At 60.2% G+C, this 112,745-nt stretch carries 103 protein-coding genes, 2 pseudogenes and 3 riboswitches (2 of these 108 running past the window's edge); of the genes and pseudogenes, 65 read left to right on the top strand and 40 right to left on the bottom strand.

Annotated features, from left to right (window positions below; translation table 11 throughout):
- From BLW55_RS06515 to BLW55_RS06435, 17 genes are all read left to right on the top strand, one after another.
- Positions 1-612: the 3' portion of a 2-dehydro-3-deoxygalactonokinase gene (locus BLW55_RS06515; RefSeq protein WP_090327642.1), read on the top strand. It extends 309 nt beyond the left edge of the window; only the last 612 of its 921 coding nucleotides appear in the window; the start codon falls outside the window, past its left edge; it ends in the stop codon at positions 610-612.
- Positions 613-614: 2 nt separating this feature from the next.
- Complete coding sequence (locus BLW55_RS06510; protein WP_090327640.1) at positions 615-1,253, top strand: 2-dehydro-3-deoxy-6-phosphogalactonate aldolase; 639 nt, start codon at positions 615-617, stop codon at positions 1,251-1,253.
- A 275-nt stretch (positions 1,254-1,528) separates the two neighbouring features.
- Positions 1,529-2,467, top strand: coding sequence for a DUF6963 family protein (locus BLW55_RS06505; RefSeq protein WP_425286762.1), 939 nt, complete (start codon positions 1,529-1,531; stop codon positions 2,465-2,467).
- On the top strand, positions 2,454-3,110 hold the full coding sequence (locus tag BLW55_RS06500; protein ID WP_007008682.1) for a TetR/AcrR family transcriptional regulator: 657 nt from the start codon (positions 2,454-2,456) through the stop codon (positions 3,108-3,110). Before BLW55_RS06505 ends, BLW55_RS06500 begins: the two co-directional genes overlap by 14 nt.
- 4 nt (positions 3,111-3,114) lie before the next feature.
- Entirely contained in the window at positions 3,115-4,779 is a 1,665-nt protein-coding gene (locus tag BLW55_RS06495; protein WP_090329907.1) for a thiamine pyrophosphate-dependent enzyme, read from the top strand.
- Positions 4,776-6,041 carry a D-amino acid dehydrogenase gene (locus BLW55_RS06490; protein ID WP_090327639.1) on the top strand — a complete coding sequence of 422 codons (1,266 nt, stop codon included), beginning with the start codon at positions 4,776-4,778 and terminating at the stop codon, positions 6,039-6,041. Before BLW55_RS06495 ends, BLW55_RS06490 begins: the two co-directional genes overlap by 4 nt.
- Before the next feature lie 70 nt (positions 6,042-6,111).
- Positions 6,112-7,710: an ABC transporter substrate-binding protein gene (locus tag BLW55_RS06485; RefSeq protein WP_090329906.1), complete on the top strand. Its 1,599-nt coding sequence runs from the start codon at positions 6,112-6,114 to the stop codon at positions 7,708-7,710.
- A 7-nt stretch (positions 7,711-7,717) separates the two neighbouring features.
- The gene (locus BLW55_RS06480; protein ID WP_025029121.1) at positions 7,718-8,659 is read left to right on the top strand and encodes an ABC transporter permease; all 942 of its coding nucleotides are present in this window, start codon (positions 7,718-7,720) and stop codon (positions 8,657-8,659) included.
- 8 nt (positions 8,660-8,667) lie between these two features.
- Complete coding sequence (locus BLW55_RS06475) at positions 8,668-9,579, top strand: ABC transporter permease (protein WP_025029122.1); 912 nt, start codon at positions 8,668-8,670, stop codon at positions 9,577-9,579.
- Complete coding sequence (locus BLW55_RS06470; RefSeq protein WP_090327637.1) at positions 9,576-11,231, top strand: ABC transporter ATP-binding protein; 1,656 nt, start codon at positions 9,576-9,578, stop codon at positions 11,229-11,231. Before BLW55_RS06475 ends, BLW55_RS06470 begins: the two co-directional genes overlap by 4 nt.
- A gap of 11 nt (positions 11,232-11,242) precedes the next feature.
- Entirely contained in the window at positions 11,243-12,712 is a 1,470-nt protein-coding gene (locus BLW55_RS06465) for an N-acyl-D-amino-acid deacylase family protein (protein ID WP_177175033.1), read from the top strand.
- Between the two features lie 99 nt (positions 12,713-12,811).
- Positions 12,812-13,951 carry a M20 aminoacylase family protein gene (locus BLW55_RS06460; RefSeq protein ID WP_090327633.1) on the top strand — a complete coding sequence of 380 codons (1,140 nt, stop codon included), beginning with the start codon at positions 12,812-12,814 and terminating at the stop codon, positions 13,949-13,951.
- A complete protein-coding gene (locus tag BLW55_RS06455) occupies positions 13,951-14,859 on the top strand; it encodes a LysR family transcriptional regulator (RefSeq protein ID WP_090327632.1) in 909 nt (302 codons plus the stop codon). Before BLW55_RS06460 ends, BLW55_RS06455 begins: the two co-directional genes overlap by 1 nt.
- Positions 14,860-14,966: 107 nt before the next feature.
- Positions 14,967-15,854 (top strand): NAD(P)-dependent oxidoreductase, encoded by an 888-nt coding sequence (locus tag BLW55_RS06450; protein ID WP_090327630.1) that lies wholly within the window; start codon positions 14,967-14,969, stop codon positions 15,852-15,854.
- A complete protein-coding gene (locus BLW55_RS06445) occupies positions 15,847-17,391 on the top strand; it encodes an aldehyde dehydrogenase family protein (RefSeq protein ID WP_090327628.1) in 1,545 nt (514 codons plus the stop codon). Before BLW55_RS06450 ends, BLW55_RS06445 begins: the two co-directional genes overlap by 8 nt.
- An 86-nt stretch (positions 17,392-17,477) precedes the next feature.
- Entirely contained in the window at positions 17,478-18,302 is an 825-nt protein-coding gene (locus BLW55_RS06440) for a DUF3100 domain-containing protein (protein WP_007010788.1), read from the top strand.
- A gap of 2 nt (positions 18,303-18,304) precedes the next feature.
- Positions 18,305-18,781: a hypothetical protein gene (locus tag BLW55_RS06435; RefSeq protein WP_007010787.1), complete on the top strand. Its 477-nt coding sequence runs from the start codon at positions 18,305-18,307 to the stop codon at positions 18,779-18,781.
- Between the two features lie 184 nt (positions 18,782-18,965).
- On the opposite strand, the gene BLW55_RS06430 is transcribed toward BLW55_RS06435, so the two are convergent.
- The 4 genes from BLW55_RS06430 to BLW55_RS06415 all read right to left on the bottom strand — a co-directional run bounded on the left by BLW55_RS06430 (position 18,966) and on the right by BLW55_RS06415 (position 22,493).
- Complete coding sequence (locus BLW55_RS06430; RefSeq protein WP_090327627.1) at positions 18,966-19,751, bottom strand: ABC transporter permease; 786 nt, start codon at positions 19,749-19,751, stop codon at positions 18,966-18,968.
- Positions 19,751-20,545: an ABC transporter ATP-binding protein gene (locus BLW55_RS06425; RefSeq protein WP_025029129.1), complete on the bottom strand. Its 795-nt coding sequence runs from the start codon at positions 20,543-20,545 to the stop codon at positions 19,751-19,753. The genes BLW55_RS06430 and BLW55_RS06425 overlap by 1 nt, the downstream gene beginning before the upstream one ends.
- Complete coding sequence (locus BLW55_RS06420; protein WP_090327625.1) at positions 20,542-21,546, bottom strand: ABC transporter substrate-binding protein; 1,005 nt, start codon at positions 21,544-21,546, stop codon at positions 20,542-20,544. Before BLW55_RS06420 ends, BLW55_RS06425 begins: the two co-directional genes overlap by 4 nt.
- Positions 21,547-21,662: 116 nt before the next feature.
- Positions 21,663-22,493 carry an IclR family transcriptional regulator gene (locus BLW55_RS06415; protein WP_090327624.1) on the bottom strand — a complete coding sequence of 277 codons (831 nt, stop codon included), beginning with the start codon at positions 22,491-22,493 and terminating at the stop codon, positions 21,663-21,665.
- Between the two features lie 68 nt (positions 22,494-22,561).
- On the opposite strand from BLW55_RS06415, the gene BLW55_RS06410 reads away from it, so the two are divergent.
- The gene (locus BLW55_RS06410; protein WP_025029132.1) at positions 22,562-23,509 is read left to right on the top strand and encodes a cupin domain-containing protein; all 948 of its coding nucleotides are present in this window, start codon (positions 22,562-22,564) and stop codon (positions 23,507-23,509) included.
- A 260-nt stretch (positions 23,510-23,769) separates the two neighbouring features.
- On the opposite strand, the gene BLW55_RS06405 is transcribed toward BLW55_RS06410, so the two are convergent.
- Complete coding sequence (locus tag BLW55_RS06405) at positions 23,770-24,900, bottom strand: FAD-dependent monooxygenase (protein ID WP_090327622.1); 1,131 nt, start codon at positions 24,898-24,900, stop codon at positions 23,770-23,772.
- Positions 24,901-25,144: 244 nt separating this feature from the next.
- On the opposite strand from BLW55_RS06405, the gene BLW55_RS06400 reads away from it, so the two are divergent.
- Genes BLW55_RS06400 through BLW55_RS06330 form a run of 15 tightly spaced genes read left to right on the top strand, consistent with a single transcriptional unit; the run spans position 25,145 to position 38,753 of the window.
- Positions 25,145-25,447 carry a recombinase-like helix-turn-helix domain-containing protein gene (locus BLW55_RS06400; RefSeq protein ID WP_007010780.1) on the top strand — a complete coding sequence of 101 codons (303 nt, stop codon included), beginning with the start codon at positions 25,145-25,147 and terminating at the stop codon, positions 25,445-25,447.
- The gene (locus BLW55_RS06395; protein WP_090327621.1) at positions 25,437-26,207 is read left to right on the top strand and encodes an ABC transporter ATP-binding protein; all 771 of its coding nucleotides are present in this window, start codon (positions 25,437-25,439) and stop codon (positions 26,205-26,207) included. Before BLW55_RS06400 ends, BLW55_RS06395 begins: the two co-directional genes overlap by 11 nt.
- 27 nt (positions 26,208-26,234) lie before the next feature.
- The gene (locus tag BLW55_RS06390) at positions 26,235-27,209 is read left to right on the top strand and encodes an ABC transporter substrate-binding protein (protein WP_090327620.1); all 975 of its coding nucleotides are present in this window, start codon (positions 26,235-26,237) and stop codon (positions 27,207-27,209) included.
- A 59-nt stretch (positions 27,210-27,268) separates the two neighbouring features.
- Positions 27,269-28,036 (top strand): ABC transporter permease, encoded by a 768-nt coding sequence (locus BLW55_RS06385; RefSeq protein WP_025029136.1) that lies wholly within the window; start codon positions 27,269-27,271, stop codon positions 28,034-28,036.
- A 51-nt stretch (positions 28,037-28,087) separates the two neighbouring features.
- Entirely contained in the window at positions 28,088-29,134 is a 1,047-nt protein-coding gene (locus tag BLW55_RS06380; protein ID WP_081784606.1) for an aromatic ring-hydroxylating oxygenase subunit alpha, read from the top strand.
- On the top strand, positions 29,134-29,868 hold the full coding sequence (locus BLW55_RS06375; protein ID WP_090327619.1) for an SDR family oxidoreductase: 735 nt from the start codon (positions 29,134-29,136) through the stop codon (positions 29,866-29,868). Before BLW55_RS06380 ends, BLW55_RS06375 begins: the two co-directional genes overlap by 1 nt.
- A 7-nt stretch (positions 29,869-29,875) precedes the next feature.
- Positions 29,876-30,688, top strand: coding sequence for an alpha/beta fold hydrolase (locus BLW55_RS06370; RefSeq protein ID WP_090327616.1), 813 nt, complete (start codon positions 29,876-29,878; stop codon positions 30,686-30,688).
- 20 nt (positions 30,689-30,708) lie between these two features.
- Complete coding sequence (locus BLW55_RS06365) at positions 30,709-31,635, top strand: VOC family protein (RefSeq protein WP_090327613.1); 927 nt, start codon at positions 30,709-30,711, stop codon at positions 31,633-31,635.
- Positions 31,635-32,423: an SDR family oxidoreductase gene (locus BLW55_RS06360; RefSeq protein ID WP_007009583.1), complete on the top strand. Its 789-nt coding sequence runs from the start codon at positions 31,635-31,637 to the stop codon at positions 32,421-32,423. The genes BLW55_RS06365 and BLW55_RS06360 overlap by 1 nt, the downstream gene beginning before the upstream one ends.
- A 10-nt stretch (positions 32,424-32,433) precedes the next feature.
- Complete coding sequence (locus tag BLW55_RS06355) at positions 32,434-34,107, top strand: thiamine pyrophosphate-binding protein (protein WP_065815660.1); 1,674 nt, start codon at positions 32,434-32,436, stop codon at positions 34,105-34,107.
- Between the two features lie 4 nt (positions 34,108-34,111).
- Positions 34,112-34,936, top strand: a complete 825-nt coding sequence (locus BLW55_RS06350) for an aspartate dehydrogenase (protein ID WP_090327611.1) — start codon at positions 34,112-34,114, stop codon at positions 34,934-34,936.
- Positions 34,937-34,949: 13 nt separating this feature from the next.
- Entirely contained in the window at positions 34,950-36,443 is a 1,494-nt protein-coding gene (locus BLW55_RS06345) for an aldehyde dehydrogenase (RefSeq protein WP_090327609.1), read from the top strand.
- Positions 36,440-37,690, top strand: a complete 1,251-nt coding sequence (locus tag BLW55_RS06340; protein WP_090327607.1) for an FAD-dependent oxidoreductase — start codon at positions 36,440-36,442, stop codon at positions 37,688-37,690. Before BLW55_RS06345 ends, BLW55_RS06340 begins: the two co-directional genes overlap by 4 nt.
- The gene (locus tag BLW55_RS06335) at positions 37,687-38,154 is read left to right on the top strand and encodes a flavodoxin domain-containing protein (RefSeq protein WP_090327605.1); all 468 of its coding nucleotides are present in this window, start codon (positions 37,687-37,689) and stop codon (positions 38,152-38,154) included. Before BLW55_RS06340 ends, BLW55_RS06335 begins: the two co-directional genes overlap by 4 nt.
- Positions 38,154-38,753 carry a pentapeptide repeat-containing protein gene (locus tag BLW55_RS06330; RefSeq protein ID WP_090327603.1) on the top strand — a complete coding sequence of 200 codons (600 nt, stop codon included), beginning with the start codon at positions 38,154-38,156 and terminating at the stop codon, positions 38,751-38,753. Before BLW55_RS06335 ends, BLW55_RS06330 begins: the two co-directional genes overlap by 1 nt.
- On the opposite strand, the gene BLW55_RS06325 is transcribed toward BLW55_RS06330, so the two are convergent.
- On the bottom strand, positions 38,744-39,562 hold the full coding sequence (locus BLW55_RS06325) for an IclR family transcriptional regulator (RefSeq protein WP_007009592.1): 819 nt from the start codon (positions 39,560-39,562) through the stop codon (positions 38,744-38,746). The genes BLW55_RS06330 and BLW55_RS06325 overlap by 10 nt on opposite strands.
- 475 nt (positions 39,563-40,037) lie before the next feature.
- On the opposite strand from BLW55_RS06325, the gene BLW55_RS06320 reads away from it, so the two are divergent.
- Genes BLW55_RS06320 through BLW55_RS06310 form a run of 3 tightly spaced genes read left to right on the top strand, consistent with a single transcriptional unit; the run spans position 40,038 to position 44,436 of the window.
- Positions 40,038-41,369, top strand: coding sequence for a hypothetical protein (locus tag BLW55_RS06320; RefSeq protein WP_090327600.1), 1,332 nt, complete (start codon positions 40,038-40,040; stop codon positions 41,367-41,369).
- 29 nt (positions 41,370-41,398) lie between these two features.
- On the top strand, positions 41,399-43,363 hold the full coding sequence (locus BLW55_RS06315) for a vWA domain-containing protein (protein ID WP_177175032.1): 1,965 nt from the start codon (positions 41,399-41,401) through the stop codon (positions 43,361-43,363).
- The gene (locus tag BLW55_RS06310) at positions 43,360-44,436 is read left to right on the top strand and encodes a hypothetical protein (protein ID WP_090327595.1); all 1,077 of its coding nucleotides are present in this window, start codon (positions 43,360-43,362) and stop codon (positions 44,434-44,436) included. The genes BLW55_RS06315 and BLW55_RS06310 overlap by 4 nt, the downstream gene beginning before the upstream one ends.
- Before the next feature lie 55 nt (positions 44,437-44,491).
- Here BLW55_RS06310 and BLW55_RS06305 read toward each other — a convergent pair whose 3' ends face one another.
- The 3 genes from BLW55_RS06305 to BLW55_RS06295 form a co-directional block, all read right to left on the bottom strand.
- The gene (locus tag BLW55_RS06305; RefSeq protein ID WP_090327593.1) at positions 44,492-46,309 is read right to left on the bottom strand and encodes a serine aminopeptidase domain-containing protein; all 1,818 of its coding nucleotides are present in this window, start codon (positions 46,307-46,309) and stop codon (positions 44,492-44,494) included.
- 171 nt (positions 46,310-46,480) lie between these two features.
- The gene (locus BLW55_RS06300) at positions 46,481-47,506 is read right to left on the bottom strand and encodes a hypothetical protein (protein WP_090327590.1); all 1,026 of its coding nucleotides are present in this window, start codon (positions 47,504-47,506) and stop codon (positions 46,481-46,483) included.
- On the bottom strand, positions 47,503-48,078 hold the full coding sequence (locus BLW55_RS06295; protein WP_090327587.1) for a LemA family protein: 576 nt from the start codon (positions 48,076-48,078) through the stop codon (positions 47,503-47,505). Before BLW55_RS06295 ends, BLW55_RS06300 begins: the two co-directional genes overlap by 4 nt.
- Positions 48,079-48,343: 265 nt before the next feature.
- Here BLW55_RS06295 and BLW55_RS06290 point away from each other — a divergent pair, with 265 nt between their 5' ends.
- A complete protein-coding gene (locus BLW55_RS06290) occupies positions 48,344-49,666 on the top strand; it encodes a sodium:solute symporter family transporter (protein ID WP_090327585.1) in 1,323 nt (440 codons plus the stop codon).
- A 10-nt stretch (positions 49,667-49,676) separates the two neighbouring features.
- On the opposite strand, the gene BLW55_RS06285 is transcribed toward BLW55_RS06290, so the two are convergent.
- The 4 genes from BLW55_RS06285 to BLW55_RS06265 form a co-directional block, all read right to left on the bottom strand.
- Positions 49,677-50,198 (bottom strand): hypothetical protein, encoded by a 522-nt coding sequence (locus tag BLW55_RS06285; RefSeq protein ID WP_090327581.1) that lies wholly within the window; start codon positions 50,196-50,198, stop codon positions 49,677-49,679.
- A 281-nt stretch (positions 50,199-50,479) separates the two neighbouring features.
- The gene (locus BLW55_RS06280) at positions 50,480-51,409 is read right to left on the bottom strand and encodes a DUF3137 domain-containing protein (RefSeq protein ID WP_090327578.1); all 930 of its coding nucleotides are present in this window, start codon (positions 51,407-51,409) and stop codon (positions 50,480-50,482) included.
- Between the two features lie 1,112 nt (positions 51,410-52,521).
- Positions 52,522-53,412: an aspartate/glutamate racemase family protein gene (locus BLW55_RS06270; protein ID WP_090327573.1), complete on the bottom strand. Its 891-nt coding sequence runs from the start codon at positions 53,410-53,412 to the stop codon at positions 52,522-52,524.
- Positions 53,413-53,425: 13 nt separating this feature from the next.
- Positions 53,426-54,358, bottom strand: coding sequence for an alpha/beta fold hydrolase (locus BLW55_RS06265; RefSeq protein WP_090327571.1), 933 nt, complete (start codon positions 54,356-54,358; stop codon positions 53,426-53,428).
- Positions 54,359-54,490: 132 nt separating this feature from the next.
- Between BLW55_RS06265 and BLW55_RS06260 the strand changes: the two genes are divergently transcribed.
- The 7 genes from BLW55_RS06260 (at position 54,491) to BLW55_RS20760 (ending at position 62,150) form a co-directional block, all read left to right on the top strand.
- Positions 54,491-55,654: a citrate synthase gene (locus tag BLW55_RS06260; RefSeq protein WP_177175031.1), complete on the top strand. Its 1,164-nt coding sequence runs from the start codon at positions 54,491-54,493 to the stop codon at positions 55,652-55,654.
- A 710-nt stretch (positions 55,655-56,364) separates the two neighbouring features.
- A complete protein-coding gene (locus BLW55_RS06255) occupies positions 56,365-57,975 on the top strand; it encodes an ABC transporter substrate-binding protein (protein WP_244509004.1) in 1,611 nt (536 codons plus the stop codon).
- Positions 57,976-58,107: 132 nt separating this feature from the next.
- Positions 58,108-59,112, top strand: a complete 1,005-nt coding sequence (locus BLW55_RS06250) for an ABC transporter permease (RefSeq protein WP_090327564.1) — start codon at positions 58,108-58,110, stop codon at positions 59,110-59,112.
- A gap of 10 nt (positions 59,113-59,122) precedes the next feature.
- Positions 59,123-60,058, top strand: a complete 936-nt coding sequence (locus BLW55_RS06245) for an ABC transporter permease (protein WP_090327561.1) — start codon at positions 59,123-59,125, stop codon at positions 60,056-60,058.
- Positions 60,055-60,915: an ABC transporter ATP-binding protein gene (locus BLW55_RS06240; RefSeq protein ID WP_007009609.1), complete on the top strand. Its 861-nt coding sequence runs from the start codon at positions 60,055-60,057 to the stop codon at positions 60,913-60,915. Before BLW55_RS06245 ends, BLW55_RS06240 begins: the two co-directional genes overlap by 4 nt.
- A complete protein-coding gene (locus BLW55_RS06235; protein ID WP_007009610.1) occupies positions 60,902-61,699 on the top strand; it encodes an ABC transporter ATP-binding protein in 798 nt (265 codons plus the stop codon). The genes BLW55_RS06240 and BLW55_RS06235 overlap by 14 nt, the downstream gene beginning before the upstream one ends.
- A 253-nt stretch (positions 61,700-61,952) precedes the next feature.
- Complete coding sequence (locus tag BLW55_RS20760) at positions 61,953-62,150, top strand: hypothetical protein (RefSeq protein ID WP_177175030.1); 198 nt, start codon at positions 61,953-61,955, stop codon at positions 62,148-62,150.
- Positions 62,151-62,320: 170 nt separating this feature from the next.
- Here BLW55_RS20760 and BLW55_RS06225 read toward each other — a convergent pair whose 3' ends face one another.
- The 14 genes from BLW55_RS06225 to BLW55_RS06160 form a co-directional block, all read right to left on the bottom strand.
- The gene (locus BLW55_RS06225) at positions 62,321-63,811 is read right to left on the bottom strand and encodes an aldehyde dehydrogenase family protein (RefSeq protein WP_090327559.1); all 1,491 of its coding nucleotides are present in this window, start codon (positions 63,809-63,811) and stop codon (positions 62,321-62,323) included.
- A 38-nt stretch (positions 63,812-63,849) separates the two neighbouring features.
- Positions 63,850-64,683, bottom strand: a complete 834-nt coding sequence (locus BLW55_RS06220; RefSeq protein WP_090327556.1) for an ABC transporter permease — start codon at positions 64,681-64,683, stop codon at positions 63,850-63,852.
- A gap of 1 nt (position 64,684) precedes the next feature.
- Positions 64,685-65,551 (bottom strand): ABC transporter permease, encoded by an 867-nt coding sequence (locus BLW55_RS06215; protein ID WP_090327555.1) that lies wholly within the window; start codon positions 65,549-65,551, stop codon positions 64,685-64,687.
- 4 nt (positions 65,552-65,555) lie between these two features.
- The gene (locus BLW55_RS06210) at positions 65,556-66,722 is read right to left on the bottom strand and encodes an ABC transporter ATP-binding protein (protein ID WP_090327552.1); all 1,167 of its coding nucleotides are present in this window, start codon (positions 66,720-66,722) and stop codon (positions 65,556-65,558) included.
- A complete protein-coding gene (locus BLW55_RS06205) occupies positions 66,722-67,768 on the bottom strand; it encodes an ABC transporter substrate-binding protein (protein WP_090327550.1) in 1,047 nt (348 codons plus the stop codon). Before BLW55_RS06205 ends, BLW55_RS06210 begins: the two co-directional genes overlap by 1 nt.
- Before the next feature lie 24 nt (positions 67,769-67,792).
- A complete protein-coding gene (locus BLW55_RS06200; RefSeq protein WP_090327547.1) occupies positions 67,793-69,127 on the bottom strand; it encodes a sigma 54-interacting transcriptional regulator in 1,335 nt (444 codons plus the stop codon).
- Positions 69,128-69,129: 2 nt separating this feature from the next.
- Complete coding sequence (locus BLW55_RS06195; protein WP_025030963.1) at positions 69,130-69,948, bottom strand: PAS domain-containing protein; 819 nt, start codon at positions 69,946-69,948, stop codon at positions 69,130-69,132.
- A 315-nt stretch (positions 69,949-70,263) separates the two neighbouring features.
- Positions 70,264-71,307 carry a threonine aldolase family protein gene (locus BLW55_RS06190; protein WP_025030964.1) on the bottom strand — a complete coding sequence of 348 codons (1,044 nt, stop codon included), beginning with the start codon at positions 71,305-71,307 and terminating at the stop codon, positions 70,264-70,266.
- Positions 71,304-72,083, bottom strand: a complete 780-nt coding sequence (locus BLW55_RS06185; protein ID WP_025030965.1) for a creatininase family protein — start codon at positions 72,081-72,083, stop codon at positions 71,304-71,306. The genes BLW55_RS06190 and BLW55_RS06185 overlap by 4 nt, the downstream gene beginning before the upstream one ends.
- On the bottom strand, positions 72,080-73,087 hold the full coding sequence (locus BLW55_RS06180) for an ABC transporter ATP-binding protein (RefSeq protein WP_090327545.1): 1,008 nt from the start codon (positions 73,085-73,087) through the stop codon (positions 72,080-72,082). The genes BLW55_RS06185 and BLW55_RS06180 overlap by 4 nt, the downstream gene beginning before the upstream one ends.
- Positions 73,084-74,070: an ABC transporter ATP-binding protein gene (locus tag BLW55_RS06175; RefSeq protein WP_090327542.1), complete on the bottom strand. Its 987-nt coding sequence runs from the start codon at positions 74,068-74,070 to the stop codon at positions 73,084-73,086. Before BLW55_RS06175 ends, BLW55_RS06180 begins: the two co-directional genes overlap by 4 nt.
- Positions 74,070-74,960: an ABC transporter permease gene (locus BLW55_RS06170; protein ID WP_090327540.1), complete on the bottom strand. Its 891-nt coding sequence runs from the start codon at positions 74,958-74,960 to the stop codon at positions 74,070-74,072. Before BLW55_RS06170 ends, BLW55_RS06175 begins: the two co-directional genes overlap by 1 nt.
- A complete protein-coding gene (locus BLW55_RS06165) occupies positions 74,957-75,895 on the bottom strand; it encodes an ABC transporter permease (RefSeq protein ID WP_090327538.1) in 939 nt (312 codons plus the stop codon). The genes BLW55_RS06170 and BLW55_RS06165 overlap by 4 nt, the downstream gene beginning before the upstream one ends.
- A 4-nt stretch (positions 75,896-75,899) precedes the next feature.
- On the bottom strand, positions 75,900-77,456 hold the full coding sequence (locus tag BLW55_RS06160; protein WP_090327536.1) for an ABC transporter substrate-binding protein: 1,557 nt from the start codon (positions 77,454-77,456) through the stop codon (positions 75,900-75,902).
- A gap of 319 nt (positions 77,457-77,775) precedes the next feature.
- On the opposite strand from BLW55_RS06160, the gene BLW55_RS06155 reads away from it, so the two are divergent.
- The 3 genes and pseudogenes from BLW55_RS06155 to BLW55_RS06145 all read left to right on the top strand — a co-directional run bounded on the left by BLW55_RS06155 (position 77,776) and on the right by BLW55_RS06145 (position 81,796).
- On the top strand, positions 77,776-78,558 hold the full coding sequence (locus BLW55_RS06155; protein WP_090327533.1) for a UTRA domain-containing protein: 783 nt from the start codon (positions 77,776-77,778) through the stop codon (positions 78,556-78,558).
- 125 nt (positions 78,559-78,683) lie between these two features.
- Positions 78,684-79,338 (top strand): annotated as a pseudogene (locus BLW55_RS06150) (IS6 family transposase).
- 898 nt (positions 79,339-80,236) lie between these two features.
- On the top strand, positions 80,237-81,796 hold the full coding sequence (locus BLW55_RS06145; RefSeq protein WP_090329905.1) for an ABC transporter substrate-binding protein: 1,560 nt from the start codon (positions 80,237-80,239) through the stop codon (positions 81,794-81,796).
- Here BLW55_RS06145 and BLW55_RS06140 read toward each other — a convergent pair.
- Positions 81,768-82,712: a LysR family transcriptional regulator gene (locus BLW55_RS06140; protein ID WP_090327531.1), complete on the bottom strand. Its 945-nt coding sequence runs from the start codon at positions 82,710-82,712 to the stop codon at positions 81,768-81,770. The two genes, BLW55_RS06145 and BLW55_RS06140, sit on opposite strands and share 29 nt — an antisense overlap.
- Positions 82,713-82,810: 98 nt before the next feature.
- Between BLW55_RS06140 and BLW55_RS06135 the strand changes: the two genes are divergently transcribed.
- The 7 genes from BLW55_RS06135 to BLW55_RS06105 are packed head-to-tail and all read left to right on the top strand — an operon-like array spanning position 82,811 to position 90,356.
- Positions 82,811-83,950, top strand: coding sequence for an NAD(P)/FAD-dependent oxidoreductase (locus tag BLW55_RS06135; protein WP_090327528.1), 1,140 nt, complete (start codon positions 82,811-82,813; stop codon positions 83,948-83,950).
- Entirely contained in the window at positions 83,931-84,227 is a 297-nt protein-coding gene (locus BLW55_RS06130; RefSeq protein WP_090327526.1) for a (2Fe-2S)-binding protein, read from the top strand. The genes BLW55_RS06135 and BLW55_RS06130 overlap by 20 nt, the downstream gene beginning before the upstream one ends.
- The gene (locus tag BLW55_RS06125; protein WP_090327523.1) at positions 84,224-85,609 is read left to right on the top strand and encodes an FAD/NAD(P)-dependent oxidoreductase; all 1,386 of its coding nucleotides are present in this window, start codon (positions 84,224-84,226) and stop codon (positions 85,607-85,609) included. The genes BLW55_RS06130 and BLW55_RS06125 overlap by 4 nt, the downstream gene beginning before the upstream one ends.
- Entirely contained in the window at positions 85,606-86,727 is a 1,122-nt protein-coding gene (locus BLW55_RS06120) for an NAD(P)/FAD-dependent oxidoreductase (protein WP_090327519.1), read from the top strand. The genes BLW55_RS06125 and BLW55_RS06120 overlap by 4 nt, the downstream gene beginning before the upstream one ends.
- Positions 86,724-87,662, top strand: coding sequence for an ABC transporter permease (locus BLW55_RS06115; protein WP_090327517.1), 939 nt, complete (start codon positions 86,724-86,726; stop codon positions 87,660-87,662). Before BLW55_RS06120 ends, BLW55_RS06115 begins: the two co-directional genes overlap by 4 nt.
- Positions 87,662-88,525, top strand: a complete 864-nt coding sequence (locus tag BLW55_RS06110) for an ABC transporter permease (protein ID WP_090327515.1) — start codon at positions 87,662-87,664, stop codon at positions 88,523-88,525. Before BLW55_RS06115 ends, BLW55_RS06110 begins: the two co-directional genes overlap by 1 nt.
- 13 nt (positions 88,526-88,538) lie before the next feature.
- Positions 88,539-90,356, top strand: coding sequence for an ABC transporter ATP-binding protein (locus BLW55_RS06105; RefSeq protein ID WP_244509003.1), 1,818 nt, complete (start codon positions 88,539-88,541; stop codon positions 90,354-90,356).
- Positions 90,357-90,398: 42 nt separating this feature from the next.
- Here BLW55_RS06105 and BLW55_RS06100 read toward each other — a convergent pair whose 3' ends face one another.
- Positions 90,399-91,475 carry an NAD/NADP octopine/nopaline dehydrogenase family protein gene (locus tag BLW55_RS06100; RefSeq protein WP_090327510.1) on the bottom strand — a complete coding sequence of 359 codons (1,077 nt, stop codon included), beginning with the start codon at positions 91,473-91,475 and terminating at the stop codon, positions 90,399-90,401.
- 418 nt (positions 91,476-91,893) lie between these two features.
- Between BLW55_RS06100 and BLW55_RS21130 the strand changes: the two are divergent.
- Positions 91,894-92,016 (top strand): annotated as a pseudogene (locus tag BLW55_RS21130) (transposase); the annotation flags it as partial.
- A gap of 327 nt (positions 92,017-92,343) precedes the next feature.
- Here the strand turns inward: BLW55_RS21130 and BLW55_RS06095 are convergent.
- The 9 genes from BLW55_RS06095 to BLW55_RS06055 all read right to left on the bottom strand — a co-directional run bounded on the left by BLW55_RS06095 (position 92,344) and on the right by BLW55_RS06055 (position 101,494).
- Positions 92,344-92,868: a hypothetical protein gene (locus BLW55_RS06095; RefSeq protein WP_090327508.1), complete on the bottom strand. Its 525-nt coding sequence runs from the start codon at positions 92,866-92,868 to the stop codon at positions 92,344-92,346.
- Positions 92,861-94,165 (bottom strand): hypothetical protein, encoded by a 1,305-nt coding sequence (locus BLW55_RS20920; RefSeq protein WP_244509002.1) that lies wholly within the window; start codon positions 94,163-94,165, stop codon positions 92,861-92,863. The genes BLW55_RS06095 and BLW55_RS20920 overlap by 8 nt, the downstream gene beginning before the upstream one ends.
- On the bottom strand, positions 94,162-94,923 hold the full coding sequence (locus tag BLW55_RS06085; RefSeq protein ID WP_090327505.1) for an ABC transporter ATP-binding protein: 762 nt from the start codon (positions 94,921-94,923) through the stop codon (positions 94,162-94,164). Before BLW55_RS06085 ends, BLW55_RS20920 begins: the two co-directional genes overlap by 4 nt.
- Positions 94,920-95,972 carry a FecCD family ABC transporter permease gene (locus tag BLW55_RS06080; RefSeq protein ID WP_090327502.1) on the bottom strand — a complete coding sequence of 351 codons (1,053 nt, stop codon included), beginning with the start codon at positions 95,970-95,972 and terminating at the stop codon, positions 94,920-94,922. The genes BLW55_RS06085 and BLW55_RS06080 overlap by 4 nt, the downstream gene beginning before the upstream one ends.
- Before the next feature lie 2 nt (positions 95,973-95,974).
- Positions 95,975-97,063, bottom strand: coding sequence for an ABC transporter substrate-binding protein (locus BLW55_RS06075; RefSeq protein ID WP_090327500.1), 1,089 nt, complete (start codon positions 97,061-97,063; stop codon positions 95,975-95,977).
- A 370-nt stretch (positions 97,064-97,433) separates the two neighbouring features.
- Positions 97,434-98,360, bottom strand: coding sequence for a metal ABC transporter permease (locus BLW55_RS06070; RefSeq protein ID WP_090327497.1), 927 nt, complete (start codon positions 98,358-98,360; stop codon positions 97,434-97,436).
- A 29-nt stretch (positions 98,361-98,389) separates the two neighbouring features.
- Complete coding sequence (locus tag BLW55_RS06065; protein WP_090327494.1) at positions 98,390-99,604, bottom strand: metal ABC transporter permease; 1,215 nt, start codon at positions 99,602-99,604, stop codon at positions 98,390-98,392.
- Between the two features lie 4 nt (positions 99,605-99,608).
- The gene (locus BLW55_RS06060; protein WP_090327491.1) at positions 99,609-100,424 is read right to left on the bottom strand and encodes a metal ABC transporter ATP-binding protein; all 816 of its coding nucleotides are present in this window, start codon (positions 100,422-100,424) and stop codon (positions 99,609-99,611) included.
- Positions 100,425-100,519: 95 nt separating this feature from the next.
- Complete coding sequence (locus BLW55_RS06055) at positions 100,520-101,494, bottom strand: metal ABC transporter solute-binding protein, Zn/Mn family (RefSeq protein WP_090327489.1); 975 nt, start codon at positions 101,492-101,494, stop codon at positions 100,520-100,522.
- 161 nt (positions 101,495-101,655) lie between these two features.
- On the opposite strand from BLW55_RS06055, the gene irrA (BLW55_RS06050) reads away from it, so the two are divergent.
- The 4 genes from irrA (BLW55_RS06050) (at position 101,656) to BLW55_RS06035 (ending at position 104,112) form a co-directional block, all read left to right on the top strand.
- Complete coding sequence (irrA, locus tag BLW55_RS06050; RefSeq protein ID WP_244509001.1) at positions 101,656-102,162, top strand: iron response transcriptional regulator IrrA; 507 nt, start codon at positions 101,656-101,658, stop codon at positions 102,160-102,162.
- Positions 102,163-102,194: 32 nt separating this feature from the next.
- Complete coding sequence (gene irrA / locus BLW55_RS06045; protein WP_090329903.1) at positions 102,195-102,704, top strand: iron response transcriptional regulator IrrA; 510 nt, start codon at positions 102,195-102,197, stop codon at positions 102,702-102,704.
- A gap of 214 nt (positions 102,705-102,918) precedes the next feature.
- On the top strand, positions 102,919-103,470 hold the full coding sequence (locus tag BLW55_RS06040; protein WP_090327484.1) for a DUF2753 family protein: 552 nt from the start codon (positions 102,919-102,921) through the stop codon (positions 103,468-103,470).
- A gap of 27 nt (positions 103,471-103,497) precedes the next feature.
- Positions 103,498-104,112 carry a superoxide dismutase gene (locus BLW55_RS06035; RefSeq protein WP_280140489.1) on the top strand — a complete coding sequence of 205 codons (615 nt, stop codon included), beginning with the start codon at positions 103,498-103,500 and terminating at the stop codon, positions 104,110-104,112.
- Between the two features lie 77 nt (positions 104,113-104,189).
- Here the strand turns inward: BLW55_RS06035 and metE are convergent, their stop codons facing one another.
- Positions 104,190-106,538 (bottom strand): 5-methyltetrahydropteroyltriglutamate--homocysteine S-methyltransferase, encoded by a 2,349-nt coding sequence (gene metE, locus BLW55_RS06030; protein WP_090327479.1) that lies wholly within the window; start codon positions 106,536-106,538, stop codon positions 104,190-104,192.
- Positions 106,539-106,631: 93 nt separating this feature from the next.
- Positions 106,632-106,831, bottom strand: a riboswitch (cobalamin riboswitch).
- 173 nt (positions 106,832-107,004) lie between these two features.
- A riboswitch (cobalamin riboswitch) is annotated at positions 107,005-107,204 on the top strand.
- Here metE and BLW55_RS20915 point away from each other — a divergent pair.
- The 5 genes from BLW55_RS20915 (at position 107,163) to BLW55_RS06010 (ending at position 111,431) form a co-directional block, all read left to right on the top strand.
- Positions 107,163-107,603, top strand: a complete 441-nt coding sequence (locus BLW55_RS20915; RefSeq protein ID WP_425286775.1) for a CbiX/SirB N-terminal domain-containing protein — start codon at positions 107,163-107,165, stop codon at positions 107,601-107,603. (Overlaps the previous riboswitch by 42 nt.)
- Before the next feature lie 285 nt (positions 107,604-107,888).
- Complete coding sequence (locus tag BLW55_RS20910) at positions 107,889-108,095, top strand: (2Fe-2S) ferredoxin domain-containing protein (RefSeq protein WP_244508998.1); 207 nt, start codon at positions 107,889-107,891, stop codon at positions 108,093-108,095.
- Positions 108,096-108,142: 47 nt separating this feature from the next.
- A riboswitch (cobalamin riboswitch) is annotated at positions 108,143-108,334 on the top strand.
- A 131-nt stretch (positions 108,335-108,465) separates the two neighbouring features.
- Positions 108,466-109,500, top strand: a complete 1,035-nt coding sequence (locus tag BLW55_RS06020; RefSeq protein ID WP_090329902.1) for an ABC transporter substrate-binding protein — start codon at positions 108,466-108,468, stop codon at positions 109,498-109,500.
- Between the two features lie 27 nt (positions 109,501-109,527).
- Positions 109,528-110,649 (top strand): FecCD family ABC transporter permease, encoded by a 1,122-nt coding sequence (locus tag BLW55_RS06015; RefSeq protein WP_090327477.1) that lies wholly within the window; start codon positions 109,528-109,530, stop codon positions 110,647-110,649.
- Positions 110,646-111,431: an ABC transporter ATP-binding protein gene (locus BLW55_RS06010; protein ID WP_090327474.1), complete on the top strand. Its 786-nt coding sequence runs from the start codon at positions 110,646-110,648 to the stop codon at positions 111,429-111,431. Before BLW55_RS06015 ends, BLW55_RS06010 begins: the two co-directional genes overlap by 4 nt.
- A gap of 49 nt (positions 111,432-111,480) precedes the next feature.
- On the opposite strand, the gene BLW55_RS06005 is transcribed toward BLW55_RS06010, so the two are convergent.
- A complete protein-coding gene (locus BLW55_RS06005; protein ID WP_090327471.1) occupies positions 111,481-112,431 on the bottom strand; it encodes a helix-turn-helix domain-containing protein in 951 nt (316 codons plus the stop codon).
- A gap of 178 nt (positions 112,432-112,609) precedes the next feature.
- Between BLW55_RS06005 and BLW55_RS06000 the strand changes: the two genes are divergently transcribed.
- Positions 112,610-112,745, top strand: partial view of an autotransporter outer membrane beta-barrel domain-containing protein gene (locus BLW55_RS06000; RefSeq protein WP_090327470.1) — the beginning only. Its footprint extends 3,236 nt past the window's final position; only the first 136 of its 3,372 coding nucleotides appear in the window; the start codon lies at positions 112,610-112,612; its stop codon lies off the right edge, out of view.

Genomic DNA, 112,745 nt, shown 5'->3' with positions numbered 1-112,745 from the left:
ACCGAGGGCGATGTGCGCATCCTGCCCGGCCTTTCGCTCAATGATCCGCAGGCGCCGAATGTGATGCGTGGCGAAGAGACGCAATTGCTGGGCGCGGTGGGCGAGAATGGCAATGCGCTGGTGTGTATGCCCGGCACGCACAGCAAATGGGTAAAGATCGAAAACGGCACGGTAACCCATTTCAGCAGCTTCATGACCGGAGAGCTGTTCTCGCTCCTGACGAAGCATGGAATCCTTCGGCACGCGATTGAAGCAGATCGGGCGGTTTCGGCGGATGATGCGGCGTTCCTGTCCGCGCTCGAGCGCACCACGGTACAGCCGCATGCCGCGCTCTCCGGTCTCTTCGGGGTCCGCGCGGCACAATTGCTGGGGTTCGAGGAGCGCGCTGATGGCGGTGCACAACTTTCCGGTCTTCTGATCGGTGGAGAAATATCCGCTGCGCGGGGGCTCTACGGGGAGGGTCTGGATGTCATACTGATCGCGTCTCACCCGGTCGATGCGCTTTACCGGACCGCCCTGGAGCGCCAGGGTTTCAGCGTCGCGTTGAAAGACGCTGGCGAAGCCTCACGGGTCGGGCTTTTCAACTCGGCGAAACGAATCTGGAGCCAGTAATCATGGCAGAACGAGATATTATCTGGCCGGGGGAGAAGCGGGCCCTGGTGGCAATCCTACGTGGCATTCGCCCCTCGGAGGTCGCGGCCATGACCGAGATGCTGATCGACGAGGGCATCACCTCCATCGAGGTGCCGCTGAACTCGCCCGACCCGTTCCAATCCATCGAAACGGCCATTGCTATTGCCGGAGACCGGGCGCTCATTGGCGCCGGCACCGTGCTCACCGTCGAGGATGTCGACCGGCTGTCGGACATCGGTGGCCAACTGGTCGTCAGCCCGAACACGGATCCCGATGTGATCCGGCGCAGCGTGGCGCTTGGCATGGTCTCCATGCCCGGCGTCTTCACACCCAGCGAAGCGCTTCTCGCGCACAAAAGCGGTGCCTCGGCGCTAAAATTCTTTCCGGCTTCTGCATTGGGTGTTTCCGGCATTTCAGCCATCAAAGCAATTTTGCCGGAAGAAGCGGTTGTCTGTGCTGTTGGCGGTGTTTCCGATGCTTCGTTCGGCGACTATTTCAAGATCGGCGTGCGCGCCTTCGGTCTTGGGACGGGTCTCTACCGGCCTGGTGATGCACTCGACGCCGTTCGCGTCAGGGCTCGCAAGACCGTCGAAGCCTATGATCGCGCCGCCGCAGACTGAGCTTCATTGAGCGGCTGCCAGGTCGGTCTCGGGAGATAATACCCGCGCCGACCGGGGTCCCGGTGGGGTCCCTCTCATTCGGCTGGTCATGCGTACCACTGCCCCGGCAGACCCGGTTGGCAGCATGCTCGATCTCTGTTCATCAAACACAACATCATTCGCTTTGATCGATTGACAAGGCCGTGAGTTTAGAACTAGCTTTCAAATGTGACCAGGTGTTCACATTTTGGCAAACGGGAGGTGTCGACCTCCTGAAAATCTGCTGAGGTTCGGTCTTGACCATCGGAATTGCGGCATATGGCAAAGGCTCTGTGGCAGCCATTCGGGCAACCGTTTCAGCGGCGGAACTCTATGGCCGTGGAGCCATTGGCGGCTTTGCCGTGCTGGCGGTTATCGAGGCCGATGGTTCGGTTGCTTACAGAACCACGCAGAATGGCGGAATCTCCTCGCTCGACCTTCCCGAGGATTGGTTTTGGGCCCGGTGCGCGGCCGCGATCTCGAGCGGACCCGACCGCCCTGAGCCATTAACCCAGTTCCTCGTGGGGCGGGCCGGCTCCGGTCTCGTGACCGGGCATCGTCTTCCCAACAGCGTTTTGGCCGATGGCGTGTCCGTCAACAGTGCCGTTCTGGAGAAACTGGCTGGTGGTGAGACGCCGCAAGTCAGCGTTGACGCGGCGCTCGCCCAGGACCCCGAGCTCGATGCCGGGTTGATCGCCGTAACCATCGATGGACGGCTGGGAACCGGAAATTCCGGCAGAGTGTTGCGGCGTGACGATCTCGGACAGGCGCACCGCGAAGAGGGGGGCTGTGGATTTTCGCTGCTTCACAACTCAATTTTCGCAGCCACCGGGACGTGTCAGGCGCTGGCGGAGGTTCTCGGTGAGCTCGCCTGGCAGGAACTGACCGGAACACAGGCCGGCCACGCGATCATCCGGCTGGAAGCGCCAGTCACCGTCGAGGCTGCCGCGCGTGACCGCGTCCACATTGATCTGAATGGCCGGATTGTTGCGCTGCAGAGTGCGGACCCGCGCGTGTGTAAGGCTCGTCGCCTGGGGACGGCTGTCTACCTTTCCACCGAGGTCTGGCAGGAGGGGCAGCTAGTCGGCTTCGCGGAGACGGAACTGGTTGCCCGTCTGGCGGATGGACTGGCCCATCCTCACGGTTTGCCCGTTCAAAGAAGCATGATGATGAGGAGAAGCAATGTCACGGCGTGAGCGGACCGAGCGGTCCATCCTTCAGGCGCTGGAGGAGCAGATCTGCGAGACCGGCATGGCCGGCGTCGGGGTTAACTCCGTGGCCAAGCGCGCGGGTGTCAGCAAGGAGCTGATCTATCGCTATTTCGACGGCATGCCGGGTCTCATGCTGACCTGGATGCAGGAGCAGGATTTCTGGACCAAGAGTTCCAGCGTCGTGAAGGGCAACGAATCGAGCGAACGCCCGCCGGCTGATCTCATCCTGACCATGCTGCGCGAGCAGATCGATGCGTTGGCCAACAATCAGCCGCTTTGCGAGGTCCGCCGCTGGGAGTTGATTGAGCGAAACGATGTCAGCGCCAAACTGGCGGATCGACGCGAAAGCGCCGCACGCGCCTTCATCGACCGTGTCGACGGTCTGACGGAGGAAGCCGATGTGCCCGCCGTGGTCAGCATCATGCTGGCCGGCATTCTCTATCTGATGCTGCGCGCAAAAACCGAAGAGTACTTCCTCGGTGTCCCCCTTCGCACGCCGGAGGGCTGGGATCGGCTCTGGAAGGCCGTCGAACACCTGACAGCGTCTTTGCCCGAGGATCTGAAATCAAAATCGCTCCGAACGCTGGAGGGCAAACGCCCATCCGCTGACACCGGGAAGGGTGGGTAAATTGATGAAGCGTGCTGCCGACCTTCTGGTGGAATCGCTCAGGGTTCACGGCATAGACCGGGTTTTCTGCGTGCCTGGAGAGAGTTATCTCAGCGTGCTTGACGCTCTTGTCGAGCAGCCTGCCGTTTCGGTCGTGACGACAAGGCATGAAAGCGGCGCGGGCTTCATGGCGCTGGCCGATGCGCGGCTTACCGGCCGTGCAGGCGTTGCTTTTGTAAGCCGCGGGCCGGGCGCCATGAACGCGGCGATCGCTGTTCACTCCGCCCAGCAGGATGCCGTTCCTCTCGTGCTGTTCATCGGGCAGGTGGAGCGCGCGCATCGACAGATGAACGCGTTTCAGGAAATGGATTACGGGAGGGTCTTCGGCTCGGTCGCGAAATGGGTTGTCGAAGTCAATGACGCTACCCGCCTCGTCGACACCGTAGCCACGGCATTCCACGCCGCATCGAGCGGTACGCCCGGGCCCGTGGTCGTCGCCCTCCCGGAAGACATGCTCGAAGATCTGGTTGAAGCGCCCGCCGTTCAGGTCAACCGTGTTGCCCGTTCTGCTGCCTCACAGCAGGACATGATCGGTGTCCGGGATATGATCGCGGATGTCGAACGGCCACTGCTGATCGCTGGAGGGCTGCTCAAATCCGGTGCAGCGCAGACGACCCTGAAGGCCGTGGCGGAAGCATTTGCCATCCCCGTTGCAACGGCTGTGCGGCATGCCGACCTTCTGCCAAACGATCATCCGCAGTTTGCGGGCCATCTCGCCTATGGCGCTCCGGCCGCGCTTGCCGAAGCCATTGCAAAGGCCGATCTCGTCATCGGCGTCGGCACAAGGCTCGGTGATGTGACGACGCAGGGCTACACCTTTCCGGCCGCACCTCTGCCGGCGCAAAAGGTGGTGCAGATCTGGCCCGATGCCATGGCGGTCGGCCATGTACGGGGGCTCGCAATGGGGCTGGCGGCGGAGCCCCGGATATTTCTCGAACAGCTTCTTGCCGTGGCGCCCGATGCGCCGGCATCGCAACACACCGACTGGAGTGCAGCGCTTCACGCGGTTGCCCGCTCGCTGCGCGAATGGCGGGGTGCCGGGGATGTGGAGGACGGCGTCGTTTTTGGTGACTTTGTCGCCGCTGCCGACCGCTTGCTGGCCGACGATGCGATCATCACCATCGATTCGGGAAACTTCGGTGGCTGGGTCCAGCGCCTGATGCGTTTCGGTGGCGGTCGAATGATGCTGGCACCCGCCTCTGGCGCCATGGGATATGGCGTGCCTGCGGCGGTGGCCGCAAGCCTGCGGCATCCGGAGCGGCAGGTTGTCTGCTTTGTCGGAGACGGCGGCTTTCTGATGACAGGCAATGAACTGGCGACGGCCATGCATTATGGCGCGAAGCCGATTGTGATCGTGTCGGACAATGGCTCCTACGGCACCATTCGCATGCATCAGGAAAAGCATTTCCCCGGCCGGATCGGCATGACCGGCCTGACAAACCCGGATTTCCCGGTCTTTGCATCCTCTTTTGGAACGCTGAGCCTCACGGTGGACAACGCCTCGCAGATCGAGGGTGCCCTCAAGGCCGCAGTCCAGGCCCGGTGCGCAGCCGTCATCACCGTTCGCACGAGCCTGGAGCACATTTCGGCGGGCGCAACGATCGCGGCGTTGCGCGGGAGCGCGGCATGAACGAAGGGCACAGACACGTCCTGGTGATCGGCGCCGGCATTGTTGGCCTGATGACCGCCTATTTTCTGAGGCGCGACGGTTACACAGTGACAGTGGTGGACAGGAACGCTGAACCGGGACTTGAGACGAGCAGGGCCAATGGCGCCCAATTGAGCTACAGCTTCGTCGCGCCGCTTGCCGATCCGGCAGTCCTGCCCAAATTGCCATCCTGGTTAATGGATAGGGATGCACCGCTGAATTTCCGGCTGCGTGCCGACCCTGCGCAGTGGCGTTGGGGATTGGCATTCCTCAAAGCGTGCCGTCGGGCAACGGTTCACCGCACGACCCGCGACATGCTGGAGCTCGGGCTCTCGAGCCGGGCGCTTCTGCGCGAGATGGTTGCACGCGAAGGCTATGCTTTCGACTTCTCCTCCACCGGAAAGCTGCTCGTCTATCAGGATCAGGCAGCTTACGCGCTCGCCTGCCGGCAGTTACAGATGCACGATGCCACAACCGGTGGACAGCGGATTCTGAGCCGGCGCGACTGTCTGGAAATGGAGCCTGCCTTACAGGCAGGCGGTCATGGAATCGTCGGTGGCATTTTCATGCCCGAGGAAGACGCAGGCGATTGCCTCAAGCTGTGTGTCCAGATGCACCGCCAGCTTTCGGCCGCCCCGCACAATGTAACCTTTCGCTTCAACACCGAAGTAAGGGGCTTTCGCTTCAGCGGGCAGCAGGTCGTCGGCCTTGAGACCGATGGGCCCTCGCTGTCTGCGGACGCCTATGTCATCGCAAACGGGCTCGGTGCACAGAAACTTGGATTGGCGGCGGGCTTCAACCCGATGATCCATCCGCTCAAGGGATACAGCCTGACCTATGAGCTGACGGAGAAGAGCCGTGCGCCCGCCCGCAGCGTCAGCGACATTCACAGCAAAGTGGTTTACGCCCGCCTCGGCAATCGGCTGCGTGTTGCGGGCATGGTCGACATCGGGGATCGGGATTCCGGCGTGACCGCGCGGCGTATCGATCTTCTCAAATCTCAGGTCAACGCATTGTTGCCGGAGCTTGCCCCGGCGGCTCAGCCGAAGGTGTGGGCGGGGATGCGTCCCGCCCGGCCAGACAGCACACCGCTTATCGGTGCGACGCCGTGCGGCAATCTCTGGATCAACGCCGGTCACGGCATGCTCGGTTTCACCCTTGCTGCGGGAAGTGCCCGGCTCCTCGCCGATCGCCTGACCGGCCGGCCCTGTGCCGTTCAACGAAATGCTTTCGCGCTCCATTAGCGCGTTTGACGAGATCCGTCCGGCGAAACCGGGCGGCGGAATTGGAATGCAACCACAAAGGGGAATAATGATGATCTTGTCTTGCAAGAGTTTGCTACGCGGAAGCCGTGCCCTGCTTTGCGCCGCTTCCGTGCTTGTTCCAGTCGCGGCCTCGACGGGGGCGCAGGCCGAGACGGTGAAGGCCGTGATGATGTCGGGCCTCCGCGTGATGGATCCGGTGATGAGCACTGCTTTTCTCACGCGTGATCATGGCTACATGATCTACGACACGCTTCTCGGCGTCGATTCGGAGTTCAAGGTGCAGCCGCAGATGGCGAGCTGGACGGTTTCCGACGACAAGAAGACCTATACTTTCACACTGCGTGATGGTCTCAAATGGCATGACGGTGCGCCGGTGACGTCTGAGGACTGCATTGCCTCGATCAAGCGCTGGGGTGGGGTCGACACCACCGGACTGGCGCTGATGACAATGGTTGAGGACATCACCGCGACCGACGACAAAACCTTCGTCATCAAGCTGACGCAGCCGACGACGCTCCTGCTATCGGGCCTCTCCAAGCTTAGCTCCCGCCCTGCTTTCATGATGCCCAAGCGTGTGGCAGAAACGCCGGGCTCTCAGCCGATCACAGAATATGTGGGCTCGGGTCCGTTCCGGTTCATCGAAGAGGAGTTCCAGCCGGGCGTGCGTGTGGTTTACGAAAAGAACGGGGATTATGTGCCGCGGGATGAGCCGCCGAGCTGGACCGCCGGGGGCAAGGTGGTGAACGTCGACCGGGTCGAATGGGTGACGATGCCCGACCAGATGACGGCCATCAATGCGCTGCAGAATGACGAGATCGATTTCATCCAGCAGATTCCCTTCGACCTTCTGCCTCTGGTAGAGGCTGCCGATGGCATCGATGTGAAGGTCATCGACAAACTTGGCTCGTGGACCTATTTCCGGATGAATCATCTTCACCCGCCTTTCGACAACGAACTGGTCCGCCAGGCCGCCATGGCGGCGGTGGGGCAGGAAGATGTCCTGCGTATGCTTGTGGGGAACCCGGAATATTTCCAGACCTGCGCGGCGGTCATGGGCTGCGGCAATCCCAATGAAGACACTTATGGCGAAGAGTGGGTCGTCAGCGCGGACATTGAGCGCGCCAAGGAACTTCTGAAGGAGGCCAATTACGATGGTACGCCGGTCGTGCTTCTTCAGCCAACCGACATTGCCATGCTGGCGGCACAGCCCATTGTCATGGCCGATGCCTGGCGCAAGGCCGGGTTCAATGTCGACCTCAAGACCATGGACTGGCAAACGGTGGTGACCCAGCAGGGCAACCAGAAGTCTCCGGAGGAGGGCGGCTGGAACGCCTTTTCCACCTACAGCATTCTGGCAACCAGCGGTGATCCGTTCGGCAACACCACGCTGTCGACAGCGGGTCGCAAATCATGGGCCGGCTGGCCGGATGTGCCGGAGATCGAGGCGCTGCGTCTTGACTACGCGCGAGCGGCGAATGCGGAAGAGCAAAAGGCCATTGCCGCCAAAATCCAGAAACTTGCCATCGACAAGGGCGTGGTGGGGCCGCTTGGCCAGTTCCGCATTCCCGCCGCCTATGACAGCGAATGGACCGGATTTCTGGAAGCGCCGGTGACCCTGTTCTGGAACATCCAGAAAGCGGCGGAGTAATAGCCATATGTTTTCCTATGTCATCAAACGGGCAGTGGCGACACTGCCGGTGATGGCCATGGTCGCGGTCGTGGTTTTTGCCATGCTTCGCCTGACGCCTGGCGATCCGGCCGCCATCCTTGCCGGTGACGACGCCTCCGGTGCGCAACTGGAGGCGATCCGCCGCAGCATGGGGCTGGATCAGCCGATCATGGTCCAGCTCTATGTATGGATGAAGCAGCTCGCCCAGGGAGACCTGGGCGTGTCGCTGCTCTCCGGCACGCCGGTTCTAGAGATGATCGGCGGCCGTATCGGACCGACGCTTTCACTCGCGGTCCTGACCATCCTGCTGACGATCGTCGTTGCGATCCCGATGGGGGTGGTCGCCGCGCGCAATCCCGGCGGGTTGCTCGATCGCACGGTAATGACCTTCTCCGTGCTCGGGTTTTCCATTCCGACATTCGTCATCGGATATCTTCTGATCTATGCCATGGCGCTCAAACTCGGATGGTTTCCCGTGCAGGGGTACAGTTCCGTCGATAAGGGTCTGTGGCCGTTCTTCCAGCGCCTTGTCCTGCCAACGCTCGCCCTGAGTGGCATCTATATCGCGCTTGTGGCGCGCATGACCCGCAGCAGCGTGATCGACGTGATGGGCGAGGATTTCATCCGCACCGCCCGTGCCAAAGGCGCGAAGGAGACCAGCGTGCTCCTGCGCCATGCCCTGCGCAATGCGGCAGTGCCCATCGTCACGGTGATTGGCATCGGTGTTGCGTCTTTGATCACGGGCGTGGTGGTCACTGAATCCGTGTTCAATCTTCCCGGGCTCGGGCGACTGGTCGTGGAGGCGGTGCTGGCCAGGGATTATCCCGTCATTCAGGGACTCATCCTGCTGTTTTCGTTCACCTACGTCCTGATCAACCTGGCGGTGGATATTCTCTACACCGTTTTTGATCCACGCATCCGCTACTGAGGATCACGATGAGCAACAATACAATTCAGGGGGAGCTGCTTGCAGAACCGGCAGCGCGCGCGCCGACGCGCGGTGACAGGTCATCCCTTGCAGCGCAGATGCTTCTTTCCCTCAGAAGCGTTCCCGTTTTCCTGGCCTTCGTCGTGCTGACGGTGGTCTCGCTTCTGGCCGTCTTCGCGCCGTTCCTGATCAGGGCGGATCCGATTGCGATCGATCCGCTACAGCGCTTTGCGGGCGTTTCGGCCGAGCACTGGCTGGGCAATGATGCATTCGGGCGCGATGTCTATTCGCGTCTGCTTTTTGGCGCGCGCGTTTCGCTGATCGTTGGTCTGGGTGCGGCGGCAGCCAGCCTTGTGGTCGGCCTGATCATCGGCGTGGTTGCGGGTTACATCCGTTTCGCCGACACCTTCATCATGCGGGTGATGGACGGCATCATGGCGATCCCCAGCATTCTGCTTGCCATTGCGCTTGTTTCCCTGACGGGTGCGTCGCTGGTGACCGTGCTCGTGGCCATCACCGTGCCGGAGATTCCGCGTGTGGTCCGGCTGGTGCGCAGCATCATTCTCAATGTGCGCTCCGAAGCCTATGTGGAGGCCGCGATCTCGCTCGGGACGCCGACCTATCGGCTGTTGATCCGCCATATGGTGCCGAACACGGTCGCGCCGCTGATCGTGCAGGGGACCTTCATATTCGCCTCCGCCATTCTGACGGAAGCAACCCTTAGTTTCCTTGGAGCCGGCCTGCCCACGGAAATCCCCTCCTGGGGAAACATGATGGCCGACGGTCGCATGTATTTTCAGCTTTATCCGAGCCTCGTCCTCTATCCCGGCATCATCCTGGCGTTCACGCTTTTGAGCGTGAACATTCTCGGCGATGTGCTGCGTGACGTGCTCGATCCCAAGATGGCGAAGAGAACATGAGCAATCAGAAAAACGATCTGGCGCAAACCGGGAGGCCGGTGCTCGACGTCTGCAATCTTGCCGTCAGCCTTGCTGGAAATCCCTCGGCGAAGGTGGTGAGCGACGTGAGCTTCACGGTGCATCCGGGAGAGACGGTCTGCGTGGTGGGAGAATCCGGATCGGGCAAATCGGTAACCGCCTTCTCCATAATGGGGCTTCTTTCGCGCGAAGCGCTGCACTGTTCAGGCGGGCGCATCGACCTCGATGGCGAAAACGTTCTCGAAGCGGATAAGGAACGCCTGCGTGCCCTGCGCGCAACCAGAATGGCGATGATCTTCCAGGAGCCGATGACAGCGCTCAACCCGGTCGAGACCGTGGGTGAGCAGATCGACGAAGTGCTGCGCATCCACAAACGTATGGGCAGGAAGGCTCGGCGCGAGAAGGTCATGGAGATGCTGAAAGCCGTGCATTTGCCTGAGCCGGAACGCATTTACAGTTCCTACCCGCATCAGCTCTCCGGAGGGCAGCGGCAAAGGGTGGTCATCTGCATTGCGCTGATCCTCGAGCCCCGGCTTCTGATCGCGGATGAGCCGACCACGGCACTCGATGTCACCACCCAGAAGCAGATATTGCTGCTGATCCGCGAACTTCAGGAAAAGCACAACACGGCTGTGCTTTTCATCACCCATGATTTTGGCGTCGTAGCCGACATCGCCGACCGCGTGGTGGTGATGAACCGGGGCGAAGTCGTCGAGATCGGGACGCGGGAGCAGATATTGTCCGCCCCGGACAAGGACTACACCCGAATGCTGGTGTCTTCGGTTCCAAGCCTCGTGCCGGAGGCGCGCGAAGCCCATGACGGCGACATCGTGCTGTCGGTCAAAGGGCTGGGCAAGGTCTACGCGCAGAAAAGGTTCCTCGGTGCCAGGCGTGAAGTGGCGGCGGCGGTGGATGTCGACCTGACCGTGCGCCGGGGGGAGATTCTGGGTGTGGTCGGTGAATCCGGGTCCGGAAAATCCACGGTCGCGCGCTGCATTGTGCGTCTTCAGGACCCGACGCAGGGCGAGGTTGTCGTTTGCGGAGAAAACATTGCCGCTGTTCGAGGCTCGGCGCTGCTTTCTGTACGCAAACGCATCCAGATGGTTTTTCAGGACCCGTTCCGCTCCCTCAATCCTCGCCTGACCGTTGGCGAATCCATTATCGAGGGGTTAACGAATTTCGGTGTGGCCCGCGCGCAGGCGCTGCGCCGTGCGGGCGAACTGATGGGGCTGGTCGGCCTGCCGGCGGATGCCCTGAAACGCTATCCGCACCAGTTCTCGGGCGGCCAGCGCCAGCGCATCTGCATTGCGCGCGCGCTGGCACTGGAGCCAGATGTTCTGGTGGCCGATGAAGCAGTGTCCGCGCTCGATGTGTCCGTTCAGGCGCAGGTGCTCGAGCTTCTCGACGATATTCGCCGCAAGACCGGTGTCGGTGTGCTGTTCATCACCCATGATCTGAGAGTGGCCGCACAGATCTGCGACACGATCATGGTGATGCAGAAGGGGAAGATCGTCGAGTTCGGCCCCGCCGCCGACGTGCTGACTTCCCCAAAACAGCCCTACACCCGATTGCTGCTGGAGGCCGCGCCGGGTCGCCATTGGGATTTCCAGAACTTCCGCCCGCTCCCACTATGAAGGAAAACACCATGCCGCAGGCCTTCGACATCCTGATCCGCAACGCGCTTGTCATCGACGGAACCGGCGCCGAGCGTTACGCGGCCGATGTCGGCGTTTCGGGCGACCGTATCGCTGCCATAGGGAATCTTGCCGGCGCCCGGGCGGAGACCGAGATTGATGCGACGGGTCTCATCCTTGCTCCCGGCTTCATCGATTCTCACACGCATGACGATCGCATCCTGCTTTCGGCCGGCGATATGACGGCCAAGGTCAGTCAGGGCGTCACCACTGTTGTGGGCGGCAACTGCGGCATTTCGCTTGCGCCCATGCCCGAGCCGGTGCGCAAGCCTGTGACCCCGCCGCTCGATCTGCTTGATGAGACCGGTGACTGGTATCGCTACAGGACTTTCGCTGATTATCTGGGCGCGCTCGAAGAGCAGCCGGCGGCGACGAACAGCGCAATGCTCGTCGGTCATACGACCTTGCGCGCCATTGCCATGGATGACCTCAACCGCGAAGCGGCGCCCTCGGAGATTGCGGCGATGCAGGCGCTTGTGGAAGAGGCAATGCAGGCGGGTGCCATCGGCGTTTCGACAGGGCTGGCCTATCCACCGGCGCAGGCGGCAACCACCGAGGAGGTGATTGAGGTTTGCCGGCCCATGGCCGCTCATGACGGGCTCTACGCAACACACATGCGCGACGAGGGCGACCACACGATGGAGTCGCTTGAAGAATCCTTCCGGATCGCATCCGAGGTCGGGGTGCAGCTTCTGATTTCGCACCACAAGCTCGCGGGCGTCAACAATCATGGCCGGTCGGTCGAAACCCTGGCCCTGATCGACAAGCAGATGAAGGAGCAGCCCGTTTGTCTTGATTGCTATCCTTATACCGCGTCCTCGACCATTCTTACGGCTGATCACGCGCGCAACTCGCCAAAGACGGTGATCACCTGGTCGCGGCCGCTGCCGCAATATGCCGGACAGACCCTCGATGACGTGATGGAAGCCATGGGGTGCGGTTTTGAAGAGGCCGTTCAGCGCCTGCAGCCGGCCGGTGCTGTCTATTTCCGGATGCATGAGGATGATGTTCAGCGCATCCTGAAATACGTACCGACCATGATCGGGTCGGACGGCCTGCCGCATGACGAGAACCCTCATCCGCGCCTCTGGGGGACTTTCCCGCGTGTGCTCGGACATTACAGCCGCGATATCGGCCTCTTCCCGCTTGAGACGGCCGTGTTCAAAATGACCGGTCTCGCCGCGCTTGAATTCGGCTTTGCTGATCGTGGCGTTGTGCGGGAAGGGGCGTATGCGGATATCACCCTTTTCAACCCGGACACCGTAATCGACTGCGCCACGTTTGAAAACCCCAAGACGCTTGCCAGAGGCATAGAGGCGGTTCTGGTCAATGGAACGATTGTCTGGCGGGAGGGGCAATCAACTGGCGCACGCCCTGGCCGTGTGCTGCGACGATCCCGAAAGGCTGAGGCCACCGCCTGATCGCATACCGTTCTTGACAATTCCGGGTTCCTCTTTCACGACCATTCTGGTGCGTCGCCGTTGGCCGCCTTCTGCCGACATTGCTGAAAGGGTGAGAGAATGTTCGAAAGCGCTCATATTGATGAGGCTGTTGCGTGGCGGCGCGACCTGCACCGTCATCCCGAACTGGGGTTTCAGGAAGAGCGCACATCGAAGCTGATTGCCGGCCTGCTGGAGGGTTGGGGCTGGCAGGTTCAAACCGGGCTCGCGCAGACCGGCGTTGTGGCCCGGCTGGGCGAGGGAAACCGTTCGGTCGGTCTGCGGGCGGATATCGATGCACTGCCCATTGAGGAAGCAACGGGGCTTGCCCACGCTTCGACCCATCCAGGCATGATGCACGCATGCGGGCATGACGGGCACACCGCGATGCTGCTTCTGGCAGCGCGCCAGATGGCGACCGATGGGGTGACCGGCGGAAACGTGACGCTGATCTTCCAGCCGGCGGAAGAAAACGATGGCGGCGCACGGGTGATGATCGAGGACGGCCTTTTCCGTCAGTTCCCGTGCGATATGATTTTTGGCATTCACAACTGGCCGGGGCTCGCACCCGGCCGGCTTGTCGCCCGCGACGGCGAGATGATGGCAGCATTTGCCATCTTCGAGATCACGATCGAAGGGCGTGGCGGGCATGCTGCGATGCCGGAGCAGAGCGACGGTGTGGTGGCCGCCGCTGCGCGGATGGCCGCCGCTTTGCAGGAACTGCCGGCGCGGCGACTGTCGCCACTGGTGCCGGGTGTGGTTTCGGTGACACAGATCCACACCGGGTCTGCCTTCAACGTCTGCCCGGACCGCGCCGTGGTGCGCGGCACGGCGCGCTGGTTCCAGCCGCAGGCGGGGGATGAAATCGAGGCGCGGCTTTCTGAAGTGATCCAGGGCATCGCTGCGGCACATGGCTGCCGGGCGAGCATCGATTATCAGCGTCGTTATCCGGCAACGATCAACAGCGTGGATGAGGCGGCGCTGGCGAGGCGTGTCGGCGGGGCCATGGGGCTTGATACTGGCGAGGCAGGACCGAGCATGGCATCGGAGGATTTTGCCTTCATGCTGAACGAGAAGCCGGGAGCCTATATCTGGCTGGGCGCGGCGCGTGCGGGGGACAATCCCGGGCTCCATTCACCGCATTTCGATTTCAATGACGATGTGCTGCCAACCGGTGCCGAATTCTGGGTGCGGCTGGTGCGGCAGGTTCTGTCAGGCTGATGGACGCCCTGGACAGCCGCTTTCTGCGGGCGTTTCTGGTCGTTGCCCGCGAGGGTTCGATCCGTCGCGCTGCCGAACGGCTGAACATGGCGCCTTCGGCAATCAGTCGCAAGCTCGTCGAAGCGGAGGCGCGGCTTGGCGTTGCCCTGGTGGAGCGCAGCGCCCAGGGCATTGCGTTGACGGATGCCGGGCACCTGGTTCGTGAGCATGCGCTGGTTCGGCAGGATGAGGAGACGTTCCTGCTCGATCAGCTTGGCAAGTTCAGGGACACGGGCGGTCAGGTGGTGCGTATCGCCGTGGGCGAAGGGTTTGCCGCCGATTTGATGCAGAATGGCCTCGGGCCGCTCGGCAGCAAGCACCCCCATCTGCGCTTTCGCATCGATATTGCAGGGACTGAGGAAATTCAGCGCCGGGTGATTGAAGGGGACGCGGACCTGGGTATCGCCTACAATCCCGTTCCCATGGAGGCAGCGCGCTCCGTCGCTCTTGCCAGACAACCGCTCTGCGGTGTTGTTCCCGTCGGCTCCCCGCTCGCCGAACACCGGTCCGTACGGCTCGCGGAGATGCTTGATCATCCCTTTGCCATTCTCGATGTCCGCCACGGCATCAGGGCTCTGGTGGCGCGTGCGGCCGGTGATCTCGGCCTGGCGCTGCGTCCGCAGGTCGAAACTTCGTCCATCGCCGCTCTGATCCGTTATGTCGGTGCTGGCATGGGCGGCAGTTTCCTTCCGCGCTTCTCCGTTTCCATCCAGGCTGAGCGGGGCGAAGTCGCAATCATTGACCTCGACGAGGAAAGCCTGCGGCACGTCAGTGCGCATCTCATGGTGCGGGCGCGCCGGCGCCTGCCGCAGTCCGCTGCGGTGACGGTCGACTATCTGGCCGCAAACATGGTGGCATTTCAAAACTAGATCGTTCGGTGTTGCCGAAATGGCAACGCTACGTACCTCAATCGCTATCTATACAACAACACGCTGTCACCGCAGTGTCATGAACGGTAAGTGAGACGGGAGGTATCATGACGCAGTCGGTCGGTGTGATCGGTCTTGGAGCGATGGGAATGGGTATGGCCCGCTCCCTTCTGGCCAAAGGGTTTTCGGTGGCAGCTTTTGATCTTGCACCGCAGGCTATGGCAGGAGCTGCAGAAGCAGGCATCGTTACCCATGAGACGCCGGCCGGTGTGATCGAAGCAAGCGATGTGATCGTGCTTTCGCTGCCCCTGGCCAGCCATGTGAAGGCGACGATTGAGGCCGGACTGGCTGCCGGTGCTTTCAAGACCCCGAAAATCATTGTCGATACGTCCACCTCCGAGGCGTCGGTAAGCCGTGAGCTGGCGGCGAAACTCGCCGATATTGGTCATGGCTTCCTCGATGCGCCTGTCAGCGGTGGTCCCCAGGGTGCGGCCAGCGGCTCTCTGTCGGTGATGCTGGGCGGCGATGCGCAGTGGGTCGCGCAGGCGAAACCGGTTCTGGATGCGCTTGCCTCCAGGGTGCTCCATGTCGGGCCAAGCGGTTCCGGCAACATCGCCAAACTGGTCAACAACATGCTGGTGGCCTGCCACATGCTGACCACGGCCGAAGGCCTGCGCCTTGCCGAGGCATCGGGCCTGCCGGCGGAAGACGCGCTTTCCGTCATCAACAGCGCCACGGGTCGCAGCGCGCTTAGTGAAATTCATTTTCCCAACTGGGTCATGAGCGGCAGTTTCGACAGCGGGTTCTCCGCCGGACTGATGCGCAAGGACGTGCGGCTGGCGCTTGAACTGGCGCAGGAAAGCGGGTGTGCCATGCCGGTGTCGGAGCTGGTGGCGAGCCTCTGGTCCGAGGAGAATTCAGGCGTTTCCGACAATCAGGATTTCATGCTGCTCGGCCGTGTTGAGGCCGCGACGGAAGAGAAGACCAATGGCTGATGACATGATCCCCGCAACCGACACGCGTGCCGAAGTCGCACGGCTGCTGACCGAGCTTCTGGGCAGTGCCGACGTGCAGAACCATGTGGCAGGACGGCTGATGCGGGGCGATGGCGAAACCCTTGCGCTGACCGACCCCGCTACCGGCAAGATTTTCGCCGAGTTCCCGGATGCCGGTGCGGCGGTCGTGAATGCCGCGGCCGAAGCAGCCGTTGCCGCTCAGCGCGAATGGTGGGGCAAGACGGCCTCCGAGCGCGGGCGCATCATGTTCGAGATTGCACGCCAGATTCGTTCCCATGCGGAGCCACTCTCGCGTCTCGAGGCGATCTCTGCCGGCCGCCCGATCCGTGATGCTGCCGGCGAGCCGGCGCGCATGGCCGAGATGTTCGAATATTATGCCGGCTGGTGCGACAAGATCACCGGCGACGTCATCCCGGTGCCGTCGAGCCATCTGAACTACACCCGCCATGAGCCTATTGGCGTCGTGACGCAGATCACACCCTGGAATGCGCCACTCTTTACCTGCTGCTGGCAGGTTGCACCGGCGATCTGTGCGGGCAATGCCGTGATGCTGAAGCCGTCTGAGCTGACGCCGCTGAGCTCGCTCGTCATTGCCGCCCTGTGCGTCAGGGCAGGTGTGCCGAAGGGGCTCGTCAATGTGATTGCCGGGCAGGGACCGACTGCCGGCCAGAAAATGATCGGACACCCCACCACGGGACTGGTCGTCTTCGTCGGCTCGGCCACGGGTGGCGCGGCGATTGCCGCGGCTGCGGCCCGGCGTCTCATCCCGTCGATCCTGGAACTGGGCGGCAAGTCTGCCAATATCGTGTTCGCCGATGCGGATGTCGACCGTGCGGTGATCGGCGCGCAGGCGGCGATCTTCGCCGCGTGCGGTCAGAGCTGTGTGGCGGGATCGCGCCTCCTCGTGCATCGCAGCGTGCATACCGAGATGGTCGAGAAACTGGCACAGGCCAGCGCGCGCATTCCCGTCGGTATGCCGCTCGATCCGGCCACGCAGGTTGGCCCGGTCAACAATGCGCGCCAGTGGGACAAGGTGGACACGATGGTGCGCACCGCCGTTTCAGAAGGTGCGCATCTGGCGACCGGCGGGGGCAAGCCGGATGCCCTGGGGGAAACCGGCGGTTTCTTCTACGCCCCGACAATTCTCGATCGCGTGTCGCACGAGATGGAGATCGCCTGCGAGGAAGTGTTCGGTCCCGTTCTGTCGGTTCTCTCCTTCGAAGACGAAGAAGAGGCGGTCGCGCTTGCCAACGACACACCCTACGGGCTCGCAGGCGCGGTCTGGACGCGGGATGTAGGGCGTGCGCACCGGGTTGCGGCGAAAGTTCGCGCTGGCACATTCTGGATCAACAGCTACAAGACCATCAACGTTATGTCGCCCTTCGGCGGCTTTGGCCAGTCGGGCTACGGGCGCTCTTCCGGCCGGGAAGCGCTCGCCGCCTACACGACAACAAAATCGGTCTGGGTCGAAACCGCAGCCGATCCGACGATCGGCTTCGGTTACGCACCGGGCTGAACCGCATGGGCGGTCCCTCAAGGGCCGCCCTTTGTTCCATCCCGACCCGCGTTAAGAATGGGACGGGCTTACGAGAGGGGATCTCTATGGAGAAGACGAAAGACATACTGCTGGACTGGCGCCTTCATCTGAGTGTGCTGGTCATCACCATCATCGCGGAGGCCATTGGCGTGGTCGCCGTGCCGATCGGCATCGGGTCGATCCTGCTTCTGCCGTTGCTCTACGCCTTTGTGATGGGACTGGTTCTCAATCCCAATGTCATTCGCAAAGTCGAAGGCTGGATGGGGCAGCGCGAGGTTCGTGCAGCGTCACCGCTGATCGTGATCGCGATCATGCCGTTCATCGCCAAGTTCGGCACGATTATCGGTCCGTCGATGGAAAAGATCATCGCCGCGGGCCCGGCGCTGATCCTGCAGGAACTTGGCAATCTGGGCACCATTCTGCTTGCTTTCCCGGTTGCCGTTCTGCTTCTCGGCATGGGGCGCGAGGCGGTGGGCGCCACGTTCTCCGTCGCACGTGAGCCGAACATTGCGATCATCGCCGACAAATACGGGCTGAAATCCGCCGAAGGCGCAGGGGTCATGGGCGTCTATGTCATCGGCACGCTGTTCGGGACCTTTATCTTTGCCATTCTCGCCTCGCTTTTGGCGACGTCGGGCTGGTTCAGCATCGAGGCGCTGGCCATGGCGTGTGGCATCGGATCGGGTTCGATGATGGCGGCCTGTTCGGGTGCATTGTCTCATGCTGTCCCGGCCATGGAAGAACAGATCCTCGCACTGGCCGGGGCCAGCAACGTGCTGACCTATGCGACCGGACTTTACCTGTGCATCTTCGTCGCCCTGCCGGTGACCGAAAAACTGTATGACCTTCTGGGCCGAAAAGAGCCCGTAGCCAGCAACGCCGGAGAGTGATCATGAGCACTGCTGAACTTCCCGTGGACTACGAAGCGGAAACGAAGCCCGATCTGGCACAGCACGCGGTGCTTCTTGCCGCCGTTTCCCTTATCGCGCTGGTGGGCAACACCGTCGCCACCGACGCAACCGTCATGCAGGGGCTGGTCGGTCTGGCTGTCCTTTACGTAATCGCATTGGTCGGTCTCGTGCTGACCCATGTCGTGCCGGTCGGCCTGCCGTCGGTCGCCTGGATCTCGCTGGTTGGCATTCTTGTTACCCTGCCATGGACGCCGGGCAGTGCCTGGGTTCTGGACAAGGTGAGCCACGTCAACTTCCTGACGCTCGCAACGCCATGCCTTGCATATGCGGGTATCGCGATCACGCGCCGCGAGATTTCGATCGCCAGATCTTCCGGCTGGAAGCTCTTCATCGTGGCCGTGTTCGTGATGACAGGCACTTATCTCGGGTCGGCAATCATAGCAGACCTGTTCCTTTGACGGCGTCTGCGGCTGCTGCCATGGGTGGCAGCCGCAGAACGTCAATTCGTTGCGGGGCAGGGCCCCGAGCTGACTTTGGCCCCAGTTTCCACGTCAGACCGCCTCGGCGTTTCACGGTATCGATGAGGCGGTCTGGTTAGCGCTTCTCACGCTATTCGTGAAAGAAAAGCGGTTTCCGCGTTTCCTAACCATCCCGGGATTTACCTGCCACGGAAGCGTGCCATGGGGTCAGCCAGCCACGCAGCTGGGCGATGAGCGTGTAGAGCGTGAGGCCGATCAGTGTCAGCAGCACGATGACGGCGAAAAGCCCGGGCACCTGCAGCTCCTGCAGCATGGCAACGGCGAGGTAGCCGAGCCCCTCATTGCCGCCGATGAACTCGCCGACAATGGCCCCGATCATTGACATCACCACCGCCACTTCCATGCCAGCCAGGACGACTGGCAGGGCGGTGGGAAGGTCGAGCATGGTGAAGCGCTGAACCGGATTTGCCTGCAGCATCGTGAAGACGTCCCGATCACCGGGCTCGACCGAGCGGAACGCAACCAGCGCATTCGAGAAAACCGGGAAAAAGGCGAGAGCCGCAGCAATGACGATTTTCGATTCGAGACCAAAACCGAACCACAGTATGAAAAGCGGTGCGAGGGCGATCTTGGGGATCAGTTGCAGGCACACGATGAAGGGCTTGAAAGCCCATTCGAGCATCTGTACGCGGGCCATTGCCATTCCAAGCGAAATCCCCAGTACAACTGCAATGAGAAAGCCGGAAACGGCCTCGATCACCGTGACGAGGGCGTGGCCCCAAATGTCCGGATCGCTTACGAGGCCGATGAAGGCCGAAACGATCTGCATCGGTGTGGGCAGGATGAACGCGGAGACCTCTGCAGTGTGCACATAAACCGTCCAGGCAATCAGGAAAGCAAAAACGGTTGCGGTCGGTAGCGCTATGCGGATGAACCGGTCGGTGCCCATCAGTGGCCTCCTGTCAGGCTGGCGCGCAGACGCACAAGCATGTCCTGAAACTCGGGTTTGCGTTGAAGATCAAGCGTGCGAGGACGCTCGAAGGGCATTTCGATTACCTCGGTGATGCGGGCCGGCCGGGACGCGAGCACCACAACGCGATCCGAAAGGAACGCCGCTTCGGTGATGGAATGCGTGACGAGAATAGTGGTGACCTGCGCCTTGGCGCAAACGGACATCAGCTCCATGTTCAGTGTGTCGCGCGTCATTGCGTCAAGCGCGCCGAAAGGCTCGTCAAGCAGCAAGACCTGGGGTTCGGTGATCAGTGCCCTTGCAAGCGACGCACGCTGGCGCATGCCGCCGGAGAGCGCTGAGGGGCGGGCCTTCTCGAAACCTTTCAGGCCCACCGTCTCACACAGCGCGTGTGCGCGTTCTTCCCGTTCCACTCTTTTGACGCCTCGCAGGCGCAGGGGCAGGGCAACGTTCTCTGCCACACTGAACCAGGGGAAAAGGCGCGCCTCCTGAAACATCATCGAGACGGGGCGTGTGGCCTCCGACGATCTTTTGCCGCCTTCCCAGACGGACCGGTTGCGCACGATGACTTCCCCTTCGCTCGGCTGTTCCAGGCCGGCGATGATGCGCAGGAGCGTGGTCTTGCCGCAGCCCGACGGGCCGAGCAGGGATATGAAATCGCCCCGCTGCATGTCGAGTGTCGCGTCACCGATGGCACGGACGGCGTTTTCGCCCTGGCCGAAGGTTTTGCCGATACCCACGATGCGGATATCGGCAGTATTCTCGATGTTCATGCTTTCAGAGCCTGGTCCAGAAGGTTGTTGGTGTAGAGCTCGCTCGCCGGTACGGCCTTATCGATGAGCTTGGCGTCGGCGAGCAGACCCACGGCGCGTTCCCAGACTTCCGGAACGTTGCGCAGGATATTTTCCTTACCCCTGGAGGCCCAGTTCTGCGCATTGGTGTGCAGATCCTTCTGGGCGGTTTCCGTATTGTTGAGGCCGGTCACATCGTGTTTCTCACCGATTTTAGCAAGGATCGGCGTCAGGTCTTCCGCGTCGACAATCTCTGCAGCCGCACGGTGCGTTGCCCGCAGGAACGAGATGAATTTGTTCGGGTTTTCGGCGATCTCATCGGGTCGCGCGACGTAGACCTGGCCGGGCATGCCGTCGTCGATGGGCATGACTTCGACGTCGTCGCGCGCCGAGCTGGCAATGATCATTGATGAGGTATTGCCGAGAAATGCACCGGCGCGGCCCGCTTCGATCAGCGCGAACGAGGCGGCGGAATCGGCGACCTTCACCTTGTTCACCGTGCCCGGTGAGGCACCGGCTCCTGTCATCATCAGGTCGAGCGTGCCTTCCATCGAGCCACCGAGTGTCGCCATGCCGACTGTGCGTCCCTCCAGGTCAGCGATCGTCTTCACAGGGTTTTCCTTGGAAGACAGCACGAAGAAGGGCGACCGCTGGGCGATCGTTGCGATCGAGATAAGCGGGGCGTCATTGTTCACGCGTGAAACGATATAGTTTGTGCCGCCGGTGCGTCCGGCGTCCATCTGCCTGGCGATTGTCATCTGTGCAGCGAGAGCCGCACCCTTGCCAGCCTGCAGGTTCATGGCCAGGCCTTCTTCGGCGTAGTAGCCGGCCGCATCGGCATAGATGACCGGCGCGAAGGCCAGTGAAAGCGTGAACGGTGTGATGAAGTTGAAGCTGTCCTGTGCATGGCCTCTGCCCGGGAATGACAGCATGGCTGCACTCCCCATCGCACCCAGCATCAGGTTGCGTCTTGTCAGTTTCATGAGTTGCGCCCCTCTGTTCATATTTGAACGTAATGTTCAATTTATTCTAAGCGCAAATCGAAGGCCGTGGCAAGAGTGGCTTGATCGGTTCGGCGCAACCGAGTGGCCCACCGCATTCAGGTACCCGTGCCCTCCTTGCGGGGGGAGGTGGGCATGCCGCCCAGCAAACGCGTGATGGCGTCTGCGGTGCGCACCACCTCGTCTCGAATCCCGGTGTCAATGCTGTCGACACGGTCGGCGGAGGCTGACTGGGTGGCGTTGATCGCGGCTACGACATTCCCCTCAATGTCGCGCACCGGTGCGGCTATGCTGGCAATTCCTGTTTCGAAGCTGCCGATCTGGACAATTGCAGGCGTGCCGCGGTCCCTTTGCCACTGCGCGACGAGTTCGCCCAGACTGCGCGGGGTTTGGCCTGGCGCGTTCTGATAGGTCTCGTCGCGGTAAAGACGCACCAGGTCGCTTTCGCTGAGGTCGGCGAGAAGCACGCGACCCATCGTGGTGCCGGCTGCCGGGAGGCGGCTGCCGACATGAACGATGCTTGCAAGGCCCATATGGCTGGGAACACGCAGCATGTAGAGGACGAAGCGTCCATCGCGTACGCCAAGATGCGCTGACCAGTCCGTCCTGTCGCGGAGTTTTTCGAGTTCCGGCAGGGCCACTTCGACCAGCTCGCGGGTCGCAAGATAGCCGTAGCCAAGGCGCAGAACCGCAGGGCCGAGCGTGTAGCGCCCTGTCTGCGGGTTGTGCAGAAGGTATCCTTGCTGGGCGAGTGTGTAGACGGTGCGAAACGCTGCGGATCGCGTCGTTTGAAGTCGACGGGCTATGTCGGAGAGTGTCATTTCACGATCTTCGGGCGTGAAAGACTGCAGCGCCTTTAGCCCGCGGATCAAACCGGGGACGAGATACTTGTCGTCGGAGTGAGGTGGTGTGATGGGTGTTTTATCCATAAAACAGTGTCTAGCAGGTAAAATCCGCCTGCACTAGCCTTCTCGCACTTCACGCGAAAGGAAAGCCCATGACCATACATGCGACCGCCACTTCGGCCCTGGCGCAGGGACTTGCAGCCCATACAGGCCGCTTTACAGACAAGACCTTTGACTGGAATGCTTTCCCGTCAAATGCCGGGTTCGATGATCTGGCCCGGGCACAGATGCGTTACATCGGTGCCGGGGGTTCTCCAAAGGTTGGCGACACATCAACCATGAAGCCGGATCATTTCACCTTGAGCCTGATCTACAAGGAACCCGGGAAATACGCTGCCTGCCACAGCCATGAGATTGAGGAGAGTTTCCTCATCATCGACGGGGTGCTTGTGGTTGGCTGGGAGAAGGACGGCGAGGTTGTCGAGGTCAAGCTCGGTGCCAAGGACATGATCCTCAATGCCCGTGAGATCGGCCACGGCTTCCGCAATGATGGCGTCACGCCGGTACTGATGTCCATTTCGGTCGATGTCGGCAAGCCGCTGCCGCCGGTCTATCACTATCATCCGAAGGAGCATCCGGCGGAATTGGCGCGGAGTTTTGGTGCCGAGCCCGGCAAGACGTTGCCTTTCGATCGCAACGGCAGCCACCCGCTGCAGAAGCTGATGGCGCAGTATGTGGTGCGTCACAACGAACTGCCGACAATCTGGGAAAAGGCCGGCTTCACCCGCAAGGTCTATGTGGGTGAGGGCGGCATTGCGCACGACACCTGCCGCAAGGAGATGCTGGGCATTCCTTCGGGCGTCGGCATCAAGCCGATCGTCCGCGATGTGGAAGACGCCTATCTCGTTCTCGAAGGTGGGCTGATCGTCGGCTGGGAGGAGAATGGCGAGACCGTTGAGGTTGAGCTTGGGCCACGCGATCTGGTCAAGACGCCTGCCGGTCGCAAGCACTGGTTCCGCAACAACTCCGCCGCTCCGGCCACAGTGTGGTCGGTTGTCGGATCGGCTCAGGCTGACGGCATAGTCTACGAGGCTGCCTAGGCGCGGCCCATGCAGAAAGACCGCACCCAGCCCATGCAGGCTGGGTGCGCGCCATCACTGGTTTAAAAACAGTCAGAGCGGTTTCCAGGCAAAAATTTGCCATGCGCGCCGCGGGCAAGACGTTGGAGTTCAACCACTTCGCTCCGGGCTTCGACCCTGAGGGGAGCATCAAGGGTGGGATTGCAGCGGCGCAAACCATGAATGCCAACGCCGTTCCGGTGCCGCCGCGCCGGCACCGGATATGCTACTCCGAATTGAGATCAGGTGCTTTCAGAGAGAGCCGTCTCCCAGGCGTCGTATCCGTAGACCCAGTCCGCGTTCGAGCCCTTTTTCAGCCAGTTGTTGGCGAGTGATCCCTCCTGCACCCTGGCGGTTCTGGGGATGCGAGCAGCCTCATAATGTTTGAAGGCCTCCGAAACCGTGTCCGGCACAGCGCCGCTCAGGGCGCGTGCCAGTACGACCGCATCCTCGATCGCCATGCATGCACCCTGCGCCATGAATGGCACCATGGGGTGTGCAGCATCGCCCAGAAGCGTGATGCGTCCCTTTGACCAGCGCTGCATCGGTTCGCGTACATGCAATGCGGAACGGGTGACGCTTTCACAGGCATCCAGCAGGGCGCGTGCTTCAGGGTGAAAATCGGCATAGGCTTCGCGCAGCTCACCAATATCGCCCGGCAGTGTCCATCCTTCTTCCGCCCAGTCGTCCTGCGGGGTGGTGGCGAAGACGAAAATCTCGCTGCCGAGGTTGAGCGGGAAGGTAACGATCTGGCGTTCAGGTGTCGGTCCCCACCATTTCGTGAACGAGTCGAGATTGGGGATGTTGCCGCCCCGCTCGCGCGGGAAAACGGCGCGATAGGAGACCAGGCCGGTGAACCGGGGGTGATCTTCGCCGAACAGTGAATGCCGCACCGCCGAGTGAATGCCGTCGGCGCCGATCAGGGCGTCTGCTTCAAACCGTGTACCATCGGAGAGAATGGCGACCGCGCCGCTGCCGCCTTCCTCGGCGGCGATGACCTGTGAGGTGAAGCGGATCGTGTTCTCCGTCAGGGTGTTTTCCAGCGCAGCGAGCAGATCCGCACGGTGAATGGTGAGCTGGGGCGCACCGTAGCGCTCTTCCGCTGCGGTGCTCATTGGTAGACGTGAGGTTTCCTCTCCCGTATCCCAGGTTCGGCTGATGCGATATTCGGGGCGTGCCGCAGTCGTTCGCAGCAATTCGCCGATACCCAGCCCGTCGAGTGCGTGCACGGCATTCGGGGTAAGGTTGACGTCGGCGCCAATGCGACCAAAGGCGCGCGCGCGCTCGAAAATCGTGACGTCGTGTCCCTGTTTCTGCAGTGCGATCGCGGCGGCCATTCCGCCGACGCCGCCCCCGGCTATGCCGATCTTCATTCAGCTCACTCCCGAAGTGTTCAAATAAGAACTATAAGTTCAAAAAATAACGGTATTGCGCTGGGCTGGTTCTGTCAACGCAGTCCGGCCTGTCACGCAACCTGCCGGCGGTCCGACCGGGTGATGCAATCCAAAGATTTCGATCCTGCCCGAGGGGCGCCGGGAGGCCGCTTGACACGGGATCATCGATCCGTCATTCTTATTTTGAACAATATGTTCTTATTTGAACACAAGGGAGGGGAAGATGGACGCCTTCAAAGATCGCCTGTCGCAGCGCGCCTTCGATACGGGGCGTCCCGGGCTGGAGCATCAATGTCGCGGGCGCGAGCTGGACGAGCGAGAGTATGCGCTGGCCGATGCCTTGATGACGATCTACGCCACGGGCGAGCACGACTTCTCCATGGTTGCGCGACAGTTGGCGGAAAAGAACGTCGTTGCCCCTCGCTCCGGCAGGACCGACTGGACGGAAGCGCTTCTGGCTGAAGAGTTGCAGGCGACGAACAGGGAGCTTGATGCAGCTTACGAGGCCAGCGGCTATGGCGCTTGAGTTTCGTTCCGTCACCAAGGAGTTCACATCGGGGACAGGGCAAAATCTCGTCGCCGTCAACGACATCAGCTTCCGGGTGAACGAGGGTGAGTTTGTCTCGGTTGTCGGGCCTTCAGGCTGCGGCAAGAGCACCATTCTCAGCATGACCGCGGGCCTTTACCAGCCGACGCGCGGGGAGGTTTATGTCAGCGAAGAACCGGTGGCGGGCCCGAACGCGCATGTCGGTTTCATGCTTCAGAAGGATCTGCTTCTGCCCTGGCGTGACATCGTTTCGAACATTGAATTCGGACTTGAAGCGCGCGGCGTTGCCAAATCGGAACGCCGGGATCGGGCCATGATCGAATTGAAGCGCTGTCATCTGGCGGGGTTCGAAAACCATTACCCCTACCAGTTGTCTGGCGGCATGCGTCAGCGCGCGGCGCTGGCTCGCACGCTTGCGATCAAACCGGAAATCGTCCTGCTGGACGAACCGTTTTCTGCACTCGATGCGCAGACCAAGCTTCTGCTCCAGAACAGTTTCGCGGGCACCATTTCGCAGACCGGCAAGACAACGCTGCTGATCACGCATGACCTGTCGGAGGCGGTGCTGATGTCCGACCGCATTCTCGTCCTTTCCGAACGACCGGGCACCATCGTGACGGAGATCAAGGTTGATTTGCCGCATCGCGAAGAACCGCTTCGCCGCAGGGTGATGCCCGAGGTCAGCGATTACGCAGCCCAGATATTCAAACACCTGAAACTCGAAGAAAAAGCCATCTGACTGGCACTAAGCAAAAGGGGAATTTTGATGAGACGCATGCTTCAGTCGGCTCTCGCCGCTGCTCTTCTCACGGCTTCAGCCGCCACGGTCTTTGCCGCTGAAAAGGTGACATATCTTTTCCCTGCACCTGATTTCCTGCCCGCCTTCGCGCCCTTTCAGCTCGCCAAAAGCAAGGGCTATTTCGAGGCTGCAGACCTCGACGTGACCTTCCAGGTTGGCAAGGGCGGTGCGGACGTGGCCACGCAGGTGGCTGTCGGGAATGCCGATCTCGGCGGAGGCATCGGGGACACGCCCATCATCGTGCGCGCCAACGGGCTTGATATTCGCGGCGTGGCTCTGCTCGGCGGCCGTGGTCTGACGCAGCTTGCCTGGCGCAAGGACAGTGGCATTACCGGACCGGCCGATCTGAAAGGCAAGTCGATCGGTGTGCTCTCCTTCCAGGACACCACTTACTACAATCTTCTGGCGGTGCTCGCCTCCGCCGAGATGACCAAGGCCGATGCCGACATTCAGGCGGTTGGAGCAGGTGGCATCATCCAGCTCACCATCGCCGGAAATCTGCATGCCATGTCGGGCGTGCCCGAATGGATTGCAGCGATCGAGGCGGCTGGCGTTGAAATGGAGCAGATGCCGGTTGATGAGGTCTTTCCGGCCATGGCGCAGGCGATTATCGCCTCCGACAAGACGATCCAGGAACGCCCCGAAGTGGTGCGCGGCTTTGTCGGCGCAGTCCTGAAAGCGGTCGGCCACATTGCCGCAGATCCGGCGCAGGCCGCCAGGGACTACGTTGCCGCCGTGCCGCAGCACGCCGGCAAGGAAGCTGAGATCGAGGGCATTCTGCGGTCCTATGCAACGCTGGTCTATCCGGAAGGTGAGAACCAGCCGCTCGGTGCATTCGACCCGGAGCGCATCGCCAGTGTGCAGGCCTTCTATGTCGACAACGGCATTGTCCAGACCGCGGTTCCGGTCGAGGACCTCTACACAAATGAATTCGTCCAATGACACAGGTCAGTTCTATGGAGACCGGGGCAGGGGCCCCGGTCAAGGTGGCGAAACCCATCATGACTTCACGGCGCAGCACACTCCTTGCAAGCCTCGGCCTTCTGGTTCTGGTCCTGCTCGCATGGCAGTTCCTGCCGCCGGCGCTTGGCGTTCCGAAATTCATCATCCCGACGGTCACAGACTGCCTTGCCGAAATGAAGCGCATGCTGCTTCAGGAAGGGCTCGTTGGCCACACGCTCTCGACGGCACTTTATACGGTGCTCGGCTTTGCCATTGGCAGCCTGCTTGGCGCTGTGATTGGCTATCTGCTCGGTATGTCGGAGTTCTGGGAGAAGGTTCTGTCACCCTACATTCTGGCGTTGCAGATCGCACCGAAAGTGGCCTTCGCACCGCTCTTCATCATGTGGTTCGGCTACAACGCCATGCCAAAGCTTCTGGTGACGGTGCTGATCGTCTTCTTCCCCGTGCTGGTCAATGTGCTTCAGGCCATGCGGACGGTCGATCGCGATCTCGTCAATCTGGCGCGCGCCTACAACCTTTCCCGCTGGGGCATCTTTCTGAAGGTCGAAATGCCTTCCACCATGCCCAATCTGATGGCCGGGCTGCGGATCGCATCGACACTGGCCGTGATCGGCGTGACGGTTGGTGAGCTGGTTGGCGGAAACACCGGCCTCGGCTTCCTGATCTCCTACGGAGGCGGGCAAGCCAATGCGGCCATGGTCTTCAACGCCATCGTTCTGCTCACCGTGATCGGCTTTCTGCTCTACGCGGTGCTCGTGCGGATTGAGGAACGGGTGCTGCATTACCTGCCCAAGGCCCAGCACTAGCAGGGCCTCACACAATCACTGTCGACGGAAGCGGGAGGCTTTCGGATATCCATGACGGAGACGGACATGACAGCCATGGACAAGAAATCGCTCATAGAGGATCGGGTGAACAGCGGCCTGCGCGGCCAATGGTACCCGGTTGCCAAATCGGTCGAGGTTAAAGCGTCGAAGCCCTATGGAACCAGGCTTCTCGGAGAGAAGATCGTTCTTTGGCGCGATGCGGAGAACAGGCTCCGCTGTGTCGAGGATTTCTGCCCCCATCGCGGCGCCCCGCTTTCCTATGGCGAAATCCATGAGGGCAATATCGGCTGCCGTTATCATGGCGTTGTCGTCAATGGAGAGGGCGTGGTGGTGCGGGTTCCGGCCATGCCCGAATGCGCGCTGGAGGGGCGCAAGGCGCTCAAATCCTTTGAGGTGCGGGAGGCAGGCGATGCTGTGTTCGTCTATGTGCCTTCGGCCGAACAGCCCGAAGCACCGGACCTGGCGCTGCCCAGGGAACTGACAGACGATGCGTGGACGGGTTTCCTTTGCACAGGTGTCTGGGAAACGAACTATCGCTACGCGCTCGACAACCTCGCCGACCCCATGCATGGCTGCTATCTGCATGCCGAGAGCTTTACGCTTGCCTTCGGTTCCAAACAGGACCTGATGAAACTGGACAAGACCGATGCGGGCTTTCGCGTCAGCCGGATTGGCCAGGTCGGCGAGAACTTCGACTGGACCGAGTTCGAGGTGCATCCAGGCTCGATGTTCTGCTTTCTCGAAATTCCGTATCCGCCGGCGGCGGGGCCGGGCGGTGTTTTCCGCATCATCGGTTTCGTGACCCCGGTGGATGCGGCCACCTGCAAGGTTTTCTTCTGGCGTATGCGCAGGGTTTCTGGCCTCGCGCGTGACAGCTGGCGCTTCCTCTATCGCGCCCGGCTGGAAAAGACGCATTGGGACGTGCTCGAGCAGGATCGGGTCATGCTGGAGGGAATGCCCGACGACGCGCGCAAACGTGAAATGCTCTACCAGCATGATCTCGGCGTCTCCCGCGTTCGGCAAATTCTGACGCGCGCTGCGAAGAGCCAGGTCGAAGCCGAGATGGCTGCCGAGTGATGGTTGAGGGACGAACCATACTGGTTACGGGTGCCGCACACGGACTTGGCGCCGAGATTGCCCGCCACCTCGCGAAGAACGGTGCGCGTCTCGTTCTGGCTGACATCGCCGAGGAGGAGGGCCGCGCGATCGCTGATGAGTGTGGCGCGCGCTTCATTTCCGTTGATCTGGCCGATCCGGCGTCGATCCGGGCCGTTGGGCGAAACCTCGCCGAGCAGCATGGTGTCCTGCATGGCCTCGTCAACAATGGCGCGATCGCTACAGGCATAGGCGGCATCCCGTTCGAGGAAATCGACATCGACAGCTGGGATCGGGTGATGCAGGTCAATGTGAGGGGTACGTGGCTGATGACGCGTGCAGTGACCCCGTTGCTGAAGGCCTCGGGCTCGGGCCGCATTGTCAATGTCGCTTCCGATACGGCGCTCTGGGGTGCGCCACGCCTGATGTCCTACGTGGCCAGCAAGGGCGCTCTCATGGCGATGACACGCTCGCTGGCGCGCGAGCTTGGGCCGAACCGTGTCGGAGTGACAGCGATAGCACCCGGCATCCTGACCACGGAATCGACCGGCTATGTGCCGGAAGCTCGCCACCGGCTCTACGCGGAAGGACGCGCCGTGCCGGGGGCACAGGGGCCGGGTGAAATTACCGAGATCGTCACCTTCCTGCTTGGCGAGGGAGCGCTGACGCTGACGGGGCAGACGCTGCCGGTAAACAACGGCTTTGTTTTCAATTGAGGCAGTGATGACCTTTAAAGTCAGTGAAACGGGTGGGATCGAGTATCTGGAGCGGCCAGGCGAGGATGGCCCCGTTCTTGTACTGCTGCACGGGGTTGGCTCGAATGCGGCGTCCTTCACGCCGCTTCTGCCACATCTGCCGAAGGCGTGGCGGGTAATTGCGTGGAATGCGCCGGGCTATTGCGGTTCCGCTCCGCTCGACATCGATTGGCCGCTGGCAGGCGATTATGCGGCAGCGCTCGAAGCGTTTCTCGATCGGCTGGGTCTCCAGCGGGTCCTGCTTGCGGGACATTCGCTCGGCTGTCTGATGGCGGCGTCCTTTGCCTCGACGCACAGAAACCGGGTTGAACGCCTTCTGCTCAGCTCTCCGGCGCTTGGCCATGGCGTGCCACGGGGAGCCGCACTGAGTGCCGCTGCTCAGGCGCGCATCGATGATCTACAGACTCTGGGTCCGGAGAAGTTCGCCGATCTTCGGGCGCCGAGGCTTGTCTATGCGCCTGACGACAACAGAGACATTGTCGCGCGCGTGCGTGACGGGATGGCAAAGGTCAGCGTACCGGGCTACCCGCAGGCCGCTCGCATGCTGGCTTCCGGTCGGCTGCTTGACGATGCCGAACGGCTTCAGGTGCCCACCGATGTCATCGTCGGGGCAGAGGATGTCGTCACCCCGCCGGAATCGGCCCGCCGGGCCCATGCGGCCCTTCGTGATCCCTGGCGTGGATCGCTCACATTCGTGCCGGGCGCAGGACACGCTCTTTATCAGCAGACCCCCGCCGCTTTTTCGGCGGCGCTGGATGCGCTCGCGGAAATCGTCGGCTGAGGCCGGGAGGAGAAACGACCATGGCAGAGACAATTCGCGTCGGCAGCCTTCGCGGCATCATGATGCGCGGACCCGGCATCACGAGCACGCTGCCCTTTTACGAGGATATGTGGGGCCTGAGCCTTGCCCATAAGGAGGATGGCATCGCGCTTCTGCGCGGCACCGGCGAGGAGCCGTTTCTCTACGGGCTTAAGGATGGGCCGGTCTTTGGCATCGAATATGTGCACTTTGCCATGCCTGACCGGGCATCGATGGATGCACTCTATCGGCAGGTCATCGCGCGCGGCGGCATCGCGCTCGCAGAACCGGGCTCCTTTGACGACTACGCCGGCGGATACGGTTTCGAGATGCTCGACCCCGACAATCGCCGTCTGCGTTTCCGCACCGAAGCGCTCACGCATGATGAGGAGCCCGAATGGGCCAAGCCGCGCAAGGTGAGCCATGTGGTGCTGAACACCCCGGACATGGACGGCGTGCAGGAATTCTACACCCGTGTGCTGGGCTTCCGCGTTTCGGACTATTCCGCCGACCAGATGGTGTTTCTGCGCTGCAACTCGGACCACCATTCGATCGCCCTGGTCCGTGGGAACTATGCCAGTGTCAACCACGTCGCTTTTGAAATGCCCTCCATCGACGAGTTCATGCGCGGTATCGGCCGCATGAAGCAGAAAGGGCATGTGCCGACCTGGGGGCCAGGGCGGCATGGGCCCGGCAACAATCCCTTCGCCTATTTCGTTTCCCCATCAGGTTTCGTCATCGAGTTCACCTCCGAACTTCAGCAGATCGATGAAACGACCCATGAAGCCCAGGTCTGGCCGCGCGACAAGCCTGAAGCCATGGATCGATGGATGACGGCCGGCCCGCCGACGCCGGCGCAACGCGCGGTGATGCAGGGCCGCCCGGACCCCGGTTTCCCTGAACTCGCACCCGCCAGGAGCAAGATCTGATGCACTACGGATACGATGGAAAAGTCGCGGTGGTCACGGGCGGTTCGTCCGGCATCGGGCTGGCAACGGTCGAGACCCTGCTACAGTCCGGTGCGAGCGTGGCGCTGTGCGCGCGCACCGAAAGCCGGCTTAACGATGTGGCGGCCGTCCTCATTCGCGACCACGGGGAGGAGCGTGTCTTTGCGCGCGCACTGTCCGTTCTGGAACCGGATGCGGTAAAAGACTTCGCCGGTTCGGTGGAAGCGCGCTTTGGCCGCTGCGACCTGCTTGTCAACAATGCCGGGCAGGGCCGCCTCTCCACCTTTGAAGACACGAGCGATGAGGACTGGCGCGCCGAGTATGAGTTGAAGCTGTTCAGCCAGATCCATCCCACGCGCGCCTTCCTGCCGATGCTGCGCCGGGCAAAGGGCGCCATCGTCGCGGTCAACTCATTGCTGGCCTACCAGCCGGAACCACACATGGTCTGCACCTCCTCGGCGCGGGCCGGCGTGCAGAATCTCCTCAAGTCGCTGAGCGTGGAACTGGCACCCGATGTGCGGGTCAATTCGGTTCTGCTTGGTCTTGTCGGTTCGGGGCAGTGGTCGCGCCGCTTTGCGGAGCGTGAGGACCAGTCCCAGAGCCGGGCTGAATGGTACGGCGCACTGGCGGCAAAAAAGGGCATTCCGCTCGGCCGCCTGGGCAATCCCGCGGAAGCCGCCGCGGCCATCGCTTTTCTCGGCTCGCCGGCGGCGAGCTACATCACAGGTGCTCAGCTCGAAGTGTCGGGCGGCCTGTCTCGTTACATTTGAGGGATACGGGATGAAACTCGAAACAATCACAGCCTCGGAGACGGTTGGCGAGCTCATCGCCCGCTATCTCGCAGAGATCGGCGTTACGACCGTGTTCGGGGTCATCTCCATTCACAACATGCCGATCCTGGATGCAATTGCACGTCAGGGCCGTATCCGGTTTGTGCCTGCGCGTGGTGAGGCCGGTGCCATGAACATGGCGGATGCCTTTGCACGCGTTTCCGGAGAACTGGGGGTCTGCATGACCTCCACGGGAACGGCCGCCGGCAACGCGGCAGGTGCACAGGCTGAGGCACTTACGGCGGGTTCTCCGGTTTTGCACATCACGACTCAGGTCGATCTGGAGTTTGCAGATCGCGACCGGGCGGCCATCCATGACGTGCCACGGCAGCCGGAGATGCTGCGCGGCATCTCCAAGGCGGTGTTCCGTATGTGGGACGCCAATGGTGCGGTGGGAACCCTCACTGCGGCCGTATCGGCGGCACTCTCCGCGCCGACAGGCCCGGTCAGTCTGGAGATTCCCGTCGACGTTCAGCGCAGGGCCGCTCATCCGGCGACGCGCATTCACCTTCCGCAGCCAACCACACCGATTGCCCCCGAAAGTGTGATCGATGAGATTGCCGAGCTGGTGAAGACGGCCAAACGTCCGCTTTTGTGGCTGGGTGGCGGTGCACGCGGGGCGGTCAGGGAGGCCACCGAGCTGATGCGTCGCGGTTTCGGCGTGGTTACCTCCACCAATGGTCGCGCGATCGTGTCGGAGGATGAGCCCGCAAGCCTCGGGGCGTTCAACATGACGCCGGAGGCCGTCGAGCTTTATGAAAGCTGCGATCTGATGATCGTCGTCGGCTCGCGTCTGCGCGGCAATGAGACCCGCAACAACAAGATGCCCTTGCCGCGCCCTCTCGTTCAGGTCGATGCCGACGCCGCGCAGGGCGGCCGCAACTATCCGGTCGAGGTTTTTGCCCATGGTGATGCTGCCGACACACTGGCCCGCCTGCTCGCACGCCTGCCGGACACGCTCGACACCGATACCAACCTCTCTTTCGACATCGCCCGCACCCGCGCCGCTGCCGAAGGCCGCATGCGGGATGTTCTGGGACCGTATCGCATTCTTGCCGACACACTGGCTGAACGGGTGTTTTCTGACGCGCATCCATGGGTGCGCGACGTGACCATCTCCAATTCCACGTTCGGCAATCGCTATGTGCGCATTGCCAGCCCCAATCTTGGCGTCCACGCGCTGGGTGGCGGTATCGGGCAGGGGGTTGCGATGGGCGTCGGCGCGGCCCTTGCGTCGAAAGGGGCAAAGGCGATCACCCTTCTCGGCGATGGCGGAACCATGCTTGGTCTCGCGGAGATGATCACCGCTGTCGAGGAGCAGGCTCCCCTCGTATATCTGCTGATGAACGACAAAGCCTACGGTGTCATCCAGAACATTCAGGACGCGCAGTACGACAGTCGGCGTCACTATTCGGCGCTTGCGACACCGGATTTCGCGGAGTTCTGCAAAGCCATAGGCATGCCCCACCGGCTTGTCAGCGACATATCGGATTTCTCCGCAGCACTGGACGAGGCGGTTGCAGCCAGCGGACCGCGCTTGATCGAAATCGACATGTGCGCCATCGGTCCGTTCAAGGAAGCGTTTGCGGGCCCGCCCGCCGGTGCTGCCGGTAAGGAGGCTTAGGGCGATGCGGCTTGGAATGATTGGCTTTGGGAACATTGCCCAGACATTGCTGAAGCAGCTGGCAGAGACGCTTGAGGCTCCGTTGGAGCTTTTGGCTGTTGTAACACTGCCTGAACTTGCCGACGACGCCGAAGCACACCTTGCGGCGGAGTTTGCTGTTTTGGCGGATGAGCTTGTCGTTGTTACCGATGCTGACGCGCTTCTCCAGAGAAAGCCGAGCCTTGTGGTCGAGTGCGCCGGTCACGCGGCCGTTGTGTCACATGTCCCGCCGGTGCTCCGCTCCGGCACGGATGTGGTCATCGTTTCCATTGGCGCATTGTCCGATGCGGCGCTGGAGGTCGAGCTGCGGTCGGCTGCCGCGGCTGGCGGCGCGCGCCTTGTCCTGCCGGCGGGTGCGGTTGGCGGCGTCGATCTTCTGGCGGCCCTTGGCGCTGCCGGCGGACTTGAAGTGCGCTACCGCGGTTCCAAGCCGCCGCGCGCCTGGAGCGGCACACCCGCCGAAGAGACGGTTGATCTGGTGAACCTCACCGAGGCCGCGACATTCTTCACCGGGAATGCGCGTGAAGCCGCACGAGATTTTCCCAAGAATGCCAATGTCGCGGCAACGCTCGCTCTGGCAGGCGCGGGGTTTGAGGCAACCCGTGTGGAACTGGTGGCCGATCCGGCTGCACCGGGCAATGTCCATGAATACTCCGTTACCTCGCCACTGGCGAAATACACCATGCGCATTGAGAACCTGCCGTCGGCGGGCAATGCCAGGACATCTGTTTCCACGGTCTACAGCGTGTTGCGGGAGATCCGGAACCGCATCGGTCCGGTGGCAATCTGAGAGGGAGGCAAACATGATCGAGTTGCCGCAGAGCAAGCTGTTCGTCGCCGGTGAATGGGAAGAGGGCACGGGCGCGGAGATCACCTCCGTCTTTCCCGCTGACGGCAGTGTCAACCGCGTGCTGCGCGGTGCCAGCGTCGCGGATGGGGAGCGCGCGATTGAGCGGGCAAAGCGGGCGCAGGCCGACCCGGCGTGGCGCAATCTGAAACCGCATGAACGGGCGCGTTTTCTCTATGCCATCGCCGACGGCATTGAGGCCAATGCCGAGCGCATCTCCCATATCCAGAGCCGCGATACGGGCAAGACCCTGCGTGAGACCGGAGCGTTGGCAGCATCCGCCGCCGGCACATTCCGCTATTTCGGCGCGGTGCTTGAAACCTCCGATGAAGCGCTGACCGCACAGCGCGGCGACGCGCTCACCATGTCCGTTCATGAACCGCTTGGTCTTATTGGTGCGATCACGCCGTGGAATTCGCCGATCGCCTCGGACGCCCAGAAGGTTGCACCAGCACTTGCGGCAGGAAACGCGGTTCTCCTCAAACCGGCGTCGTGGTCGCCGCTCGTCTCCCTGGAGCTGGCGCGCATCATCGAGGCTTCGGGGTTGCCGAAGGGGTTGTTCTCGGTGCTCCCGGGATCGGGCCGTGAAATCGGCAATCTGCTTGTCGAACACCCTGACATCGCCAAGATCAGCTTCACGGGCGGAACCGATACCGGGCGGGCGCTGGCGGTAAAGGCTGCTCAGAAACTCATGCCGGTTTCCCTGGAGCTCGGCGGTAAGTCGCCTACCATCGTCTTCGCCGACGCCGATATCGAACAGGCACTCGCCGGTGTGCTGTTCGGTATTTTCTCGTCAACAGGGCAAAGCTGCATTGCCGGCGCGCGCCTGTTCGTCGAGCGGTCGATTTATGATCAGTTTGTCGAGCGGCTCGTGGAGGCGACACAGCGCCTCAAGGTCGGTCATCCCTTCGACGCGACGACGCAGATCGCTCCGATGGTGCATTACGACCATCGCAACAGTGTGGCCGATCACGTGGAAAGGGCGCGCAGAGAAGGAGCCGATATTTTGGTCGGGGGGCGCGCTCCTGCGGGCGCCGATTTCGACAAGGGCGCCTACTACCTGCCGACCATCCTCGCCGGTCTGGACAACACCGCGCGCATCTGCCGGGAGGAAGTGTTTGGCCCGGTCCTTGTCGTCCTGCCCTTCGATGATGAAGATGAGCTGATCGCCCAGGCCAACGACAATGAATACGGTCTTGCCTGTGGCATCTGGACCCGCGACTTTCCCAAAAGCTGGCGAGTGGGCCGGGCCATCAGCAGCGGCACCGTATGGATCAATACCTACAAGCAGTTCTCCATCTCGACGCCCTTCGGTGGTGAGAAGGAGAGCGGGATGGGGCGCGAAAAGGGGCGCGAGGGCATTCGTGCCTATATGGCACAGAAGTCGTTCTACACCGACCTTTCGGGTGCACCGCATCCGTGGGCCGCAGCGACGGTGGGTGCATCATGAGCCGCGCTGTCGCCATTGTCGGCTCAGGGCCTTCCGGGTGCTATCTGGCGCAGGCGCTGCTGAAAGCGGCGCACGACCTGAGGGTGGATCTGATTGACCGACTGCCCGTTCCCTACGGACTGGTGCGTTATGGAGTGGCAGCTGATCATCAGGGCACGAAGGGCGTGATCAGGCAGTTCGAACGCGTGTTCGAGCGCCAGGGCGCAGGCTTTGTGGGCAATGTCACCATCGGCGAGGATGTCAGCCTCGACGCCCTGCGCGAAGCCTATGATGCGGTCGTGCTCGCAGCCGGACTGTCGGCGGATCGAACGCTTGGCATCGCAGGCGAGGATTTGCAGGGTGTTCATCGCGCCGGCCAGTTGACGCGGGCGCTCTACGAGCATCCCGATGCCGCACCTTTGCCGGAACTGGGCTCCCGGGTCGTGATCATGGGCAATGGCAATGTCGCCATCGACATTCTTCGCCTGTTGGCCAAGACACCGGAGGAACTGGCGGGGTCCGATCTGGGTGCTGCGCCAAGCGATTGGCTGACGCGTTCAGGCATTGAGGAAATTGAGATTGTCGGTCGTTCGCCGGCATCGGCGGCGAAGTTCGATCCGGTCATGATCAAGGAGCTTGCGAAGCTCGAAGGCATCAATATTCGCGTTCTTGGAGCAGACAGGAGCGATGATCCTGAAGCGGCAAAGAAGCTTGCCGCGCTTGAGGCGATCAATGGACATGGCTGCGGTGCGCGACGCATAACATTTCGCTTTGGCTTGACGCCGATCGAGCTCTCGGGACCGGACGGTCATCTGAAGGAAGCGCGCTTTCTGGATGGAGAGGGCAACACAGTCATCCTGCCTTGCAGTGCCTTTATCACCGCAATCGGCTTTGGCGCGGAAGTCGGCCTGCCACGTGATCTTCTGATTGGGGAAGCGGTTGATCGGGAGGCAGGAGTTCTTGCTCCCGGGCTTTATGCGACCGGGTGGTTTCGCCGTGGGCCGCAGGGCACGATTCCTGATAATCGCGCCGACGCACAGCGTCTGGCGTCCCACATTCTGGCTGATTTTGAGGGCGCCGCTGCACTGCCTGAAAAGCCGGGCCGGCAGGCTTTCCCCGACTGGGCAGGGGCGGTCGGCTATCACGGCTGGAAACGCATCGATGCAGCCGAGATTTCCAACGCACCTGAAAACCGCTGCCGCGCCAAGATCGCATCGCGCGATGCCATGCTGGCGCTGGCCCTTCAGAAAGAGGAGGTTTCACAATGAACATCATGCTTCTTTATGGCACCGAGACCGGCAATGCCGAAATGCTCGCCGAGGACATCATGTCCGAGCTTGAGGGCGACCATGAGGTCGAGTGCCGCAACCTGTCGGACTTCTCACCCGACGAGTTCGATGCAGGCCGGCTGCACATGATCATCTGCTCTTCTTATGGCGATGGCGAACTGCCAGCCTCCGCTCAACCCTTCGCCGAAGCGTTGAAAGCGGCGGCACCGGACCTGAAGGGCATTCACTTCGGCATTTTCGGTCTTGGAGACCGAGAGTATGAAGAGACCTTCGGTTTTGGCAGCGGGACCCTTGCGGAGCTGCTCATCGCCCACGGCGCGGTGCAGATCGGCGAGCGTATCACACATGATGCTTCCGGCAGCGACATGGCTGAAGACGTGGCCTTTCCATGGGCGAGCCAGATCGTGACGCTGGCCGAGGAGAAAATCGGCGAGGTCGCGTGATGAAAGCGGCTGACATACGCGCGTTGATCTCCGTTCCGTGGCAACACGGTGCGTGCGTTGACCTGTCGGGCGTCGTTTGTGAGGGGCGGCTTGACCTTGGTGGATTGGACATAACGGGGATCAATTTCAGCGGCGCCTCATTTCCCGATGGGATCGACGCGACGCGGGCACGCTTTCTTGGGGTCAGTTGGTTCAGCGGGGCAGATTTTGGCAGCGCCGCCGGATTTACAAACGCGCTCTTTGCCAACGATGCCCGCTTCGAGAAGACCGTCTTTGCCGCTGAGGCGCTTTTTTCCGGCGCGGAGTTCCGGGGGATCGCACGTTTCGACCAGGCAGGCTTTCCGATGGGAGCCGATTTTCAGGAGATCGCCTGTTACGGAAATTTCTCACTCCACGGCGCTCGCATGGACCGGAAAGCCTCCTTCCGACGGGCGGAGTGGCTTGGTGGTTTGTGGTGCGAGGCGGTGCGCCTGCCCGAAAGCGCCGACTTTTCCGAGACACAGGTGCATGGTCGCCTGTGGTTGCGCCGTGCTTTTGTCGGAAGCGCGAAGCTGGAGAGCAGTTCCTTCGCGCTTTCTTACGGTTATGCTTACAGTTGATCGGCTGACCAGCCGCGATAGCCCAGAGCCTCGGACATCGCACGCGCGACTGCTTTGAGCTCATGCTCGATCTTCTCGGCGTGCGGCCCGTCCTCGGCGAACACGCTTGCGTGACCCGTCACATTGATGGCGCCGACAGCGCGTGCCTGGTGATCGTGGATCGCGACCGCCGCCGAACCGATCTCACGCTCGAAATTCGCAACGCTCCAGGCGATGCCGCGGGCACGGTCGTTCTGCAGCTGCTTTTCGAGATCTGCAAGGGTCGTGCGTGTTTTCGTTGTGAAGGATTCCATCGTTTGCCCTGCATAGAGCGAGCGCAGCGAAGCTGTTGGCATTTCGGCAAGCAGAATGCGGCCGATCGTGGTCGCATGGGCAGGCAATCGCGTGCCCTCGCGCACGGTGCTGGCCAGGTGGGAATTGGGTGTTTCACGCGCGAGATAGACGATCTCGCGGCCTTCAAGAACGCCGAGATGCGCCGACAGGTTGAGTGCTTCGACGAGCTGCTTCAGAAACGGGCGCGCAACCTGAAGAATGCTGCGTTCGTTCAAAGCTTCCGAGGCAAGGGCGATCAGTCCCGTGCCGAGGCGGTATCCGCCATCGTCAGCAATCGGTTCGATGATGCTCTCGGCCTCGAGCGTCGCGAGCAGACGGATCAGCGTCGTGCGATTGATGTCCAGCGTCTTTGCTGCATTGCTGATGTTGCGGCACCGATTTCCCGCTGCAATGTAGCGAAGCAGTGCGATTGCCCGGGTGACGGGTGGCACGACATAAAGAGGTTCTTTGGTTTCGCTTTTCTGTGTTCCGGCCACGAGATGCCCCGTCGAATTGGTCTTATTTGGTCGCGTTTATCATATTTGAACACGCGGCAGTAGAGCGCTTTCCCACGCAATTTTCGGGAATCGTCGATTTGCGCAACGGTTCGTTGTTCCGGAGAAAGCCAGCCATTTGTACCAGCTGTTCAAGGCTTCCGTTGCGCCGGCTGCCATGGGGCGCGTGCTGCGCAGCCGCTTCGATATGTGCGTGCAATGCGATTTCTTAGGTCCTGTTCATCGACCGTATCCTCCTATTGTCGACCCCGCCGCTGCCGAACCGTGAAGCCGAACGCGGCGGGGAGGGCGGCTACCGTCTCGTTGCTACGCCGGCTGCGAAGATTCAAATCAGTCACTGAATATGCAGGAAATGCTCTCTCGCCAATGATGCCTCCCCCATATGAGGGACGGCAGCGCGCTTGAGGCAGGGTAGTTCCGGGTCACTGATGGATGACACGGATGGAGAAGACGCCAGATGATCCGGCAGTTTGTAAGCGGGGCAACCTGCCTGGTTCGCTCGCTGGTAATGAGCGCGATGCTCGTTGCGATATCGGCAGCGGGGGCAGGAGCACAAAGCAAAGCGGCGGATGAGATTGCCGCCCGAAGCGTGCTCCTCTCACTCTACACTGTCAATTCCATGCTGGAACAGCAAGGTGCCGGGCTCAAGGCGGGCGGAAATGTGATGACATCATTTCGCGCATTCCTGGCCCCCCAACTCATCGAAGCGATCGCTGCGGGCAGCGATGGATTTCGTCCTCTGGTCGGCGCGCATGAAGGCACGGTCGACGATTATGAGTTGCGGATGGCAGCGGACCAGCCGGCAGAAGAGACCGTCGTAGAGGCCGCAGTGAAGTCCGGGGGGGCTGTCCGATTGATCTCGTTTGCGGTTGCGGGCTCGAACGGTCGTCCGTTGATAACGCGGATATGGGGTGATGGCTGGTCCCTGGGAAAGGGCAGCGCCGCAGCAGTGCGCCCGGCTTCCGGCGCGCCCGGGCATCCTCCGAGCCAGGAAGAACAGAAGGCTCTTGCAGCGGCGGATCGCGGTGGCACGGAGGCGGGTGATGGACGCGCTTCCGACGCAATGCTCACCCTGCCGTATCAGGACGAATTCGATGGCGATACTTTAGGGGCCGAATGGGGCGTGATCGGGGAAGCTCCCGATAAATTCGTCGTTGAAAATGGCGTTGTCTATCAGATTGCGACGGGCGGAGACGATACGTTCCGCGAAGAAGGCAGCGAAAACATCTTCCGGCTCGGCAAGGCGCCGGAAGGCGATTTTGACATGACGCTGACCGGGCTTCTCGAAGCCAAGACCGGGAGGGAGGGCGTCTGGCTGGGCCTCTATGAGGATTCGACGAACTTTCTTGCGGGCACGCTTCACGTCTACACCAGCGGCTGCGGCCCCTACCTGACCCTGAGGATCGTCAATCGGCAACATGTTGCGAGAGCCGAAGAGCCCCTGACCAGCGAATTCTACGATAACCTCTTTGACAAGGGCCCCCTTCTGTCCAGCTACTGCAATGCCGGCAACCGGGAGATCGGCGACGCAATCCTGCAACGCCTCAACGAAACCGGCTTTTCACTGACCCTCTCCCGACGGGGTTTTCTCCATTTTGCTACGGTCGAACTCGATCTTCCGGCCTTCGGCGACAATCCGGGCGGGCGTGTCAGCGTCACCACACGCAACGTCGCGCGCACAACTGCCGCAGGCAGGCCCGCGTTCATGCTGGGGCAGCTTCAGCGGGCGGGGAATGGCGAGTCGGTCGCTCAGTTCGACCGTTTTTCGATTTCTGCGCCGGTCAACTGACGGCGGCCATCATGATGGGATTTCCGGCCATGTTTCGTAGTTCAAGAATTGCTCTTTGGGCGCTGACCAGTTCACTTCTGGCGGCATGCGGAGGGAGCGCTCAGGCGCAGGACATCAACGCGGCAGTTGCTCTTGTCGAGCAATTCATCGGCGCGCACATGACCCATCTCGACACCATGCAGGGCCCGCTGCTCAACGATGCGCGTGCCGCTGCACCCTATGTGGTCGATGGACTGGCCGTGGACGGGCTGCAGGGGCGCCTCGGCTTCGATCCGATCTACAATGCTCAGGATTTCGAGATCACCAACCTCCGGGTTTTCGCCGACCCGGCTACACCAGTTCTGCGTGGCGCTGCACAGGTGCGTGTCAGCCTCGACAATTTCGGACAGCGCCAGGAGTTCGTCTACACTCTCGTGCCGGTCGCACCCGACAATGCCTGGCAGATCTCAGACATTTATTCCGAGAACAATGGCTGGTCGCTTGCCGATATGGCAGCCAATCTCGGCATAGACCTAAGGCGCCGAAACGGAAGCGAAATGACCCTGCAAAACGTGGGTTTTCCCATCCCGTGTGCGTCCGCGTGCGGTCATTCTGTCAAACCCGATGCGCAAGAGGGGCACGATCCGATTATCGTGCCAGGAATGGAAGAAGGCGATCTGCCCGGCAACGGCATCAATCCCGAGGGGCGCAACCTTTTGCTCATTCTCGATGCGTCGGGTTCGATGTGGGGACAGATTGAAGGTGTCGCCAAGATCACCACAGCCCGTCAGGCGCTCACCGGAATCCTGGGCGATCTCGATCCAGCAACGAATGTGGGGTTGATGGCCTATGGCCACCGGCGTGAGGGAGACTGCTCCGACACTGAAATTCTCTATCCGGTTGCCAACTATGACGCGGGACGGCTCATCCCAGCAATAGAAGGCCTCTCACCTCGCGGGAAAACCCCGATCGCCGGTGCGCTGGAGCGGGCGGCTGCCGCCATGCCCGCTGCCGGCCAGTCTTCGAGCGTTCTTCTGATTTCCGACGGACTGGAAACCTGCGGCGGCGATCCATGCGCTGCGGCGGCCCGACTGGCCCGGACGGGAATCGATACACGTGTTCACGTCGTTGGTTTTGACCTGAACGAGGAGGAGCACGCGGCGCTCCAGTGTATCGCCGAGAAGGGCAATGGCACCTACCATCCGGCAAACGATGCGCGAAGCTTCGTCGCTGCCGTCAAAGATGCGGTGCGGGAATCGGAGACTGTCACACCTGCGCCTGCCCCGGCACCAGTCGCCCGGCCAACCGCTGAAACCGTGTTCGAGGAGACGTTCGACGGTCCGGCGCTCAATGCGGCGTGGCGGGTGGACAGCCCGGTTGAAGAGCTAACCGCGTTCACCCCGCAGGGCGCACTCTTCGTTGCCGCGCTCGGCAAGGCACCCTACTTCACAAATCCAGAGGCAACAAACCGTTTCGTGCTGGACCGTCCCCTTCCCAAGGGAGATTTTGATCTTGTTCTGGATTTCAGGGTCAAGGTACAGACCAGGCGCGAGGGCGTCATGCTGTCGCTCTTCAAGGCCGCACACGAACAGATTGGGGCCCGCATGTGGCTTGAACCGAAGGGGTGCGGCACCCTGCTTAATCTCTCCCTGGTCCGGATATCAGGCGCGAAAGACGACCCTGAGACGACCTCTTTCGATACCAACCTGCTAGGCGGTGCCTGGGTTGACGGTGTCTGCAATGCGGCTGGTCGCGAGCGGGGCGATGCCATTCTTGAGAGCCTTGGCCGGGACGGTGCGCAACTGCGTCTCAAACGGCGTGGCCGGGAAATCACGGCTTCGCTGGAGATGCAGATGCCGGGGGAGGGCGAGGCGCTCTCCTACACGACCCAGTCGATCACAATGCTTCGGCTGTCGGGTGCCGCGAGTGTGCTGGGTGGCCACGGGCACAAGGCGCTGCCCGGTGAAAGCCATTTCGAATTCGATCGCTTCGCAATTGAGGTGCCTAAACAATGACGCCCCGTCATTGGCTGATTTCCATCCTGCTGGCGACGGCCCTTGTCGGCGGTTCTATGCCACGGGTCTGGGCGCAGGGCGAGATGTCGTTCACAGAGGAAGAGGCGGCAGAGGACGGTCAAAGCCTGTTCGACGAACTGGAGTCCGAGCAGAAGAACGAAACCGCGCCTGATGGCGCGAACACCGACTGGAGGGATGTTACCGATCGGGACGTTCTCGGCTGCGCGGCGGGGTTTGGGTGCGAGGGACTGAGTGTATCGCAGGACGACGCGGTGGTTCTGACGGGGCATCAGAACGCCGAGGATGCGCGTAAGGCGTATCAGGAGGAGTACGGAAATCGCGACGCAGAGTCCACCGAGCAGGTTTCGGACGAAGATCTGTCGGCCGATGAAAATCGTGGCGAGATGTCGTTCACCGAGGAGGAGGTGGCAGAGGACGGTGAAAGCCTGTTCGACGAAGTGGAGTCCGAGGAGAAGAATGAAGCGGTTCCCGACGGCAGCCGCACTGACTGGCGGGACGTTACCGATCGGGATGTTCTCGGCTGCGCGGCGGGGTTCGGGTGCGAGGGGCTGGGCGTATCGCAGGACGATGCGGTGGTTCTGACGGGGCACGAAAACGCCGAGGATGCGCGTAAGGCGTATCGGGAGCAGTACGGAAATGCGGACGCCGATTCCACCGAGCAGGACCTGTCGGTTGATGGAAAACGCGGCGAGATGTCGTTCACCGAGGACGAGGTGACAGAGGACGGCGCAAAAATGTCGTTCACTGAAGAAGAAGTGCAGGACGCCAAGGGGCAGGCCCCAACTGAAGAGAGGTTCACGGATGCCCGGATTGCTTCGTTCAGTCAGGAAGAAGACGAGCTATGGGCGTGCACTGCAGGTTTTGGTTGTAAAGGCGCGGCCGCTGGCCTCACGCCCCATGAGGCCCTGCATCGCCTCGGTTTGCCCGAATATTCCTACGAATGGCCGCTGGCCGCGTGTGCAACCAATGCACCCGGCGCATGCGAGGAAATGGGAATCAGCTTGAAAGATGCGCTCCGGATCATGTCGCATCTGGCCAATCCCAACCGGTGATGGTCGCCCTCTTGCCGCTTGGTGACGCCAATAGCGGACCGCCACAACGAGGTGGCTAGCCAAGCCAGCCGACCGGTCCGGACAGTATGCGTGAGGTGAGTTCGGACTGGGTGTGGACGTTCATTTTCGAGAACGCCTTCTTGAGATGGCCGCGCACGGTGCTGACCAGAATGCCAAGCGCTTCCGCTGCTTCTTCGGGGGATTTCCCGCCGGCAATCAGAAGTGCGATTTCGGCCTCTTTGCCGGTCAGGCCATAGGCGAGCTCGACCAGCGCCACGCGCGAGTCCGCTGCGAGCTTCCGCTCAAGGCTGGTGCGAAGCACCAGGACGGAGGCGGGGCCCTGTCGCTGCAGGCTCGTCTGCTTAAGCGCCTCGGGGTGAAACCGGAAGCCGACTGGGACGTCTTCATGGACAATGAGTGTCTCGCGATGGCCCGTTCGGCTGGCAGGGTCGCTCAGCTCGCCCGTCAACAGCGTGCGGGTGAGCTGGTTCAAGAGGCGTTGATCGGTACTCGACAGGTCCCTCGTGGGAAACAACCGGGCTAGTGCCTCGAAATAGGTTCGGTTCGAATGGAGTAACTCGCCCTCGCTGTCGAGTATTGCAACGCCGATCTGAAGCCGTTCGATGACCGACTGCAGCAGAACACCCAGCGTGGCGTTCATCATCACCTGCCGGTTGAGATTGAACGAACGTTCCCAGTGCGGCATCAGCGACAGGATGCGCTTGTGCAGGGCGGACTCCGCCAGATCGCCAGATCGTTCTGCCTCGTAAATCATGCGGTAGATGATTTCGTTCCAGCGGCTTTCATCGTCGATGGCGTTGTAGCAGAGCTCGACGAGTTCTCCGGGGCTCATGTCCTCGGATGCCCCAAGGCTGCTGGTCATCGAAAGCAGTTCCGAGGTGAGTTCGGCAACGCCGATCTCAGCGCTCTCTTCTTCCGGATGCCACTCTTCACCGACCCATCGCACAATGCGCTCGGCGATGCCGAAGCGTCTCTCCTCGAGAAACAGGGCCGATCGTGCGCCTTCGATGCGGGCTGATGCGATATCGTCAAACCCGACACGTTCGAGAAACCGTTCGACAGGCGGCAAAAAACCACCGTCGCGCAACATTGCGTCTTCGCCGCCGAAAAGGATAAGGCAACGTGTGCCGGGCACCACCGACGCACCCTTTGGCCATTTCCAGGCCGAAAGCATGCCTGAGAAAATATTGTACCAGTATGCGGGCGTGGGCGTCGGCCAACCCAGCGGATCGGCGATCACGGAATCGATCAGGGCGCGATCCGCGCTCATCACGTCTGCCGGATGCCGGCGTTCTTTCAGGTGCGAGCCCAAAAACGCGTATAGATGATGCAGAGACTGTTCGTCGGGGGTGTCTGCGGAGCCGAGTTTACAGCGCGTCTGCGAGAACGTTTTGCCGAACATGGCAATGGCGCGCTGATTGGGCGGCGGCGAGATCAAGACTATGTGGCGTGCGAGGTCCGGCCAGGTTTTGAGTACTTCCAGTGTCAGCAATGCAGTGATGTTGGGAACAACGACCAGCCGGTGCTCCCACGGGATGTCTGCGAAGCTCTTTTCGTAGAACAGCCGCATGTCGGCGATGGCGCGCTGCCAGCCATCCTCATAGTCGAGATGTCCCAGCGGACTGTGATTACCGGTGGATTTGCCGTGTCCGCGCACATCACCTGAATAGGCGTTCCACCCCAGTTGGCGAAAGGCTGCGCCCAGATCCGAGAGCATGCCTGAATGCGTGGGTTGGCTGTGGCCGAGAAACACGGCTCTGGGGCCATGCGCTGGCTTGCGACCGGGGTCGACGACCCACTTGCGCATAAGTAGCGGCTGGTTGTCCTCCCCCAGCAGGAACTCGGCATTCATAATTTCATCCCCCAAGCCAATCAGACGCCCGCGCGACCCGAAACAACTCCGGAGTTGTTTACCGATGCCCGCGTGAACCCGGTCTGAACGACGCTGACAGCCCTTCTGCCATTCGGGCTTGAATATAGAAGAGGTCAGACGGGGAGTGAAGCGAACGACGACAGGGCAGGATCACTCGACGTAGCGCCTGATGGAAAGTTTGGCGGCTTCGAATTCTTCCAGCATGCCGGGTAACAGTCGGTCGATGCCCCCCTCCGAAGCGTTCTCGCCAGCCAGCCTGTCCTGAGCCATGAAAAACAGCACATCATCTTCGAGGATGAAACCGAGATTGTGAAAGCGGGCCGCGAGGTCGAGCATTGTGGCCTGGGTGGCCGGTGTGAGTATCTGCAAAACCTCCTGGGTGACATCGCGGTTATCCCTTTTCGTCATGGGGCGCCCGGAAACATGAAACCGCTCGTTGAACTGTATCGACTCGGTCTTGATGTCACGATCCAGCGGTCCCCTGTTGACGATGTTCTCAGGACGGATCACCGCGCGGATGCCGGTCTTTCGGTCGATCCGGTAAGCGCCGAGCATAGAAAAGAACTGGCCGTAGCCACCCTTGCCGCGACGCGCGTCGCGCCGCATCTCACGCATGCCGAGCCCGGCCTCCATCTGCATGGCGCCTACCGCGACCCACAAAGGCAGACTGTCTTCCCTGCTGTCGCCCCAGAACTCGCCATCGAGCCGCACGCCCATGAACGAACCGGCCCGAACTTTCGTCAGTTCGGGTATGCGGGCCTCGATCTTCTCCAAACGTGGCGGTTTTACACGCTGTGAACGGCGTTCGTACTGGCCTTCGGAGTCACGCACCGGGGTTCGTTCAATCTGCCATTCCAGGAACCTGCCGGTATAGGACCAGCCTCTGTCTCGTGCGATCCTGACCCGGCGGGCGAGCCGGCGGCCATCCGCATTTTCGAGCATTTCCACCAGAAAGATCGCGCCAAAGGCCAGGGTGGTGACGGCGACCGGAGCAAAGGGAAAGCTGTTGCCGGCAAAGCCGGCGACCATCGTCCATATCAAGGCGAGCAGCGCGACGGGCAGGGGAAGACGTTTCAGCCAGATGGGAAGCGCAACGCCGTTGCGGATGCTGGATGTGTCCGGCGTCTCTACAGATATTTCATCTTCGAACGGATCCCAGTGCCGCCGCTTGCTCACGGGCGTTTTCCCGGCAGATCGATTTCGGGCATCGCGCGCACCGCTTCAGCCTCTGCGGTGGCCAGGGAAAAGGGCGAGGCGTGCTCAAGCCCCATCGCACGGGCGATCCAGTTCGACGGGACGGCGTCGAGCAGGGTATTGTAGCGCTCGACATTGGCGTTATAGAGCCGCCGTGCCGCGCTGATCTGGTCTTCTGTTTCCTCCAGCTGTTTCTGGAGTTCGCGGACATTGCCTGTTGCGCTGATTTCGGGCGTATCCTCGGAGTAGGCAACAAATGTGTGGAGGGCGTCGGACAGTTTGCTCTCCGCCCTCTGCACGGTCTCGATGTCGCTCATGCGCGCGCTCATTGCGCTCTGACGCGCCTCCATGAGCGCGTCGAAGATGCGATTTTCCTGCGCCATCGCCCCCCGTACCGCCTCGACAAGGGCGGGGATGAGGTCATGACGGCGCTTTAGCTGCACATCGACCCCCGAATAGCCGGTTGCCACGGCGTTTTTTGCCGCGGCCAGCCGGTTCTGCAGATAGATGAGTACGAGTATGCACGCTGCGATTATGACAATGGTCGTGATCATGGCTGGTGCCGGAAGCCTCCCGAAATGCGGCGCTTTGCGCACTGGAGCCCTGGCCTGGACCGCTCATCGCTTCACGGAACGCTGCCCCGCATTCTCGCGGACGTCAGGTGCTCTCATCTGACTGTAGAATGCCCTAGCCGGGCGCTGGCATGCTTGCATCCCCCAAATGAGGGAGCACACGATGCGGCCGGAAGGAAAACGGAAAACCGGATTCTGCCCGAGGTAAAGCTGGTGATCTGGCGACCATGAATGATACTCATCCAGAATGTATTCGCCTTCTGACATCCTTGAATTCGGTCCGATTGTCTTCGTCCTGTTCGCGCCTCTCGTCTATGCGCTTGTGCGCGCGCGCAATGCGACACGGGACGATTTCATTTTCAATTCGGGCCGCACCGGGTTGCTTGCGACGATTGCCGGCATCGTGTGCGGAAACATCGGGGCAGGCACATTTGTCGCACTCCTGCTGTTCTCGAATGCCAGCCCGATCCTTGGCGTGTCGCTGGCCTGCGCATACGCGCTGGGGCTCGTGATCTGCGGTGCAATAGCGCCAGTGGTTCACCGGCAGTCCAGTCAATATGGCGTTCACGGACTGGTCGATCTCATTGTGGCGGCCCATCGTGTCCGCCATCCGCTGGCGATCTGGATTCCGATCGCTTTCGTTTTCCTGCTGCGCACGGCTGTACAGCTTTTGGCACTGGCTGTGATCCTGGCCACCATCCTGCCGGTTTCGACCCTGGTTGCGCTTGTTCTTGCGAGCGCGTTTACCGGGATCTACACCGCCATTGGCGGGTATCGCGTGGCCACGGAGACCGACATCTTTCAGGCTATCGTCATTCTTGTAGGCATTGGCGTGCTTACGCTTACGAATGCCGGGGGCATGCCGCACATCGAAAACATGTTCGATCTCGGCCCTTATAAATTACCGCTGCTTGTCGGTGTCTGGCTGTTCATTCCCGTCAGTGCGGTCCTTGCGATCGACAATTGGCAGAGAATGGCAACGGCGCGGGCGCCGGCGGTGGCGCGAAGGGCATTTCTGCTTGCTGCGCCTCTATGCCTGTTTTGTTACATGAGCATCGTCTGGCTCGGGCTCAAGGGGCATGCGGGCGAAGAGGTTCTTACCGTATTGCGTGCGACCATGCCGGTTCAGTGGGCGTGGCTGGCCGACGTCATGCTGATTGCCGTTCTCATGTCGACGATGGACACATTCGTCATGCCGCTGGTCACCAGTCTGGAGCGGACACGCTACACGCTGCGCCAGCTTCAGCTCATGGTGCTGATGCTGTTTTCCGTGCTCGCCATCGCTGCCTATGCGATGGGACCGCTGCTCAATTCCATTATCGCGGCATTCAGCTCGCTCGTGGTTTTCCTCCCGGCCGTACTCGCGGCACTGCTTACGCGCAATCCCCGTGCCGGGTCGGCAGTTCTCTCGTTGAACCTGGGCGTGGCGGTCAGCCTGGTTCTTGTCGGCATCGATCTGAACTATGCCGCGTTTGCCGGGTTTGGAGTTGCCGCGCTGACCTATGGCCTTGGGTGGGGACTGGCGTCGCGGTCCCGCAGCAGTGGCCAACCGCTAAGAAACAGCCAGTGAAGCCGCCCGCTCACTCGCTTCCTTGAGTTTGGGGGAGCTCCTGGCTCTGGTCCTCTTCGATCACCAGCCCTGCAAACCCTTCACCCTCCACGTGGATTTGAGGGCACGCGCGTGGCTCCCGATTTGAAAAATCGTACCAGCACTCCCTGATCTGGTAGGTGATTTTGAGGTCGGCGCAGGACGTTTCTGTGTTGATCCCGGTTGTGGTGTGGAATTGAGACATGCCCGCACTGTCCCAGCCTGTAAAAACCCACTGAAGCGGCAAACGGGTCGATTTGCCATCACGCGTATCGGTGTAGCGCGCGTCTCCATAGAGTGCGTAAAAGCCCTGCTCGCGCTTATTCACGGTGACGCGTGTTTCGGGCCTGCAAACGCGGCTGCCGGTTTCTTCCGCATGGACGGTCAGACGCAGATCGCCTGCAGGTACGCTATTGGCCGTCTTCTGCTGACTGATCGCAAAGGCTGCAATGCCTGCGGCGAGCAGCAGACCGCCGAAGACTGACGCAACTATCAGGTGTTTGGGGCCGGGCATCGGCTTCTCCTGCTCTTGAAATCTTTTCCCTGCAACGCACGTTGCAGTCCCGCAGCTTCCTGCACCCAACCGCGTCTGGTCGTCAGGTTGAGCCGTTTAAGTTGGTTGAAGCGGCTGAGTGTCAGCAATGTACGCCTCTTGCTCCACTCGGGTCAGGACCATTGCTGCGTGGATACCCGACAGAGGTCCCTCCCGAATGAGAGAAAAGAGGCTCCTTGCAGCGCGCAATCGTCTTCGCGTTCCACCATGCCGCCGGGGTCGCATGCGGGCCGGTGACGTTCTTACGCATGGCCGGTAGCGCTCAGCTTGAGACTGTCGATGACGTCGGTCACAAGTTCGAGCTCGGCGAGAAGATTGCGGGCACGTTCCTTTCCATCACGAACTTCACGAAATACATTCCCGATCTCGAAACGCCGGGCAGCCGAACCGATGCGTATGGTTATCAGCAAGCGATTGTCCACGAACGCCAGCGCCACGCCTCGCCTGTTGTTGAGACGCTCGGTGAGTTCCATGATCCGCTCCATGAAGCGTGGCGTAAGCAGGTACCGGGCTTCGATCTGATCGGTGGAGAAGACGTTGAAGCGATCTTCAAACCGGGGGTCTTCCAGCCGGACCCGCTCACCATTCTGACGGTGCTGTTCGAGCGCATTTCCGATCCAGTCGGTGTCCGCAACAATCGTGGTTTCGCCGTTGAAGGGCTTGCTGAAGCTGTAAACCAGCATCAGGGCCCGCCACTTGGCCTTCTTTTTCGAAAACTTGCCCTCGCACAGCTCGAAATCCACGCCATCAACATGCCCGTCGATTCGGTCCTCGAGCTTGACGCTTGTGTAAAATGGCAGGAGCGGTTTGAAGCGGGTGAGCGGGAATTCGAATTTTCTGAGGGTGTATTCAAAGCCGAGATATGCGCAGACGCCGCCGGTCAGAACCTGCTTGTAGCGGTCGGTGAGCCCCAGATAGGCAAGGCCTGCCCCCAACATACCACCGAATCCCACGGCAAAGGCGGCCAGCGCAACCGCACTGTCGGTCTGGCCCATCTGTGCAAGGATTGCGAGTGCACCGAATCCGACTGCGCCGAGGCCCGCCAGCCCGGCCACGAACCGCACCCGCTTTTTTCGGAGGGCTTCGAGAGCGACAAGTGCGGGTTCGATTTCGCCCGCGTAGTGACTGTTGAAGCCGTTTTCGGTGGCGTATGTCGCAGCGGGCGTGTTCAAGGCTGGCGCTCCAGATCAGCTATCGCGGGAATGTGACGGTGCGGACCGTGCGTTGATGCCGGTCGCGCCGAAGTGCGGCCGGGTACCAGCGATGTACCAGGGCGACAGGTGTGATGAGAATGGCGGTAAGCCGGATCGCGGGCACGGACTATCCTTGTTGCGGACACATGAATCTCTTTTCCTCCCAACATTCATGCAGCCAGACCTTGAGCGCCTCTCCCAAATTGGAGAGGCGGCTCGCCAATCTGCTTCCGTGGATTGTCCCGATATGGGGGAAGGGGACGATGAAACAATTGCCATGTCGGTGACGATGTAGCTGTGATGAAGATGACAGTTGAAGCCGATTTCCACAGGCCGGGCGGGCTGTTTCTGGAGCGATGGTTACAGACTGGAGTGCGTCTGCGGTCCTGTGAGCTTACATACAAACAGACTGCACATGCATTGGGGGGAGAAACGCTCGGGCCTTCTGAGGCAGCGCCGGGAATAGTTGACAGGCAACTCGAACTCCTTCCCGAAAAGCGTGTTCTTCAATGAAACGGGCTCAACACCAGGACGGCTGGCTCCGTCGACGATTCTTGAAGAGCGAACGCTGCCGCGCAGCCATCCCGCAGGCGCACTGGAAAGCAATAACCTTCATCGGCGCGTGGCGCCTTCGCAATGACTGCGGCGATGAGACTGGACGGCGCCATGAACAGCGCGGCCCCTGGTCGATGTCGGACGGGTGCTGGCCAACGCTCGAAACCGGCTGACGTTCGCCGGCAATCGAAGACGTCAGAGCGGCGGTTGCGCTACCTGCCGCCCTGCAGTCCAGGCTTCGATCCTATTGAAAGACTTTTCCAGGCTGAAAGCGGTGCTGTGGGCCGAGGCCGAGCGGGCTATCGGTTCCTTCTGGGATGCCATCGGTCAAACTGCCACACACTGTTCGAGACAGCCGAATGTACAAACTGTTTCGCGCATGCGGATATGATCCGACATAAAGCGGAGCGCCCAAATTGACCAGCTGAGTATCAGGAACGAGCTATGTTGCTATGTCGCGCGTTTCCTATGAGACGCGAAACGGATTCCGAAACGGAATAAATTTTATCATCGGATTTTGATTATTACTAAATATTTCAGTGAAAAATTATTATATTATTATGCATGTGTTTTTTGGCAACATACTGAATAGCTTCCTCTCTGGAGATTCCTGTTATTCTAATTTTCGGGTCTGTGATAGGATTTTTTATAGATTCTATCTCGTTTTTTACATCCGTGTAGAAATCAACGCACTCCGTAGCAAGCAACTTCATGGGGTCGACAAAGCGGATATCTGCGTGCCGGATCCCCAGGCTTTCGGAGATGATCGATATCTCTGTGCACCCCAGGATGAATACCTCCACTCCGTGCTCTGCTGCCAATTTGGAAACTGCCTTTGAAACCCGTTCCAGGCCAAGTGCTTGGTTCCCGGCTTTCAGGCCATCAGGCAAGCGTTGCTTGTGGTTACCTCCTGGTGTTGCGGTGCCATAGATTGCCGCCTGGATGTTCTTTTCCTGAGTCTCGGCATCGGGAGTAACGACCTCGATTCCTTCTTTGGCGAGCCGATCCTCAAAAATTCTTGTTTCTACGGTCGGTGTTGTTGCAAGCAACCCGACTTTCCTGGTGCCTGATTTCTTTATATCTTCAATTGTCAGTTTGATAATATCAAAAATGTATAGATCAGTCTTGCTTTGGTATTCTTCGTAGAAATAATGAGTCGTGTTTGATGGGAGAGCCGCAAAATAACATCCATTTCTGAGTAATATTTCGCTTGATTCAATTACTCCAAGGGAGGGGCTGGTTTCTCCCTCGAATATCGCGAGCGTTCTGTCTGCAATATTCGGATTTTTTACAACTATGGTTGGAAGGAAATCCTGATCCTTTGATGCGCCCCGTTTTGCGCATTCGAGTCGAATGAGTGCTTGAAGGACCTCGTCTGCTTCCGGGCCCGTATTGCCGATGATGCCAAGTATAAGCCTGTCTTTCATGCTTTCCTCCTGATCAGCCGATTTCGTGATTCTGAATCTTCGCCACGATGACGCCGACCTCGTGGCGCATCGCCTGAAAAAGGTTCACGTCGCTGTATGCGTGCCCGGCCATCGGTACGACCGTTAGTGTCGAGCCCGGCAAGCGCGCGTGCGCCCGGCGTGCGAACGCCAGAGGGCACACAAAATCCAGTTGTCCATGAACGAGGGTGATCGGAAATTTGTCGCTGCGTTGCGTGAAAAGGTCCGAGTTCTCTATGAACGCGTTGTTTTTCCAGTAATGCAACTGTATTTTGGCAGACGACGCACAAGAATCCACCATTTCGGACTTCAGTAAATTCTGTCGACCTTCGGGTATTTCGAAGTAACGTTCAGCGTTCTTCCATGTTCTTGCCGCGAAATCCCGCAGATCTTGATCCGGAGATTCCAGTGCCTGAGAAAAGTCGTCTACGATTTCGTCGACGGTGCGTCCCGAACTGATAAGGTGGAAGTCGGCATAGGCTAGGGGTTCGATCTGGCGTCGGTCGAACAAGGCCCATCTGAATTTTTCTTCGGTCCACTCGGTGGTGCCTCTCAGTAAAAGCCCGAGGCAACGCTCCGGGTGCCATTTGGAATATAGCAGGGCGAGTGTGGTTCCCCATGACCCGGCTGTAATCAGCCATTTGTCCACGCCCAGCATTGTTCTCAGGCGCTCGATGTCTTCGACGAGATCCTGTGTTGTGTTCTCAGCCAGGCTGCCTTCGGGCCGAGATTTCCCGCATCCCCGCTGATCGTAGGATATGATGTAGAATACGCGCGGGTCGAACAGCTGCTCGGCAGTTTCATTCGATCCCGAGCCCGGTCCGCCATGGATGATGATCACCGGGATGCCGTGAGGGGTGCCCGTCGCCCGCCAGAAGATGCTGTGCAGCGGTGAGACTGCTAGAAAACCTGCGTCACAGTTCGTCATTGATCCATCTATTGCAATTTTTCTGTTTCAGATTCCCGATATCGGATGCCGTTAGGCAAATCGTTCCGGCTACTATTGGCATTGGATCAATGTGTCGTATATATTGATTTATTAGATCAATATGAGAAAACCATGCGCTATCTTTCATCTGCTGAAGCCGCACGGGAGCTCGGTGTTTCATTGCCGACGCTCTATTCTTACGTCAGCCGTGGCGTGTTGACGTCGTATCCGCAGGCCGGTCGCAAATCCCGGCTGTATGACGCAGACCAGATCGCGAAGTTCAAGATGCGCGGAGAGATACTCAACAACGCCCAGGTCACCGAGAATATTATGCACTACGGTCATCCGGTGCTTGAAACTCAGGTGTCTGGGATTGTTGATGGCAGATTGCTTTTCAGGGGGCATGACATCAGCGTCTTGGCAGACAATTCAACTGCTGAGGATGTGGCTGATCTGTTGTGGGTGGGGTTTGATAGCTCGGCGTCCCTCGGATGGATCAGAAATGAGTTGCCCGAGTTGGCGCCTCGCGGTGGTGAGCTGGATCGTGCGTTGGTGGATTGTCAGCGTTGGTTGCTGTCGCGCATAGAGGCCGACCAAAGCGCCTACGACAACTCACGGGAGAAGATCATTGAGATTGCCCCGCTGATCTGGCGGGGTGGAGCCTCGTTCTTTTTTGGATCCGCTCTTACGGGCCGGTCGCTACATGAAGAAATTGCAGTTGTTTCGGGGCTGCCTGATCAAGCTGATTGCATTCGAAAGTGCCTCGTTATCCTGGCTGATCATGAGTTGACTGCTTCGACATTTGCGACCCGGGTGATCGCGTCTACTGGCGCGCCGATCTATCAGGCAATCTCAGCGGGACTGGCTTCGCTGAATGGGGCACGGCACCTTGGTGAGGTCGAACGGGCGTATCGCCAGTTCAAGCTTCTGGCCAGCGAGGGAACGCCGGAACTGGCTATTCGGCAAGCGCAGCGCAGAGGCGATCAGATCTATGGCTTTGAGCACACGATCTATCCCTACGGGGATCCCAGAGCGGAGATCATACTCGAACTCGCATCGAGCCTGGACGCGCGTGATGAACTGCTGTCGATCAAGCACGCCGTGGGTGGAAAAACCCTGAACTTCGAAGGTGCCATAGCGCTTTTGGCAATCTCGTTGGGCAAGGGCTGGAGCTTTGCCACGGCACTGGTGATTGCCTCCCGCCTCATTGGACTCATCGCGCATTGTCTCGAAGAATACGAACAGCAGAGAATGATCCGCCCACGGGCACGTTATCTCGCCGGTCGATCGGGTTAGGTGGATCACTACCCTACGGTATTTTGCAGTCCGGCGGTATCGCCTGACGTCCGCATGAATGCGGAAATGCAGACAGATAGACCGGTTCATCGTTTCCATCGAAAGATGAACCGTTCCCGTTGCTAAGTCTGCGCAGGGGCGTGTGTTGGGGCGCCAATCCCTGAACCCTTGCGCGAGCTCCCCACAAAACTGCTCTATGTGTGCTGCTTCAGAGCGTGGTAGCGGCATTCGCCAATTTGATCCTGCAAGCAGTCTGGTCCCGCATCGATGGTCGTCGATGCGCTATTGTTGCTTTGCCAGAAGCTGCACGTCTCCTGCATTCTCATTCTGCAGCGGGCCTCCGGCCGGGTAATGCAAGTTGCATAAAGCGGACGCATTTGAACAACCAACATGCGTTGTTTCAAAGCATTGCCGCGTCCTGTGTGGGCCTCGGAAGACACGCGGCGCTTTGGTGACCGTCAGATCAACGGTGCAATACCCTGCGTGCAGGGTTACGAGCCAAGTCGCTGCTCGCCGCTCAAACACGCGCCAACACGGCGGGTGAGGGTCCACTTTTCTCATATTGATTGAATCTATCAATCTATAATTCACATTGATGTTGGGGCAGCTTCAGGCCGGCGATCGGTTCGACCAGCTGTCAAGCCGTTGGGAGTGCGGCGCTGTCGAACCTCAAGGTCTCAAATATCTGGATAGAAAGGGAGGGCATCAAGTTGAACAAATGTAGCGCCTTTAAAGCCGTGGCATCGGCACTCGTTGGTATTGCTTCGCTTACCGCTTCGACGGCCATTGCGTCTGCGGGAACGCCTAAGGACACGCTCGTCGTGGCCGCTCACATCGGCGACATCAGAACGCTTGATCCTGCAGAAAGCTTCGAAATCTCCAGCAGCGACCTGATCAACAATGTTTATGACAAGCTGGTCGGTTTCGATCCCCATGATCTGGCGGGCGGTATTGTACCTGGCCTGGCGGAGAGCTGGGAGTTCTCCGAAGATGGTCGCACAATCACGTTTAAGATCCGCGATGGCGTGACATTCTCGTCCGGCAATCCTGTGACGGCGTTTGATGCGGAGTACTCGCTTAGAAGAGCGGTCTATCTGAACAAAACCCCTTCCTTCATTCTGAGGCAGTTTGGTTTCAACGAGGAGAACGCTGGGGAGCGCATCGTTGCGGTTGATGGCAGGACGCTGAAGATAACAACCGACAGGAAGTATGCCGGAACGTTTGTTCTCAATTGCCTGACCGCAACCGTCGGTGCAGTCGTCGACAGTGAGCTCGTCAAGCAGAACGAGGTCGACGGGGACTGGGGAAACAACTGGCTCAAAACCAATTCGGCTGGTTCGGGTGCCTACTCCTTGCGGAACTGGCGCGCCAATGAATCGTATTCCCTCAAGGCGAACGAAGAATATTGGCGGGTCGCCCCCGAGATCAGCAACGTCTTTGTCCAGCATACACCTGAATCAGCGACGCAGCGTCTCTTGCTGGCGCAGGGCGACGTGGACGTTGCAAGGAATTTGACGCCTGCTGATATCGAAGCGATTGAAGAAAATGCGGACCTGTCGGTATCCACGGATTTGCGCGGTCGGTTGATGTATCTTGGGCTCAATCAGAACATTGAGCCGCTCAACAATCCGAAGGTCGTTGAGGCTATCAAGTACCTGGTCGACTACAGCAAGATCACTGAATCTGTTCTGCGGGGCCAGTTCACACCGCATCAGGCATTTCTGCCGAAAACCTATCTTGGCGCGATCGATGACAGTCCTTACTCCTTCGATATCGAGAAGGCAAAGGCACTGCTTTCGGAAGCTGGATACGAAGACGGGTTTGAAACCGAGATCCTTGTCAGGAATGCACAGGATCGCATGCAGGTCGCGCAGGTCCTGCAGAACACTCTCGCGCAGGCCGGAATTAAAGCGGAAGTCGAAGTGTCCGCTTCCCAGCAAGAACTGGCGAAATACAGGTCCCGCGGACATGAGATCTATCTCGGTGTCTGGGGGCCGGACTATCCCGATCCAAACACCAATGCGGGGACCTTCGCGCTGAATCCCGACAATTCGGACGATGCCGATTTCAAGACGCTGGCCTGGCGAAATGCATGGGAGGTACCGGCATCGATCTCCAAGAAAGTTCTCGCAGCTGCAGAAGAAAACGACCCTGAAGCGCGTACTGAACTCTACCAGGAGGCACAGCGCGATTTTCAGGAGACCGCGCCGTTCGCGATCATGTTTCAGCAGACCGAGAAGACAGGAATCCGGGCGGAGGTAAAGGGTCTCGTGACGGGAAGTGCCGTGAGTTACGTCTACTATTGGACCGTCTCTAAATGAAGAACACGCGTCACTAGCCTGGCATACATGGTGAGCGGCGACGCGCCGCTCACCAGTGCGGCTCTGCTGTCTCTCTGTCCGGTGGCCGTACCTTAGCTCAACGGCCGTAATTGAATTCAAGGGTTGTACGACATGCTGCTACGAGGCCTTTCTCTCACAGCGCAAATTGTGGCGACATTTCTCGGTCTTCTGTTCGTCACGTTCCTTATCGGCCGTGTCATGCCGATCGATCCGGTACTCGCTGTGGTCGGAGATCAGGCGTCAGAAGCCTCATACCGGGCCGCCTATCAGGAAATGGGTCTCGATAGGCCGCTGTATGAACAGTTCTTCGGTTATCTGACCGACATTTTCTCAGGGGATTTTGGTGTATCGCGCGTCACTTCCAGCCCTGTTCTGGAGGACATCGCGCGGGTGTTTCCGGCGACGCTCGAAATGGCGACGCTGGCAACGATCCTTGGCGTTGGGCTGGGCATCCCGGCGGGTGTGATCGCCGCCACCCATGCCGGTCGGTGGCCGGACTTCCTGTTGCGCGTGTTCAGTCTGCTCGGGTTTTCAATTCCGATCTTCTGGCTCGGGCTCATGGGGCTGTCCCTGTTCTATGGACAGCTGGGCTGGGTCGGCGGTCCGGGCAGGCTCGACATCTACTATCAAAATCTCGTTCCACAGATCACCGGGGTCTTGCTCATCGACTCCCTGATCACGGGAAACCTCGAGGTGTTCTGGAACGCGGTAAACCATCTGATCCTGCCCGTATCGGTTCTGGCTTATCATTCCATGGCATACATCAGCCGCATGACCCGTAGCTTCATGCTTGAGCAATTGGGCCAAGAGTACATCACGACTGCGCGCGTCAAGGGGTTGAGTGAGACCCGCGTGGTTTGGCGGCATGCTCTCGGGAACATCAAAATTCCACTGATCACGGTGATATCCTTGAGCTATGCAACGCTGCTTGAAGGCACCGTGTTGACCGAGACTGTTTTCTCCTGGCCAGGTCTCGGGCTCTACATCACCAACGCACTCCTCGCGGCGGACATGAATGCCGTTCTCGGAGGTACTATCGTGGTCGGCATTGTATTTGTCGGCGTTAATCTACTGTCGGATTTCCTCTACCGATTTGTCGATCCGAGAGCCAAGTAGGAACAGAGAAATGAGTTCTAGTGTGACTGTCGCTATAAATAGGGTACGCGGTTTTTCTGCTTGGATCACGGATGACGCCCCAAAGAACCGCGCTCACGCCTCAGCCGTAAAATTCTACTCCAGTGCAAGAAACATCTCGCGCAATGTGATTACGATGGCCGGTGTGGCGATTGTTGCCACCCTCATCGCCGTCGCAGTATGCGCACCGCTTTTGGCGCCCCATGATCCCTTGACGCAGGATCTTTTGCAACGCCTGCTCCCGCCCGGTTCCGAAAGCCATCTTCTGGGAACGGACGAGTTGGGCAGGGATATTTTGAGCAGACTGATTCACGGTGCCAGAATCACGCTCTATATCGTTGCGCTCGTGGCGATCATCGCGCCTACTGCAGGCCTTTTGATCGGTGGATTGGCAGGCTATGCGGGCGGGTTTCTCGATGTCGTGCTGATGCGCATCACTGATGTCTTCCTTGCATTCCCCAGGCTGGTTCTCGCTTTGGCCTTTGTCGCCGCACTTGGCCCGGGAATCGAGAACGCAGTGCTTGCAATTGCGATAACGGCATGGCCGCCCTACGCTCGACTGGCTCGCGCTGAAACCCTGACCATCCGCAGTTCGGACTTTATCTCGGCTATCAAGCTTCAAGGCGCGTCGCATACCCGAATTCTCTTTGGACACATTATCCCATTGTGCCTGCCGAGTGTTCTGGTGCGAACCACCCTGGACATGGCCGGCATTATCCTGACTGCGGCAGGATTGGGTTTTCTGGGACTTGGCGCCCGCCCACCCACGCCCGAATGGGGTGCAATGATATCGAGCGGGCGTGCATTTATCTTTGATCATTGGTGGGTCGCCGCCATGCCAGGCCTTGCAATACTGCTTGTAAGTCTCGGCTTCAATCTCATGGGGGATGGGCTCCGCGACGCGCTTGACCCAAGGGCTTCGAAATGAGCGCCGCACTTGTTGAAGTCGATGGCCTCACCGTGGGGTTCCCCCGCAAGGGCGGGATTGTTGATGTGGTCCGCAATGTCAGCTTTTCCATTGGACGTGAGAAGGTGGGGATCGTCGGAGAATCTGGCTCAGGCAAGAGTATGACCGGACGTGCGCTTCTGGGCCTCATTCGCCCGCCCGGAAGAGTGAGTGCGCGCGAACTTCGCGTCGGCGGCGTTGACTTGCTGAATGCGGGCGAACGAGCGATCCGCTCACTCCGCGGGAACCAGATCGGCATGATAATGCAGGATCCCAAGTTCTCGCTGAACCCTGTCATGCGGATCGGAGAGCAGATCTCGGAAGCTTATATGCTTCACCGCAATGTCGGACGGGCTGAAGCCCGGCTAGAGGCTCTGAAAATGCTCGAGAGAGTGAAAATCCGAGATCCGGAGCGTGTTTTCGACGCGTACCCGCATCAGATCTCGGGCGGCATGGGGCAGCGGGTGATGATCGCGATGATGCTCGCTCCTGAGCCAGGTTTCCTTATCGCCGACGAACCAACCTCAGCGCTCGATATGTCGGTGCAACTGGAAGTCCTTTCGCTGATCGACCAGTTGGTAAAGGAGCGTCAGATGGGATTAATGTTTATATCGCATGACCTTAATCAAGTCGCGGCGTTCTGCGACAGAGTTATTGTGATGTACGCCGGTCAGATTGTTGAAACCTGCAAGGCTGCGGAACTCGGCAAAGCGAAGCACCCGTATACGCGAGGCCTTATCGCAGCCATGCCGCGCCTCACCAAACCCTTGGAGATCCTCCCGACACTCAATCGTCAGGAGTCCTGGAGAACGGAGCCCGGAGTCGATGGCCGCATTTGATGAAAACATATTGGAAGTCGACAATCTGAAGGTCCATTTTGGGAAGTTTGTCGCCGTCAAGAGTGCCAGCTTTTATGTTCGCCGCGGAGAGACCTTCGGCATTGTCGGCGAGTCTGGGTCCGGGAAATCGACGATTCTCAAGGCCATCGCCGGGCTGGTGGATATCGCGGACGGTCGTATTTCCATGCAGGGGCGGGACCTCGGTGGCTCCCGGTCGAAGTCATTCTGCCGCGATGTCCAGCTGGTGTTTCAGGATCCGTACAGTTCGCTCCATCCGCGGCACACCATCGATCGCGTGTTGAGTGAACCGGCAACCATACACAGGCTGGCCGACATTGATCAGCGTGTCTCCGGACTTCTGAATGACGTTGGGCTGGCCCCCACATTTCGTTTTCGATATCCAAACCAGCTGTCGGGCGGCCAGCGGCAAAGAATTTCGATAGCCCGATCGCTTATGCTCAACCCGAAGCTGGTCTTGCTCGATGAGCCTACTTCGGCTCTTGACGTGTCGATACAGGCTGAGATTCTCAATCTGCTGCAGAGATTAAAGAATGAACGTGGCTTGAGCTATATACTGGTTAGCCACGACATCTCTGTTATTTCGCATATGTGCGACCGGGTCGCTGTTATGAACGATGGTGAAATCGTCGATGAGGTGAATGTGGCGCAGTTGCGAAATGTCAATTTCTCCAGTGACTATGCCAAAAGCTTGGTATCAAGCTCTCTCGATTACGAACGCGCCATCACTCGAAGTGGATCAGAAGCTGAAGTTCTATCCTCCTGATGCGATGGATGGCCCGCGTGCGCACCACTGTCCATCGCAAGCGACTTTGGGCAGTCCGGCGTGACCTGAGACACGACTGTTGTCTTGACGGGGAAGGGGCGGGGTGTGACGCTGGTTCTCCCGTAGGCGTGGTACATGGATTGAAAGCAATGCAGGTGGCTTCCCCGCTCCTGTCGGATGGGCCCGTTGAGCGGCGGGAGATCACCATTCTGACGGCTTTTCTGGTCCTGGAGGCCGCGATGCGCTGGAAGCGGTGACGCGTGCGCTGACCGATGGCCGCCGGACGGTCGACCGCTCCATTGGCGGCAGGGACGTGATTTCGAACCCCCCGGGGCCTTATGTGTTCCGTTTCGGTTATCGCGATCGCATTGCGGAAGCGACGATCAAGCCCGGCCATATGCGCGAAGAGTTCGTGATGCTCGGCGCGAAAAAAAGACAAGCCGCCCGGTGAGGTTGCGCGCCATGCAACCACAAGCGAAACGGCTTTGGGTGGTTTCGAAAGCTCACGATAAACCACGTTCCCCATAGGGGGCATCACAATCCATGCCGGTACGATGCCGACATCGACCTCGGCTGTTGCCCGGCTGATACAGGACCAGCCGGGCCGCAGGTGATGGAAGGCTACCAGCCTCCTTCCGCACGGCGATTGTATTTGGCATCACCGCCAAGATCGAAAACCAGAAGCTTGGGTTCGGTGAAGGTCTGAAGGAACCATTGCGAGAGTTCGCGGCCAACGCCGCTGTTTCCCGTTCCTCCGAAGGGGGCAAGCTGATCCCAGTAGTTGCTGGTCTCGTTGATGTTGACCGAGCCATGCGGCAAGGCCTCACCCACGCGCCAGGCCGTGGCAAGGTCACGCGTCCAAAGTGATGCGATCAGACCGAGGCCTGTTGAGTTGGCGATTTCAATGGCTTCTTCGGCATCCCTGATCTTCATGATCGGAGCGACGGGGCCAAAAGTCTCTTCCTGCATGATCTTCATGTCGGTCGTGACATTGGTGAGGATCGTCGCAGGGAAATAAAGACCTTCTTCCTTGCCAATCTGCTCGATCTCCGCGCCTTTTGCGCGCGCGTCATCCACATGCGACTTCACCCGCGAAAGGGTATCTTCGTTGCAAAGCGGTCCCATCTCGGTGTCTTCGTTCGAAGGGTCGCCGATCTTCAGCTTCCGGGCCTTGGCGCGGAATTTCTCGACGAATTCGTCGTAGACGGCCTCGTGAACGAGCAAGCGTTCTGCCGAGGTGCACACCTGGCCGGAATAATAGAAACAGCCATTGATGGCGCCATCGACGGCGGCATCGATATCCGCGTCTTCCAGAATGATGAAGGGGCCATCACCTCCCAGTTCAAGAAGGTGCGGGCGCAGAGCGCATTTCTCGGCAATGCCGCGGCCCGTGCGCGTGGACCCGGTGAAGAACACGCCTTTCACATCGCTGTGTTCCACGAGCGCATTTCCGACATCGCCCTTGCCTTGCACCACGTTGAGAACGCCATCGGGCAGCCCTGCTTCTTTCATCAGATCGGCCAGCATCGCGCAGCAGATGGCGGAGTACTCCGAGGGTTTCCAGATCACGGTGTTGCCGGCCGCAATGATATGCGCAAGAGCGATCGAGGAAATGTCGGTGGGGAAATTGTAGGGGGTTATGACCGAGACGACGCCGAGAGGCCTATGGTTCATCACCAGCCTCTTGTTGTTTGTCTGCTCCTGGGTGGATGGGAAGGAAAGGCCGCGATGGCGCAGGATTTCCTCGGCGGCCTTGCCCCAGGACGGAGCCGAATACTCAAAGACTTCTTCCCGCGCATCCGTGATGGTTTTGCCAATCTCGGCAGTAATCATCTGTGCAATGGGTTCGGCACGTTCGAGGAACAGCCTGTGAATGTTGCGCATGATCTTTGCGCGGCCCACATTGGAAATCGCGGCCCAAGCGGGTTGTGCGGCCTTGGCTGCGGCAACGGCGCGATCGACATCGTCGAGCGAACAGTTGCCGACTTGATGAAGAACCGAACGGTCGTGTGGATTGCGGACCTCGAAAGTCCCGGCCGATCCGTCCTCCCATGCGCCATTGATAAGCAAGCCCCTTGTGGGCAGTGTGGATACGTTTACGTGTCTGTTCATGAGTATCCTCCCTCATTTCGGTTTTCTGTTGGAAATGGTCAGCTTCGTTGAGACCTGTCCCGCAGGACGAGAACCGAAGCCAGGATCAGCAATGCGGAGGCCAGAACGATCAATGTGCCAATGGCGTTGATCTCAGGCGTGATGCCGCGCCGCATGGTGGAGTAGATGTACATCGGCAGCGTGTTGTCGCGCCCTGTCAGGAAGAACGTGACCGGGATTTCGTCGAACGACAACACGAAGGACAACAGCCCGGCACCGATGATCGCCGTTTTGATGTTCGGCAATGTGACGTACCAGAAGGTCTGCAAACCGTTGGCGCCAAGGTCGGACGAAGCTTCGCCATACGACTTCGGCACACGCTGCAATCGTGCGAAAATCTGCGTTACCACGACCGCGAGCAATGCGGTGGCATGGCCGAGAATGACCGTTTCGAGGCTAAGGCCGAACCCGAAAATGCGGAACATGTTCAGCATGGAGATGCCGGTGACGATGCCCGGCAGGGCTATCGGCAAAAGAAGCAGCCGCCGAAACACTGCTTTTCCGGGAAACTGGTGACGGTCGAGCGCAATGGCGGCGGGAATGCCGACCATCAATGTCAGCGCCGTTGCGCAGCTTGCCACATAAAGACTGTTGCCGAGTGCCTCCAGAAGGGCTGTGTTGGAAAAAAGCTTGACGTACCAGTCCAGTGTGAATCCGGAGAGGGGCCAGGTCAGCGTCCGGGAGTCGTTGAAGCTGAAGACGATCAGAACGGCGATGGGCAGGTAGAGAAAGGCCATCAGGGCGCACACGAAGGTCATGAACGCACTGTCGGCGATCCATCTCGTTGAGCGAGCCTTGCCGGCGCGGGGCGGTGTCGTGGCGATAGCGTTCATTTCAAAGCTCCACCTGGCCGGACTGTTCTATCCAGTCGGAAACCGAGATTATCGCCAGAACGAGGATCAGCATCACCACGGCAAGCGCCGAGCCGAGCGGCCAGTTGAGAGCAGACCCGAACTGTGAGGTGATGACATTTGCGACCATCAATCCATCCGGCCCGCCAACCAGGAAAGGAGCGATGAAATCGCCGAAACTCAGGCAGAAAGTCATCGTGAAGCCTGCCACGATGCCGGGCATCGACAGGGGCACCGTCACGCGAAAGAAAGTCTGGATCGCGCTCATGCCGAGGTCGGCGGAGGCTTCGTCGAGGTTGCGCGGAATCTTTTCAAGCGCTGCGTAGATTGGCATCACCATGAAGGGGATGAATATGTAAGTCAGTGTGATGACCATCGCGAACTGGCTGTAGAGGAACGCATCGACGGGCGCATCCACGATGCCAAGCCCGATGAGGGCCGTGTTCAGGATCCCTTCTGTTCCCAGAATGGTTTTCCAGACATACGCACGCAGCAGGTATGAAACCCAGAGTGGTGCAATGACCGCCATGAAGAGAACGGTTCTCCATCGGGCGCTTTGCAACCGGAACACGATGAAATAGGCGAAGGGATAGGCAAGAAGCAGGGATGCTCCGGAGACGAGCGCCGCGATCTTCAACGTGCGCAGGAGAACCTGCATGTATTGCGGATCGGTGAACAGCGTAACGTAGTTGCCGAACTGAAACGCCGGAACGAACAGCGGATATTTCTTGAGCCAGAAACTGTAGGTCAGGAGCACGCCGTACGGCAGGAGCATGAAGAGAACGATCCAAAGGATCGGTACCCCCATGATGAGGGTGCGGGACGTGTTGTCGAAGAGGCGGTGGCGCATGATGCTAACTTCCCGCCTCGAACAGAAATATGTTGTGCGGCTCCAGGGAAATGACCACCTCATCTCCCGGGCGCGCATGTTTGTGGCTTGCGATGCCGCGCGGCAACATGGTGTCGGTTGAAATCAGGCTGCCATCTGCAAGTTCGGTGACCGTCCGCAACCCAAGGCCGAGATAGATGTTCTCTTTCACGCGGCCGCGCAGCAGATTGTCGCCGGGCGCTGAACCATCGGCGACGATCCGCGCCTTTTCAGGACGGACTCCGATCTGAAGCGTATTGCCGTTCAGATGAACGGGTGCGTTGGATATGGTGATTTTCTGGCCGGCCACTTCGACAACCGCCAGCGTGCCTTCCTGCGACAGGAGCTTGGCGGAGAGAAAGTTGGTCGTGCCGATGAAGTTTGCCACATAGGGCGATGCCGGCCTCTCATAGAGGTCTTCCGGTGTGCCGTCCTGAGCGATGTTGCCGGCCTGCATGACAACGATGCGATCGGACATGACCAGTGCCTCGGATTGGTCATGCGTGACCATGATGAAGGTGATGCCCAACCGCTCCTGCATGTGCTTGAGCTCCACCTGCATCTGTTCGCGCAGTTTGGCATCAAGGGCAGACAGCGGCTCGTCCAGCAGCAACACCTTGGGTTCACGAACGATTGCGCGGGCGAGTGCTATTCGCTGGCGCTGGCCGCCGGAGAGTTGATGGGGGCGCTGATCGATCTTGTCTTCCAGCCCGACGAGGCGGAGCGCTTCGCGCACCCTGTCCTGCGCGGCCATGCCTCTGATGCCTTTCATCAACAGGCCATAGGCGATGTTCTGCCCGACGCTCATATGGGGAAAGAGCGCATAGTCCTGAAACATCATGTTCACGTCGCGCCGCTGCGGAGGAAGGCCGGTGATGTCTTCGCCAGCCAGATGCACGGTGCCGCCCGTCGGTGTCTCGAAACCGCCGATCATCCGCAGGAGGGTGGATTTGCCACATCCGGAGGGGCCGAGCAGGGTGAGGAACTCACCGTTCCTCACGGACAGATCGACATGATCGACCCCGACAACGCTGCCGTAGTGTTTGCAGATGCCCTTCAACTGGATGACTGGCTCGGCCTCGGCCATGATCTTGCTCACGGGCACCGCTGAGACCCGTGCGCCGGGCCTCAGATTCTCGTCGTGCAGGCCCATTACTGCGCCTTCACTGCGTTCCAGGCATTCGTGTAGGCCTCGGTCCGTTCGCCCAGTGGCTTCCAGAGCAGCAGGCTGTCGAGGTAATCGGGATCGTCCTGATGCAAGGCGATGAACTGCTCGTCGCTCATGCAGGCGCGCGCGGCTTCCTTGTTGGCGGCCGAGTAGCCATTTACATTGGCGACCCCGCACTGGCCGAGCTCGGTGATCTGCATGTTCAGGAATTTGTAAGCGCAATCGGATGCGCGGCCCTTCACGATCATCCAGCTGTCCATCCAGCCTTCGGCGTTCTCCTCGGGAATGAATTCGGTGACCTGAATGTCCTTTTCGGCAAGAAGCGAAGACTGATAGCCCGCCCAGGTGTTGGATATGTACACCTCGCCGCCCGCGAAGAGATCGACAAGCTCGCCGGCCGTCGCCCAGTATTTGCGAACAAGCGGCTTTTGCTCGACAAGTCTGGCCTTGGCTGCGGCGATCTGTTCGTCGCTCAGATTGTAGATGTCCATGTCGCCATTCAGGCGTGCGGCAACATAGATCGCCGACTTGTCGTCCCACAGTGCGACCTTGCCTGCATGTTTCTCATCGAAAAGTTCGGCAATGGAGGTGGGAGGCGTATCGAAAGCATCGTTGCGATACATGAAGGCGATCGCCCCCCAAGAATAGGGCATGCCATAGATGACGCCGTCGCGGTTGATGCCCGGCTCCTTGCGAAACTTCTCATAGATGCCTTCCCAGGCTTCTATTCGCGACGTGTCGATGGGTTCGACAAAGCCGGCGTCGATAATCAGCCCGGAAACATCGATGGAGGGCGAAATCAGATCGTAGACGCCACCGCCTGCTGCAAGCTTGGGGGCGAAGTCGTCATTCGAACCGACATAAGTCGCGTTGACGGTGCAGCCCGATTGTTTCTGAAACTGATCGATGAAGCTGGGATCGGCATAGCCTTCCCAGGTCAGAACGTTCAGATCCTGTGAAAATGCCGACGTCGCGACGGATGTGGCCATCATAACGGCAAGCGTTGCCGAAGGCAGTTTCCTGTAAGTCATTGTTCTCCTCCACGTTATTGTTTTTCAGGCTGGGGTATCGTCCGTCGTTTTCCGGCTTATGGTTCCGATGTCCACGCCAAGTGCCTTGGCTGCCTTGCGTTTGCTTCCATGTGCCTGGATGGCGCGGTCGATCAGCGCTCGCTCGAAGCGGCGCACCTCCGTTTTCAGATCGAACGTTCCCGTATTCGGCACATCGCGATCCGGCGGGACCGGATCCAGCGTGAGCAGTTCTGTCGTCAATTCCGCCATGTCGTCGGCATCTTCGGTGAAGATGGCGCCGCGCTGCACGATGTTCAGAAGCTCGCGGATGTTGCCCGGAAAGCTGTAGTCCTCAAGGATACGCAGGAGCCGATCGGGAAAGGCGACCGGCTCCTTCCGGCGACGATTGATGGTGAGAAGAAAGCGCTGAATCAGGTGCTCGATCAGCTCCGGCATGTCCCGCAAGGGCGGGACGGCGAGACGGATGACGGCCAACCGGTAATAGAGATCGGCGCGGAATTTTCCCGCCTGTACCAGTTCCTGCAAATCCCTGTTGGTCGCCGTGATGAGGCGAGGGCCGATCTGTACTGCGCCCGCGCCGCGATGAAAATCGAGTGTGTTGTCTTCCAGATGGCCGACCAGACGGGCCTGCGCGCTGAGAGACAATTCCGCCACCTCGTCGAGAAACAGTGTTCCGCCAGCAGCCCTGAAGAACGCGCTGTCTTCCCCGTCATTGGATCCGAACAGCATGCGATCGAGCTCGTGTGGAGAGATCATCGCGCAATTGATGGAGATGAAGGCGTCGCTGCCGCGTGCAACCCCGCCATGAAGGAAGCGTGCTATCTCCGATTTGCCGACACCCGATTCACCGGTAATCAGCACGCGCGCGCCGCGCTGCATTGCGCGCTCCCCGCGCGACAGCACCTTGTGGAGTGTAGAGCACAGACGACGCTGGGCCTCAAAATCGGGGCGCGTCTTGTTTCCGGCCAGAAAGCCGCTCGGTCGGGGCGTGGTGTCGCCCTCGGACATCTGGCGGCGGTAATCGAAGTTCTCCAGATCGCACAGTTTTATCAGCGCGATATGATCGGTGTGAGGTCTGCGGCGCAGGCTGACCAGAACGCGCCTGCCTGAAGCCACCACAAGATTGATATCTGTGCGGACACCCTTTTGAACGGCTTCAAGGAGTGTGCGCCACGATCCCAGGGCGATGTTCACGCTGGATATCGTTTGGCCGATGAGCGCCCCAGGCTGCACGGCCAGCATGCGAGCCGCCTCGTCGTTCATGTCGGCGATGCGGCTCTGCGCATCAAGCATGATGTAACCGTCGTCACTCAGGCGCAGAACCGTATCAAGGCGATCGATGTCAGGAAGTTGAGCCAAGACTATACCTCCGGCCGGTTCGGGGCGGCGCTGACGATCACTGCAATCGCATCGTCGGCGGGGCTGTTGGTGATCGTCCAGAGGTGCTCTTCGCCATCCACGTGGATGTCCTGGGGTGTCGGAAAGGGCGCTGCGATGACGTTGTCGATTGCCGCGACCAGGGCTCTGCGGTCACGCGGCCCGCCGTTCAGAACGGGGGCGTACTCCCGGCCAAGAAGATCGGCCTCGCTCGCGCCGAGGAGGCGGGTTGCCGCCGCATTCGCAAAGAGAATGTTGCCCGTATCTCCGAGAGCGAGTACCGGCATCGGCAGAAATCCGAGAACCGTCTGAGCAAGCCTCAGCTGATGCGCCAGTGCCGCCTCCCGCCGCCGGTGCTTGCCCACATCACGCACATTCCCGAACATCCTCAGAAGTCGACCACCTTCGATATGGGCGCGGACATCGTTCTCCACCTCGATCTGCACATTGTCGTATCGGGTGTCGCGGGCTGGCGCCGCGTCGACTTCGAAGCCGTTCGCGATGAGATTGAGAACGAATTCTTCGTTCTGCGGGTTGCGTGGGAATATCTCGGCGACCGGACGATCGGTCAGCGTGTGATCGGATGGAAGAAGGTAAAGCTGCGCCATCGCGGGATTGGCGAAGCTCCAGTAGGGATCGTTTTCGAACACCTGCCGCACGACTTCGCTATCAGGCGCGGTTACATCCACAGGGATGCCGAATTCCATACACCAGCAAGCCTCGCTTGAGGCTTCGAGAACGCCGCGAAGCACCTCCTGAGATGGGGATTTGGCGAGCAGGTCGGTTTGGTGCGATGTAATCATACATCGATAATGCAATAATTCATCACAGAGTCAACAGGGGCTGGTAGGCGCTGTGATTGTATAAAATCAAAAGATCAGATGTTCTTGATATGATTTCTCATTACCGTCGATGATCTGCACCTTGAGGTATGATGCAAATTTTCATCATATGAAGGACGTCATGCACCCGGCACGATGTGCCGGGTGCATGACGGGATCGGATGAGTCCTGGAGCGTCGAAAATTAGACCTGCGGGGCACAGCTGCGCATCCTGGATTTCCAAGAGCGGGTACACGGTGCCGTTCCGTGCTGAACGCCCGGCGCGAGCCGGCATATCTATCGTGTCAGAGATGCGATGGTGTTGGCGATGGTCTGAGGGTGGGTTTTCAACCAGCTTTCGTTCATTTTGAGAATATATCCACCTCCCGATGGAGGGGGCAGTTTTACGTTCATAGCTGTGGCGCGCTTCGCCGCTTCTGCATGATCGGGATTGCAGGTGATGCGGATGACATTCGTGTCATTATCGAGTCTTTTTGTTTCCACGCCAAGCGCGGAAAGGCCGTCTAGTACGGCAGTGCCTGCCTTTCGTATGTTGGTCCAGTTCTCCTGCTGCCGGGTTAGCGCATTGTTTGCCAGAAGCGCCGCAGGCCACATCTGGAAAAGGCCGCCGCCAAAACGTCGGCGCTCGTGATGTTGCCCATGAAGTTCCGCCGTTGGCCCCGCGAGAACTGCCCCAAAAGGGGCGTCTAGGTACTTGTAAAGCGATAGATATACATAGTCGAATGGGGCTGTGATTTCAGCAACCTGTCGGTCCGTCCAGGCCGCTTCGATAAAAATTCTGGCTGCATCAAGGATCAGGGGGATGCCTTCGGCCTTTGCCAAGGCAACGATCTCTGCCAGAGCAATGGGATCGAACAGGCGATTGGCGTGTCGACGGCTGGGCGTTTCCACCATCACGCCCACAATGCTGGCCGGCACACGGGCACTGGCCGTGCGCGCGATCTCGGCGCGCAGCTGCTCTGCTGTGAAGTTCGGGCCTTCCGAAACCAGAGGCACCGTGGTGACACCGATGCCGTGGGTGAAGTTGTCCCCTGCATCGTTGAACACATGGCTGTCGCGCTGCACGACCAGCCGCGGTCCGCGCTTGGCGGCGGCAAGCTCGCGCGCGGCCAGCATGTTTGCCAGTGTGCCCGTCGGATACATGACCGCCGCTTCCTTGCCGAACATCGCGGCGACGGCGTTTTCCAGTTCGGTGACCGGCCCGCCGACACCATAATAGTCCGGCGCGACATCGCCACTGGCGGTCAATTCGGCAAGGCGCTCTGCCGTTTCCTTGGGTGTCAGCCAGTCGCCATCATCCGCCAGGTTCAATCGCGTCATGAAGCGTCTCCGGGTTTGCCCACGGCGTCCGGGAAGAGCGCGCGAAGCCCATCGACAACATCGGAAACGCTTGCCTTGAGGCTCGCCTCGCCCTTTTCCTTCGTCGCAAGTGTTGCGTCGCCGCGAATGCCCGTGGCCGAATAGTCGACGCCGCTTTCCGGGTCGCCGTTGAAGGTGGTCGGCCAGTAGAACACGGTCTTGGGCGCGTCGAGCTGGTTTCCATAGTCGCAGACGAGCTTGTCCTTGCGGACGCGGCTTTCATCGAGCGCGAGGATCAGCGAGGTCTCATGCTCGTCGCCGTGTCCGCCGAGCTTCTGGGTCATCAGGTGTTCGGCGTCATGGCCGAGCGCCAGAATGTTTGCAAGCGCGACGCGGGTTCCGGTGCGCTCGTAGAATTCGCGCACGGCCACCTGCACGACAGGCGTCGTCGAGACACCGGTGTTCAGGATTGCGAGATTGCGGAAGCCCTGTGCGAGAAAACCGCTCAGAACATCGTCGATCAGCATGGAGAATGTTTCCGGGCGGATGTGCTGGCTGCCGGGATAGTGGCGGAACGCCGGGTAGTATCCAAACGACATGACGGGCGCTGCCAGAATGGGCAGCTGCTCGAGCACACCGTCGGTCAGGCCACGGGCGAGCAGATAGTCGGTGCAAAGCGGCAGCGCATGGCCATGCTCTTTTGCTGCGGCGCCAATCGGCACCAGAACCAGCGCATCGCGGTCGCGCCATTCCGCCGCTTCGCTCCAGGTCAGATCTTCAAGCCAACGGCCCTTCATCGCGCTTCTCCTTCAGTCATTCTTTTGTCTTCCGGTGCTCGATGCGGGCTTTCCGCATTCGGCCCGGGAAAGTGGCACGCCACGGCCTGTCCGTTCGTATCTGTGGCAAGCGTGGGTATTTCGCTGCGGCATTTGTTCTGAACACGCGGACAGCGCAGGTGAAACGGGCAACCCGGCGGCGGGTTGATGGGGTTTGGAATCTCGCCTGATGGCACCGGAATGCGCCCGCGACGCCCCGCGCCCGCCTCGGGAATGGCGGAGAGCAGCGCCTGCGTATAAGGGTGTTGCGGCGTCTCGAAGAGCTGCGCCTCGGTGCCGATTTCGACCACGCGGCCCAGATAGAGAACCGCGATGCGGTGGCACAGAAAGCGCACGACACCGAGATTGTGCGAGATGAAGACGAAGGTCACCCCGGTCTCGCGCTGAATGTCGCGCAGCAGGGTCAGGACCTGCGCTTGCACCGACACGTCGAGCGCCGAAACCGCTTCATCGCAGACGATCAGGCGCGGCTTCACGGCAAGCGCCCGCGCAATGCCGATGCGCTGGCGCTGACCGCCGGAGAAGGCATGCGGATAGCGGTCGGCGCTTTCCGCCGGCAGTCCCACGACCTTCAGAACCTCGGCAACACGGGCGGCGATCTCGGCGCGTTTCATGCCGATATTCACCAGCGGTTCCGCAACGATCTCGCCCACCTTCATACGCGGGTTGAGAGAGGCGTAGGGATCCTGGAAAACGATCTGGATATCGCGGCGGAGCGGACGCATGGCGCGCTTGCTAAGCCGGGTGATGTCACGGCCGTCGAAAACGATTGCGCCGTCGCTCGGGTCCGTCAGCCGCAGGATCATGCGGCCAAGCGTGGACTTGCCGCAGCCGCTCTCGCCCACGATGCCGAGCGTTTCGCCTGCCGCCACATCGAGCGAGACGTCGCTCACCGCTGCCAGTTCCTTGTTGCCCACCCGGAAGCGCTTGGAGATATTCTCCAGTTTCAACAATGGCGCAGTCATGCCAGTGCCTCCAGCTCGTCAATCGCCTCGGTGCGGAAACAGCGAGCGAAATGCGCCGGTCCTGTTTCCGTCAACGGAGGAACGGACAGGGCGCAGGCTTCCATCGCCATCGGGCAGCGCTCGTGGAACCGGCAGCCATCCGGAAAGCGTCCCGCCGCAGGCATGGTGCCCTTGATGATCGGAAGATCGTCCTGCCGCTGCGATGCCGAGGGGATCGACCGCAGGAGGAGCCGGGAATAGGGGTGCGCGGACCGGGTGAACAGCGCGTCACCCTCCGAGCGCTCCACCACCTGCCCGCCATACATCACCACCACGCGGTCGGCGATCTGGGCCACCACGCCCATGTCATGGGTGATGAGCATCACGCCCATGCCGAATTCGTCCTTTAGATCCAGAATGAGATTGAGGATCTGCGCCTGAATGGTCACATCCAGCGCCGTTGTCGGTTCGTCTGCGATCAGAAGTTTCGGGCGGCAGGCAAGCGCAATGGCGATCATGATGCGCTGCTTCATGCCGCCGGAGAGCTGGTGCGGATAGTCGCGCGCCCGCAGGTCAGGTGCGGGAATGCCCACGCGGTCCATCAGTTCCACGGCGCGGCGGCGTGCCTCTGCCGGAGGGCAGAAGGCATGTTCGGTCATGGCCTCGACAATCTGGTCGCCGACCCGTTGCACGGGGTTCAGGCTGGTGCCCGGCTCCTGAAAGATCATCGCCATTTCAGGCCCGCGCAGGGCGCGCAGCTCTTCTCCAGAAAGCGTGGTCAGGTCGGTGCCGGAAAGCGCGATATTGCCGGAGGTGATTTTGCCGGAATGGCCGAGCAGCCCCATAATCGCCAGCGAGGTCACGGATTTGCCCGAGCCGCTTTCGCCGACAACGCCCACGACTTCGCCGGGCATCACATCGAAAGAGACGTCTTTCAGCACTTCGACAGGGCCGCGCAGCGTGTTGAAGGAAACGCTGAGCCCGCTGAGATCCAGAAGTTTCATCAACGCCCCCTGCTTTTTGGGTCAAGCACATCGCGCAGGCCATCGCCCAGCAGGTTGAAGCCGATCATGGTGATGCCAAGCGCAACCGAGGCGGAAAGCGCCAGATGCGGATCGGTGCGCAGATTGGGCAGCCCGTCGCGGATCATGCCGCCCCATGTGGGGTAGGGCTCCTGAACGCCGATGCCGAGAAACGACATCGTTGCCTCCGCCATGATGATCATGCCGACGCCGAGAGAGGCGCGCACGATCATCGGCGACACGATGTTGGGCAGGAGATGCCGCCACATGATCCGCCATGTGGGCGTGCCGCAGGCAATGCCGGCCTCGACGAAGGGTTCCTCGCGCAGCGACAGGACAAGGGCGCGCGCCATGCGCGCAATGCCCGGCCACCAGACGAGCGCCAGAGCGACGATCACCGTGAATGTGCCAGGCCCCATGGCCGCCGCCACGATGATGGCGATGATGAGTTCCGGAAATGCGAAAATGATGTCGACGAAGCGCATCAGGACATTGTCGACATGCCCGCGATACCAAGCGGCCACCATGCCCAGAATCGTGCCGAATGTCATGGTGATTGCGAGAACCGAGAGCGCGACCGTCAGCGAGACGCGGGCGCCCATGATGAGCCGGCTGAGCACGTCGCGGCCAAGCGCGTCGGTCCCGAGAAGATGGTCGCCGCCGGGCGGCAGCCATGTCGCCATGATCGACACTTTTGTCGGGTCATGGGGTGTGATCCAGGGTGCGAGAAGCGCCACGATGGCGACGAGCGCCACAATGATGCTGCCGATCATCGCATTGCGCGAGCGCAGAAAGCGGATCTGAAAATCGGAGAAGCCCCGCCTCGGTGCTGGCGCGGTCAGCGTATCGGTTTTCGCTGTCTCAAGCGTCATGCGGAGGCCTCGTCGGAACGGATGCGTGGATCGAGCCAGGCATAGATGAGGTCTACGCAGAGATTGATCAGCGAATAGAAGACCGTGAACAGAAGGACGATGGACATGGTGACCGGGTAGTCGCGCGCAAGTACGCTATCGATGGCGATGCGGCCGAGACCGGGAATGTTGAAGACCGTTTCCACCACGAACGCACCCGACAGGAGACCACCGAAAATCAGGCCGATGGACGTGACGATGGGCACCATCGTGTTGCCGAGAGCATGCCGCCAGATGACGCGGTTTTCGCGAACGCCTTTGGCGCGCGCGGTGCGCACGAAATCGCGGTCGAGCACTTCGAGCATATAGGTGCGGGTGAGGCGGGCAATCACCGCCATCGGGCCGACGACCAGAACCGTGACTGGCAGAACGAGCTGCGCGGGCGAGCCCCAGCCGGCGACCGGCAGCAGCGCCAGTTTGAGCGAGAGTATCCAGACCAGAAGCGCGGCCAGCGCGAATGAGGGAATGGAGATGAAGGTGACGAGCAGCAGGATGATGCCGGTGTCGGCCCAGCTTCCCGCGCGCACGGCGGCAAACACGCCGAAGAACAGGCCCAGCGGCACGGCGATGAAAAGCGCGGAAAGCGCCAGAAGCGGCGTGATCGTCATGCCGTCGCGAATGACGTCGATCACCGTCGACCCGACATAGCGATACGAAAGACCGAACGTGCCGTTCAGTACGTCGCCGATATAGGCAAGAAACTGGACCGGCAATGGCCGATCCAGTCCGTAATCTGCGCGCAGGCGCGCTTCCAGCACGGCATCTCCGGCATGGTCGGACAGCATGACCATGATGGGGTCGCCGGGAACGGCCCTGACCGCAAAGAATGTAACGATCAGAGCCACGGCCCAGACCAGCGTCAGCCCCAGCAGACGCCGCGTTGCGTAATGCAGCATCAACCTATTCCGCGATGGTTACATCCGCAAACGGCACCAGGCCGAAGGGCTGGATGGCGACACCGGAAACGCCGTCGCGCACCGTCGCCATCAGGGTGGAGACCGGAAGCGGGCAGGTGCCCCAGTCGTCCATCAGCATGCCTTCGGCTTCATGGTAGATCGCGTAGCGTTCCTTGTTGTCCGCCGTCATCGATGCCTTGTCGATCAGCGCGTCGAACTCGGCATTCTTCCAGCCACGGTTATAGGGGCTGTCGGAGTACCAGAGCTGCGAAAGGAAATAGAGGCCGTCAGGATAGCCCGCGCTCCAGCCCCAGGCGAAGAACGGCGTCTGCCCCGAGTTGATCGACTTCAGATGCGTGCCGCGTTCCACCAGCTCGACATCAACCGGCATGTTCAGGATTTCCTGAAGCTGGCTTGCGAAATAGAGGTGCTGGTTCTTGTTGGGCTCGGTCGTGCTCAGCTTGATCGGCGGCAGGCCATCGCCATTCGGATAGCCGGCCTCGGCGAGAAGCGCCTTGGCCTTTTCCGGATCGTATTCGATCTTGGGCAGGTCCGGATTGTAGCCTGCCACGCCTTCCGTCACCTGGCCGTAGAGCGGCTTGGCTGCCCCGCTGTAAAGGCCGGCGATCATCGCGTCCTGATCGAGCGAGCGGCAGACGGCCTCGCGCACCCGCTTGTCCTTGAAGGGCTCATAGAGATCGGAATTCATGGCAAGGTAGCGAACCTGCGCGCGCGCCGCCGTGATGGCGCGCTCCTTCAGCTCGGGATTGCCCAGCACGCGGCGCATGCTCGGTCCGTCCACGACCATCACGTCCAGATCGCCGGTCTCGAACATAGCCATGGCCGTTTCCGGCGAGGGGATCACCACGAACTCGACACCATCAGTGGCGGGCGCGCCACCCCAGTAATCGGCATGGGCCGCCAGCTCGACCTTCTGGCCGCGGCTCCAGTTCTCGAACTTGAATGCGCCCGTTCCAGCGGAAACCTTGTTGTACCATTCAGGGCCTGCCTCTTCGACAATGCCGCTGTCGAACAGGTAGATCGGATAGATCGGAAACAGCACGTCGGGTCGCGTGAAGGCCACTTCGACCGTGTAATCGTCCACCACGGTGACGCCGGAAAGCGTGTCGGCGCTTCCATCCTTCATGGCATCTGCGCCGACCACGACATCCAGATAGGGCGCGTTGAGGCCCGCCTTGTTGCCGGGGCGCAGAAGCTCTTCAAAGGAGAACTTCACATCTTCTGCCGTGAATTCGCGGCCGGAATGGAATTTCACGCCTTCACGCAGCTTGAAGCGGAAGCCGAGATTGCCTTCCAGCGGTTCCCAGCTTTCCGCCAGCGCGGGGATCACCTGTCCGTCCGCATCGATGGCTGTGAAGCTTTCATACATGTTCGAGATCACCTGACCGGCGATCAGCTCCGAATAGGTGATCGGGTCGATCATGGACGGATCGGCTGCGATGTTGACGCGCAGGTCTGCCGCCATGGCGCTGCCAGCTCCGGCCAGAATGGCGGTGGCCAGAGCCGTCGCGCCAAGTGCTTTTTTCAGATCGATAGGCATGTATTCACTCCCCTCATTCAAGCTGCCCGATATGTCAGGCAAATAGATATCGTCGGCAGAGCCGGTCCGGTCTGCCGCAAATTCCCGGTCATCCAGTTGAGCGTCGTCGCTGCTTGGCGGCCGCCGTTTCGGCAGTCTGCCTTTAGAGCAACAATGTCGAGCCGGTATCGCCCCTCACCGTTTCCGACAACGTCCTCTGATCCTGTCTCCGGTTTGACGTTAGACTCGAAACGCGGTTTTCGCAATATGCATATGCATTATTGCGAAGAGACGCTCTTGCGCACTCGACAAGGCCCAACGGTGGAATTAAGGCTGGGGCATGGGCAAGCTGGAAAACACGTCGACGAGGCGAGCGAAGAACGGAGCGGTGCGACGCGTCACGCTGCGTGAGAAGATCCAGACAGATCTGGAAACTCGCATCCTTTCTGGGCAGTGGCACACTGGCTATCGCATCCCGACCGAGAAGGAGCTTAGCGAGCACTACGCCTGCTCACGCATCACCGTTTCCAAGGTGCTGATGCTCCTGGCGCAAAAGGGACTGATCGAGACGCGCAAGCGCGCCGGCAGTTTCGTCAGGCGCCCCATCGCGCATTCGATCATCCTGCAGATCCTAGACCCTGCAAGTGTCGCGGAACAGGCGGGTCTCAACTACCGATATGAGTTTCTTGGTCAAGTAGAGCGAACAGCGGCGGACACGGATTGCGCGCAGCTGCGCACACAGGCCGATGACCAACATGACGTGCTTGCAATCCGTTGTCGTCATCATATCGGCGACAGAATCTATTGTTATGAAGAACGGATAATCAACCTCAATCTTCTGCCCGAAGCACGGTCGGTGGACTTCGAGACGACGCCCCCTGGGGACTGGTTGATTGATTATCTGCCATGGCGCTCGGGTGACGTGGTGATTGGCTCCTCGCTGGCCGACGAGATGCTTTCGCAAGTGCTGTCACAGCCCTGCGGCGCGGCAGTCACGAATATTGAGCGCGTGATCCATGCCAATGGCGCGGCGGTATCATATGGGATGGCGTGGTATGCGGGTGACATGACCAGACTCAAGGCACAATATCACACCGCGCCGGTGGACGGCATCCAGCCATGAGAGACTGTAACGCTTCTGATTTTCTGGGCTTGTAACGTTAACGACGAGGCAGGTGTTTGCGAGATTGGCTGATGGCTATGAAGGCCGCATCTGCCAGTTAGAAGCGCCATCGTTTCCCCTCCGAGATCATCGCGCACGCTGTCTGGCTTTATTATCGGTTCCCGCTGAGCCTCCGTATGATCGAGGAAATGTTGTTGGAGCGTGGAATTTTGGTTTCCTACGAAACGGTCCGGTGCTGGGGCATGAAGTTCGGCCCTGCCTATGCGCGTGACCTGTGCCGCAAGCAGCCATCCCGCAGTGATGTCTGGTTTCTTGATGAGATGCGCATCGTTGTTGCTGGCAATAATCACTGGTTCTGGCGTGCCGTCGATCAGGACGGATACGTGCTGGGCGAAATCGTTCAGGCCCGCCGCAACACCAAGGCTGCCAGGCGATCGCCGACCCGGCTTCTAAAAAAACAGGGGATCGCGCCAAAACGGATGATTACAGACAAGCTGCGCTCTTATGAGGCCGCCAGGCGACAGGTCATGCCGACTGTCGAGCGCTGATCGCACAAGGGATTGAACAACCGTGCGGAGAGTTCGCACATGCCGCTGAGAAAACGGGAATGGTCAATGCAGGGCTTTCGGGCACCGGGAAGCCTGCAGCGTTTCATCCCGATCTTCTCCGCCGTCCGCAGCCTTTTCGTCCCGCCCCGCTCACAAACGCTCCGCTCTCGGTATTCGCAGTCATCGCTTGCGTGCCATGGCCGAATGGAACGCTGTAACCAGAGCCAGCTGAAACCCTGCGTTCATGCCTCGTTGCGCCTGACTGAAGTTTCCGTGACAATCCCGGAAGCGCAAGCCATGGCATCTCCGTGTACATTTGTGCGAGATGTTTCACAGCTTCTGGAACCTCTGTTCCATGTAACTGGCTGATATTGCTCGCGTACTCAAAATGGTGGCGGAGGAGGGAACGGAACCTCCAATCCTTCTAAGTAATTGATTTTCGCAATCAAATATCTGACATTCGCGTTCAGTGGCCTTGTATGCTCGTACCGGGACCCTAAAAAACTGTCAAGTGATCGACCGCACGGCGCAACGATAGCTGGCCGCCAGTATCGTTAATAAGGCGCATCGGCGGTTCCCGTTGCATAAGACCTAATGCCCTCGAGGGGGCAGCCGCTTAGGGGGGCTCTGAGTAGGTGTGGGGTGCTGAATCACTGTGTATCTCGCCGCTTATCATCGACCTCAGCTGCGCAGTCGACAGCGACAAAGATGGCGGTGTCTGAGCTGGGTTGCGCCCGCTCAGCAGAAACAGATCTCCCATCACCGCCTCAAATTTGTGGTCGTGAATAACATCATAACCCAGATGAACAGGTCCAGCGTCTACCCACTCCTGTTTGAATAGTCAGGTGCGTTTCTTCTGGCTCTTTTGACCTAAACCGCTCTTCCAAAAGGGTCGTTGCTGCCGATGAGCCTTTCAGCTCGCTCGCTGTCGAAGTGTCGGCAGCTGGTCGATAGAGCTTTTTTCAACCTCAACGTCTGGGCGCAATCCTGAGGTGTCCGTCAATGAAAGGCTGCGGCGCGGAGTGTTTACATCCCATAACTTCAAAGAATACCGGCGCCACTTTTCGCTATTTGACAAAATGGGTTGAGGACTTGCCTGATGGCGAAGACCATAACCAATGGGGAGCAGGATGAAAGAAATTACAAACACGTCTGTGTTGTCCGCAACACTTCTCTTGGGCCTTGCGTGGACCGGCCCGGCGCTTGCGCAGGACAAGGTTCTGCGCATCGGAATTAATTCGCCGGAGATCAAGACGCTGGACCCGCACCGCGCGTCGGCCACTGCAGAAAAAGGGCCTATGAGCTGGGTCTTTAATGGCCTCGTACGTTTTCCGGCTGGCAGTGCCGACCCTGACGCACTTGAGCCAGATCTGGCTGAAAGCTGGACTTCGTCTGAGGACGGCACTGAATGGACATTCACCCTGAAGCAAGGCGTTCCCTTTCACGGCGACTGGGGAACGCTGACTGCTGCTGACGTAGTATACTCGCTGGAACGCGCAAAGGATCCGGAACGGTCGAGCTTTGCGGCAGCCTACAAGGCATTCGAAGCAATCGAAGCGTTGGACGAACATACGGTGCGTATCGTTCTGGCGCACCCGGTGCCCGGATTTCTTGGACTGGTATCGAACTACCACGGTGGACAAATCATCAGCAAAGAAGCAGCAGAGGCGAGCGGCGATGACTTCGGTAAGGCGCCTGTGGGCACCGGACCATTCGAGTTCGAGCGATACGATACGCAGCAAAAAGTCGTATTTGTCGCCAATGAAGATTACTTCCGCGGTGCACCCAAAATCGACCAGATCGACTATAGGCTCATCCAGGCGGACGCCAGCCGCGAACTGGCTTTTGCTTCCGGAGAATTGGACCTGATCTATGGAAAGCGCGAACAACGGTGGATTGATCGCTGGCAGCGCGAGAATGATGTCGAGGTCGATGTCTTCTGGCCGGCGGAGTTTCGTACCCTCCACCTGAATACTTCCATGGCGCCGTTGGATGACAAACGGGTACGCCAGGCGGTGGCCCACGCCATCAACGTGGACGAAATCGTGGGCTTTGTTGGCGCAGACGTGGGACCACGCGGGTGTTCGGTGGTGCCGTCGGGCTATCAGGGCGAAGACTGTAGCGCTGGGGCCTACGTCTACGATCCCGAAGCGGCGAAGCAGTTGTTGGCGGAGGCGGGATACCCCGACGGGGTGACCATTAGCTCCGTGGTCTCCAGCAACAATGCTCAGTTGCCGATCATGGAGGTGATCCAGGCACAGCTGTCAAAGTCGGGCATTACGCTGGAAATGCAAGTGGTTGATCACCCGACCTATCATGAGATGATCCGCGACGATCTGAGCGGTGCAACCTTCTACGGTGCGGCACGTTTCCCGATTGCCGACAGCTACCTCACACAATTTTATCACTCTGATGCCATTGTCGGGAAGCCGACGGCGATTACAAATTTCTCGCATTGCGACGTTGCGGATGCAGCAATTGATGTGGCAAAGATCGAGGGCGACCCAAAGGCCCAGAAATCGCGTTGGGCAGAGGCGCAGCGACTGATCCATGAAGAAGTCTGTTCCGTGCCACTCTTCAACCTACGCCAGGTTTGGTTGCGTAGAGCGGATGTGGACTACGGTTATGTGTTGGACGGCGAGATGAATCTCGCCCCCCGTATCACTGAGATGACTGATCTGAATAGATAGTGCTGTGGTCGCGGGCAAAGGCATCCGCTGTTGCCCGCACCCTGTCTACGAATGCCGTTACAAGGCGGCGGTTGCGACCGTGCCGTAGGCGGCAGAGCTGGAAATCCAGGAAGCTGTCAGGAACGAAGGGGCGCACGGAGACGCGTCCCTCAACCGTTTCGGCATAGGCCGGGTGCACCAACGCCACGCCCATACCGGCGGCCACGAGTTCACACACATTTTGGGCCGTTGTGGCCTCTGTCACGATGCGGGGGCGATTTTGCTCCGCATCGAAGATGCGTTCCAGCTGAAGACGGGTGTAGCTGCTGTGCATAAAGGCGACGAGTGGCTCACCGGCCAGATCCGGTGCGGTCAGAGTGTCCCGTTCGGTGAGGTGGTGGCCTGGCGGCATCATGCAGACCATTGGCATATTCAGGATTGGCTCGGCGCGAATATGCGGATCGTCGACACGGCCGGCGACAATACAGACATCCACCTTGCCCGATCGCATCCAGTCAACCAGATACTGTGATGACCGTGCATGCAGTGAAATGAAAACATCCGGCTGCTCCTCCGAGAAGCTCCGGATCGCAGTTGAGATGAAGCGCCCGGAAAGTGCGGGCAGGACGCCGATGGTCAGGTGCCCTCGTTCTTCGTTCCGAAGGTTCTCGATAGCCAGGCCGATCTGGTCCAGCCCGGTAAAGATTCTGTCGACCTCTTCATAAAACCGCTGCCCCCTCTCCGTTGGGACCAGAAGCCCACGCCGTCGTTCGAACAGGTCGATGCCTGAATCAGCCTCGAGATTGGACAGGAGCTTGCTGGCGGCGGGTTGCGACATGTGCAGCGTTTCAGCCGCTCGGCTAACGGTGCCGGTTTCGATAACCGCCTTGAAGACTTCGATCTGCCGCAGGGTCGGTTGCCGGAATATGCGCGTCATCACTATCTCATAACCTATAGGAATACCGGATGTGGAAATTGGACTTTGTGACGATAGTCCGTCTCGTACTAACGTGACAACACTTTAGGGGAGGCGAGATGGCGGACTTCGATGCAATCGTGATCGGTGCAGGCACTGTTGGTGCCGCCATCGGCTATGGCCTCGGTCTGCGCAAATGGCGAGTGCTGGTGCTCGATGGGGCGGACACGGATTTCCGTGCAGCGCGGGCGAACTTCGGTCTGGTCTGGTCGCAGGGGAAGGGCAGGGGGATGCCAGCCTACCAGATGCTGACCAAGCGCAGCAGCGACATGTGGCCTGAGTTTCACAGGGAGTTGCGCGACACGACCGGTGGGATGGCGATCGACTATCAGCATTCCGGCGGCATCGCGTTTTGCATGGGTGATGAAGGGCTGGAAGAGCGGCAGACTTTGATCGCCGCCTTACATGCCGAACATATAGCGTTTTGCCCGGATATCGGAGAGCCAGATGTTGAGATGCTCACCCGTGATGAGGTGCAGGGTTTGATGCCGGAACTTCGGCTGGGCAATCGGGTTAGCGGAGCCAGTTTTGGCAAGCGCGATGGCCACGTGAATCCGTTGCAGCTTCTTTCTGCCCTGCACAAGGCGATCCGCATCCAGGGCGGCGAGATCCGGGGAAATACCGTTGTTGAGGATATTCGACCCGGGACTGGCGGCTATGAGGTGCGAAGCGGTCGCGCGCGATGGCGAGCGGAACGCGTGATCATTGCTGCCGGGATTGCGAGCGGTGATCTGGGTCGTCTGGTCGGACTCAACGTGCCTGTCCGGGCACAGCGCGGGCAGGTGCTGGTGACACAGCGTCTCGCACCGCTTCTGCCGCTTCCCTGCAGCGGGCTGCGTCAGACGGCAGAAGGCACGATCATGATCGGTGCGACCAAGGAAGAGGTGGGCGCCGACGTTTCAGCCACGACGCGAGCTTCGGCATGGTTGTCGCGCAAGACGGTCGAGATTGCTCCGGATCTGGCGCGTGCGCAGTTGGTTCGGCACTGGTCGGGACTGCGGATCATGACGCCCGACGGTCATCCAGTCTATGCGCAGTCCGAGGAGCACCCTGGCATCTTCGTCGCAAGTTGCCATTCCGGTGTCACGCTGGCTGCCGTTCATGCAAGCGAACTGGCCGGTCATATTGCGGCGGGAGCTCTGCCCGCAAACTATGAAACTTTCCACCACAGGCGTTTCGATGTTCAAACAACTCACTGACCCCGGACAGTCGGGATTCCATGTCTATGTCGATGGTGAGGCGGTGATTGCCCATCCGGGTGATACGGTGGCCGCCGTCCTCTTGCGCACGCCACCGTATGTGGCGCGGCATACGCCAGTCAGGGAGACACCCCGTGCACCGTTCTGTCTGATGGGTGTCTGCTTCGATTGTCTGGCAACGGTGGACGACAGGACGTCAGTTCAGACCTGTTTGGTTGAAGCGCGCCCGGGGATGCGGATCGAACGCCCGCGGGGCAAGTTGAAGGTGGCGCAATGAAGACCGAACATGACATTTTGATTGTCGGCGCAGGCCCTGCTGGAATGGCCGCTGCCGTGCAACTGGCCGAATTGGGGCTGTCGCCTCTTGTAATTGATGAACAGTCTTCTCCTGGCGGGCAGATTTGGCGCGCTACCGAGGGACCTCGTTCGGATGCGGTGAAACAGGCACTTGGCCCGGAGTATGCCGAAGGCGCCAGCCGCGTGGCCCGGTTTCGTTCCTCCGGCGTGGATTACATGCCTGGCACACGCCTATGGCATCTTGAACCAGGGTTCCAGGTATTCATGTCGCGTGATGAAGGCGCGTTTTCTCGCCGTTACAGCGCGGTCCTACTTGCCACAGGGGCGCAGGAGCGCCCGGTGGCGGTGCCGGGCTGGACCTTGCCTGGTGTCTTAACCGTGGGCGCGGCGCAGATCCTGCTCAAGACCTCGGCACAAGTGCCTGATGCACCTGTCTGGATTGCCGGGTCCGGACCGTTGCCGCTGCTGTATATGCGGCAGTTGCTCGCGTTAGGCGGAGAGGTCGCGGGTTTTCTGGATACCACGCCAAAAGGGCAACTAGGACGGGCCATGCCCCATTTCATGGCCGCGTTGCGTGGGCGGGGCGATCTGCTCAAGGGCATGGAATGGCTGCGCCAGTTGAGGGCGGCGGGTGTGCCGTGGCTGCGCGGGGTGAGCGATGTCCGCGCCCTTGGGCGGGAGCGGCTCGAAACGCTGCGCTTTGCCACGGTCGATGGACGCGTGCATGAACGGCCTGCTTCGCTTTTGCTCTTGCACGAAGGGGTGGTGCCGTCGATCCATACGACGCTCGCCATGAACTGCGATCATGACTGGTCCGAGGCGCAAGGCTGTTTCATCCCGAGCACGAATACCGTCGGCATGACCAGTGTCGAGGGGCTTTTCCTCGCCGGGGATGGCGCTGGGATCGGCGGTGCACTGGCTGCCGAGGAACGCGGCAGGATTGCAGCGCTCGGTATCAAGCAATATCTCGGGCAGGGCGCACCGGAGGCGCAGTTGCGCACGGTGCGTGCCAACCTCGCTCGGCGTCTGGCCTCGCGACCTGTGATCGACGCGCTCTATCCGCCGCCCGCAGAGGAGCCCCATGACGAAACCATTGTGTGCCGCTGCGAAGAATTGACTGCGGGGGAGCTTCGAGCCGCAGCCAAGTTGCATCGTGGCGGGCCGAACCAGGTCAAGGCTTACACCCGCTGCGGCATGGGGCCATGTCAGGGACGTCAGTGCGGTTACAGCGTGAACCGTATCCTGTCACAGGAGTACAACCAGAGTCGCGCCGACACCGGTTTCTTCCGCATCCGTCCACCACTGAAGCCCGTCACGCTGGGTGAACTCGCCGCTTTGGAAGAAGGGCGCGAGGCACCATGAGCACTGCGGACGTCCTTGTCATAGGAGGCGGATTGCACGGCCTGTCAACTGCGCTGCATCTCGCGCGGCGTGGCGCGAAGGTGATTATCCTGGAAGGAGAATTTATCGGGCGTCATGCGTCGGGAGCCTCCGCCGCCGGAGTGCGAACTCTAGGACGCAACCCGCTCGAAATGCCGCTGGCGCTGCGGGCCATGAGGATGTGGCACAAAATTGAGGAACTCGTCGATGACGATTGCGGGTTTCAAGCACATGGTCAGTTGCGGGTCGCTGAGACTGAGGCCCAGCTAGAAGGTGAAGCCAATCGCATTGCCCAGTTGAGGGCGCGCGGATATGCCAACGAGAAAGTGATCGGGCAGGAACAGCTGGGAAAGCTGGTTCCCGGCATCAACCCGAAATTCATCGGCGCGGCATATGCGGCCGAGGACGGCGCGGCGGATCCGCATCGCACCCTGGTGGCTTTTCGCGCCGCCGCGGAAGGGGCGGGCGTGATCATTTATGAGAGGGCACCGGTGCGCTCGATGACAAGACAGGGCGATACGTGGGTTCTGGAGACCGGAGCAGGTGTCTTTAAAGCGCGCAAACTGGTCAATGCGGCAGGTGCTTGGGGCGCGCGCATCGCCGCGATGACGGGAGAAGTGATCCCCCTGTCGGCTAAGGCCTCAATGATGATGGTGACCGAACGGTTGGCCCAGACAATCCGTCCTGTGGTCAGCATCGTGGGACGGTCGCTGTCGTTCAAGCAGTCTTCACAAGGCACGCTGGTGCTGGGTGGCGGCATTCAAGGGCGCTATGATCTGGAGAGCGGGTGCACCGCGATGGATTTCCACGCGCTCGCTCGAGGCGCTGCGGCGGCTGGTGAGTTGATGCCCGCAGTTACAGGCACCCGGATTACCCGCTGTTGGTCGGGGATCGAGGGTAAGACCAGCGATCTATTACCTGTTATCTGCCCAGGGAAGGCCACAGGCCTTTTTCATATCTTCGGCTTTTCGGGGCACGGGTTTCAACTCGTGCCCGCAGCAGGAGAAGCTATGGCCGAGATGGTGACAACGGGCGCCGTACCTAAGGCTATTCTACCGTTCAACGCCGACCGACTCACAATCAATGGAGCCGTTGCATGATTCAATATGTGACCAGGCGCGTCCTGTTGGCGATACCGACGCTGCTTTTGATGCTGACTGTCATATTCGTGCTGGTCCGGCTGGTGCCAGGCGACGCTGCGATTGCGATCCTAGGTGATCAGGCAAGTGCGGAATCCCTGGCAGCCATGCGTGCCCAGCTGGGGTTGGATCAGCCAATCCATATCCAGTACCTCGACTTCCTGGCTAAGGCTGTAACCGGTGATTTCGGGCGCTCATTATCTACCGGACGCAGCATCTTGCAGGAAGTGGCGATCGTCCTGCCCTATACGCTTGAATTGACGGCGGCAGCCTTGGTGATCGGGGCGGTCGTGGGCATACCGATGGGCACCTACGCAGCGTTGCACCGCAACCTCTGGCCGGATTACTTCAGTCGCATTCTGTCGCTGGTCGGGTTGTCCTTCCCTGCTTTTGTCTCGGGCATCCTGATGCTTCTTGCCTTCGCGGTCCAACTGCGTTGGTTCCCGGTGATCGGTAGTGGCGGTGATGGCGTGCTTGATCACCTGCGAAACCTCGCACTGCCCGCGCTGAACCTTGGGCTCATCATGACCGCCTACATAACCCGGGTTACGCGATCTTCCATGCTGGGTGTTCTGAACGAGGATTACATCCGCACTGCGCGCGCCAAGGGTGTGCGGCCCGGGCAACTGATCCGGCGTCATGCGCTGCGCAATGCGTTGATCCCGGTGGTGACTATTGTTGGGCTCTACTTTGGGACGCTTATCGGCAATTCCGTCCTGACCGAGATCGTTTTTTCGAGGCCTGGACTGGGGCGGCTGATCCTGGGGGCGTTGAACGCCAGAGACTATACCTTGCTGCAAGGTCTGATGGTGGTCTTCGCGACCTTTGTGATTCTTGTGAACATGCTGACTGACATTGCCTATGGGCTGGTCGATCCGAGGGTGAAATACAACTGATGTTCGCAATAACCGAACCCCGTATCAGAGAAAACGCACTGTGGTTGGCGTTCCGCCGTAACCGCCTTTCATGGGTGGGGCTGGCACTTCTTATCATAATTGTATCTGCGGCAGTCTTTGCACCACTGCTGGCGCCCTACGATCCGCTGGAGCAGCATATCGTCCATCGCCTGCAGCCACCGTCTGCAGAGTTCTGGCTGGGTACTGACACCTATGGGCGCGATGTGCTTTCGCGGCTGATCTATGGCGCGCGCGTGTCGTTGGTCGTTGGCTTCGTTGCCATCCTTATCGCGATGGTGGTGGGGTCGGCCATCGGCATTCTGTCGGGCTTTATAGGCGGCATTTTCGACCGTGTGGTTATGAGCTTCTTTGATGTGATGCTGTCGTTTCCCACGCTGCTTTTGGGTCTCATGATCGCTGCGATGCTGGGGGCGAGTTTCGAGAACCTCGTGATTGCCATCGCAATCACCGAGATCGCGCCATTTGCGCGGGTGGCACGTGCGCCGACGATTGCGCTGAAGCAGCGGGATTTCATCGAAGCAGGTCGCGCCATGGGGTTTTCGAGCACCCGGCTCATGGGGTTGCACATCTTTCCCAACATGGTGTCCGAGGTGGTTGTCATGGGGTCGATGTGGATGGCCAGTGCCATTCGAACCGAGGCCTCGCTGAGCTTTATCGGTTTGGGCGTACCACCCCCGACTCCAACATGGGGCAGTATGATCCGTGAAGGCTTCGAGAACATCCTCGATTCTTGGTGGCTAGCCATTTTCCCGAGTCTCGCGATCCTTCTGACCGTATTGGCACTGAACATACTGGGAGATGCGTTGCGTGACGCGATTGACCCCAAAACCCGCGCCGAATGAGAGAGGCACTGCAGTGACAAAAGACCTTTCTCCAATTCTCGACGTTCGGAACCTCAGGACGGAATTTCGTGGCCGGGACGGGTGGCAGTCCGCGGTGCACGACCTTTCGATGCAGATTCACGAGAACGAGACTTTGGCGGTTGTTGGGGAATCCGGTTCGGGCAAGTCGGTCACGGCCCTGTCGATTCTACGGCTCTTGCCACCTGGTGCGCGGATCGCCCGGGGAAGCATAAGCTTTGAAGGTCAGGACCTGACTCGGCTTGATGAAAGCAGTATGGCTGACATTCGAGGCAATCGGATCGCCATGATCTTTCAGGAGCCGATGACTTCGCTCAATCCTACGATGACGGTTGGCGAGCAGATCGCGGAATCACTTTCTATCCACCGCGGAATGACCGGACGCGCGGCATCGAGCGAGGCGCTGGCACTGCTGGATCGAGTACGCATTCCCTCGGCCAAGCGGCGGCTGGGCGAGTTCCCGCACCAATTTTCGGGTGGAATGCGGCAGCGAGTGATGATTGCCATTGCACTTGCCTGTCGCCCCCGCCTTCTGATCGCCGATGAACCGACAACGGCATTGGACGTGACTATTCAGGCGCAGATCCTGCATCTCATCAAGGAGTTGCAGGATGAAGAAAAGATGGGTGTCCTGTTTATTACTCACGACATGGGAGTTGTTGCCGAAATTGCAGACCGGGCGGTGGTGATGCGCCGTGGCGATGTGATGGAAACAGGCGATTGCCGCGAAATCTTCGCCTCGCCAACACATCCCTATACCCGAAAGCTTCTGTTTGCGGTGCCCAGACTGGGGGCAATGGACAGCGCTGATCGTCCCACACCCTTTCCCGAAATGGATGAGAACGGGCAGGCGATCACTCCGGCCGTGCCTGAGGTGGATACGGTTCAAAGGGACAAGGAACCGCTCTTGCAGGTGCGGAACCTATGCACACGGTTCGACATCCGTGGTGGTTTGTTCCGTACGGTGCGTGGCAGGGTGCATGCGGTGGAGAATGTCTCCTTCGATTTACGTGCAGGCGAAACCCTTGCTCTGGTGGGAGAGAGTGGTTGCGGTAAGTCAACCACCGGCCGGTCAATTCTGCATCTGGAAAAGCCTCGGTCAGGCGAAGTCCGGATTGCGGGGCAATCCCTTGCTGAACTGAGTGGCGCTCGCTTACAGACTGAGCGCTACCGGATGCAGATGATCTTTCAGGACCCGTTTGCCAGCCTCGACCCGCGCCAGACTGTCGGTGCCGCGATTGCCGAGCCGTTGCTGGTGCATGGATTGGCCAGCCAGAAGACGGTTCGCAAGCGGGTGGCGATGTTGCTGGAACAGGTTGGGCTGCCAGCAGCCGTGGGCGAACGTTATCCGCACGAATTCTCGGGTGGGCAACGCCAGCGTATCTGCATTGCCCGCGCGCTTGGCATGGAGCCGCAGCTGATCGTGGCGGATGAGAGCGTTTCGGCGCTGGATGTCTCGATCAAGGCGCAGATTGTCAACCTGATGCTGGAACTTCAAGCCCAGCTAGGATTGGCCTACCTGTTCATCAGCCATGACATGGCGGTGGTGGAGCGTGTCAGCCACCGCGTGGCAGTGATGTATCTGGGTGAGATTGTCGAGATCGGACCGCGTGCGCAGGTGTTTGGTAACCCGCAACACCCCTATACGCGCAAGTTACTTTCAGCCGTCCCTGTGCCCGACCCGGCACGACGGCGGGTCAGGCAATCGATTGCAACTGACGAGATTCCCAGCCCGATCCGGTCCGCTGACTACGCTCCTCCGATCCGGAGCTACTACGAGGTCGGAGAAGATCATCTGGTGATGGAACACTAAGAGTGTGGCCACCGGGACTGTATCGCCCGGTGACGCATTGCGTCAGACCGCTGCCCAGCCCTGGCTGACCGCTTCGCGCAGTATGTCGACCGAGGCAAATGCCGTTGCAATTTCCGGAAGTATGCGGTTTTCCGAGGCGAAGTCTCGCCCGTAGAGTGAGGAAAAAATGGTGGCTCCCGCGCGGTGCAGAGGAACCTCCACGCCTGTCATCTCGGCCAGTCGGATCGTTGTCAGTAGACCATAGGGCACATCTTCGGTGACGTAGCGGGTGTCCAGTGTCTTGGGGCCGTTCACGCCTTTTCGCATCGCCACGATCTGGCACAACATTTCGGCCAGCGGGCCGATTTCGACCTTTCCGGGTATTGCGTAGGCCTGCTGAATGCTGCGCGTTTGGACGTCAAACGCTGAAGCGACCGCCTGCCGCTCACGGTCCAGGTCTTCCAGAAACCGTGCGACAGCGGGGGTGATATGAGCCTGTTGTGCCCAGTCCTCGGCAAGCTCCATCCGGGTAAGGTTGAACATGGCAATACCGTAGTGCACCACTGGATTGATATTGCCTAGATCGACGCTGATCAGGTCAGATTTCAGCGAAAACCGGTCTCCAAAGAGATCACGGCACAGCGCCAGCGCCGGATCTCCCGCATCAACAGGGATCACCGCCATTTCGACCTTCGGCCGTAAGAGCGAGATGGAAACGGCTGTCGGTCCGGTCTGGCGTCCGGTCGAAGCGGTGGTGTTCCAGACCACGATGGAGCAGGATAGCCGCCGTTCGGCAAGAAGCCGGGAGAGGTACAGTGCGGCGAAGCTCAGATGCGCACTGATGATCACGGTCTGCCCATCGCGCAGGGCCGGCACGATTCGATCCAGCACGGCACGATAACCATAAGCGGGGACGGCGAGGATCAACACATCTGGTGTCGCTGCCTGTTCGGGGCTCGCTGCTACGCTTACAGCGAAACTTCCCTCAAGCGCATTGCTTGCGGCCAGGTTCGCCCCTTCAGCTAGTTCATGGCCGCGCGTTCCGGAAGGTGACCAGATCATCGGTTGATGACCGCGAGATGCCAGGACAGCGGCATAGGAATAGGCGACGCCGCCAGCGCCAAGAATGGATACCTGCATTGGAACTCCGTGTCATTGGTTGTGATGCGGACAAAGCAGGCTTCTTGACGGGGTGCAAAGTCTGAATTTTGTGTCCGATATAACTGTTCGTTATGTCGTTTCCTGACAGTTCAAAGGGGCCGTTGCATTAACGGTATAGAATAGCGTTTTCCGTCGGTGGTGCTTGCCGCTTCTGGCAATGGCTCGGCACAAAGCTGATCTCGTTGATCACCCTGGTTTCGCAGTTCTCAGACTGGCTTTCTTGATGGTACGAAAAGGCTCGATTCCGGCGGGCACGGCTTTCGCTCCGGTCGGCATTGTAACATTAACCGAGTGGCGATTGGCTTGTGCGATTCTATTGCATGACCCAAACTGACGTGGTCCAGGAAACCCGGACAGGTTGTTAAGGTGTATCCCATTGATCTGAAGTGATACGAAAATGGTGAAACGCCGGTATTTTTCTGACACGTTTAAAGGGAAGGTTGCGCTTGAGGCTTTGCGTGGTGACAAGACGATCCAGGAGATTGTAGCCGAGTATCAGGGGCATCCGAACCAGGTGAGTAGCCTGCCCCTATGGTGTCCGGCTTCAGGGCCAACGAGACAATTTCGGCTTAACGGATAGAGGAGGATTTCTGGTTCATCGTAGCCGTTTAAGGAGCAAAGATAAGACTGAGATCCGGGACACAGAAGGAGCCGGCGCAGAAGGTCATCAAGGACATCCGCCGTGCCACCCGCAAACAGTAATGGAAAGAGGTGGTTCGCAGCGTGTTGCAAGGCCAAGTGTGCGGCGAAGTCAGCGCATCGGACCGAAAACGCTTTCTGCGTTTCGGTCCGATGCTTATCAAGAGTTCAGATTGTCCATCGCGCGTCCGAATGGATGCTCGGCGATTTATGCCTGCGTATCAGCCAGAACGCGAACGTTGTAGATCTCGTCAGCCGGCAGGGGCAGGAGGCGTTGCGCCATTTCTGATTTCAGCGCTTCATGGCGCGTAATCTCTTCGGGCGACTTGTCTTTCTTCGCGCCGAGCACCACGAATTCTTCACGAACATGGCCCGCTTTGATCGTGGCTTCGGCAGTGCGTCCCCGATAGCTGAACCGGAACAGATACGGCCCCGGCAAGTCTGAAATGACGTCCTTGCCGCCGATGGAACGATCGACCGTCAGACGATCATCGGTCAGCGCGCGTGTCACGGCTTCCAGCGCATCCCGACCGCCTGGGCCAGAAAAGGCCGTCAGGATGGAAATCTCTCTCCGTTCGACAAGTCCATCCGACAGGAGCGGAAAGGCAGCCTGCATGGCTTTCAGACCATGCACCACCCCACCGGGGAATCCGCCGCCATGAAAGGTCAAAAGCTGGTCGAAAGTGAAGGTAAGTTCGGTTCCGTTCTCAAGAACGGTAATCTTGTCATGCATTCAGATAGTCTTTCAGGTTGGGAATAAAGCGATCAAGAAAGCGCGTGGTGGCAGGCATGAAGTGTGAGCCATGGTGGAAAAACGGGTCCAGCGACGAAACAATCATCCGGCCGGGTGTGGTAACCGTATCCTCGTAGAGGATCGCGCGATCCTCGCGGTCGGTCGCCAGCACATGCGCGCCTTCAGGCGGTCTGAACCAGCCATGCAGGTGCCAGGCTAGATCCTTCCTGCCCATGCCGGCCAGCAAGGCGTGGTCCGGGGCAATGATGGACACGCCGAGATCTGCGCCCGGCTCAAGCCACCACCACCAATTGGTTGGAACTGACGTGAATTCAATGCCGGGCATCCAGAGATCGGAGCGGCTTTCGCCAAGTGCAACAACCGTTCCGCCTGCCTCAAGGTGGCGTAGCACCACATCGCGCTGTTCGATCATCCTGTGCGCCGGTGTACGGCATGGCACCCACAGGGCATCACTCGGCCGCAGCTCATCTGCCAGCATCTCCGGGGCGCAGACAACGTCAAATGTGTCTTCGTAGCGTGGGCTCTCAAGGCTGTGGATGTGATAATAGGTCCCCGATGAGGGCGCTATGAGGCGACGCTTCCTGCTCCGCGACGACTTCATCCCGCTATAGGTCTCAGCCGGCGCAAGTTTCGTCTCCGCCTGCGATGCTTTGGCAGCAAAAACCGGTGTTGAAAGGCACGTACCGCCGCCCGCCCAGTCGATTATGCGTCGGGCAAGCTGCGGAGAGAGCCCCCATTCGCGCCCCATCGAGCCCAGGTCATTGCCGGAATGGGAAAAGACGCGGCCACCTTCCGGCCGGCTCCAGACCCAGTCGACCGGCACATGCGTGGAACCAAGCCCGTTGATGACCACAGCGCCCGGCGGTGGCGGGTTGCAGCCTCGGCCATAAAACCCGGCAACGCCCTTGTTGGTTTCCAGTTTTTCCAGATCGATGCCATCGAACAGCGGGTGCCGGTTGACCGAGATCAGGTCTAAGTCGGCACGCTTTGGTTGGCAGATCGGTCGATACTGGGAAAGGCCATCGATCAGCGGTCGCACCATGTGACCATTGAAAAACCAGCGGCCACCGGCATCAAGGAATGCCGTGAGGGTATCCCTCATCGTCATCATGGTATTCTGGTCAAGCTGGTTGCCGGTGATCAGCCCCTTGTGCGCCAGCAGGATGCCGGGCGTCAGCTCATTCTGACGAACAATTGAGACTTCACCCCGGGTAGCTGCATCACGAACCGCCTGTGCCGGTTCCTCGTAGGTGGAGTGCAGGTAGAGAACACTCATGCGGCGGCCTCGATGCCTGCGAATGCGGGAACGATGGCCTGGCGTTGCGCACCGGACGGGTCGTCGACGTCGACCCAGCACATGGGCACACCGTAGAGTTCAGAAAGCCGTGCGGGTTCGATCATCTCTCGGACAGGGCCGTGTACTTCCTGGCCGCCAGGCATCATCATGAGAACGTCGTCGGCCGCTGCCAGCGCATGATTGGGGTCGTGCGTGGTGAACAGGATCGCCCTGTCCCGCCGCTCACGCAGCCCATCGAGCAGTTCCAGCGTTCGGGCCTGATTGCCGAGGTCCAGCGCTGATGTTGGTTCGTCGAAGACCAGCGCCGGTGAGCCCGTCGCCAGTGCACGGGCGATGAGCACCATCTGGCGCTGCCCGCCCGACATTCGATCATAACGCAGATCCGCCAGATGGTTCGCGCCGATTTCGGACAAGGCTTCAAGCGCAGCCGCACGGTCCTGCGCCTGGGGCTGGCCGAACAGGCCCAGGCGATCAGCGCGGCCCATTATAACCACTTCGGCACCCGTCATCCTCGCCTGCGATGCGCCGTGCTGCGGCACATAGCCGGTCACCCGCGGGGCTTTCCTCGCGCCCCCCGAGAGAGGCTGAAACCCCAGAAGTGCGCGCAAAAGCGTGGTCTTTCCCCGTCCATTGGGGCCAAGCACCGCCATGGAGCGTCCCACGGGCACTTCGAAGCTGATGTTTGTGAAAAGAGCCCGGTCGCCAAAGGAGACCGTAGCATTCTGCAAACCGATCATGCCCGGTTCACCTCCTTGAAATGACGCCGCAGCAGGAACGCAAATACGGGCGCTCCGATGAGGGCCGTAAGGACGCCAAGCGGAATTTCAGCCGCTGTCAGCGTGCGCGCGAGCGTGTCGATAAAGGTCAGATAGGCTGCCCCGAGAAGGGCAGAGGCAGGGATCACGACCCGGTGATCCTCACCGACCAGAATGCGGGCTGCGTGCGGGACCACCAGGCCGATCCAGCCGATTATGCCGGCAACAGCAACGGATGTGCCCGTCATCAGCGCTATCGCGATGAAGACATACCAGCGCTCGCGGTCTGGATTGACGCCAAGAGCGCGCGCTTCCTGTTCCTCCAGCGCAAGAAGGTTCAGCCGGTAACGCATAAGCCAGATGAGAAGCAGCCCAAGCATCATGCCGGGAACGGCAAGCCACAGGCGCGGCCATGTCGCGGTCGAGAAAGAGCCCATCAACCAGTAGACGATCGCCGGCAATGATGTGTTGGGATCGGCGACGAACTGGACGATTGATACGAGCGCAGCGAAAAGCGAGCCAACGATCATGCCCGATAGAATGACGGTGATGATCTCTGTACGACCATTGATGCGGGCGAGCAGTCCGACCAGAACAAGCGCCACCAGGCCCATAGCGAAGGACATGCCGAGCAGAATGACACCGGCATAGCCAAAGAGGATGGCCAGTGCGCCGCCGAAGGCCGCACCCTGGCTGATCCCGAGCACCTGCTGCGAAACAAGCGGGTTGCGAAAGACACCCTGCAGTGCTGCGCCGCCAACCGCCAGTGCTGCCCCCGAAAGAGCCGCCAGAAGCACGCGTGGCAGGCGCACGAGCAGCACGATGCGCTCATCCATCTGCCCGATGGACGCGGTGGGGTTGGTCGCCGCAGCAAACAGGATCTGCGCGATTCGCGGTGTGTCGACGGAGAAACGGCCGGCGCCGATTGCAAACAGGAGCGATGCGATGAGCACGGCGATCATCACGCCAAACACACCTGCCTGAAGGCCGGCGACACTGCGTCGTCCGGCCTCCCGGGTAATGAGGCTCATTGTTACTGCGCCCTGAACTGGGCGTAGTTCGCCGTCTCACCCTGTGTGTTCAGCCGCAGGATATCGTCGATGTCCTGTTCGGTCAGATCATAGCCGTACAGTTTCTGATACGCATCCTTCATCTCCGCGCGCAGATCGTACTGGAACACCTGCGGGTGGAGCAGATTGGCAAGCCACATCCAGGTGAGCGGGCTTTCCTGGTTCGGCGGATCCCAGCGATAGCCGCCAAGCGGCATCTTGTAGACGCGTCCGTCCTGCGCAGCATTGGTCAATGACAGGATGGGATCGTCATGGATGCGCTCCAGATCGAGATCGGCTTCAAAGCTGTTCAGCAGGATCACGTCGGGATTCCATTCCGCAATCTGTTCCGGGCTGATGGTCACGCCATTGCCTTCAAGATCGGCTGATGCAGAGAGCCCGCCTGCCAGTTCGATGTAGAACGTGTTGTAATTGCCTTTGGCGCCTGAGGCTTTCATGCTCTCGAGCGCGCGCAGAAGATAAAGCACCCTTGGCTTGTCGGTTTCGGTGATCGCTTTGGCCTTGTCGGCCATCTCGGTCGCCACTTCTTCGCGCCAGCGGGTGTTGGCCTCGGCGCGTTCGGGCTTGCCCATCGCTGTTGCGACCATCGACTGATACTGGCGGGCCTTCTCTTCCGTTCCATAGGAGATCAGAAGCGCGTTCAGACCGGCATTGGTGATGGGGTCTACGTAGTCGGCCCCGCGACCGGCCCACTGAACCACCAGATTGGGGTTGGTCGCCGCGAGTTCCTCCACATTGGGGATGAAGTTCGGCGCCGTGATGTCGGAGGGAATGTTCTGAGCTTCAGGAAAGATCTTTCCAAGAATGCCCTGCATGATTGCGCTTTTTGCGGTCGGGTTCATACCGGCCAGCTTCGACGTACCGCCATCCATCGCAATGATTGTCGAGGCCATCGGAATGGGGATGGAGGCGATCCGTTCCGCAGGCTTGTTTAGCGTGATGGTGCGGTTTTCGTGATCGATGATGCTGATCGGTTCCGCGAGGGAACTTCCAGATAAGCAAACGGATGCGAGCGCCACCACGCCACCGAGTGGGAATTTAAAGCAGGACATTGAGGACTCCGAAAACTGGATAAAAATAGGAAGGTTTCTGGATGCATATAAATGTGACTCATAATGTCAAGTTATATTCTGCTTCTATGGAATGGTTCGTTCGAGGATTTGGGTGAATGCGGGAACGATTGATGAGACTGCTCTGACCAGCCCGCGGGTCGCGATCGGGACGGACATGAAGCGCAGATGCGTTGCGGACGTTTCGTGCCGCCCGCGAACTGCAGGCGTGAGCTTTTCCCCTGAATAGTCCGCGAGTTGAAGCTAGCGCGTTCTCAAATTGACAAGCATGACCGAATGACCCGCGCAGAGAACATCACGTCACCGAGGTTTTCTCGCTGACGTGATGTCCCTTGCGGCGTCAACAAGAGTATCAGGCGTCCCGGGGCGCGCCGAGGCGGGCGCGGTGCGGTGCGAAGAGGCAGGTCAGACCCAGGATGATGCCTGATACCGTGGCGATCATGCCAGCGGCACTGACTGCATGCTCACTGCCCAGCCACAACGGTCCGTAACCGGCCAGGACATAGCCGATTGTTGCTGAAAGGGTCGCGAAGACGACGCTCCACAAAACCTGGATTTCCAACCGGTTGGTCATCAGCCGGGCCGCACCGGGCGGGCAGATGAACATCGCGATGACGATGATCGACCCGACGGCGTCGAACGCCGCAACGGCAGCGACTGCGGCCGTCACCACAAGCCCGAAACTGAAGGCTGTGGTTGGAACGCCGATCGTGCCGGCGAAGCCCTCATCGAAGGTAGAGAGCTTCAGGGGACGCCAGAACAGAACCGTTAGCAGAGTGATGACGAGTGTCACGACCGCCATGCGCGGCAATTCCGGAGGCAGATCGGCCAGCGCCGCAGCATCCGTAAGCGACTGCCAGCCATCGGCGGAAAGCCAGATCAGGCTTTCCAGATTGCCATAAAGCGCGTGCTGAACGTCGAGATGAACGGTGCTCGTGTCGCTCTGTTCGAGCAGGAGAACACCGCCAGCAAACAGCGAGGTGAATGCAACCCCCATTGCTGCGCCAGGTTCGATGCGCCCCAGCCGCTTGATGAGCTCGATGAGAATGACGGCAGCGACCGCAGCGCCGGCGGCACCGAGCATCATCGGCCATGTGGTGATGGAACCGGTTATAAGGAAGGCGACGACGATGCCGGGAAGAACGACATGGCTGATGGCGTCGCCGATGAGAGCCTGCCGGCGAAGGATGAGAAAATTGCCTGGCAGTGCGCAGGCAATTGCTGCGAAGATGCCGATCAGAAGCGGTGTCAGGCTCAACTGAACAAATTCGGAACCCATGAGTAGGAAGTCCTTTGAATGCAGACGTTTCAGGCGGTTGCCGGAACGGGTGGGCCGAGATGCCGGTCGATCTCCGAGATTTCGTCTCGGGTGAGGATGGCTTCGATGGGGGTGAGGCCGTCATAGCGACCGGAAATGACATCGTCCTGGTGGATCTGGCGTGCAACTTCCCAGCGCTTCTCGTCGCGCAGCGTTTTCGATGCGAGCGCCTTTCCCTTGGCCGTCGCCACACTGTCGGCCCGTATGAGACCTGCGCGGCGCAGAACCCGAATGGTGAGTGGGTCGAAGATCTGCTCCTGATGCGCGAGAGCGAGCAGCCCCTGACGCATGTGCACCCTGCGCTGAAAACGCAAATGACGGAAAACGGCCGCCAGAACACCGCGATTGGGCGCGAGCAGAAGTGACAGTGCGAAGAGCGCAAAGCACACAATGACGATGATTGGCCCGGTTGGCATTTTGGGAGCGGAGGCCGAAAGCGCCGTGCCGATGTAACCGGAGAGGCCACCCACAGCGCCTGCAATCCATATCACGTGATCTGTTCGGTCGGTCCAGAAGCGGGCGGTGACGGGTGGGATGATGAGCATTGCCACGACAAGGATCAGGCCGACGAGCTTCAGGCCGATCACCGTGACAGCCATCACAAGACCCATCATCGCCAGATCAGTCCTGCGAACATTGACGCCAGAGGCGGCTGCAAACTCCGGATCGAACGCAACCAGCGTCATGGGGCGGCGCAGCATGATCACCGCAAGAACGGACAGTGCGCCACCGATGGCGATGACCACCGCATCCTGGAACAGCATGCCGGCGGTGGAGCCGAGCAGAAACCCTTCCAGACCTGCCTGCTTGCCACGCGACATGGTCTGGATGATCGTCAGAAGAACGATGCCGAAACCGAAGAAGACCGACAGAACCGCACCGATTGCGGCGTCTTCGGCAAGGCGCGTGCGTCGGGAAATCCATTCGACGATAAGGAGGCCGATGCCGGCGCTGATGGCAGAGCCGAGAAGTAGGCCGATGAGACTCCGGCCGTCGCCGCCAAACGCGACCATCAGCATGAAGGCGATGCCGACGCCAGGCAGGGTGGCATGCGCGACGGCGTCACTGACCAGCGCGCGCTTGCGCAGGAAAAGAAAGGTCCCGCCGCTCCCGGCAGCGATCCCGAGCAGCGTCGCTCCGATGGCGACGAGTGCGGCGTTATAACCGGACTGCAATAGCAGGGCGTTGATGAAATTGCTCGACATGGGACTAGGCTGCCGAAAGATTCAGTTGATCGATATGCGCGGTTGCCAGGCGTCCACCATAGGTTTTCTGGAGGTTCTTGCCGGTGAAGGTTGTGGCGACCGGTCCTTCAGCCATCTTGCGGACATTGATCAGCAGAACATGATCGAAATAGTCCGCAACGGTCGCCAGATCGTGGTGTACGCATACGACGGTGCGCTTGTCGGCCTTGAGCGATTTCAAGACATCGATGATTGCTCTTTCGGTAGCCGCATCCACGCCGGCGAAGGGCTCGTCCAGAAGGTAGAGATCGGCGTTCTGGGCCAGGGCGCGGGCAAGAAAGACGCGCTGCTGCTGTCCGCCGGAGAGCTGGCCGATCTGCCGTTGTGCGAAATCCACCATGCCGACCCGTTCCAGGCAGGCCAGCGCGGTCTTGTGATGTTCCCGGCGGACGAGTTTGAGCAGACCCAGTTCGCGAAACAGCCCCATCATGACCACATCGATCACCCGGGTGGGGAAATCCCAGTCGACGGAAGCGCGCTGCGGTACATAGGCGACACGGTGTCGGGCTCTGGTGAAGGGCTCGCCAAACACCGTTACGCTGCCTGAAAGGCGCGGAACGATGCCAAGAACGGCTTTCAGAAGTGTGGACTTTCCTGCACCGTTCGGCCCGATGATCGCGGTCATGCTCTCGGCCGGAATCGAAGCGTCGACCGAGAATACTGCGGGCTTCTCGCCATAGGATACGGTGACGCCCTGCACGGCCAATGGGGTCTCCACTGAACCGTGGGGATTGGTTGTCTGGCCGCCTGGGGAGACCAGTTCCACCGCTGCTTCACTCATGTCTTGTTGCCTTTTAAACTGCGGGGGTGGCCCTGCTTATGGAATCCGGAAAAACGGAAGAGCGCCAGCGAGGGCGCTCTTCCGGGGGGCTGCGGTCAGCTGCCCACTGCAAGCCTGTCAGCCATTCCGCGCTCTGGGGCCTCGCCGCCGAGGGCGCGGGTGATGATCGTCGTGTTGTGGTCGATCATGCCGATGTAAGTGCCCTCATAGGTGCCATCCGGCCCCATCGCATCGGAAAACAGTTCGCCGCCGATGACGACGTCGTGACCCTTGGCGGCCGCGCCTTCGATGAGTGCGCGGATATTGCGGTCAGATACGGATGATTCGACGAACACCGCGCCGATATCGCGATTAACGAGCAGATCGACCAGTTCGGCGATGCGGTTGAGACCGGCCTCACTCTCTGTCGAAATGCCCTGAATGCCCATCACTTCGAAACCGTAAGCGGAACCGAAATAGTTGAACGCGTCATGCGCGGTCAGGAGGACGCGGCTTTCTGCGGGGACGGAGGAGAGAACCTTGGTCGAATAGTTGGCGAGCTGCGCCACGTCATCCAGGTGCTTTGCGGCATTCGCCTTGAAGGCGTCAGCCTGTTCGGGGTTGGTCTCGGCCAGCGCATCACGAACGGAGATGACGACCTTGGACCAGAGATTCGGGTTCATCCACACATGCGGGTCGAACTTGTCGTCATAATCGTCATGCGAGAGGAGCATGTTCCTGGGCAGGCCTTCGGCAACGGCGACCACATTCCGCTTCTCTGAAAGGTCATGCATGAAGTCCTGCATCTGCGCTTCCAGGAAGAGACCGTGCCAGAGCACCAGGTCTGCATTGGTCATGGCGGAGATGTCCGTGCGGGTCTGGCGATAGGCGTGCGGGTCCACACCCGGTCCCATCAGCGCCTTCACGTTCACCAGGTCGCCGCCTACCTGGCGGGCAGCGTTGGCGATCATGCCCGTGGTTGCGACCACGTCGATCTTTTCTTGAGCGCTTGCCGTTGTGACGAGGTTCATGGCCCCCAGCGCGGTTGCGGCCAATGCGGCCAGTAAAGACCGCCTCATTTTGTTGAACATGCAACTCTCCTGTCGAGTTTGGTTTGCGATGGCGATGCACCGCACTGAAAATCTGCTTCCCAATTGCAAATCATTCGCAAATGCAATTGACGTCCGGGACGATCGCAGACAATATGCAAATGCGAATGAATTGCAACTGAAATATTCAGGAGAAGATTGTGGTGGCTGGTTCAGTCGGCATGGCATGGCAGGGGGAAGGCAATGCGGAAGCACCGGACGATACCGCTGCCCGCGCACTTCTCAGGCAGGCGGGTCTTCGCGCGACACGGCAGCGGATGGCGCTTGTCGATCTCCTGTTTGGGTGCGGTGGCAGGCATGTGTCGGTCGAAGGGCTTCATCGGGAACTGTTGGGCCTGGGGGCGCCCGGCTCCATCAGCTGCGTTTACAACAGCCTGCGCCGCTTCAGCGAAGTGGGCCTCGTGAGGCGGGTGCCGGTCTATGGAGCGACGAGTTACTTCGACACGAAGCTCGACCATCACCACCACTTCTATGCGGAAGACGAGGATCATCTGATGGATGTTCCCATGAATGCTATCGCCCTTGATGACCTTCCGCCTCCGCCGCTTGGCTATGAGCTTGTGAGTGTGGATGTCGTCGTGCGGGTCAGACGCGAGCGTTCGGCAAAACCGGTCCGACCGTCATTTCGATCCGGGGAAGGGGCGTCCTGATGCTTCAGATCCCGGAAGAAACCTTGGAGAGGATGCGAGCGGCCCGTGAGCGGACGGGCAGTGCGCGTCACGAGCTCCAGGACATGCTGAAAGCGGGCGGGTTACGTCCCACGCGGCAGCGTATCGCGCTTGCCGCCCTGCTGTTTTCCACCGGCCGACATCGCCATGTTACCGCCGATGACCTGCATCGGGATGCGCGTGCCGACAGTACCGCTTTATCGCTCGCCACTGTCTACAATACGCTCAACCAGTTTGCCGATGCCGGGCTGATCCGCAAGATCGGCATGAATGGCGAGCGTATGCATTTCGACACGGATCCGGGCGATCACCACCATTTCTACGTGGAGGCTGAGGACCGGGTGCTGGACGTGGAACCCGGCGCGGTCTGTTTCAGCGCGCTTCCGGCTGCTCCGGCTGGCTACGAGATCGCCGGGGTTGATGTCGTGATCCGTCTTCGCAGGTCAAAGCCTGAAAAAGCACGCAACGCCTGCAGCGGCGGGTGTGCCCGGCGCGCGGGCTCTGGCGGTGACATGCCCCGATGACCCAATTGCGAGCCGTTCTTTTCGGGCCGGACGGAGTTTCTCGCCGCAATCAGGTTCGAACTCTCAGCAATAGTCAAAGGAACACAACCCATGCACACCATCTGGGGCAGGCCGCCCGTCCTTGATTTTTCTTCAGTTCCGCTCGCTCCGGATGGGGTGTTTTCGCGTGAGCTTATTGCCTTGCTGTTCGGCAGATTCCGTGAGGGCGCATGACATGAGGCCACACATCAATGGTCCGGCTTCCGGGACGGTGCCGCCAGCGTCTCTCGGGCCGACTTTCGACCTGCGCTGGCGCACCCTCACCGAAGAAGCCAATGCTCTTTACAGGGGAGGCGATACCGCATCTGCGCGCAAATGCTATGAGGCGGCGCTCTCAGAGGCTGAACGCTTGCTTGATGCGGTCGCGGCGGAGCACGACGCGCGGCCGGCGCCGATTATCTACAATGTTTCCTGCCACAATCTCGCCGAACTGGCGCGGGCTCTTGGTGAGAACGCTGAAGCGGAGGCCTATTGCCGGCGCGCCTATGAGCGCCTTCTCGCGGTGGCGCAGAACCCGGCCTCGCCGCTCGAACTGCGCATTTCATGCGTCCGGAATCTGCGCAACGCGCTGGCTGAATTGACGGTGCGCCTCAACGAGCGCCATGCGCCGCCAGGGGAACTTGATCGCATCGTCGAGCCGGTCCGCAACGCCGCATTCAGCGTTTTTCGCATTGCCCGACATGCCGAACTTGCGCGGGACAACTGCCCGCACTGCCCGCTTTCGTGATCCCACGATCAGATCTCCGCACAAGGGATCGAACTTTTGTTTCAGCTTCCAGAACTTCCATACGCAATGGACGCGCTTGCGCCTTACATGTCCGCAGAGACCCTCGAATTCCATCACGGCAGGCACCACAAGGCCTATGTCGACAAGCTCAACGCGTTAACGGCAGACAGCACCTATCGGCACATGAGCCTTGAAGAGGTCATTTTGACGAGCGCCAACAAGCCGGCCGAAAGCGGCCTGTTCAATCAGGCTGGCCAGCACTGGAACCACAGCCATTTCTGGCTTGGCATGAAGGCCGGTGGCGGCGGCGCGGTTCCGGGGAATCTCGAAAAGCACCTGATTGCCGATTTCGGGTCGGTTGACCGTTTCAAGGAAGAGTTCAAGGCGGCCTGCATTGCGCAGTTCGGAAGCGGATGGGCATGGCTCGTTTTTGATGGCGAGAAGCTCGCCATTGCCAAGACGGGCAATGCCGACACGCCGCTGACAGAAGGCAAGTCGGCATTGTTGACCTGCGATGTCTGGGAACACTCCTACTACATCGATTACCGCAATCTGCGTCCCAGATATGTCGATGCTTTTCTGGAAGGTCTCGTCAACTGGGAGATAGTGGCCGAGCGCTATGAGAGTGCCATCGGGGCTTAGGGTCAGGACCTGTTGATATGGCCTTCCCCTAAGTCCGGTGCGCCGCCGGCCTTGAGAGCCGGCGGCGTTTACAGGTGTCAGGCGCTTGCGTTTTCGGTGCGCATCGTGCGGGCGGCGGCAACCATGTTGACCAGGGCGGGACGCACTTCGTCCCATTTGCGGGTCTTCAGGCCGCAGTCCGGATTGACCCAGATCTGCTCCCCGGCAAGGCGCTGGCGCGCCAGCGAAAGCAACGCCGTCATCTCACCAATTTCGGGGACGCGCGGCGAGTGGATGTCGTAGACGCCTGGTCCGATCTCATTGGGATATTTGAAGGTTTTGAAGGCATCGAGCAATTCCATCCTCGAGCGCGATGTCTCGATGGAGATCACATCCGCGTCCATGGCGGCGATGGCGTCGATTATGTCGTTGAACTCCGAATAGCACATATGGGTGTGAATCTGGGTTTCATCCGAAACCCCGCTGGCCGAAATGCGGAAGCTCTCCACTGCCCAGTCGAGATAGTGCTTCCAGTCCGCATGGCGTAGCGGCAGGCCTTCGCGCAGGGCCGCTTCGTCGATCTGGATAATGCGCGCACCCGCTGCCTCAAGGTCACGGACCTCGTCGCGAATGGCAAGCGCGATCTGCCGGCAGGTCTCGCTACGCGGAATGTCGTCGCGCACGAAAGACCAGTTGAGAATGGTCACAGGGCCAGTCAGCATGCCCTTGACCGGCCTGTCCGTCAGCGACTGGGCATACTGCCACCACGAAACGGTCATCGGAGTGGGCCTGGATACGTCGCCGTAGATAACCGGCGGTCTGACATAGCGCGATCCATAGCTTTGCACCCAGGCGTGCTGGGTGAAGGCGAAGCCGGAAAGCTGCTCGCCGAAATACTGAACCATGTCGTTGCGCTCGAACTCGCCATGGACCAGCACATCGAGGCCGACGTCCTCCTGCCAGCGGATCGTCGCTTCGGTTTCCTTCTTCAGGAACGTGTCGTAGTCGACAAAGCTAAGCTCGCCGCGTGCATGTGCGGCTCTTGCCTTGCGAACCTCTGGCGTCTGCGGGAAGGAGCCGATCGTGGTGGTCGGAAAGGCGGGCAGGCCGAGCCGGGTAGCCTGTAGCTTCTGGCGCTCGACAAACGTGGCGCCGCGCGTCTTCATCTCGTCGTTGATCCGCGCCATGCGGCCCTGAACCAGAGGGTCGCTGACCTTGGGGGAGGCGTGCCGCGCGGCGACGGCATCGGCTGCTGCTTTCAGGGCACCGGCAACGTCTGCTCCGTTCCCGGACAGAACATCGGAGAGCACATGAAGTTCGTCCATTTTCTGCAGGGCGAATGCAAGCCAGGAGCGCAGGTCGGCGTCGAGCGTGGTTTCCAGTTCCAGATCGATGGGGATATGGAGCAGCGAGCAGGACGGAGCGAGCTGGACCATCGCTGCGCCGCGCGCCTTGACGACGGGCCCGAGCCTGTCTGCGAGGGAAGCCAGATCAGCGCGCCAGATGTTGCGGCCGTTGATCACGCCAAGCGACAGAACCAGATCCGGCCGCGCAGCGGCGAGCACCGCGTCGAGTTGCTCCGGCGCGCGAACGAGGTCCAGGTGAAGGCCGGCCACAGGCAGGGAAAGCGCGGTTTCCAGATTGCCGCCGAGCCCGCCGAAATAGGTTGCAAGCATGATCCGGAGATCTGGGGCAGCGGCTGCAAGCTTCCGGTAGGCAAGCCGATAGGCATCCTGTTCGTTGGGAATGAGGTCGGTGACGAGGGCCGGCTCATCAATCTGTACCCAGTCCGCTCCGGCCTCCTTCAGCTTGCGAAGCAGTTCTTCATAAACAGGCAGCAGGCGCGGCAGAAGCGCAAGCGGATCGTAGCCTGCATCGCTGGACTTGCCGAGTTTGAGGAAGGTGATCGGACCAAGGAGTACGGGCCGGGTATGGATGCCGAGCGCTTTTGCTTCGAGAAACTCATCCAGCGGCTTGGTGGAGGAGAGGGCGAAGACCTGGTCGTCGGAGAATGCCGGCACCATGTAGTGGTAATTGGTGTCGAACCATTTGGTCATTTCCTGCGCTTTGTGGCCGCCGGAGTGGCCGGGGTGCCCGGGGTGCTCGCATCCCGCATCCCTGGAGCCCTGGCTGCCGCGCGCCATTGCGAAATAGACTTCAAGCGGCACCGGGCCACCCTGCCAGCCATAGTCTGCCGGAACCGCGCCGACCATCACACTGGTGTCCAGCACCTGATCGTAGAGTGAGAAATCATTGGAAGGGATGATTGCAACGCCACGATCGCGCTGCTCCTTCCAGTTCTCGGCCCTGAGTTCCCTTGCAGTCTGGAGAAGGGTTTCTGCGCTGCTTTTGCCGGACCAATGGCTTTCAAGGGCGAGTTTCAGTTCTCGGCGGCGGCCGATACGCGGCACGCCGAGCGTGGAGACAGGAATTGAACGTTCAGACATGGCACACCCGATGCTGTTTGGGGCAGGGGGGAGGCGTACGCAGACCGCGGCCTGAACGGCCGCCGCATGACGAACACCGGACACCCCGCCCGTTGACGTTGTTTCGTCATGGCAGGTCTCCTGGCTCACGGGTCTCGGCCTTGATCCGTCTTCCCGGACGTCTGTCCAGTGACTTGAATGGATTTCGGCTCGCCGCTGACAGTTGCGGGGGCAGCGCCGGATTTGAACCGGCTTCCCTCTTAGCCCGAATCCGCCTGAAGGCAGGTTCGAGAACCACGACGCGCCCAGATTCCTCGCAATGCGGCGGAAAGTCAAGAATGATATAAAGAAATGTTTATATCTTTACCTCTTGTCTGAGGGGTGATGTGCCTCTCTATTTTAGCTGTCGGGAAATCCTGTTCCGGAGTTGGTCCATGTGCGCGCGCGGGTCGGCCGGCAGAAGGTTGACAGGCGCGGGTCTGCGTATACTTTTCGAAGCGGTCAAGGTTCCGTCGGCAGACCTGTCTCGGTCGGCGGCTAAGAGGGAATCCGGTTCAAATCCGGAGCTGACCCGCAACTGTGAGCGACGAGCCGCTTTGCCGATCATGTCACTGGCGTTATGCCGGGAAGACGGGTGAAGCTGTGATGAGCCGCAAGCCAGGAGACCTGCCTGATCGTGTGAAGTTCCGTGGTCGGGATATGCCACAGGAGCGCGTGCTTCGGAATATCCGGTTCCGACGCGCGATCTCCCTGCCGTTCCCGATCGCATCAGCTCGAGGAATGGCAGTGGATACGAATGCATTATTGAATGAAGGGCAGGGAAGCCGCGCGATCCTGCTTCTTGCAAAGTCGGCTTTTGCTGCTGCACCTCATGGCGAGATGGCGCGCCTCGCTGAAATGGCCGCAGGTTTTGAAGGTGTGACGGCGGTTCAGTACTGTTTCTCCGAACAGGGGACGCCGTCCTTGCGGTCCGCACTTCTGGAACTGCGGGCAGAACATTATTCTGAGATCGTGGTTGTCCCGCTCCTGCTTCCGATGGAGCCGAGCTTCCGGAACTGGCTGTCGAAATCGCTCCGGCGCTGGTAAGCCGAAACATCCGGCGGCTGGCCACCCATCCGCATAGCATCCGACATTGCTCGCAGTGCACATTTTGAACGGCTTCTTGGCGGTCTCATCGGCGACATTGCTCAGGAGCCGGCCGTTCCTCCCGCTGAAACTCCGGTACGGGAAGGCTCTCTGGTGCCGGCGCAGAAAAGACGGGTTCTGGTGTGTGAGGGCGGGGCGTGCAACGCTGCCGGGGCGGACGTTCTGTAGTGTCATTTGCGCAACCGGCAGAAGGAACTGAACCTGCGCAACACGGGGGATGGCACCATGACCGCGAAAGCAACCTGTCTCGGCCCCTGCAATCTCGCGCCGGTTCTTCAGGTATTTCCCGAAGGCGCCTATTACGATGGCGTGAATGAGGATGCGATAGACCGCATCATTGAAGAGCACCTGCTTGGGGGACGCGTTGTCGCCGATTTCGCCTATGAGCCGACCGGTCGCAAACAGCGGCTTCGCGGGACTTTAAACAGGTAATGGTAGCGGCGGGGAGGAAAACGGTTGGCCTTGCAGGTCCGATCAGGTTAACGATTGCGCGCCACGGTTCCGCAACGTCGGATGAAACGGGAACGCAGGACGGGTTCGTCCCAGTCTGCGGCTGCCCTCGCAACTGTAGGCGGCGAGTTCGGTATCGATCCACTGGTCAGTCGGCCGGGAAGGGATATTCGAACGCTTGAGCCGCGAGCCAGGAGACCGGCCTTGGCGCAAACGCAATTGTCGGCGAGGTGTCCGGCAAGAGGGTAGCGTAGACCGGTCTCGCGGGGTGCAAGGACGCCTTGCGGCGCATTCGGTCGATGCGGGCGCTCTTTCACGCACCTCCCGGCGCCCCGTGTCGATCGAGGTGATCATGTTGTTCAAGTCCGTTCTCGGCGCTGCCATTGTCGCGCTGTCACTCTCCCAATCCGCTTTCGCAGAAACCATTACCGATGATGTCGGGCGTCAGGTCGATGTCGACCTGCCCGTCAAGCGCGCTGTGATCTTCAACCGCTATTCGGTTGAATTCGCGCGCGCCATCGGCGCCATCGAGCAGGTGGTTGGCACCGGCGCCAGCACCTATCGCGATCCTGCCTACTGGCCGGAATTCGGCCCCGACGACGTGGTGGGCCAGGGGCAGAGCGAGCCCAATTACGAGGCCATCATCGCCAAGAGGCCGGATCTCGTCATTCTGCCGCGCAACGGCGTTTACGAGGAGGCGGCGCGCCAGCTTGAGCCGTTCGGAATTCCGGTTCTGGTCGTAACCTCCTGGGATACGCTCAAGCATGTCGAGAACGTCAAGCTGATGGGCAAACTCTTCGGTCGCGAAGAGCGGGCGGCCGATCTCGCTGCCTATTATGAGGATTACAAAGCGCTTCTGGCCGAGCGGCTTGAGGGCGTCGAGCCGGTGCCGGTTTATCTGGAGGAGAAGCGCCCGCTGGTGACGGTCACGCCGGGCTCTGGCTGGCACGACATGATCGAAGCCGGTGGCGGCAGGAACGTTTTTGGCGAAATCGTCATTGAGGACGAGCCGGCCGCGCGTGGCAATCCCAACGCCTTCACCATCGATCCGGAGGAACTGGTCGCGCGCGTGCCGTCGCTGATCGTGAAGCTGGAACCGGGCGCTTACACGACCATCCCCCAAGAGCAGTACAAGACGACATGGGACGGGCTGATGGCGCGTGAGGACATCCGCGCCACGCCGGCGGCAGAGGCGAAGAACGTCTACGTCATCAACTACTACCTCGCCGGCGGCTCCTCGAAGATCACCGGCGCGCTGCAGATCGCCAAATGGGCGCATCCAGAGCTGTTCAAGGATGTCGATCCGGAAGAGGCCATGCGTCGCTGGGTCGAGGACTTCCAGGGACTGCCCTATCAGCCGGGCATGACCTATCAAGGCGACTTCTGAGCAAGCTGACATGACGGGGCGGGGCCGATGACCGATACGCTTGAAACCGAAGCCGGGGGTACAGGTGCCGCCTCGGTCGAAAAAGGCAGGGGCCTTGCCGCCCGGTATCGGGAGGGCGGACGGCGACGCATTCTGCTGATCGCCCTGTCATTCGCGCTTTTGATGATTGCCGCCGCATCGGTTTCCGTACGTGGCATCAACGATACAAGTGTCGTAACGCTTGCGCTCGTTCTCATGGAGCGGGCAAGCCTCGGCTATTTGCCAGGATCATCGGACGAACAGGCGGCGCGGGTTCTGCTTTACCTGCGCCTGCCGCGTGTGGTGATGGCGCTGGTGGCCGGCGCTGCCCTGTCCGTGTCCGGCGTTCTCATGCAGGCCATTACCCGCAATCCGCTCGTCAGCCCCTATACGATCGGCGTTTCCTCGGCTGCCGGTTTTGGGGCTTCCGTCGCCATCATGTTCGGTATCGGTCTTCAGGCGGCAGGCGTCTATTTCGTCCCCCTGTCGGCCTTTGTCTGTGCGCTTCTGTGCGCGTTCGCCGTTTTTTCGTTGAGCTGGTGGCGGGGTATGGGGGCACAGGCGATGATCCTCACCGGCATTGCGCTGATGTATCTGTTCAGCGCATTGACCGCTGCGGTCCAGTTTGTCGCCACCGAAGAGCAGCTGGCCCGTGTCGTGCACTGGACGTTTGGCAGCCTCAACGGGGTGCAGTGGGATGCGGTCTATCTGTGCGCCGCTGTTCTCTTCGCGGTGCTCATTCCGATCCAGGCAAGGGCCTGGCAGCTCAACGCACTCACCGTCGCCGGCGATGATGTCGCGCGTTCGCTGGGCGTCGATGTGCGCCGTCTGCGCACCTTCGCCATTCTCTTTTCCGTCGTCTCCGCAGCCTCGGTCATCAGCTTTGTGGGCGTCATCGGGTTCGTTGGACTGATCGGGCCGCATCTGGCACGCATGATGATCGGCGGTGATCACCGGCTTCTGCTGCCCTTCGCAGCAATCTGCGGCGCAGCGCTTCTTCTGGCCGCCGACACGATCGGGCGGCTGGCTTTCAGCCCGACGGTCCTTCCGGTGGGCATTGTCGTTGCCTTCGTTGGTGTTCCGGTCTTTCTGCACCTGATCGTGTCGCGGCGGCGGGAGGCTTTCGCATGACCCTTCTTGAAGCGCACAATCTGCGGCGGGTGCTGAACGACAACGCCGTTCTCGACGGCATATCGTTACGGGTGGGACCTGGCGAAATCGTCGGTCTGGTAGGGCCAAATGGCGCCGGCAAATCCACGCTGGTCCGCGCGATGCTCGGTCAGACGCGTCTCGAAAGCGGCCGGGTCCTGCTCGACGGGCGCGACATCGCTGGCATTTCGGCAAGGGAGCGGGCGCGGCTCGTGGCTTATGTTCCCCAGCGCACGCCGGACGGTTTTCCGGTCAGCGTTTTCGATGCCTGTCTTCTGGGGCGAACGCCCTATATGGGTATGAGCCCGGGCGCGTGCGACATTGCGCTGGTGGAGGAAGTTCTGGAAAAGCTCAATCTTTCCAGCCTTGCGTTCCGCTCCCTTGATGCGCTCAGCGGCGGAGAACGCCAGCGCGTCATGCTTGCGCGCGCCCTTTCGCAACAGACGCCGCTTATCGTGCTCGATGAGCCGACGAGCGCCCTTGATATTGGCAACCAGCTTTTCAGCCTGCGGTTTCTGGCCGATCAGGTGCGCGAGCGGGGTGTCGGCATTCTGGTCGCCATACACGATCTGGCGCTGGCGGCGCGCTTCTCCAACCGGATCGCCCTGCTGCACAGGGGGCAGCTTATTGCCGAGGGGCCCTGGCAGCACGCGTTGACTCAGGAAACCATCCGCGCGACCTACGGCGTGGACGCAGAGTTTGGCGAACTGAACGGGGCGCCGGTGATTGCTCCGTTCGAGATGGAGCGGCAAGGCGGGGCCTGAGCTTCCTGTCGCCATACCAACTCCGCTTGAAACGGACGGTTTTCCCAGACTATCCGCGCGGTGTTTTTCGTCTCGGTCTGTGCAGCGTCGTTGCCGGTGCTTCTCCGAATTGAGCCCGGTAGGCGCGTGAGAAATTGGCGACATGCCGGTATCCCAACCGGTAGGACACTTCGCTGACCTGGCACTTTTCATCGAGCAGCAGGCGGCGGGCCGTGCGCAGTCTTTCGGTGCGCAGAAAGGCGGCAAGGCTCACGCCGCGCAACACTTTGAACATCTGCTCCACCCGCGCGATCTTGAGACCTGCGCGCGTTGCAAAGTTCCGTGCAGCCGCACCGTCGTTCAGATTGTCTTTCACATGGGCGACAAGTTCATCGAAGCGCATCAGCTCCCATTCGGTGAACATTTCGCCGTCAGGATCATATTCGCAGAAGGCGGTCATGGCCTGGCTGAAAAGCTGCTTTCCCAGGCCTTCAATGGTCATGGCCCGCAACGGGCCATCTATGCTGGGGCCGAAGAGGCTTGTGGCCAGCGTCTTGACGCCGGCTGGAAGCGGAATGCTCTCAAGGCGCTCCAGTGATTTGCCACGCGCCATGAAGGGGGCAAGCCTCATCGGCTGATTTCCGTTTAGCTGGCGTTTGAGAAGGCGTAGCGAGATGGCCACGCCGGTATGCCGTATCAACGTTCCAGCGCGAACATCCAGGATGAAGCCGGAGGGCCCAACCCTCATGAGGCTCAGCGTGTTCTCGGCCATGGGGCCCGTGGTCCCGATGGGGGTGCTGAAATCTGCGCCGCCGGCGAGTTGGACAGAGAAGCCGATCCACGGCTGGGGCAACCGGTTTGTCACGGTAAAACGGCAGTCCGCTTCGGCTTCGATCTCCGACCGATAGATGGCGACACCATTGTCGAATGTCAGGCGCTCCACCCTTCCATGTGCACCGGGAATGGCAATCGCATTGCCTCCGACCATGCGCCATTCCGGTGCATCTCCATTTTGCTGCATTGATCGTTCTGCCCCTGAAAACGTGGAAAACTGCGCGCTGGTTGAATGTCTGAAACCAGAAATGAAAATGATAAGTCATCATGAAAGTGATAATCAATTCATGTAGCTAAATAAAACGCCTGCCAGTAGCTTCCGGTCGAATTTGTAATTTGCGAATACCGGAAAGTCAGGGCGTCCCATGAAATTAAAAACGCTATCGAGCGGTCGTGTTTCCAGCGGCGCGGAGGTGATCAGAAAGAGGCGGCTGTGGGCAAGCACGGCGCTGGTCGCCTTCAGTGTCGTTGCGGTGGTGGGACACGGTCAAGCGCAGGAAA

The sequence above is a fragment of the Nitratireductor aquibiodomus genome, assembly GCF_900105565.1.
Classification (GTDB): domain Bacteria; phylum Pseudomonadota; class Alphaproteobacteria; order Rhizobiales; family Rhizobiaceae; genus Nitratireductor; species Nitratireductor aquibiodomus.
The sequence above is the reverse complement of the archived record's forward strand: the minus strand, read 5'-3'. Positions and strand labels throughout refer to the sequence as shown.

What these genes read in the sequence shown, in the direction of transcription:
- BLW55_RS06185 (WP_025030965.1), bottom strand. Translation starts at nt 72,083, where the DNA reads ATGAAGGGCCGTTGGCTTGAAGATCTGACCTGGAGCGAAGCGGCGGAA.
- BLW55_RS06060 (WP_090327491.1), bottom strand. Translation starts at nt 100,424, where the DNA reads ATGAGTGAAGCAGCGGTGGAACTGGTCTCCCCAGGCGGCCAGACAACC.
- BLW55_RS06195 (WP_025030963.1), bottom strand. Translation starts at nt 69,948, where the DNA reads ATGATTACATCGCACCAAACCGACCTGCTCGCCAAATCCCCATCTCAG.
- BLW55_RS06370 (WP_090327616.1), top strand. Translation starts at nt 29,876, where the DNA reads ATGACCTTTAAAGTCAGTGAAACGGGTGGGATCGAGTATCTGGAGCGG.
- BLW55_RS06015 (WP_090327477.1), top strand. Translation starts at nt 109,528, where the DNA reads ATGACCGATACGCTTGAAACCGAAGCCGGGGGTACAGGTGCCGCCTCG.
- BLW55_RS06270 (WP_090327573.1), bottom strand. Translation starts at nt 53,412, where the DNA reads ATGAAAGACAGGCTTATACTTGGCATCATCGGCAATACGGGCCCGGAA.
- BLW55_RS06065 (WP_090327494.1), bottom strand. Translation starts at nt 99,604, where the DNA reads ATGTCGAGCAATTTCATCAACGCCCTGCTATTGCAGTCCGGTTATAAC.
- BLW55_RS06380 (WP_081784606.1), top strand. Translation starts at nt 28,088, where the DNA reads ATGACGGAGACGGACATGACAGCCATGGACAAGAAATCGCTCATAGAG.
- BLW55_RS06395 (WP_090327621.1), top strand. Translation starts at nt 25,437, where the DNA reads ATGGCGCTTGAGTTTCGTTCCGTCACCAAGGAGTTCACATCGGGGACA.
- BLW55_RS06120 (WP_090327519.1), top strand. Translation starts at nt 85,606, where the DNA reads ATGAGCACTGCGGACGTCCTTGTCATAGGAGGCGGATTGCACGGCCTG.
- BLW55_RS06305 (WP_090327593.1), bottom strand. Translation starts at nt 46,309, where the DNA reads ATGAATGCCGAGTTCCTGCTGGGGGAGGACAACCAGCCGCTACTTATG.
- BLW55_RS06100 (WP_090327510.1), bottom strand. Translation starts at nt 91,475, where the DNA reads ATGCAGGTATCCATTCTTGGCGCTGGCGGCGTCGCCTATTCCTATGCC.
- BLW55_RS06140 (WP_090327531.1), bottom strand. Translation starts at nt 82,712, where the DNA reads ATGACGCGCATATTCCGGCAACCGACCCTGCGGCAGATCGAAGTCTTC.
- BLW55_RS06285 (WP_090327581.1), bottom strand. Translation starts at nt 50,198, where the DNA reads ATGCCCGGCCCCAAACACCTGATAGTTGCGTCAGTCTTCGGCGGTCTG.
- BLW55_RS06010 (WP_090327474.1), top strand. Translation starts at nt 110,646, where the DNA reads ATGACCCTTCTTGAAGCGCACAATCTGCGGCGGGTGCTGAACGACAAC.
- irrA (WP_090329903.1), top strand. Translation starts at nt 102,195, where the DNA reads ATGCGAGCGGCCCGTGAGCGGACGGGCAGTGCGCGTCACGAGCTCCAG.
- BLW55_RS06245 (WP_090327561.1), top strand. Translation starts at nt 59,123, where the DNA reads ATGAGTTCTAGTGTGACTGTCGCTATAAATAGGGTACGCGGTTTTTCT.
- BLW55_RS06055 (WP_090327489.1), bottom strand. Translation starts at nt 101,494, where the DNA reads ATGTTCAACAAAATGAGGCGGTCTTTACTGGCCGCATTGGCCGCAACC.
- BLW55_RS06110 (WP_090327515.1), top strand. Translation starts at nt 87,662, where the DNA reads ATGTTCGCAATAACCGAACCCCGTATCAGAGAAAACGCACTGTGGTTG.
- BLW55_RS06115 (WP_090327517.1), top strand. Translation starts at nt 86,724, where the DNA reads ATGATTCAATATGTGACCAGGCGCGTCCTGTTGGCGATACCGACGCTG.
- BLW55_RS06175 (WP_090327542.1), bottom strand. Translation starts at nt 74,070, where the DNA reads ATGAAACTTCTGGATCTCAGCGGGCTCAGCGTTTCCTTCAACACGCTG.
- BLW55_RS06145 (WP_090329905.1), top strand. Translation starts at nt 80,237, where the DNA reads ATGAAAGAAATTACAAACACGTCTGTGTTGTCCGCAACACTTCTCTTG.
- BLW55_RS06225 (WP_090327559.1), bottom strand. Translation starts at nt 63,811, where the DNA reads ATGAACAGACACGTAAACGTATCCACACTGCCCACAAGGGGCTTGCTT.
- BLW55_RS06250 (WP_090327564.1), top strand. Translation starts at nt 58,108, where the DNA reads ATGCTGCTACGAGGCCTTTCTCTCACAGCGCAAATTGTGGCGACATTT.
- BLW55_RS06210 (WP_090327552.1), bottom strand. Translation starts at nt 66,722, where the DNA reads ATGGGCCTGCACGACGAGAATCTGAGGCCCGGCGCACGGGTCTCAGCG.
- BLW55_RS06410 (WP_025029132.1), top strand. Translation starts at nt 22,562, where the DNA reads ATGACCATACATGCGACCGCCACTTCGGCCCTGGCGCAGGGACTTGCA.
- BLW55_RS20915 (WP_425286775.1), top strand. Translation starts at nt 107,163, where the DNA reads ATGAGCCGCAAGCCAGGAGACCTGCCTGATCGTGTGAAGTTCCGTGGT.
- BLW55_RS06345 (WP_090327609.1), top strand. Translation starts at nt 34,950, where the DNA reads ATGATCGAGTTGCCGCAGAGCAAGCTGTTCGTCGCCGGTGAATGGGAA.
- BLW55_RS06190 (WP_025030964.1), bottom strand. Translation starts at nt 71,307, where the DNA reads ATGACGCGATTGAACCTGGCGGATGATGGCGACTGGCTGACACCCAAG.
- BLW55_RS06040 (WP_090327484.1), top strand. Translation starts at nt 102,919, where the DNA reads ATGAGGCCACACATCAATGGTCCGGCTTCCGGGACGGTGCCGCCAGCG.
- BLW55_RS06205 (WP_090327550.1), bottom strand. Translation starts at nt 67,768, where the DNA reads ATGACTTACAGGAAACTGCCTTCGGCAACGCTTGCCGTTATGATGGCC.
- BLW55_RS06320 (WP_090327600.1), top strand. Translation starts at nt 40,038, where the DNA reads ATGATCCGGCAGTTTGTAAGCGGGGCAACCTGCCTGGTTCGCTCGCTG.
- BLW55_RS06435 (WP_007010787.1), top strand. Translation starts at nt 18,305, where the DNA reads ATGAGCACTGCTGAACTTCCCGTGGACTACGAAGCGGAAACGAAGCCC.
- BLW55_RS06350 (WP_090327611.1), top strand. Translation starts at nt 34,112, where the DNA reads ATGCGGCTTGGAATGATTGGCTTTGGGAACATTGCCCAGACATTGCTG.
- BLW55_RS06355 (WP_065815660.1), top strand. Translation starts at nt 32,434, where the DNA reads ATGAAACTCGAAACAATCACAGCCTCGGAGACGGTTGGCGAGCTCATC.
- BLW55_RS06340 (WP_090327607.1), top strand. Translation starts at nt 36,440, where the DNA reads ATGAGCCGCGCTGTCGCCATTGTCGGCTCAGGGCCTTCCGGGTGCTAT.
- BLW55_RS06490 (WP_090327639.1), top strand. Translation starts at nt 4,776, where the DNA reads ATGAACGAAGGGCACAGACACGTCCTGGTGATCGGCGCCGGCATTGTT.
- BLW55_RS20910 (WP_244508998.1), top strand. Translation starts at nt 107,889, where the DNA reads ATGACCGCGAAAGCAACCTGTCTCGGCCCCTGCAATCTCGCGCCGGTT.
- BLW55_RS06330 (WP_090327603.1), top strand. Translation starts at nt 38,154, where the DNA reads ATGAAAGCGGCTGACATACGCGCGTTGATCTCCGTTCCGTGGCAACAC.
- BLW55_RS06290 (WP_090327585.1), top strand. Translation starts at nt 48,344, where the DNA reads ATGTATTCGCCTTCTGACATCCTTGAATTCGGTCCGATTGTCTTCGTC.
- BLW55_RS06405 (WP_090327622.1), bottom strand. Translation starts at nt 24,900, where the DNA reads ATGAAGATCGGCATAGCCGGGGGCGGCGTCGGCGGAATGGCCGCCGCG.
- BLW55_RS06130 (WP_090327526.1), top strand. Translation starts at nt 83,931, where the DNA reads ATGTTCAAACAACTCACTGACCCCGGACAGTCGGGATTCCATGTCTAT.
- BLW55_RS06160 (WP_090327536.1), bottom strand. Translation starts at nt 77,456, where the DNA reads ATGCCTATCGATCTGAAAAAAGCACTTGGCGCGACGGCTCTGGCCACC.
- BLW55_RS06155 (WP_090327533.1), top strand. Translation starts at nt 77,776, where the DNA reads ATGGGCAAGCTGGAAAACACGTCGACGAGGCGAGCGAAGAACGGAGCG.
- BLW55_RS06385 (WP_025029136.1), top strand. Translation starts at nt 27,269, where the DNA reads ATGACTTCACGGCGCAGCACACTCCTTGCAAGCCTCGGCCTTCTGGTT.
- BLW55_RS06430 (WP_090327627.1), bottom strand. Translation starts at nt 19,751, where the DNA reads ATGGGCACCGACCGGTTCATCCGCATAGCGCTACCGACCGCAACCGTT.
- BLW55_RS06440 (WP_007010788.1), top strand. Translation starts at nt 17,478, where the DNA reads ATGGAGAAGACGAAAGACATACTGCTGGACTGGCGCCTTCATCTGAGT.
- BLW55_RS06075 (WP_090327500.1), bottom strand. Translation starts at nt 97,063, where the DNA reads ATGTCCTGCTTTAAATTCCCACTCGGTGGCGTGGTGGCGCTCGCATCC.
- BLW55_RS06170 (WP_090327540.1), bottom strand. Translation starts at nt 74,960, where the DNA reads ATGACGCTTGAGACAGCGAAAACCGATACGCTGACCGCGCCAGCACCG.
- BLW55_RS06085 (WP_090327505.1), bottom strand. Translation starts at nt 94,923, where the DNA reads ATGATCGGTTTGCAGAATGCTACGGTCTCCTTTGGCGACCGGGCTCTT.
- BLW55_RS06475 (WP_025029122.1), top strand. Translation starts at nt 8,668, where the DNA reads ATGAGCAACAATACAATTCAGGGGGAGCTGCTTGCAGAACCGGCAGCG.
- BLW55_RS20920 (WP_244509002.1), bottom strand. Translation starts at nt 94,165, where the DNA reads ATGAGTGTTCTCTACCTGCACTCCACCTACGAGGAACCGGCACAGGCG.
- BLW55_RS06480 (WP_025029121.1), top strand. Translation starts at nt 7,718, where the DNA reads ATGTTTTCCTATGTCATCAAACGGGCAGTGGCGACACTGCCGGTGATG.
- BLW55_RS06070 (WP_090327497.1), bottom strand. Translation starts at nt 98,360, where the DNA reads ATGGGTTCCGAATTTGTTCAGTTGAGCCTGACACCGCTTCTGATCGGC.
- BLW55_RS06465 (WP_177175033.1), top strand. Translation starts at nt 11,243, where the DNA reads ATGCCGCAGGCCTTCGACATCCTGATCCGCAACGCGCTTGTCATCGAC.
- BLW55_RS06470 (WP_090327637.1), top strand. Translation starts at nt 9,576, where the DNA reads ATGAGCAATCAGAAAAACGATCTGGCGCAAACCGGGAGGCCGGTGCTC.
- BLW55_RS06295 (WP_090327587.1), bottom strand. Translation starts at nt 48,078, where the DNA reads ATGATCACGACCATTGTCATAATCGCAGCGTGCATACTCGTACTCATC.
- BLW55_RS06500 (WP_007008682.1), top strand. Translation starts at nt 2,454, where the DNA reads ATGTCACGGCGTGAGCGGACCGAGCGGTCCATCCTTCAGGCGCTGGAG.
- BLW55_RS06020 (WP_090329902.1), top strand. Translation starts at nt 108,466, where the DNA reads ATGTTGTTCAAGTCCGTTCTCGGCGCTGCCATTGTCGCGCTGTCACTC.
- BLW55_RS06460 (WP_090327633.1), top strand. Translation starts at nt 12,812, where the DNA reads ATGTTCGAAAGCGCTCATATTGATGAGGCTGTTGCGTGGCGGCGCGAC.
- BLW55_RS06310 (WP_090327595.1), top strand. Translation starts at nt 43,360, where the DNA reads ATGACGCCCCGTCATTGGCTGATTTCCATCCTGCTGGCGACGGCCCTT.
- BLW55_RS06455 (WP_090327632.1), top strand. Translation starts at nt 13,951, where the DNA reads ATGGACGCCCTGGACAGCCGCTTTCTGCGGGCGTTTCTGGTCGTTGCC.
- BLW55_RS06315 (WP_177175032.1), top strand. Translation starts at nt 41,399, where the DNA reads ATGTTTCGTAGTTCAAGAATTGCTCTTTGGGCGCTGACCAGTTCACTT.
- BLW55_RS06485 (WP_090329906.1), top strand. Translation starts at nt 6,112, where the DNA reads ATGATCTTGTCTTGCAAGAGTTTGCTACGCGGAAGCCGTGCCCTGCTT.
- metE (WP_090327479.1), bottom strand. Translation starts at nt 106,538, where the DNA reads ATGTCTGAACGTTCAATTCCTGTCTCCACGCTCGGCGTGCCGCGTATC.
- BLW55_RS06235 (WP_007009610.1), top strand. Translation starts at nt 60,902, where the DNA reads ATGGCCGCATTTGATGAAAACATATTGGAAGTCGACAATCTGAAGGTC.
- BLW55_RS06510 (WP_090327640.1), top strand. Translation starts at nt 615, where the DNA reads ATGGCAGAACGAGATATTATCTGGCCGGGGGAGAAGCGGGCCCTGGTG.
- BLW55_RS06420 (WP_090327625.1), bottom strand. Translation starts at nt 21,546, where the DNA reads ATGAAACTGACAAGACGCAACCTGATGCTGGGTGCGATGGGGAGTGCA.
- BLW55_RS06375 (WP_090327619.1), top strand. Translation starts at nt 29,134, where the DNA reads ATGGTTGAGGGACGAACCATACTGGTTACGGGTGCCGCACACGGACTT.
- BLW55_RS06360 (WP_007009583.1), top strand. Translation starts at nt 31,635, where the DNA reads ATGCACTACGGATACGATGGAAAAGTCGCGGTGGTCACGGGCGGTTCG.
- BLW55_RS06240 (WP_007009609.1), top strand. Translation starts at nt 60,055, where the DNA reads ATGAGCGCCGCACTTGTTGAAGTCGATGGCCTCACCGTGGGGTTCCCC.
- BLW55_RS06180 (WP_090327545.1), bottom strand. Translation starts at nt 73,087, where the DNA reads ATGACTGCGCCATTGTTGAAACTGGAGAATATCTCCAAGCGCTTCCGG.
- BLW55_RS06390 (WP_090327620.1), top strand. Translation starts at nt 26,235, where the DNA reads ATGAGACGCATGCTTCAGTCGGCTCTCGCCGCTGCTCTTCTCACGGCT.
- BLW55_RS06415 (WP_090327624.1), bottom strand. Translation starts at nt 22,493, where the DNA reads ATGGATAAAACACCCATCACACCACCTCACTCCGACGACAAGTATCTC.
- BLW55_RS06400 (WP_007010780.1), top strand. Translation starts at nt 25,145, where the DNA reads ATGGACGCCTTCAAAGATCGCCTGTCGCAGCGCGCCTTCGATACGGGG.
- BLW55_RS06260 (WP_177175031.1), top strand. Translation starts at nt 54,491, where the DNA reads ATGCGCTATCTTTCATCTGCTGAAGCCGCACGGGAGCTCGGTGTTTCA.
- BLW55_RS06215 (WP_090327555.1), bottom strand. Translation starts at nt 65,551, where the DNA reads ATGCGCCACCGCCTCTTCGACAACACGTCCCGCACCCTCATCATGGGG.
- BLW55_RS06445 (WP_090327628.1), top strand. Translation starts at nt 15,847, where the DNA reads ATGGCTGATGACATGATCCCCGCAACCGACACGCGTGCCGAAGTCGCA.
- BLW55_RS06425 (WP_025029129.1), bottom strand. Translation starts at nt 20,545, where the DNA reads ATGAACATCGAGAATACTGCCGATATCCGCATCGTGGGTATCGGCAAA.
- BLW55_RS06265 (WP_090327571.1), bottom strand. Translation starts at nt 54,358, where the DNA reads ATGACGAACTGTGACGCAGGTTTTCTAGCAGTCTCACCGCTGCACAGC.
- BLW55_RS06335 (WP_090327605.1), top strand. Translation starts at nt 37,687, where the DNA reads ATGAACATCATGCTTCTTTATGGCACCGAGACCGGCAATGCCGAAATG.
- BLW55_RS06005 (WP_090327471.1), bottom strand. Translation starts at nt 112,431, where the DNA reads ATGCAGCAAAATGGAGATGCACCGGAATGGCGCATGGTCGGAGGCAAT.
- BLW55_RS06165 (WP_090327538.1), bottom strand. Translation starts at nt 75,895, where the DNA reads ATGCTGCATTACGCAACGCGGCGTCTGCTGGGGCTGACGCTGGTCTGG.
- BLW55_RS06365 (WP_090327613.1), top strand. Translation starts at nt 30,709, where the DNA reads ATGGCAGAGACAATTCGCGTCGGCAGCCTTCGCGGCATCATGATGCGC.
- BLW55_RS06220 (WP_090327556.1), bottom strand. Translation starts at nt 64,683, where the DNA reads ATGAACGCTATCGCCACGACACCGCCCCGCGCCGGCAAGGCTCGCTCA.
- BLW55_RS06135 (WP_090327528.1), top strand. Translation starts at nt 82,811, where the DNA reads ATGGCGGACTTCGATGCAATCGTGATCGGTGCAGGCACTGTTGGTGCC.
- BLW55_RS06080 (WP_090327502.1), bottom strand. Translation starts at nt 95,972, where the DNA reads ATGAGCCTCATTACCCGGGAGGCCGGACGACGCAGTGTCGCCGGCCTT.
- BLW55_RS06450 (WP_090327630.1), top strand. Translation starts at nt 14,967, where the DNA reads ATGACGCAGTCGGTCGGTGTGATCGGTCTTGGAGCGATGGGAATGGGT.
- BLW55_RS06095 (WP_090327508.1), bottom strand. Translation starts at nt 92,868, where the DNA reads ATGCATGACAAGATTACCGTTCTTGAGAACGGAACCGAACTTACCTTC.
- BLW55_RS06495 (WP_090329907.1), top strand. Translation starts at nt 3,115, where the DNA reads ATGAAGCGTGCTGCCGACCTTCTGGTGGAATCGCTCAGGGTTCACGGC.
- BLW55_RS06125 (WP_090327523.1), top strand. Translation starts at nt 84,224, where the DNA reads ATGAAGACCGAACATGACATTTTGATTGTCGGCGCAGGCCCTGCTGGA.